Consider the following 115,343-nt stretch of genomic DNA (forward strand, 5'->3'; position numbering starts at 1 on the left):
TATAATTTCAACTTCCAACATCCCTTTTCCGACATTCCACTTTCAACCTCCCACTTCACTTTACCTTTTCCATCACTTCTTCAAAATAACTGCTGCTCACAGGAACTATTTTATCCAGAAGGGTTAATTGATGCCTCTCGATTTTAGAGATAAAATCAGGATTGACAACAAAAGAACGGTGGGTTTTGATGAAAGAAGGAGGGAGAAGTTTTTCTGTTTCTGAAAGCGTCATCCTGCTCAGAAATTTCTCTTTAGCCAGGTGAAAGGTCACGTAATTGCCGGATGCTTCACAGTATAGTAAGTCAGCAAAGCTTATTTTGACCTGTTCATAACCGGTTTTTACAAAAATAAACCCAATATTCCCATTTTTTAAATGGTGCCATTCCTGGGCCTTTTGACAGGCTTTTAAAAACCTGCTTAAATTGAAGGGTTTCAATAAATAATCAATCGCATCCAGTTCGAAACTTTTGACGGCATGTTCGGAATAGGCAGTAGTAAATATGACCATGGTTTCTTTTGGAAGCAGTGCTGCCAGTTCCATTCCAGAAATATCAGGCATTTTTATATCCAGGAATATCAGGTCCACCGGGTTTCCTTTAAGATATTCCAATGCTTTGATGGCATCCGTAAATACCGCTTTTAAGTCAAGAAATGGCACTTTGGAGGCATGTGATTTAATCACCTCCAAAGCCATGGGTTCATCGTCTATTGCGATTGATGTTATCATAAATTATATTGAAATAAAAAGAAATAAGGTAGAAATAGAGTGAAATATGGTGGAAATAATATCAGTATTTATCGCTATTATATATTATTACGTTAAAAGCATATTTCTAATTTATTTCGCGAGGTATATATCAATTTAATATTTGTTGATAATAGTGGATATTAATTGATATTTTTTCCCAATTAATCGGTTATCCTGGAATATTATATCGCCGAAGGCGTATATCAATAAATATCACAAAGTTAATATCCATTTATATCACGCAGTGTATATCATTTAAATATCATAATTTAATGGATAAATGTACAAAATACTCCAGGTCATTTTCCCGTATGACCAACTCATATTTTCCTGGATAAAGCAGATCGAGCCTTTGTCGGACATTATCCAAACCGATTCCATTTGAATTTTTCTCCATGTCATCTGTAGAACGATGGATACTGTTGTTCACATCCAGATGAATGGAACCTGCCAGGCATCTCAGGCTTATTTTTACCCAGGATTTTTTCTGTAAACTGATTCCGTGTTTAAAAGCATTTTCCACAAATGGAATCAACAGCATCGGGGCAATTTCCCCTGTACAGGATTCCTCATTCCGGTTGAAAACCACTTCAATATTATCCTGACCTTTGATTCTTAGATTCTGAAGATCTACATAATTCATCAAATACTCTTTTTCCCGTTCGACTGGAATTTTGTCCTGATTGTTTTCATGGAGCATAAAGCGCATCATGTCTCCCAGTTTTTGAATGCCTTCCGAGGTCCTTTCTGCATTTTCATGGAGGGCAGTTCCGTAAAGGGTATTCAGGGCATTGAAGAGAAAGTGGGGATTGATTTGAGACCGCAGGAAATCCAGATTGGCTGTGGTTTGACTTACCCTGGTTTCAAGTTTATTCAACTGGCCCAGATAATCATCATATTTTTCAAAAACCAGATTGGATGCCGGAATCAGAACAACGGCAACTAAAATCATTACCGCCAAGCCCACAAAAACCGGAGAAAAAGAATAAACATTGATGGCGATAATGAGGAAAATCAGCAGGATGACAAATTCCAGTAATGCCAGGAAATAATTAGCTGATTTTTCTTTTCCCCTTTTTCTGTTTCTGTAAATTAAAAAGAAGTTATATAAAACCACCAGGCCAATTCCCGGAATGATAAAGGCGAAAACCAAGGCTATGGGTTCTGTACTAAATTTGCGGAATTGAAGCAAAAACAGCAATACAAATACATAAATGGCAATTAATCTGACAGCATTATAGAAGGAATAATTTTTAAATCTTTCCGGTGCCAGTGCCTGTTCCAGAATATATGCCAACAAAAGGTATCCTACATACACTGCAATGGAGTTAAAATAAAAAGGCATAAAAAAATCTTCGGTGATATTGGCCCCCGAGGAAAAAGCCCCTGTGAGAATAAAAGAAACAATAAATACCAGGAAGGTCAGAGAGAGATACTTCCAGGTTTTCTTTTCTTTCTCATATCCCGGAATGATTTTGACATGAACCAAGTAAAAAGACAGGAACAAGATTACCGGAATAAATAATTTGGCAAAATAAATAGAAATTTGTTCGTCTGTAGGCTTGTAATAGATAAATCCTGAATCCAGGATATTCAGCAAGACTATTGCTAAAAACACCACTGTTACAACCCACCATTCAATTTGCCTGAAAGGCAGAGATTTTTCTTTCATATTTTTATTGTTTAATAGTCTGGGATTGGGATTTTTGTAATTCCTTTTTTTGTACCGGTAGGCTTGATTTTTCTTCCGGATTGGCCTTCCAGAGCCAAAGATTGTAAATAATGGCCATGGCCAAAAGTAGGAGATATGGTCTTTTCGATTTCATTTTATCCTATCTTTTTAGTTGGTTGGACTTTTCTTAAAATGCTCAATTACATTTGACCCTGCAAGAATAAAGCGGCAACTCTTTTCAGACAAAAAAATGTGATGAAGTAGGGGATAGGTGGGGTGGAAACAACAAATTAGTAATTACTAATTATCCAATTACTAATTACTAATTACAAAGTCCAATGATTAAATTCTAAAATTCAAACTCCAAGCTCCAATTATGAAATTCAAAAATCTTCCGTAAATAATTAATTTTCATGAAATCTTAAGAATTAATTTAAATAAAAAGGTTCGTTTTTAAGTTGTATTTTGAACCAGGGTTTCATTAAACCTTTTAAAATTTGAATTTTGGAATTTGGATTTTTAAAAGGGATAGCTGTTCAAATCCAACTTCCATAAAAGCGGCAGGATGTAATAGGTAAAGAGGGTAATGAGCAAAATAGAAAAAATATTCATCCAAAAACCCGCTTTGAACATGTCGGGTATTGAAAGATAACCGGACCCAAAAACCACCGCATTGGGGGGAGTGGCAACCGGTAACATAAAGGCACAGCTTGCGGCCATTGTTGCCCCGACCATCAAACCAAAAGGATGAACCCCCATGGAATAAGAAACTGCGGCCAAAATTGGTAATATCATGGAAGCGGTGGCTACATTGGAAGTAATTTCAGTCAGGAAATTCACTGCCGCAATGATGATCAGTAAAAACAGTCCAAAAGCAATGAAATCAAGGAATACGAATTGATTGCCAATCCAGGAAGCCAAACCTGTCACTTTAAAACCTTCTGCCAGAGAAAGACCGCCACCGAAAAGTAAAAGAATCCCCCAGGGAATCTTTTCGGCAGTTTTCCAATCTAATAACTTAGTTTTCGATTCAGAAGAGGGGATAACAAATAATAATAAGACACCTGCAATGGCAATCATGGTGTCATCCAAATCGGGTATAAACTCCTGGAGAAGAAAGATTCTTGTGATCCAGGCAAAACTTACGCCACCGAATACCCATGAAACCCTTTTTTCTTCCACGGTCATAGGACCGAGAAGTCTGAGCTGTTTTTGAATTTCTTCTTTACCGCCGGTAACCACGAAATCCCTTTCAAAAGGATAGGCAAATTTAACCAGATAAATCCAACAGATAATGAGCAATAGGATCGAAATGGGCAAACCAAAAACTATCCATTGGGAAAAGCTTATTTCATAACCGTACATTTCTTTGACAACACCGGCCAGAATAATGTTGGTAGGGGTTCCAATCAAGGTAGCAATGCCTCCAATCGACGCTGAATAGGCGATTCCAAGCATTAAAGCTTTACCGATTTTGTTCGCAGTAAAATCCTTTGGATTTGATGAATTGGATAATTGAACAACAACAGCAATGGCAATGGGTAACATCATCAGAGAAGTCGCAGTGTTCGATATCCACATGGACAGGAATGCAGTCGCTACCATAAAACCCAATATGATACGTTCGATATTGGTTCCTATCAAAGAAATGGTATTTAATGCAATCCGTTTATGCAAGTTCCATTTTTCAATGGCCATAGCAATCATAAATCCACCCATATATAACAATACCATAGGATGGGAATATGAAGATGCTGTATTGCTGATCGGTAGTGCCCCCAGGGCCGGTAATAAAACCAAAGGCAAAAGAGAGGTTGCTGCAATGGGAATTGCTTCGGTAATCCACCAGGTTGCAATCCAGGCTGTAACCGCCAACATAGACAGGGCTTCGGGTGACATTTCTTTGGGCTGCAAAAAAAATAAAATCCCAAGAAATAATAACGGCCCAAGATAAAGACCCAGTTTAGCGGTTTTGGTTTCGTTCATATCATTGCCTAAGAGAAGCCAAGCTTACCAAAAAAATCAAGATTTTCAAATCTCTTATGGACAGAAGGAGGTGAAGTAATTATATATGGTATAAAAGGATAAATGGGTATATCGATATTCTTATTTAACATAATGTAAATTATATAACAAATATGGAAATATGTACAAGGAAAGATTGCAGCAGCAATTATTGAAACCCATTTTATTAAAAACACGAGAAATCTAAAATGATTTAAAAATAAAGTAAAATTGCACTATTTGGTCATTTCTTTCCAAATTGTAGTACCGGATGTAAAGTTTTTTAGTAACCTAGAGAAAGAATTGATGTATTGATTTATTTTTATTTATTGGACAATTACTTCATCTTGAGGTTCAGTTGTAGACCATATTTTCTTAATATCAGATTTATGGATAAACTAAATTAATAATAATACATCAATAAAGCATTGAACCCAAATCTATCAGAGGTGAATATAAACGAAGCCCCAAAATTAAATCAGGTCAGCATCGAGGATGAATTCTATTACAAAATTTCCAATGTAGACCACATGCGTCCTTTTTTTATGAGCATCATCAGCAATTCTAACCATTGGCTGTTTATTGGAAGTAATGGCGGATTGAGTGCTGGCAGAAAGGATCCTGAAAATGCATTGTTCCCCTATTATACTGACGATAAAATCATTGAATCCTCTGAAATCACAGGGTCAAAAACGATCATTCGAATTCAAAAAAACGGAAAACTAAATATTTGGGAGCCTTTTTCCATACACTTTTCCAACCTTTACAAGGTTGAAAGAAACCTATACAAAAATGTTTATGGCAATAAGATTTTGTTTGAAGAAATCAACCATGATTTAAACCTCTCTTTTCAATACCAATGGTGTACAAGTGATCGCTTTGGTTTTGTAAAAAAAAGTAGATTGATCAATCACGGAAAATCGGCTATAAGTGTATCTCTTCTTGATGGGATCCAAAATATCCTTCCTTATGGCGTAGGAAGTGCCCTCCAAAGCCAGCGAAGTAATTTGGTAGATGCTTACAAAAGAAATGAACTGGAAAAAGAAAGTGGCATTGGAATATTTGCTTTAAGTGCGATAATTGTGGATAAAGCGGAGCCAAGTGAAGCTTTGAAAGCAAATATTGCCTGGTCTTCGGGACTTGACAACACCAAACGTCTCCTCTCCTCTATTCAGCTGGATGTCTTCCGAAATGGGCAAACCTTAATTGAAGAAACAGACATCAAGGCCAATAAAGGTGCTTATTTCGTAAATGCTGATTTAGATTTGGAACCTAATGGGAAAAAGGATTGGATGATTGTGGCTGATATCAATCAAAATGCTTCCCAAATCACAGCCCTTGCAAAGACCCTTACTAACGACAAAAACTTAAAAATAAAGGTAAAAGATGACATTGAATCCGGAACACAGCAGCTTATTCAACTTAACGCAGGAGCTGACGGATTGCAGTTAACTTCAGACCAGTTGAAGAATACCCGCCATTTTGCCAATGCCATGTTTAATATCATGCGCGGAGGCATCTTTGACCATCATTATCAAATTGAAAAAACTGATCTTAAAATCTACCTGGCCAAAGCCAACCGGCCTGTCTTTGAAAAGTATAAAGAGGGTGTCGATGCCCTACCCCATGAATTTTCAATTGCTGAACTAAAAGAGTTTGCGCAAAAAGCAGATGATACAGATCTGAAGCGATTGATTTTGGAGTATCTACCACTAAAGTTTAGTCGGAGACATGGTGACCCTAGCCGGCCCTGGAATCATTTCTCAATCAATACCCGAAATGAAAATGATGGCTCAAAAATCCTTGACTATGCGGGAAACTGGCGGGATATATTTCAGAATTGGGAAGCTTTGGCACACTCCTACCCTGAGTTCATTGATGGCATGATCTTCAAGTTCCTAAATGCCTCAACCTTTGATGGATATAACCCTTATAGGATAACCAAACACGGTATTGATTGGGAAAAAATCGAAGCGGATGATCCCTGGTCCTACATAGGTTATTGGGGGGACCATCAGATTATTTACCTTTTAAAGTTTCTGGAGTTTGCCGAAAGTCATACTAAGGGTAAGCTGGCAAATTATTTTAAGGAGGAAATATTTGTGTATGCAAACGTGCCCTATAAAATTAAGTCATACGAAGACATCCTCCGGAATCCTAAAGATACCATAGATTTTGACCATCAGCTTGACCAAGCAATACAGAAGCGCTGGAATGAATTGGGAGCTGATGCCGCACTCCTTCAAAACAGGAACGGACATATCCATCATGTCAATTTTATAGAAAAAATCTTAGCTACAGTCTTGGCTAAGATTTCAAATTTCATTCCTGAGGGTGGTATCTGGATGAATACCCAAAGGCCTGAATGGAATGATGCCAACAATGCTTTGGTAGGAAATGGGGTGTCGATGGTGACGCTGTACTACCTGAGAAGGTTTCTGAACTTCTTTGTGGATACACTTGAAGAGAGCCCGGTCGCAGAAGTTCAGATTTCGGAAGAATTGATGGAATTCTTTAAGGACACTTTTGCGGCTTTGCTTTCTAATCAACACCTGCTTTCGGGCCCGATTAGCGACAAAAACCGAAAGAAAGTATTGGATGCTTTAGGGTTTGCCGGGAGCAAATACCGGACAAAAATTTACAAAAACTCATTCAGCAAAGAACGAAAATCCCTTACTCTCAAAGAGCTGATCGACTTTTCCCTCCTTTACCAAAAATATCTAGAGCATACCATAAGGGCCAACAAAAGGGAAGATAACCTTTATCATGCCTACAATTTGATGACCATAGACAATGAGGAAGAAGTCTCCATTTCTTACCTCAGCGAAATGCTCGAAGGTCAGGTTGCGGTTTTGAGTTCGGGTTATTTGACATCGGAAGAAGCGCTGCAAACGCTCGATGCTTTGAAGTCAAGCGCACTTTTCAGAAAAGATCAGTACAGTTATCTGCTTTATCCAAATAAGGAGCTTCCAGGATTTCTTGAGAAAAACAACATCCCGAAATCGGAGGTATCTAAGTCTTCATTATTGACCCATCTGCTTAAGGATGGCAATAAAAGCATCATAGAAAAAGATGTCAATGGGGATTATCACTTCAATGGAAGTTTTAAAAACGCCTCAGATCTTCTTATTGCTTTGGAAGCCTTAGACAAGGATGCTTATCCATTAACTGAGTCCAGCAAAAAAGAAGTGCTTCAGGTTTTTGAAAAGGTGTTCAACCATAAAGCCTTCACAGGTAGATCAGGAACTTTCTATGGGTACGAAGGATTAGGTTCCATCTACTGGCACATGGTTTCCAAGCTGCAATTGGCCGTACAGGAATGCTGCCTGAAAGCAGTATTGGAACATGAACCGGAATATCTGGTCAACAGACTAATTGACCATTATTATGAGATCAATGAAGGAATTGGTGTACATAAGTCCCCTAGTCTTTATGGTGCATTTCCGACAGATCCCTATTCCCATACCCCTGCCAATAAAGGAGTACAGCAGCCTGGCATGACAGGACAGGTAAAAGAGGATATTATATCCCGCTTCGGTGAATTGGGCGTATTTGTGAAGGATGGTCAACTCACTTTCAATCCTTATATGCTTAGAAAAGCAGAATTCCTCTCAAAACCTCAAAACTTCAGGTATGTAGATGTCAATGATAAGTCACTTGAAATTTCTATAGAATCTAAATCATTGGTATTTACCTATTGCCAGGTTCCTGTGATTTACAAATTGGCAGATGAAAACAGGATTGTGGTGATGTTGAATAATGGGTCAAGATTAGAAATTTCAAATTTGAATCTGGATAAAAACAAAAGCGAGAAAATATTTAATCGAACTGGAGAAATTGTCCAATTGGTGGTTCAACTGAAAGAAGCCGATTTAAAATAGTTTTCCAGCTATATGCTTGCCTTGTTTATGTTATCTTTTTTAAAGCATGTTAAAAAAATTCGAAATTGACCCAGTGATAGCGCAAAAAATTGAAGCGCTACTATTGCAGATGACCCTTGCCGAGAAAATAGGTCAAATGACACAGGTACGTCATTTTGATGATATTAGCATGGAAGAAATCAAAACGAGGTTGATCGGTTCTGTGATCCATACTCAGGGCCCACTTCCCGGCAATAATGCTGCGGAATGGCAGGCTAAATTTTTTGAAATGCAAAAGCTTGCCCTGGACACCAGGCTGGGTATTCCCTTGTTGTTTGGAGTGGATGCTGTGCACGGTCAGAATACCTATGAGGGGGCTACCATTTTCCCCCATAATATTGGTTTGGGAGCTACCCGAAATGCTGAATTGGTCCAAAAAGCAGCCAGCATCACTGCTATAGAGTCTAAGGCTACCGGATTTAACTGGGTTTTCTCTCCCTGCGTGGCCATACCATTCAATGAAAAGTGGGGCCGGGTATATGAGGCATTCTCAGAAAGTCCTGAAATAACCGCTGAACTAACCCGGGCTTCTGTTAGAGGACATCAAGGTCAGGCAGGACAAATTGAAGTAATGGCCACTGCCAAGCACTTTATTGGTGACGGAGCCACAGATTTTGGGGTAGAAGGTGGAAATGTAAGCTTAAAACAAGAAGAAGTATTGGAACTTTTACTTCTACCCTATCAGACTGCCATAGAGGAAGGTGTAGGATCTATCATGGCTTCTTTCAATACCCTGAATGGTATTTCTATGCATGCACATAAAGGGATGATCACTGGTTTGTTGAAAAATAAATTAAATTTTGACGGGATAGTGGTGTCAGATTGGAAGGCTTACTCACGCTTTGGGAAGAACGATATTATCAATGCGGGCATTGATATGGTGATGGCAGTGGATGGGGATCTGGATTTGTTTCAGGATGGTGTAAGAGAAGGCGTTTTAAATGGAGAGATTGCCCAAGAGAGAATTGATGATGCTGTTCGAAGGATTTTGCGACAAAAATTTCGGCTTGGACTTTTTGGAAATCCTTATCCCGATAAAAGTCTGATCGGGCAAATTGGAAAAAAAGAACACCGTGATCTTGCCCGTCAGGCTGTTCGTGAATCATTGGTGCTTCTGAAGAATGAAAACGATACCCTTCCCTTAAAAAAAGAGGCAAGAATAGTTGTAGTTGGCGAATTCGGTGATAACTCCGGGCTTCAATCCGGTGGTTGGACAGTCAATTGGCAAGGAACCACTGAAAATTATAAAGGAGCAACTACCATTTTGGAAGGTATCAAAAGATTTTCTACAGAAGAAGTTTATTATGATCCAGATGGATCTGCTACTATAGAAGATGTGGACGTAGCGCTGATTGTGGTAGGAGAAAATCCTTATGCAGAGTTTTTTGGGGATATCGGTGGCGAAATGAACTTGTTCCAATTGACACTTTCTGAAGCGCATCAAAATTATATCACTACATATGCAGATAAAGGAATTAAAACAGTTGTACTTCTGATTTCAGGAAGGCCAATGGTCGTCACCCAACAAATCAATCAATCTGACGCATTTGTTGCAGGCTGGTTACCGGGCTCTGAAGGAGATGGCATTGCTGAGGTCCTGTTTGGGGAGTATGATTTCAAAGGCAGCCTCCCCCACTCTTGGCCTAAGTCAGAAGATGATTATTCCGGTAAGTATGGCCCAAATTTTTGGGACAGTTCGATCCAAGCACTTTTTCCAATTGGGTTTGGATTAAAATATCATAAACTATTGTAAATAAATAAATTATAACGTTACAAATATAAATTACATTATCATGAATTTGACGCTTATAAAATCAATTTGCATTGGAATGGCTTTAACAGCGACATTTTCATGCAGCCAAAAACCCACAGAAGAATCAGATCATTCAAATAAACAAAAAGAAGTGACAGCAAAAGAAATTTTAGGCAATCCGGCTTACCAAGCGATCTCCTACGAAGGATACAGAGACAAATCACGAGAGATCCAACCCAGCGTAGCACAACTCAAAGAAGATGTGAAAATCCTTTCTGCTATGGGGATAAAAATACTGCGAACCTATAATGTACAATTTCCCCATGCCTCAAACTTACTCAAAGCAATAAGCGAGTTAAAGCAGGAGGATCCTGATTTTGAAATGTATCTTATGCTCGGAGCGTGGATTGACTGTAAAAATGCTTGGACTGATCAAGAACCTGATCATGAGGTGGAAAGTGAACAGAATGCCGGAGAAATTGAGCGGGCTGTTGCCTTGGCTAATCAATACCCTGATATTGTGAAAGTATTGGCAGTTGGCAACGAGGCAATGGTCAAATGGGCGACGGGTTATTTTGTACAACCATCTGTCATCCTGAAATGGGTCAATCATTTACAATCTTTAAAAGCTGAAGGAAAACTCCCCAAAGACCTCTGGATTACCAGCTCGGATGATTTTTCATCTTGGGGAGGTGGGGACCCGATGTACCATACAGATGATCTGGCCAAATTGGTCAATGCAGTGGATTACATCTCCATGCACACCTACCCCTATCATAATACCCATTACAATCCTGATTTTTGGAGGGTTCCCATAGAAGAATCGAAATTGACTGAGATAGAAAAAGTCGATGCTGCCATGATGCGTTCATTGGAATTTGCCAAGTCCCAATATGATTCGGTCACCAATTATATGAAAAGCCTTGGGGTAAACAAGCCGGTGCATATAGGAGAAACAGGCTGGGCGACCATATCAGATGGCCTATATGGACCTGATGGCTCTAGGGCCACTGATGAATATAAGCAAGCCCGTTATTACCAACTCATGCGGGAATGGACCAATGAGGCGGGCATTTCCTGTTTCTTTTTCGAGGGTTTCAATGAACCTTGGAAAGATGCTCGAAATCCGGTTGGCTCAGAAAATCATTTTGGCCTGTTTACAGAGACTGGACAGGCTAAGTATGCCCTGTGGGAAATGGTTGATCAGGGGATTTTTGAAAACCTCACCCGGGACGGAAATTCTATTGTAAAAACCTATAATGGAGATAAAGCAAGTATGCTAAAAGAAGTAATAGCACCTCCTGCAAAATAATAATCAAGCAAGCTTCAAGAAAATAACCACCAACCCTAATAACCATGTCAACCACTTCAAAAACAGTTCCGATGGGCCAAAAGATTGCCTTCGGAGTGGGTATGCTAGCTAATCAGATGTTTCCTGCTTCCCTTGGGATATTCATGGTCGTGCTGGTGCAAAACCTTGGATTCCCGGGATGGATGTGGGGAATCGTTTATTTCCTCCCCCGTATCCTGGATGCGGTAACAGACCCCATCATGGGCTTCATCTCAGACAACACGAAATCTGTTTGGGGAAGGCGAAGGCAATATGTCTTTCTTGGTGCCATTGTAATGGGCATTGCCTTCTCGGTGATGTGGCAACTTTATGGAGAAAACAGTGTAAACTACAATTTCACCTATTTTCTCTTGGGATCATTTGCCTTTTATATCGGGCTCACCATTTTCAGTGTACCCTATGTGGCCATGGGTTATGAAATGAGTGAAGATTTCCATGAAAGAACCCAGATTATGGCTATTGCTCAGTGGATTGGGCAGTGGGCTTGGGTAATCGCCCCATGGTTTTGGGTGATCATGTACGAGCCCAGTTGGTTTCCAAGTCCGGAAGCCGCTACCCGACAACTGGCAATTTGGGTTGCAGTAATTTTTGCGATTTGTGCCATGGTTCCTGCCATTTTTATACCGAGTAAATCTACCAAAAACGAAAATTTCTCACCCTTGACATTCAATGCAATAGGTGATAGCGTATCCCAAATCATCAGAGGATTCAAAGAAGCCTTTTCATCCAGACCTTTTAGAAAGCTCTGTATTTCTACATTTTTTATTTTCAATGCATTCAATACGGTGGCAGGCTTTGTCTTTTTTATAGTGGTTTGGCACTTGTTCAATGGCGATGCTGGTGCAGCAGGATACTGGACGCCCATTTTTGGGAGTGTTGGAGCACTTGTCACCACCTTTATCGTCATTCCTATTGTTGCTTGGATGTCCAGAAAGATTGGTAAGAAAAATGCCTTCATGGTATCTCAGGGAATCGCTTTGATAGGTTATACCTCCTTATGGTTCTTATTTGTTCCGGGTAAGCCTTGGATGTTCATTTTTTCACTTCCCTTCCACTCTTTTGGCATCGGAAGCCTTTTTGTGTTGATGATGTCCATGACTGCTGATGTCATCGACCTTGACGAATTAAATTATGGTGTACGAAGGGAAGGTGTATTCGGTGCTATTTATTGGTATATGGTGAAGTTCGGGTTTGCCATTGCAGGCGGTTTGAGCGGGGTGATTTTGACGGTAGTAGGTTTTGATGGAAATGCAGCGGTACAACCTGAAGGAGCTGTTGATGGTCTTAGGTTGTTCTTCTCTGGGCTGCCCATGTTAGGAACAATAGCCGCAATGTATCTCATGCACGACTACGATGTGGATGAAGCAAGGGCCAATCAGATCCGGGCAGAACTGTATGCCCGCAAAAATACCCAACAGGCAATAATCACTTCCGTTTATCAAAACAAAGAATCGATTATTCTTGAAGAAAAAGAAATGCTGAAAACAGATTTTGATTTCTCTAATTACTCCCATTCTGAAATAAAAAATGTATTCAGTAACACGCTGAATACTGGACTTCATGGCATTTGTTTTAGTCCTTACCTGGAAGGGCAAAATATTGGAGATAGCTTATCGGAAGAGCAGATCCAAAGGAGGATGGATATCGTGGCGCCTTATACCAAATGGATCCGATCATTCTCCAGTACAGATGGAAATGAATTTATCCCCAAAGCAGCCCATGCTAAAGGACTCAAAACAATGGTGGGGGCCTGGATTGATAGCAACAAGGAAACCAATGAAAAAGAGATTCAAGCTTTAATTAGCTTGGCCAAAAAAGGAATGGTCGACATCGCTGTAGTCGGCAATGAAGTACTGCTAAGGAAAGACCTATCTGAAAAAGAATTGCTTGAATATATTCAAAAAGTGAAGGATGAGTTACCCGGAATACCGGTAGGTTATGTAGATGCCTATTACCAGTTTAAAGAACGCCCTGCTCTGGTGGATGCCTGTGATGTTATTTTGATCAACTGTTATCCTTTTTGGGAAGGGAGCCATATCAATCAGGCCTCAAGCCATTTAAAACAGATGTATTCACTTGCCAAAGAAGCCGCCAATGGCAAAAAAGTAATCATTTCCGAAACTGGTTGGCCAAACCAAGGTTCCTCTAATCAAGAGGCCCACCCATCCATGGAAAACGCCATGCGCTATTTTATAAATATCCTAAAATGGACAGAAAAAGAAAATGTGGAAATGTTTTATTTCTCCTCTTTTGATGAATCCTGGAAAGTAAGACATGAAGGAGATGTTGGACAGGCTTGGGGAATTTGGGACAAATACGAAAAACTTAAATACTGATAACTATGTCGTTCAATGCTGACAAAATTTTGGCACTTGCAGGGAAAAATCTGCAAGGATTATCCTATCAAGAATTAGCCGAATCGTTCAAAGATTTGCTTCAGGAAGGCATGCACGGACTTTGCTTCAGTCCCTATGTGGAAGGGCAGCAACCCGGTGACACCCTGACTGAAGAGCAGGTCCGACGAAGACTAGAAATTATTAGACCTTACACGAAGTGGGTCCGTTCTTTCTCCTGTACGGAAGGAAATGAACTGATCCCGATAATTGCAAAAGAGTTGGGCATGAAAACTTTAGTCGGTGCTTGGCTGGGAAAAGATGAAAAAATAAACCAAGAGGAGGTGGCAGGTTTGATCAAGTTGGCAAAAGAGGGATATGTGGATATCGCTGCAGTAGGCAATGAAGTCATGTACCGTAAAGACCTGACTGAAGACCAATTGCTTGAATTTATCGAAAGCGTAAAAAAAGAGCTTCCTAAGATCCCAATTGGTTATGTAGATGCCTATTATGAGTTTGAACACAGGCCTCGTATCACCGATGCCTGTGATGTAATCTTAGCCAACTGCTATCCTTATTGGGAAGGTTGTACACTTGAATATTCTTTATTGTATATCAAAGACATGTACAATAGAGTTGTAAAAGCTGGAAAAGGAAAAAAAGTAATCATTTCGGAAACCGGTTGGCCCAGCCAAGGATCACCTCTGTATGGTTCAATTCCTTCTGATGAAAATTTTATGAAATATTTTATCAATATCCAAACCTGGTCTAAAATGGACTCTATCGATGTGTTTTATTTCTCCTCTTTCGATGAATCCTGGAAAGTGGGTTCTGAAGGAGATGTAGGCGCCTTTTGGGGGATATGGGATAAGGATGAAAAGTTGAAATACTAGAATTCACTGACTAAATGTGAATTCCATGTAGAATTTTTTTCCAAAGATTCCATATCAGTTTGCTTTAAGACAAGGGGTTTTATCCAATATTATAAGTCCTCTTCCAAAAACGTTCTGTAAATGAAAGAGACAAGATCAATTTCTGGTCTTGTCTCTTTTTTCCATGTGTTGATTCTTGATTCTTGTTTCTCGTCTCTAATCTCTCGCTTCTTTAAAATCACCTCAACCGAAAACTCCCCACATAATAGTCAGGTTGTACACTAACTTCAGACCGCTCGTTCACCTTCAGTTCTGACCATTGGTTATTGGCTTGGACACGTATTTCTTTATTCCCTAATATTAAATCTACAGGCATTTCGAAGGAATTGATGCAATTATTCCATCGATAATGTAAAGTTTGATCATCTGAAAAATAGAATTCCAGAACCGGTATCGTGCTGTTCCTCAAATACTGGTCAAAAAAGCTGGAAAGATCCATTCCCATTTCCAGAGCAATATAGTCCTCTACTTGTGTGGTAGTGACTGTTTGGTGGTAAAATTCATGGTTGAGTCCGCGGAGGATTTCCCTCCATTTTTCATCGTCATTTAAAATCTGACGGAGCATGTTCAGGATATTCCCCCCTTTGTAATACATATCGCCAGAACCCCGATAATTGACGGAATATCTTCCTATGATGGGTAATTTATTTTCAATCCTAGCCCTTGTTCCTCTGACATATTCCTTTCCTGCTTCTTTTCCAAAATAATAATCCAGATAAAGGCTCTCAGAATAGTTGGTAAAACTTTCGTGAATCCACATATCAGCCACATCCTTATAGGTAATGTTATTGGCAAACCATTCATGCCCGGATTCGTGGATGATGATAAAATCAAATTTCATTCCCCAACCAGTTCCGCTCAAATCCGTTCCCCTGTAGCCATTCTGATACCCATTTCCATAAGTAACCGAACTTTGATGTTCCATTCCAAGATATGGAACCTCAACGAGCTTATAACTGTCTTCATAAAAGGGATAGGGACCAAACCAGTATTCGAATGCTTCTATCATCTTTCTTGCATCAGAAAAGTGAATTTTTGCTTTATCCAGGTTATTTCTAAGAACGTAATAATCCATATCCAGCGTTCCTTTCTCTCCTTCGTATTTTTCCCCGAAATTCACATAATCTCCAATATTGATGTTAACCCCATAATCATTGATGGGATTGCTGACAAACCAATGGAAAGTATCGGTTTGCTCTCCATTATCAACTTTTCTCAATCTGCCATTGGAAATATTCATCAAGCCTTTCGGCACCGTCACGCTGATCAACATACTGTCAACCTCATCCGCAGGATGGTCCTTGGACGGCCACCAAATACTTGAACCGATTCCTTGGTTGGAAGAAGCGATAAAGTGATTGCCATGATCATCTTTTTGCCAGGTTATTCCCCCATCCCATGGAGGTCTGACAGCTTCTTTTGGTTGTCCTTCAAAACTGATGATCAGCTCTTCAAATGCACCTGGAACCTGTTTTTTGACCAAATGGATGAAATGGGCAGCTCCCTCCTGCCGGATTTCAAGCTTTTCACCATCCTGTTTGGCTGAAATCATTCTCATGGGCTCCTGCAAATCAATCTGCATGACCTGATGTTCGGCATTTACCCGGTATCTTATTGTATTCGTTCCTTGAATAGTTTTAGTTTCCGGAAAAATCTCAATATCCAAATGATAGTAATTCAAATCCCACCAGCCACGCTCTGGTGTGATACTCCCTCTAAGGGAATCTGCTCTGGTAAATTTTTGTTGCGCGTAGGAAATAGAAACAAATAGGAAAAAGAAAGCAAAAACAAAGAGTTTACGGAAAACTTGCATAGGAAGAATCTGGTTCAGCTTGATGATTTTTATCTACAATAATAACATTTAGCCTTATAGCCATTTCAATTTTCCTTAAAAAATAATTCCATTTCTAAAAATTTGGTTCTTGGAATTTTCAGGCTTTCTTGGAATTTTTCCGAAATCCCCCATCCGACATCCGACATTTCACTTTTCCTTCAACACCTCTTCAATCCAGCTCCAATCCCCAGCCAATGCCTCATCAATCATCCTATTCCACTTTTCCTGAGCTATTTTATCCGTCCCATGTCCTGTCTCTTTGTCATAAATTTCCTGAAGACGGTTCATTTCACGGTAAGCATCAAAATAAGCATCATTTATAGTTGCTTCATACCAATCAGGGTTCAGTTCAATACTTTTTAATTTTGACACCAAGCGGTCTGCTACAATCCTTGCCACATCAAAGTGTTTTTGCTCATGGTTTAAAGCATAATCACTTGTACTTCTTACCCATGATTGACCTGGCAGCATATACACATCCAATTCAATAGTCTGAACAATTGACCCAGACTCCATTAATGATCGGCCCTGTATAGAAAAACTGGCAAAAATACTGGCATTGAACCGACTTTTTGGGTTGGGTCTGTCTGAAAAATCATTCCATTGCAAGGGCCTTTTGGGATCATAATAGACCGTATCCTCGTTACTTGCTTTAGGTTCGTCGTTAATTTCCAACCGGACAGAAGTCGCTAAATGGCGGTTGCTTCCAACCTGCATGTTCATCCAGGTATTGAAATAATCCAAACCTGCCCCAAAAACCCTGTTGACCACATTTTCTATCATATCCATACGATTGGTGGATCTTCTGTAGTTAACAGAACCTGAATAGTCAATAAGTTGAACAGGTTCATTACTCCCTATTTTAAAAAATCCCATAATCAATTGAATTTCACCTTCATAAATATTTTTATTTGAACTTAATTTTTCAGATAAATTGAGTTCATATATCCTAACCTGAATAGCTTGGGGTTCATATTTTGAAGGTTGTATACTATTTTTAAAAAAATGTAATGCCAATTGATCCAAATTTCCTTTGAAGGTGACATCCCCCCGGTTTCCATTGATATCATGAACTTTGCCTATGCTGTTTTTATGTAGCCTAAAATCAATTACCTCTTTGAAAAAATATCCTGTTTCAATCTGACTTTTGGTGTTGGGAAATAAATTCACAGATACATTTTGCGCAAAAGTATTGGACAGGAATACAACAAAGAAAATAGAAAATAATAAGCGGATCCTCACCCTTGTTAATACTGAAATCTTACTGAAATGGTTTGAAGATAATTAGCATCTAGAAAAATTTTAGGCTTCACCAAAAGAATTTATAATTCCTCCAAAATAGATTTATAATCATACTGCAGGTCCTCATGCAATGATGCAATCAATTTCTCAGCCTTTCCAACCTGAACTTTATACAAGTTATCTATCACTGGATGTCTGAAATCCAGGTAACCATATAATTTCAGATTTTTGCAGAAAAAAATAATCAATTCAATTTGGGCAGTCTTATCTTTGGTAAGTTTGAGATTTTTATTGAGTTTCCTTCTAATTGCCTGCGCGGATTTTTTGGCATAATGATAATGCTTGGTATTTGCCTTGGCAAATTCCATCCCGATCTCTTCTTCCACCATTTCAATAAAAACCCTAGGGTTTTCCCTTTCAAACAATTTAAAAAATAAAAAAGATTTGTTATCTCTACTGAATTTGGAAAGCTCTACAATGATATCTATCAATTCTTTTTCATTAAGATAAGATAATTCTTTTTTTAGCTCTGCAAGGCTTGAAATCTTCATTTTTCACTCCTATTTTAAGTGATTCAACAAAAGAAAATCATTCACCTAAAACAACTTAATGATTTTATTATCAATAAGTTATAATAAATGAATGATCCTTAAACTTCTGTTGGTTCTTTGGAAATAATTTGGACTATTTTATTAATTTAACCTCAATGGCACTCAATCCTTTTTGAGTCTTTTCGGTTTGGAATAAAACCTTATCATTTTCTTTTATCTGATCGATGCAACCTGAAAGATGTACAAAAATACTTTCTTGGGTTTGCTCATCCTTGATGAAGCCATAACCCTTGGAGGCATTGAAGAAGGTCACTTTCCCCTTCCTTCCTTCTGGAACGTCTTCAGCCTGAATTGTTTTTGGTACACCAATATCTATGCTTTCAGCGTCTATTTCTTTTCTTTTTTTGTTAGGATCCGGAGGAGTGGAGGAAATATTTCCAAACTCATCCACATAAGCAATCATATCTTCAAAATCCCCGGATTTTTCAGTGGTTGACTTACGGGCCTCTTTTCGGTCCAATTTCTCCTGTTTCTTCTTTTGCCTTAGTTTTTCCTTTTCTTTTTTGTTATAGGTTTCTCTTGATTTTGCCATATGTCCCAAAATACCTGTTTTTTTTGAGGATTTCCAATTAATCTCCGATAAGTATTTTTTTCCCTGCCCAAAAATGCGGTTTGGATTCCAAAAAAGATTGGGCAAAGTCCAAATTACCTAAACCCTGCTACCCTGATTAGGATTTTTTTTATAGCTTTATTTACAATTTAATTGCCCATATGAAAGAGTTACACCAGATCATCAAAGCATACGAAAAAAGCTTAACCAGAAAACAAAAAACTGCATTGGCCACTGTCGTGAAGGTAGATGGTTCTGCCTATAGAAGACCAGGGGCCCGTATGTTGGTTACTGAAGATGGAGAACTTACCGGGGCCATTTCAGGAGGATGTTTGGAGGGAGATGCATTGAGAAAGGCCCAATCGGTAATTTTTCAGCAAAAATCCATGATTGTCACCTATGATACCACTGATGAAGATGACCAAAAATTCGGAATTGGATTGGGATGTAATGGTATCATTCAGGTATTAATAGAACCCATCAATGCTGAGGAAACTTTCAATCCCATAGAATTACTAAAATTAGCACTTGCTGACAGGTCCGCATCCATCTTAGTTACTTTTTTCTCATTAAAGAATTCCAGATCAGAACAGCTTGGAACCAAATTGCTTTTTAAGGACAATAAATTCTATGGCGCACTGGACTATAATGAATCAGGGCTACAAAAGCTTGTTGAGCAGGAGTTAAACCGGCCTATTGATTCGAATTTGATCAAATCTTATCCAGAGGCAGATGATATGTTTGTTTTTTATGAGCGGATCAAAGCACCCATTCAGGTATTACTTTTTGGTGCGGGAAACGACACCCTCCCTTTAGCTAAAATGATAGACATTTTAGGTTGGGAATTGACCCTAATCGATGGGAGAAAAAGTCACGCCACCCATCAGCGATTTCCGAATGCCTACCCCATCATTGTGGCGCCGGCAGATGAGGTGATTAATAAAATTAAATGGGATGATCAAACGGTGGCTTTATTAATGACCCATAATTTTGAATATGAGGTGATGGTATTATCCAGTTTGATCCGGCTTCAGCTTCCCTATATAGGGATACTTGGTCCCAAGAAAAAGACCTTAAAATTGATGGAAAGATTGACCTTACAGGGTATTCAGATGGAGGAGAGCAATATATTTGGCCCGATAGGTTTGGATATAGGCGCTGAAGGTTCTGAAGAAATCGCTTTATCTGTTCTTTCAGAAATTAAATCTGTTCTCGCAAAGAAAACACCTGACCATCTTAGGGATAAATTGGGGCCCATACATGGGGAGGAAAGATGAAAAACAAATCCATCGGAATAATCTTATTGGCAGCCGGAGCTTCCAATAGGTTGGGAAGACCTAAACAACTGTTGGAGTTTGAAGGAAAAAGTTTGTTGGAAAAAGCTATAAAATGGGCAAAATTATCCCTTGCTACCCATTTTGTTGTAGTCTTGGGTGCCAATGCCGATGAAATCCGGAAGAAAATTGACCAGAATGGTTGTTCCATAATTGTAAATGTGGATTGGCCATCAGGTATGGGTTCCTCTATGAAAAAAGGTTTGAAACACTTGACTGACCTTCACCAAGTAGATGGGGTTTTATTGATGCTGTGCGACCAGCCTTACGCCAATGCGGATGTTTTGAATGCTCTGATCCAAACATATTGGGAATCAGAGAAAGGAATAATTGCCAGCAGGTACCAAAATACATTGGGAGTACCGGCCTTGTTCGATAAAAAATATTTTGGTGAAATGCTGAATTTGAAATCGAGCGAAGGAGCGAAAAAAATAATATTATCACATTCCGATGATACCGAGGCCATAGATTTTCCTTTGGGTGCTATAGACATTGATACCGAGGAAGACTATGAGAAATTAAAGAATCAGCCTCTTAACTGAGCCACAACCTTTTTAACAAATTCAATAGTAAACCTTATTTGATCTTCTGTTGTAAACTTTCCCAAACTGAACCGGATTGAGGCCCTTCCCAAATCTGCATCTAAACCCATGGCTGCCAGAACATGAGATGGTTTCGGAGAAATGCTGGTACATGCCGATCCTGAACTCACCGCTATTTCCTTATTTACCATACGTAGGAGGTCTACCCCTTCTATGCCTTCAAAAGAAATATTTGAAACATGTCCAAGCCTGTTTCCCTTATCCCCATTGATTTGGGTACCGGAAATTTCAAGAATTCCTGCTTCCAATAAATCTCTCAATTTTTCCAATCTATGGCTATCATGAAGCATAGATTTCAATTGAATTTCAGCCGCTTTACCCATTCCCACAATGCCAGGAACATTTAAGGTGCCACTTCTAAAACCCTTCTCATGTCCTCCCCCTTCAATTAGGGGTAAAGGTTTTGGCAAATCATGGTTATGTCTGATAAATAAGGCTCCCATCCCTTTTGGTCCATAAAACTTATGGGAAGAAATTGCCATTAAATGTATTCCTTCAACGTTTATGGGACACTTCCCTGCTGCCTGAACAGCATCAGTAAAAAAAATAATATTCCTTTCAGCCGTTATTTTTTTGATCGAATTTATAGGGTGTAATACCCCAGTTTCATTGTTTGCCCACATCAGGCATATCATTTTGGTATGGTCTTGAATACTGGATTCTAATTCATCTAAATCAATCATACCTAAATGATTTACAGCTAAATAAGTGACCTCAGCTCCTTTATTTTCGATACTTTTAAAGGTATCTAAAACCGCTTTGTGCTCAGTTTGGCAAGTGATATAATGCTGTTTCTTAATTCCATAATATTCAAAAACTCCCTTGATAGCAAGATTGATAGACTCTGTAGCCCCTGATGTAAAGATGATTTCTTTGGGTTTAGCGCCCAATAAACCTGCAACTTGTTCCCTGGCAATTTCCACGGCATCTTCTGCTAACCATCCAAAAGGATGACTTTTACTTGCAGCATTGCCATAATGCTGGCCAAAATATGGGATCATGGATTCAATGACCTCCTCCAGGCACGGGGTTGTTGCATTATAATCCATATATATGGGATACTTCATAAATTCGGTAATTTCAAAAACAAGTTATTGTTTTTGGTTTTCCTGTCAAACCAAAATAAATCAAAAAACAAATTCATTATATTTAGGGGTGCAAGAATCCTGGAAATTTTCTATACCGAACCATCTACAATCCAAAGAATTAACGGATATACTTCAAGAGCTTTTGGAGAAAAACACCAAAGAGATGGGCATATTTTTGTCCTATTATTTTAAAAAGGAAGGCGCAGTAACAGAAAATGTTAAACTTTCTTCGGATCCATTCTTTTCAGAAAAATTAAAGGGTACCTTTTTTGTTAGTTTTGATCTGGTCCATTACAATGCCTGTTTGAATATCCATGAACAGGCAAAGGATCAATTGAGATTGAATTTTGAATTTGACAATGATATCACCCAATTGCAAATGACGGGACCTTATTGGCCTGAAAGGGAAATGGATGACATTTAAATAAATCATGACTACCGGACTTTTAAAAATTTTACCTGATTAATATCAACGAAAACCCCTTGGAATAATGAAAAATCATTTTCCAAGGGGTTTACTTCAAGTTGGAATTCTTAGGCTCTTCTGATTTGTAATCTAATTTCAGAAAATTCTTTTTGCTCAATGAATGGCTGCGTCCTTATTCTTTTACCTGTTGCCGCAAAGATGGCATTGGCAATTGCACCACCCGTCGGTGGAAGTGCAGGTTCTCCCAATCCTGTAGGATCATAACCGCTATCCACATAATGCACATCAATTTCAGGTACTTCTTTCATCCTGATGAGGCGGTAAGAGTCGAAATTTCTTTGCTTGGGCAGTCCGTTTTCAAAAGTCATATTGGTAAACATCGCATGGCCCATACCGTCTACAATGCCACCTCTAACCTGGTGATTGGCTCCAGTAGGATGTACAACTACCCCACAATCAGTAGCAGCGGTGATTTTTTTAAGCACAGGCTGACCGTTCTCCATGATAATATCTGCAACCTGAGCCACATAAGATCTATGGGAGAAGTAGACACTGAACCCTTGCATAAGCTCTTTGCTTTTACCCCAATTGGATTTTTCAGCTACTGTCTCAATGACTCCCTTCATCCTGTCTATATCATAATGGATCTCTCCCACTGGATTGTTTTTAGCCCTTGCCAGCAAGTCCAATCTAAATTTAACCGGATCCTTTTTGGCCGCCAAAGCTACTTCATCCAGGAAAGACTGTTCTGCATAAGCCAGGAAATTGGTAATAGGTGCTCTCCAGGCATTGGTAGTAATAGGAGATTTATAATCAATATTCTCAATCAGAAGGTTGTCCACAGAACCGGAAGGGAAATTATTTTCCCTGGTGGAATTTCCTGCATTGATACCAACACCTCTAAGCTTGTAACCAACCATATTCCCCTGATCATCTAAAGCTGCCTGGAATCTGTACCTGACCGCAGGTCTGTAAGCTCCACCAGTCATATCATCTTCCCTACTCCAGGTAACTTTTACCGGCTTGTCCAGTAATTTGGACAATTCTGCTGCTTCAACGACAAAATCAGCCCTTAACCTTCTTCCGAAACCACCCCCAAGTCGGGTAATTTCCACAGTGATATTTTCTTTTGGAATACCCAATAACTGAGCGGTTTCCATCCTGGCCCTTTCAGGAGTCTGGGTTGGTCCGACCAATTCCACCTTATCCCCTTTCACATGGGCGAAGAAGTTTTGCGGCTCCATTGGGGAATGGGAAAGGAAAGGACACTGATATTCACTGGTGATTACCTGAGCTGCATTTTTAAAAGCAGCATCCACATCACCGTCTTTTCTCATTACCTGGGCATTTTTGCTATCCAAGAGTTCTTTGAATATCCTATCGTGGTCAAAACTGCTTTCGATTGGTCCATCAGGTTCATATTCAATCCTAAGCTGTCTTTTTGCTTTCATCAAAGGCCAGGTGGAATTACCAACCACGGCCACATTATTCTTAAATACAATCACATCCGTAACCCCAGGAACCGAACGGGCACCTGTATCATCCACGGATTTTATCTTCATTCCAAATGGAGGTCTTTGGATCATGGCATGAACCATCCCTTCCCTGTAAAAATCAAGCCCGAACAAAGGCTTGCCGGTAAACATTTCATTGTTTTTGACATTTTTAACAGGGGTACCGATTATTTTAAAATCTTTGGAATCTTTCAATGGAACTTCATCAGGAGCCGTTAATTTGGAAGCATCACTGACCAATTCCCCATATCCGAATTTTTTCTTTCCATTGTGCAAGACCTCACCATTGCTTGTGGTCAACTCCGAGGCATCAACCCCTAATTTTGTGGCAGCCGCCTGTACCAATAAGAATTTTGCGGTCGCTCCTGCTTTTCTTAACCTTTCCCAGGAATGCGGCATAGCTCCGGAACCTCCTGTAAGCTGCCTATCATACTTCTCGTTATCCAGTGGTGCTTGGAAAACCCGGACTTTCGCCCAGTCTGCATCCAATTCCTCTGCCACAATCATGGGGAAAGAAGTAATGATATTTTGACCAAGTTCAGGATTTGGAGAATAGATGACGATATCCCCAGTGGGTGATATGGATAAATAGGCATTGAAATTAAATGCCTGTGACAATACCTCTTCATCGGTCAATACCTGCATCTTTGGAGAATCACAGCCTGACCAATAGAAACCAATGAACAATCCTCCGGTAGCAGTTGCTGCCACTTTAAGGAAATCTCTCCTATTTGTTTTCATAAGCTTCTCCATGATTATATAATTTTTGCAGCCAATGCCACAGCTTCTCTGATTTTATGATAAGTGCCACAACGACAAAGGTTACGGTTCATTGCATTTTCGATTTCCTCTAAGGTTGGTTTGGGATTTTTCTTCAAAAATGCCGCTGCATTCATGATCTGACCCGCCTGGCAATATCCACATTGAGCTACATCTATTTCATTCCAAGCTTTTTGGACGGGATGGTCTCCATCCTTTGATAAACCCTCAATAGTGGTTACCTCGCTTGAACCTACACTGGAAACCGGTAAAGTACATGAAAAAGTAGCTTCACCATTAATATGAACAGTGCAGGCACCGCATTGGGCAATTCCGCAAGAAAATTTTGTCCCGACCAATCCTAGGTGATCCCTCAATACCCAAAGCAGAGGAGTGTCATCATCCACCTCTACCTGATGGGACTGACCATTGATTTTTAAATTATAGTTAGCCATTGTTTTGTAAAATGTTAATTACTGAGTTAAAATATAAAAAAAAATACCCAACTCTAAATTTTGTGCACGGAATTTGTAAGTCTATTTGATAAGCTGCATTTCCTCAATTTGAATGGAACTTATTATTCCAATATTTAACGCTAACTTTAAACCGTATGTTTATTCAACCCAAAATAGACCTGGTACAAAATATTGATTTTGAAGCCAAGAATGGAAAAAATCTACTAACTTTTACGTTATATTGTGTTTTTGCATACATGAAAAAAATCTTCATGTATTTGATTTTGTATTATGAGTTTTTTTATTATAAATATTTTGATAATTCTTTAAATATACATTATTTCCATGGCTCATTAAGGCAAAAAACGAACTCTAATAATTCAAATGACCGCTTCATGAGAACTCTAAAAAATGTTACAAAGTCACTCTTTATCCTAGGGATAACGGGTTTTCTTTCGTACTTTCTTGCTATCAGTCTGATTGGTTTTGTTCAGTACGAAAGTTTTGGAAATCAGCAAAACATAATTGCCAGCAATGTGAATGTTGAAAATCAACTAGACCAAAAAGAAATTGAATCGCTATTAAGCAACCAAGAATTGGCTTATGAAAGTGCCCACATCATTCCTTTTCCATCTTCAGTATTTTCGAAATTCTTTTTGATCTCTGATTTCTCCAAAAGCCAATTCATTATTACTTATTTTATTTTGGGTCTGATCAGCTTACTCTTTGCTACCAGGTTGATTACCGAAACAAATATTTATGAATTTTTCAATAAAGGTGATGATGGAACGGTAATCTTCGAAAGCAACGAGATCATGCTTTTCCATTATTTCTCAAGTTATGCAGGAAAAACTTTGAAGGCTATTGGAATTGCTTTCGGTTTAGTAGCCATAATTACATTCGTTATTTAAAAAATATTTTTTATCAGATAGATCGATAATTTTTATTAAGCGTTTAAGCTATTTGAGTTAAAGCCTACCCTGTTTTTGACACGGTAGGCTTTTTTCTTTTAAAATCGAAAAGTTGACTCTATCTTTAAATCCTTATTACTTTATTCCAAACCAAATGACCTATGACAAAAAAAATTAAAGCCGCCATTGTAGGAACCGGTTTTATAGGCCCGGCCCACTTGGAAGCATTGAGGAGATTACCTAATATTGAAGTTACTGCATTGTGTGAAGTGAATATTGAACTTGCAAGGGAAAAAGCAGCACTATTAGGAATCCCGAATGCCTACACTTTTGAAGAAATGCTGAAGAATCCGGATATCGATGTGGTCCATATCTGTACTCCCAATTTTCTTCACTTTTCGCAATCAAAAGCTGCTTTGCTTGCCGGTAAACATGTAGTATGTGAAAAACCTCTTGCCACCAAAATTGAAGAAGCGGAAGAACTTGTTCAGATTGCCAAAGAAAAAGGATTGGTTAATGCTGTCCACTTCAATCTACGCTATTACCCCATGGTACGCCAAATGAAAACCATGAGAGAAAAAGGTGAACTTGGTGAAATTTACAATATAATGGGCTCCTATCTGCAAGATTGGCTTTTTTTACAGACAGATTACAACTGGAGATTGGAACCGGATAAATCCGGTGATTCAAGAGCAATAGCTGATATTGGTTCGCACCTTTTGGACTTAACAGAATATGTGACGGGTTTAAAAGTTACGGAAGTGATGGCGGATTTTTCAACGGTACATAAAACACGGTTAAAACCCTTGAAAGCCATTGAAACTTATTCAGGGAAAATGCTACAGGAATCAGACTATGAGGAGGTTCCTATCAATACTGAAGATCACGCTACAGTATTGCTGCGCTTCGACAATGGAAACAAAGGTTCTGTGACTGTTTCCCAGGTAAATGCAGGCCGCAAAAACAGATTAAATATAGAAATTGCAGGTTCAAAGTCCAATTTTGAATGGTGCTCTGAAAGACCCAATGAACTTTGGATCGGCAAAAGAGAAACTGCCAATCAGCACCTCATGAAAGACCCTTCCCTGTTTTACAAGGAGGCAGCTGCCCTGATCAGTTTCCCAGGCGGTCATAATGAAGGTTTTCCAGATACTTCCAAGCAAATGTTCAAAGAAGTATATGCAGCTGTGAGAGAAGGAAAGCAACCGGAAAATCCAACATTCCCGACATTTGAAGACGGTCATAGGGAATTGTTGATCTGTGAAAGGATCATCGAAAGCCACAGAAAGCAGGCTTGGGTAAAAATTTAAGCTTTGAACGAAAACCTAAACTTCAACATCAGAGTTAATCCAAAAAAACATCAATAAGAAAAAAACATGAAGAATTCGATGATTACAAAATTCAGTTTCTTTACCCTAGTATTTGCCATGGTAGCCATGTTGTCTCTTGCCCAGGACGACAAACCAAGCCCGGCAAGAACTGCCGAAGGTGAAATCAACGGTGCTAAAATCACAATCAATTACAGTAGTCCGGCGGTGAAGGGCAGGGTCATCTGGGGAGACCTGGTTCCTTTGGGCCAGGTATGGAGAGCCGGTGCCAACGATGCGACAACCTTTGAAACCAGTAAAGACATCAAGATAGAGGGTCAAACTTTACCCGCAGGTAAGTACAGCCTATTCATAATACCGAATGAAGGGGAGTCAATATTGATTTTTAACAAGGTGGCCAAACAATGGGGGGCTTATTCCTATGATGAAAGCCAGGATGCTTTGAGGGTAAAGATTCCTTCCAACCTTGGCAGTTCCTTGGAAGAAAGACTGGTTTATGAAGTCAAACCAGATGGCGTGGAGATGCGTTGGGAATACGCTTCATCTTTTGCAAAAATTGAATAAGGATAAATTAAACAATTGATAACCACTGCCATTTGAAGCATGGCAGTGGTTTTTTTTGATCTCTAATCCAATACATTTTGGCATTTGATATTACTTCTCTTGACTTGCCTATTGGGGATATCATTCCCCAGGTAAAATCACAACTAAATCAGTCGAATACCCTTTTAGTAAATGCACCTCCAGGAGCGGGAAAAAGTACTATTTTACCCTTGGTCTTACTAGAGGAATCATTTTTAAAGGGAAAGAAAATTTTCATGTTGGAACCCAGAAGATTGGCCGCTAAATCCATTGCTCAAAGATTGGCGGAGTTGTTGGGAGAAAATGTAGGAGAAACCGTTGGATACAGGATAAGATTTGAAAACAAGATCAGTGCCCAAACCCGCTTAGAGGTATTGACAGAAGGCATTCTTACCCGAATGCTTCATCATGACAATGCACTGGAAGAGGTAGGACTGGTTATTTTTGATGAATTCCACGAAAGAAATTTACATGCAGACCTGGCCTTGGCTTTATGCAGGGAATCACAAAAGATTTTAAGGCCCGATCTTAAGATCATGGTCATGTCTGCTACTTTAGATATGCCGGAACTGGCTGCAATTTTAAAGGCCCCTTCTATATTCAGTGAAGGAAGATCATACCCGGTACATATTATTAATACCGAAGATTATGACCCCTATTTCATGCCGGAATCTGTTTCAAAAACAGTTCTGTTAGCAGCAGATACCCATCAAGGCGATATATTGGTTTTTTTGCCAGGGCAAGCAGAAATCAAAAAAACAGAGGCTATATTGAAGAAAAAACTTCCAGATTTTTCCATTCATCCCTTATATGGGCTTCTATCTCCCCTTGCCCAACAACAGGCCATAACGCCAAACAGAAAAGGTAAAAGAAAAATTGTTCTGGCCACATCCATCGCGGAAACCAGTCTGACCATTGAGGGTATAAGTGTGGTGGTTGATTCTGGATTTGGACGAATTTCCAAATTCAATCCAAAAACCGGATTAAGCCGCTTGGAAACTGTAAGAATCTCCAAAGATTCTGCTGACCAAAGAGCTGGTAGGGCCGGAAGATTGGGACCGGGAACCTGCTATAGGATGTGGTCAAAAGCCACACAGCAGAAAATGGATGAATTCAGGGTACCGGAAATATTGGAAGCAGACCTTGCTTCTTTATCCCTTGACCTGGTCCAATGGGGCATCAATGAAATCAATGAGATGGACTGGTTGACACCTCCTCCATTAGGTGCTTTGGCAAAGGCTTATGATCTACTGAAACAGATCCATGCAATAGAAAATGGAAAAATAACTCTTCATGGTAAAAGAATCCATCAAGTGCCTGCCCATCCAAGGATTGCCCATATGTTGGTGAAAGCGGAAGAGCTGGGTAACATTGCACTGGCCACAGATATTGCTGCCATTTTGGAGGAAAGAGATCCTTTGGGACCTGAATCGGGAGTTGATATCAATCTCAGAATAGAAGCGTTAAGAAGGGCGAGAAGAGAAAACTTATCAATCAAAGGAATCAATAAATTAGAAAAAATTGCCCAACAGTATAGGAAACAGTTTCAAATTCCAATAGATAACGGAATTGTTGATCCCTACGAAACAGGTCTCTTGATCGCATTCGCTTTCCCTGAAAGAATTGCCTCAGCGAAACCCGGTAATAATGCACAATTCCAACTGGCTAATGGCAAAATAGCCATGATGGGTCATAAGGACGATCTGGCCCACGAACCTTGGCTGGCAGTTTCACATATTGATGCAAGAGAAGGTATAGGGAAAATATTCATGGCTTCCCCCATCAATCCCAAAGACCTTTTGCCTTTGGTTAAGGAAAATAGAATCGTTAGGTGGGACATCAAAAAAGGTGGCATGATTGCTGTCAAAAATTTGGTAATTGGCGGTATCATCCTTAAATCAACTCCTTTGGAAAACCTTTCAGAAAAGGAAAAAACAGAGGCTATTTGTCAAGGGATCAAAGAAAATGGCATGCAACTTTTGGATTTTTCTGAGGAAGTCATGCAATTGATTTACAGGATAAATTCATTAAGAATTTGGAACCCTGATCAACATTGGCCGGACTGGAGTCCGGAATCCCTGCTTAAAAACATCCATCAATGGCTCCTTCCCTATCTCGTCGACATTAAGAAAAATGAGGAGTTAAAGAAATTAAAGCTTCATGAAATCTTAATGCATACACTGGATTTTGAAAAGCAAATAGCCTTAGAAGAATTCGCTCCTGATAAAATAAAAGTTCCAAGTGGTAGCAGCATAAAAATAAGCTACCAAAAAGATGGGGCACCTCCGATATTATCAGTCAGATTGCAGGAACTTTTTGGAATGTTGGAAACTCCAAAGATTAACCATGGTAAAACAGCCCTTCTTCTCCACCTTTTATCCCCTGGTTTTAAACCAGTTCAAGTTACCACAGATCTCATGAGCTTTTGGTCCACCACTTATCAGGAAGTAAAAAAAGAATTGAAAAGAAGATACCCCAAACATTCTTGGCCAGACAATCCCTTCGAAGCTAAGGCAATCAGAGGAGTTAAAAAAAAGTGAATTGCATTTTTTACTAATCATCTTCCTGATTTTTGCAAAAATCAATAATTGCTGACCTATAAATTCTATCCTATTGTGAAAAAAGCAAATTATTAAGAATTTTTAAGTGTTTTTAACAAAATTTAATTTTAAATTAAAAAAAATCACAAAATTAAATACAATAAAAGGTTATTTTTATTTATCTTAACGAAAGAGATAACCCATTTGAATCTAAATCATTATATATGAAAATTTTTATATCCGGCGCCTCAGGATACCTAGGGCAAAAGCTTGCCTGGAAGCTGGCGGATTCCGATAATAAAATCAGTGTTTTGATAAGAAACCCCAAAAAATTCAGCTATTTAAATCACCCCAACATTACCATTTTCCAAGGCGATGTCATGAAATTAGATGATATAAGGAGGGCGATCTTAGATTGTGAGCATGTTTATCATTTGGCTGCATTGGTGAATGAATGGTCAGTACATCCTAATGAAATTTTAAAAACAAATGTTGAGGGTACAAAAAATATGCTTCAAGTGGCTGAAGATGTGGGGGTCGAAAAATTCATCCAAATCAGTGCTTCTTGCGCAATTGGTCCTTCTTTGGTCAAGGAAAACAAAGAATCTACCCCAAGATGGTCTAGCTTCAATAGTACCTATGAAATTTCAAAATTTCTTGCTGACAAGGAAGTATTACAGCGCATTGCCACTGGATTTCCAGGTCTGATTGTTTATCCCACCAGGGTATTTGGACCTGGTGTCCATTCAGAAGGCGCCTTGGTCAACCGAATAATCGGCCAGTTTCTTAAAAACAAAGTTGCTTTTGTTCCTCAAGAACATCCATTCATAAATAATTATGCATTTATTGATGACGTGGTCAATGGAATCATAAAATCAGGTATATCTGGTAAAATAGGTGAAAAATATATTTTGGGTGGCGAAAATATTCAGTTGCAGGAATTGTTCAGAACAATTAAAAAAATCAATAAAAATTCAGGATGGATCTTTAAAGTTCCTATGTCCGCCTTACAGGCCTATTCCTGGACAGCAAAACAAACCATAGGATATTTTGATAAGGATAAGGTCGCTACTCCTGATATGATAAACAACCTAAAACAGAATTTTGAATTCAATTCAACAAAAGCCAGCAAGGAATTAAACTACCAAATCACCCCTTTTGATCTCGCGATGGAAAAAACCATAAGTGCCATATTAAACAAACCTGTATTATGAATAAAGTAGCACTTATCACCGGAGCCAGTGATGGCTTAGGCAAAGCGATGGCCATTTCATGTGCAAAAAAAGAAATGGACTTATTGCTGGTTGCCTTACCGGAAACAGGTTTACCGGAATTGGCAGAATTCATTGAAGGCAGTTTTGAAGTAAGAACCCATTATCTTGAATTGGATCTTACCGAAATGGAAAACTGTCAATTTTTGATCAATTATGTAATTGAAAAGGAACTCCCTGTTTCATTTTTAATAAATAATGCAGGAATTGGAGGCTCAGTTGGATTTGTTGAGGAGAATTTCGCACTCTTTGATAAGATGATTTTATTGAATGTCAGGGCATTAACTTTTATTACCCATGGACTCATCCCAATTTTGGAAAAGCAGGAAAAATCATACATTTTGAACGTGAGCAGCATGATTATCCATTTTGAAGGGCCTTTTAAACAGGTATACGGTGCTACAAAATCCTACATTTATTTTTTTTCCAAGTGTTTGGATTATGAATTGGTCGGCAAAAATATTCAGGTTTCCATACTTTGTCCAGCTGGGGTCAACAGCAACATCAAAATGCGTCTATTGCACAATAACTGCAGCAGTTTTCAAAAACTAACTATCCTTTCCCCAGAGGAGGTAGCGGATTATGCCTTAGAAAAATGTCTGGCAGGAAAAAGAGAAATTATTCCCGGAAAGTTTATCAGATTCCTGTTTTTTATATCCAAATTAATGCCCAATTCTTTAAGAAGATACTTAACGCTGATTAACAATAAAAATCTCATAAAAAGCAATAAAATAATAAAAGAACCTGAACCTGCAATGGAATCAAATGTTGAGGTGCTCTAAATAGTCCATAAGGTTGATAAAACTGGCCAAAGTAAATGGGGTCACCTGCTTTTCATTCAGCATATCCAAATATTTTTTTTTGATCTTGGGATATTCTGAAGGATTGAAAAGCATACAAAGGGTAATACCCCTTGCGGATCTATAGGTATAATTCTGGGTAAGTATGAGCTTTTTGGGATCTTCGTTAAAAAATTTCTCCAGGTTTTTGCCATTGGAATAGGTATCCAAAAATCTAAATCCCTTTTTTACCAGGAAATTTTCAAGCGTTTTAATCACCCCATTGACTTCCAAATCATTTTCCGCTAAAAATCTTCTAGGTAATTCAGAATCTATCCTATCAAGAGTTTCCACCAAAGTGATACTTCTTTCTTTGTAATCCCCCAATGAAGGTAAAAAACGGTGAACGATGTTCTCCACTTTATCCAATCTTACCCCCAAATGATATTCAAGATAAGCACCTTCGTCATGCTGGGTATAGTGCAGAAAAATCATTTGTTTTCCCTTTGGAATATCTTTTACAAAGTGCAGTGACTTTTTATCCAATTTGAATCCAAAATCAGCCAGAAAATCCTCATGTAACAAAATGACATCTTTTATTTTCATAGAACTGCTTGAATTTTATGGTTCCCGAATAACTTATTCTTCATTGAGTAATTCCTTTATTTCATTGAGGATTTGTTCAACTTCCGCTTTTTTGATTTCAAAATCATCAGAATTCGGATTGACATTGTTTTTAAAATGATTCCAGTGTTTTTCGGCTTTTTTTAATACCCTTGGGGTAATTTCGAATTCAACACTATCAAGATAATCTTTTGCCAACAGAGATGCTTTGAAATTTCCAAAAAGGTAAATCCTTAAAATATCAACAAAACTTTCAGTTAAATCAAAACCTTCCAGCATTTGAACCAATCCCCCGTTTCTATTTTGGTTTTTTTTATCATGGATCACTTCAAAAAGTGGCTTCAGTGCCATTTGATTGTTTTCCATCTTGCTTAAAGCCCTAGCTGCCAAATAGGCCTCATCCATATCCTCAGATTTCAAAACCTCCAACAGGGCCAGTAGTACTTCTTCAGTTCCCAATGCTGCTAGTTTATCTGCAAAAAGATAAGCTTCTCCTTCTTCCTTGTTACACATTTTTTGGATCAGGTCTTGAATAGTTGATGTCATGGCCGGAGTATGTTCTTATATTGTATAAAAATAAGAACTAAAAAAGGATTTAACTATAGCGTTTGATGAATCAGAGATTATTTGATGATGATTGGATATTAGGTTTTTTCAGATTTCTCCAAAATAATGATCTGTCAATGGAGTATTTTAGGAAAAAAAGAAAAATAATCTACTATGGAGCTGAACATCAAAAATTACTGTCAATCAGAATTTCCACCAAATTGATGTTTTCTGAGGAAAAAAGAAACCTGGAAATTCAGGACTTTGTCAATTATGTGCTTATTTTGATCAAAGCAGGTATGGCATCAGTAGCGTTTTTCGAAAACGGTACCTTATCAGACCATAAAGTGTTCCGCGCCTATATGGTCCGTAAAAAACAAGGAAAAAGTCAGCTCAAGTACCTCAAAACCAAAGGAAAATCCAGGGCAGGTTCCAGGGTAAGGTTGGCTGAATCAGAGGTATTTTTTACCTCCATCAACGAAAGGACAAGTACTTACTTTAAAAATTACCGGGTGGATCTTATTGGACTAAGCTGTTCTGACACCCTCCTGCCTTATTTGTACAACAATTCAATGCCGAGTCCATTTGAGAAAAAAGACAGCAGAATTTTTAAAATTCCTAAGCACATTGCCTCTCCCAAATTAGAGAATTTAAAATCAGTTGATCACATTTTAAAAATGAATGAAATTGACTTGGAACCGGAAGGTACCTACCTATTTAAAAACTTTATTGCCTCTTTTCAAAAAAAATCAACAGAAGATCAGGAAGATGGGAATTGGTAAACTAAACAAATTGGTATAATTCTTGAATTGTTTGTTCAATTCATTTTAATATCATGAAACGAAACCAAATTTTTATTATACAGGTAATCCTATTTGTTTCTTTGAGCAACTTTTCATTTGCACAAAAATATGCTACTGCACTGGGAGTTCGATTGGGGAATAATGATTACAGTAGAATGGTTGGGATCACTGCCCAACACAGGATTATGCAGCAACTTACTCTGGAAGGGATTGTACAAAGTGATTTCAACAGAAACACCACTTTCCACTTGCTTATGAAAAGACATAGGCCAATTATTTCAAAAAGGTTCAATTATTTTTATGGAGGAGGGTTTTCTGCAGGAAAAGAAGAAAGCTATGTGAAGCAGGATGCCAATAATGAAATCATGCATACCTATGGCAATTCTACCATGGGAGTCGACCTGATTGGTGGGATAGAGATGACATTTGCAGGGGCAGTAATTTCCTTGGACTATAAACCAAACATCAATATTTCTGGAAGAGAGGAATTTTACAGGGGTCAGATTGGTATTTCTGCAAGAATGGTCCTGGACAAAGGAAAAAGACAGGATAAAAAGTGGAGAAAAAAAAATAGGGAAAAAAGAAGGACAAACCGGGAACCTTTCGGGGCCAGGATTAAAAATACTTTTGGGTCAATGGGAAAATAAATACCGTATTTTTTCCACTGGAGTAAAAAATAATCATAATAAAGGGATTTTGGGCTAAATTATTCCTTGAAGAATATAAACTTGAATTATGAAAAAGCTCAATTATCCTTTATTGTTGCTGTTCCTGTTTTTTTTAGGCCATGTCCATGCCCAGGAAAAAACCATTTTGGAACAGCTTGAAGAAATTGCCATTATCGACCAGAAGGTGATGATGCCTATGCGGGATGGCGTTAGACTTGCAACTGACATATACAGGCCCAAATCTGATAAGCCTGTACCCATCATTTTTTCAAAAACACCCTACAATTTCAATTCTTACAGGGATGGGGAACTGGTTACCCGAACCCTCCAAACAGCTTTGGAGGCTGTAAAGAGAGGCTATGCCTATGTAGTCCAAAATGAACGGGGAAGATTTTTCTCGGAAGGAGAATGGGATATTCTAGGTGTTCCCATTACGGATGGATATGATGCCTTTACCTGGATGGCAGCTCAATCCTGGAGCAATGGCAAAATCGGAACTATTGGTTGTTCCTCTACTGCTGAATGGCAAATGGCGGTGGCTTCACTCAATCATCCTGCGCATACCGCATTGATCCCCCAGGGATTTGGTGCAGGAGTTGGAAGAATAGGAAATTATTATGAACAGGGCAACTGGTACCGGGGTGGTGCAGGCCAGATGCTATTCACAGCCTGGCTTTATGGCACACAGCATGACCCTTTGGCACCCAAACTTCCCGAAGGCATTGATCAAAAAGATTTGTTGAGATTACAAAGATTTTATGATATGGCTCCAAGGTATCCCAGGGTAGATTGGTCAGAAGGTTTGAGTCATTTGCCGGTTCAGGATATTATTAAAAATGTGAACGGACCTCAGGGAATCTACGAGGAAATGATAACCAGAAAACCCAACGATCCAAAATGGTACGAGGGAGGCTTGTTCCATGATGATATGGAGTTTGAAAAACCGAGTTTCTGGTTTGTATCTTGGTATGATGTCTCCTCAAGTCCCAATCTTGCATTGTTTAATCATGTGAGAGAAAATGCCAAGGACCCTAAAATTAGGGATAACCAATATTTAGTAATTGCCCCTACCCTTCATTGTGCTTTCACAAGAGCTACTGAAAATACAGTGGTAGGCGAAAGAAGTATGGGAGATGCCCGATTGCCTTATAACGACATGACCTACGGATGGTTTGACTACTGGTTGAAAGGTGAAGATAACGGCATGAAAGAAAGCATGCCAAGGGTTAGGTATTTTACTATGGGTTCCAATCAATGGCAGACTTCGGATACTTGGCCTCCAAAAGAAGCCCAAATGGTGACCTATTACCTGGACAGTAAAGGAAAAGCCAATAGCAGGTTGGGAGATGGAAAATTATCCACAAAAAAACCTGGGAAAGATAACCCTGATACCTTCCAATATGACCCCTTGGATCCCGTTAACTCTTATGGAGGAAATGTCTGTTGTACAGGCAATGCCGTCCAGGGAGGATCATTCGATCAGCAGGAAATGGAACTGAGGGAAGATATCCTGGTATATACATCAGAACCACTTGAAAATGGAATCGAGGTCAGTGGTTTTATCCAAGCAAAACTTTATTTGTCCTCTGATGTGAAAGATACAGACCTGACCATCAAACTGATCGATGTTTATCCGGACGGGAGAGCATATAACCTGGACGAAACCATACAAAGGGTAAGATATAGGGAAGGATATGAAAAAGAGGTTTTTATGGAAGATGGAAAAATTTATGAAATCAATATGACTCCAATGTCCACTTCCAATTATTTCGAAAAGGGCCATAGAATAAGGATTGAAGTATCCAGTTCCAACTTTCCAAGATTTGATAGAAATATGAATACCGGTGGAAACAATTATGATGAAACTGAGGGTATTGTGGCCACCAATAACATTCATCATTCCAGCAAATTTCCAAGCAGCATCAGCTTGCCAATAGTGCGAAAATAAGAATCCTTAAAAGCATAACTGATCCATCATACCACAAAGGATCAGTTATGCTTTTTTTAAAGTATTTTAAAGGGAAAGAAGGTTTATTTTTAGTGGATGATGAAAAACAACATGGTAGCAGCCATGGTATAACCGACTAAAAAAGAAAAGAAAATAGGGGTACTCAAAGAAAATTTAAGATAGTCTGGAACGTTTTTGTGATGATTGAAATGACTTATTTTTTTAAAATATTTTTCGGGAAAAATGGATAATACCAAAAGTCCATAAAAAAGCGTAAGTAACACTAAGGAAAAGAAGGTTTCCATATCAGTTATTTGTTGCCTAAATATACTAAAACGCCTTTTATTATCCTTATATAAATTATCAAATTTTTAATTTAATATTACCGAAGTGTTATTGAATTACTTTTGGGATAGATTTGTGGACTCCCTTAATACCAAATTGGTTTTTAGTTCTACGGTTTCATGGCTGGAAACATCCTGGTTTTGAATTTTTTCAATCAGCATTTCGGCAGCCTTCTCACCTATTTGGTAACCATGTTGATCCACAGAACTAAGACTTGGATTCACTATTTCTGCCAATTTCCAATTACTGAATCCCATGATGCCAACTTCCTGAGGGATTTTTATTCCGGCTTCCTTTAGATAATTAATCGCACCCAGGGCCACCAAATCAGTGATACAAAAAATTGCGTTAGGAGGATTTTGGCTTTCCATCAGCGCTTTTGCAAAATCGTAGCCTTCCTGTTCGTTGATGAGTTTACATTCTTTGACCCAGTCCTCATGGAATTCTTTATGAAAATCCTTCAAAGCCTTTTCATAACCCAGAGCTCTTTCCATTGCATTTTTCACTTCCCTGCGTCCTCTCAAATGGGCTATTTTATCATAACCGGTTTCAATTAAATGTTTGACTGCCTGGTATGCTCCTTCAAAATCATCCACAATGACTTTTGGGGTTTGGAGCTGATCGGTTATTTTATCAAATTGAATAACCGGTTTACCTTCATGGATGAATTCCAATATGTGGTTCCCTTCTACCGTCTCATTGGATATGGAAATCAAAAGCCCATCCACACTACTTGCCAACATGGTCCTACATGCTGTTATCTCATCCTGTAAAACATCGTTGGACTGACTCACTAAAACACTGTAGCCCATCTTTTTGGCTGCATCAATTGCACCGGAAATAACCGTGGAAAAAAAATGATGCACCAGTTCAGGAACGATCAATCCAATGGTAAATGTCCTGCTCTTTCTAAAATTTATTGCTAAAGCATTAGGAACATAGTTGTGCTTTTCAGCATATTCTTTCACTGTTCTGATCGTTTCATCGGAAATATCCGGGTGTGCCTTCAATGCCCGCGAAGCGGTAGAAACGGAAATATTAAGTGCCCTTGCAATATCCTTTAGTGTAAGCTTTTTATTCTCTGCCATCAGCTAAATTTATTAACTAATATTACTTGGAATTGATTTAAATTCCAAGCAATTAAATTCGGGATAAAACAAACATTCCCGCTTGAAAAACAAAGTGCATTCAAGCGGGAATTAATAAGAAAAATTTTTCGGTTTAATTATTTCTCAATATACATTTCCACCCTTCTATTAAGTTCCCTTCCTTCTTCGGTGGAATTGTCTGCAATTGGCCTTGTACCTCCCCAGCCTGAAATTCTAATTCGCTCAAATCCAATTCCCTTCACGGTCAGATAGGCCCTGATTTTTGAGGCTCTTTTTAAAGATAAATCCTTATTCAGACCCGGATCTCCCGCATTATCCGTATGGCCCTCCAATCTAATTTTGATTTTTTCATTTTCCATCATGAAGTGCACCAATTGATCCAAAACCTGAATGGACATTGCATCTTCAAATTCAGCTGTTCCCTTTGCAAATTGGATGTTTTTTAACACCAAACTAGCCCCTGAAACTGCAGGTATCAAATAAAGGGTATTGTCTTTCAAAGAATTCCAATCATCCACAGAAAGGGTTGCCGGGATGTAACCCTTTGCAGAAATCAATATATTGTTCCAATCCCATTTTTCCCATTCTTCCTGCATTTCTTGTTGATCAGATAACTCCTTAGTAATGGAACCCGCATTGGTTATAGTAATTTTATAAGGTACAGCTTTTTTCGATTTGACATCAAGAATTTGAATATGGCTCAATTCAGAATCTCTTTCAGGTTTTTTTACCATTGAGGCAATCGGCATTACTACTGGTTCTTCCAGTTTTTCAGGTTCCGATTTGGCAATGGGATTGACTGCTTCAACAGGCTTTTCTAGTAAAATCTTTTCTTCAACAACTTTTTGCTCTGCTTCTATTTTAACTGCTTCAGCTTGGGTTTTGAGGGAATCCAATCCGACTGTTTGTTCTTGAGCCAATGTCTGATTACCTTCTTCTTTTATTTCATCTTCAAGAACGGCAGCTTGTTCTTTCATAATTTCCTCATCAGCCACTTTCACCAAAGCACTATCGTATAGCGGCTTGTGCTCCTTTATTTCATCTTCCTGAAAGAGTACTATTTCTTCCGCCTCGTCTATCAAAACCTCCTCAGGTTGATATCCCAACAACATGAAATCCCCCATTCCTTCTGAGTTGATAGTGGTAGAAAATATGGCCAGATTTTCTTCCTTGAAAATATTGGCAAAACCCAACTCTGATCCAATGCTGTTGGCACTGGCAAGTGGCCTTGGATTGGACCACCTTTCCCAAGAATCATCGAGTCTTCTGGAAAAGAAAATATTTTTACCGCTCTTATCGACAGAGGCATTGGAAGAAAAATATAAGATTTTTTGATCTTCAGATAAAAAAGGAGTTTGTTCTTGGGCAAAAGAATTGATCGTATTTCCAATATTTTTAGGGGATGACCATATTCCCTCTGATTTCTTGAAACTTACATAAATATCTTCATTTCCATAAGATCCAAAGGTTTTTATGGACATGATGATCACATTTCCATCATAAGACAACCTGCCACTGAAATGGGTGGAACTGTTAATGAAATTCCCCAAGTCCAATTGTCTTACATAATTCCAGCTTTTCCCAAATTTAGAATATTGATGGATACCCTGCTTTCTTCCATCTCCACTGTGATACACTAAAATCGTGATGGGGTCAGGAAATCCAACGACCACATCATTTCCCGGTGTTGAAAGTTCCTTTAATTGAATGGGCTTGTTCCATTGGCCTTTTTGGTTTTTGGAACTCATCCATATATCACCATAGTCAGCTGGACCTCCTGTGTTTTGTGGATGGAAACCCACTGAGAAAAAAATTTCCCCATTAGGGGACATTACCGCATGCTGCTCATCAAAAGGTGAATTAAGAGCATTCATGGGTGAAATTTGTTGTTGACCTTTTGTCGAAAGGAAAACACAAAAAGCAAGCAGGTAGGTACTGCTTGCTTTGAAAATTAACATTTTAAGTTTTAATTCCATTGTTCTTATTGATCCAATACGATGGCAAACACAAGTGGTGCCACAATGGTCGCATCGGATTCAATGATATATTTTGGGGTATCCAATCCTAACTTACCCCAAGTGATTTTTTCATTTGGTACAGCACCGGAATAGGAACCATAGGAAGTTGTAGAGTCAGATATCTGACAGAAATAACCCCATAATGGCACATTGTCCCGCTGCAGGTCCTGATGCAACATAGGTACCACGCAAATAGGGAAGTCACCGGCAATTCCTCCTCCTATCTGGAAGAAACCTACAGTACTGTCATCAGTTGCATTTTTGGTATACCATTCCGCAAGGAACATCATATACTCAATACCGCTTCGAACAGTATGTACGTTTTTAACGTCGCCTGAAATTACGTGACCTGCATACATGTTTCCCAATGTGGAATCTTCCCATCCAGGTACGATTATTGGAAGATTTTTCTTGGCAGCCTCCAATAACCATGAATTTTTAGGGTCTATCTGAAAAGAATCATCCAATTTACCGGAAAGTAGGATTTTGTAGAAAAATTCATGAGGGAAGTAGCTTTCTCCAGCTTTATCTGCCTTCATCCATTCCTCCAAAATCACATTTTCAATTCTCCTCATCGCCTCCATCTCGGGAATACAGGTATCAGTTACCCTATTCATATGACGATCTAGCAAATCTTGTTCCTCTTCTGGCGAAAGGTCCCTATAATTTGGAATTCTTTCATAATAATTATGGGCAACAAGATTAAAAACATCTTCTTCGAGGTTCGCACCGGTGCATGAAATGATCTGAACCTTATCCTGTCTGATCATTTCAGCCAATGAAATACCCAGTTCAGCAGTAGACATGGCTCCTGCCAGAGTAATCATCATTTTCCCGTTATTGTCCAAATGTTTTTTATAACCTTCAGCAGCATCAATAAGGGCAGCAGCATTAAAATGTCTGTAATGATGTTTTAAAAATTCGGTGATTTTCATGGATCCTGTTTTTAATGTGGAGGTGCAAAAGTACCAATTTATATTACATGAAAAAAGCCCTGAGCAAACAGGGCTTTTCTTTTATATGCCAATGAATAGTTGGATCATTTTTTTACTTCCTGGGCTTCAGCATATTTTTTATTCAACCCGGCTATGACATCGTCAGTAATGTCCAAAGCCTTCTTGGAATACCAAACAGCACCACCTCTTGTATAGGATAAAATAAGCTCAAGATCATTTTGTTCTGCGTATTCAGTCAGATATTCCTGAACTTTATCATACACTTCACTGTAAAGTTTGGCTTCATCTGCTGAAAGTTCCTGCATCAGGTTATCCCTGTAGGTCATCAAATTCCTTTCCTTTTTGACCAACTCCTCTTGCTTTGCTCTCTGCTGATTGATGGTCATGGATCCAGCTGTCTGTTCAAAGTTGGCAACTTCCTGCTCAAAACCTTTGGCCCTACTGCCAAGTTCACTTTCAAACTTCTTTCCTTTTTCGGTAATCTCCTCTGATTTTGCTTTGAAAAAATCAAATTTTGAAATCACGGAATCTGTCAGCACATACGCGATTTTAAGTTCAGTTATACCGGCTTCAGATGTTTTTTCAGCCTCTTGGGAAGCATTTTCCGACTGACCTTTTTGGTTACATGATGAGAAGGTTAAAGCCGCAAGGCCTAAAAAACCAAATACTTTAATTAATTTTTTCACGATTCTTGACTTATTTTTCAACTAGGCGCAAATATAAACAAAGAATCGAAATCACAAATCCAAAGTACCTATCCAATTGTTAAATTCCGTTAAGTCCTCTTTTTTGAATTATCCATTTGAGACTTGAAAACCACCGCCTGGACAAAAAGTGATAATCCTGCAAAAAAAACTGCAAGGGCCAAAGTCCCAAGACCAAACCAATCAAAAAAATCGGAACCTGATATTTTTAAACCTCCGGCCTCCCCCAATAATGAAAGACCAAACCCCATTAGCAGGATCCCGCCTACTGCGTAGGTCAACCATTTTCTTTTTAAACTTTTTTCCATAACCTAAAAGAATATTTCCTGTGCCAATCTATATGTATTTGCGTGGGCTTCTACAATTTGGCTGATTTTTTCCGAATATCCTCCACCCATGCAGCACATTATGGGTATCTGATGCCTTTTTGCGGAAAGAATAACCTTTTTATCTCTTTCTTTACATCCCTGAATACTCAATCCTAATCTACCCAGTTTATCTGAAGCTAAGACATCAACCCCTGATTGGTAAATAATAAATTCAGGCTCAAACCTATCTATCAAGGGCTCCAGATTATCTTCCAGTAGTTTCAGGTAGGAATTGTCATCAATACGGTCAGGAAGGCCTAAATCCAGATCTGACTTTTCTTTTTGCATGGGATAGTTTCCTGCTCCGTGCATGCTGAAAGTAAATACCCTTTCTTCATATTGGAAAATTTCGGCTGTTCCGTTCCCTTGGTGCACATCAAGGTCGACTACAAGGATTTTCTTGGCCAATCGGTTATCCAATAAATAATTGGCAGTAATGGCGATGTCATTCAATAGACAAAATCCCTCTCCCCTGTCAGAAAATGCATGGTGGGTACCGCCTGCGATATTCATGGCAATTCCAAATTCCAAAGCAAAAAGTGCTGCCTGTACTGATCCCTGCATGATATGTATTTCTCTTTGGACCAATCCCTCACTGAGGGGAAAGCCGGTTTTCCTGATTTCAGATTTACTCAGAGAAAGGGATTTCAGTTTTTCAACATAATAACTCTTGTGGGTATTTAGGATCCATTGGTCATCCAACAAATCAGGACTGAAAAAGTTGTCTCCCTGAACCGTTCCCTCATAAAGTAACTGTTCGGGTAAAATATTATATTTTTCCATCGGAAAGCGATGGCCTGCGGGTAGTGGATGACAATATAAAGGTGACCAGGCAATTTTTAACATGATAAAAAAAAGCTTGTTGGATTAACAAGCGACCGGGTATATTGTTGCGTGAAAAAACAAGAGATCAATCATCCACATCCTCCTCCTCAGATAGAAAGCTGTAGAGGGTCTCATCCAGTTTCAGGGTATCATCATTGAACTCTTTCACAAATTTGGTAATTACTTTTTCATCGATATATTCCACATTCAAAGCAGCATCCAACCCAATTCCATAATCATGGTTGGTATCTATGTCCACAAATTCCTGGACCTTAACTGTCTCATCTTCTTCAATATCCATAATGATTTCGGTTATGAACCATCCTATTTCTTCTTCCTCACTGCTAAGTGGTTTTAAATTGCCGTTTTCATCCTCTTCATATTTGATGCTATGGAAATTCGGAAACTTCTTGGCCGCTTCATGTTCAGCAAGTTCATATACTTCAGAAGCATGATGAAGTCTTAAGGTATAAAGTGCCGCATCATAAATCACTTCCTTACCTTCATACATTCCCACAAAATAAAAATTCACAAATTCGTCGGAATTTTCATCTCCCGGAACAATTTTAAACGTTTTTCCAGCAGCCCTTAACTCATTTTTAAGTGCTTCTATTTTTTCAGGTATAAAACCTTCATTTGGATATTTCATAAGAAAAGTTTGGATTTATTAAAAGACAACATACAACACAATTGGTTAAATTAAAAGCATTTACTTAACGACACAGCCGATTTCAATTTAAGTATTTAATTTATAAGGTTTTAAGAATAAAAAAAAATGATTGAAATAAAAAAAGATGATGATTTTGTGAAAGACCTTTTGGGCCGAAAAGAAGGAGAAGATCTGGACTTTAAACAAAGTATCAATAAACCCTCACGGATAGCCAAAACCATGATTGCATTTGCCAATACCAAAGGCGGTCAAATTGCCGTAGGAATTTCAGACCAAAAGAAAATCACCGGTATTGACGGAGAAGAGGAAATCTATATGATTGAAAAGGCTAACAGAGAATATTGTTCCCCCCTTGTGGACCTTAATTTTGCGGTGTATGAAGTGGATTATTTGGACAATCAGGCTCTTGAAGAGGAACTGTACATTTTATTGATCACCATTCCAAAATCAAATAATGACCATTTTTTTAGGAATCATGATGGAACCTATACTAAATATATCAGGAAAAACGATCAGACAGTCCCTGTATAATAAAATCCTTATTTACCTCCCAATGATACCCCCAGTAAGGAATTGACCAATCCAAGAATTAAAGCAAACAACAAGGCCCACCAAAAACCATCTACAGAGAATCCTGGAATTATTTCTGCTGCTAACAATATTAAAATGGCATTGATAGCCAATAAAAAGAGCCCAAGGGTCAAAATAGTAATGGGAATGGTCAAAATAATCAACAAAGGTTTTACCGTTAGGTTGAGTAGGGCAATTAGCGCTGCAACAACAATTCCTGTCAGAAAATCAGCCACATGCACTCCGGGAAGAATGTATTGGGTAATAAATACGGCTATTCCTCCCAAAAGTAATTGTACAAGTATATTCATTGCATTTCCTGATTTGCTCATAGGAGTTATGTTTTTATGTTTCATATAAAGTTAGCCCGAAGAGGTTTTGATTCAAAACTCCTTTCCCAGTTTATTTTAATTAATTGTCCATAAAAGTGCCTGAAATTCTATATTCGGTATATTATTTTATAATTTAGACCCTATCTTTGTAAAAATTTAATTCGATTAAAAAGTGATTCTTATTATCTTCTTTCTGCTGCATTGGTATTTCTCCTTGTTTTGCCAGAGTTTCTTCCTTCACAGATATGCAGCCCATCAAATGTTTTATATGACTAAATTCTGGGAAAGGTTCTTCTATGTATTTACCTGGATCTGGCAGGGAAGTTCCTACCTTTCACCCCGGGCTTATGCCATTCTGCACAGAATGCATCATGCCTACAGTGATACCCCAAAGGATCCGCATAGTCCCCATCATACAGAAAATCTGTTTACCATGATGTGGAAAACTAAAAACATTTATAATGACTATTTCACTTTCAAATTAAAACCGGAGGATCGTTTCTCCAAAGACGTTCCTGATTGGAATAAATTCGATCGTTTTGCGGATTCCATGACCATCAGATTGGCCTGGGGTGTGATTTACGTTTTGATCTACGTACTTAGCATTTCTGTTTTTGAATTGCCTGGAACCCATTGGTGGATGTATTTTTTACTGCCAATTCATTTCCTGATGGGACCTGTACATGGTGCCATTGTGAATTGGAGTGGTCATAAATATGGTTATGCCAATTTTGACAATAATGACAAATCCAAAAACAGCCTTCTTTTGGATGTGTTGATGCTTGGAGAATTGTTCCAGAATAACCATCATAAATTACCCAACAGACCTAATTTTGCGGTTAAATGGTATGAGTTTGATCCCACCTATCCTATTGTCAAACTTTTACATGCCACAGGAATAATTAAATTAAGAACCAGCTGATCTCTTAAAATCATATTTAAAAAAGAGCCCTAATTACTTTGGGCTCTTTTTTTTGGGTAAAACTTAATTTTTAAAATAACTAATTTTATTGTTGTAATACTAATTTTTTAATACTAAATTTACAGTTGCCGATAAGAAGATTAGTTCCCAACGCTTGCAAAAGACAAACTAAATCGATAAGTTGTGAGTGAATTTAAACTTAAACACATTATGAGAGAACTTACAAGAGCAGAAGAATCCATCATGCAGATCTTGTGGGATATCGAGAAAGGTTTCGTCAAAGATATCCTCGAAAAAATGTCAGAGCCCAAGCCGGCTTACAATACGGTATCCACCATCGTCCGGATTCTGGAAAGAAAAGGTTTCGTCAGCCACAAGGCATACGGGAAGTCGCATGAATATTTCCCTATTATCACCAAAGACGAATACAGAAGTTTCTCGATCAAGAACCTTCTTTCAGGTTATTTCGGAAATTCATTTTCAAAGCTTGCCTCATTCTTTGCAAAGGACAAAAACTTGGATATGAAGGAAATAGAAAAAATCCTGAATGAGGTAAAAGGCGACGTTAAAAAATAGCCTATGGCTGTTTTCCTTGATTATATTTGGCAAAGCACCTTCTGTTTGCTGTTTTTCTTTGGAATACATTGGGTATTCTTAAGAAATGAAAAGGCTTTCACGATAACGAGGATCTATTTATTAATCACCCCATTACTCGCATTGCTTTTTCCCCTGATCAGCATACCTGTCAACTTTGATAAGCCTAATATATCATTAGATCAGACACAATTCTATCGGGCGTTGTCCTTGCAGGAAACGCCCGAAGACATTGTGGCCACCTTCGGACTACCGGAAATAACAGTCCAAAGCACCAAACTTCCCCTTCTTTGGGAAATAAAAGATTACCTTTTATTGGGTTATTTATTGATAACCTCTTTTTTGTTGATCCGGCTTTTTTGGTCATTTCTTCAGTTAAGGCTGATCAAAGAAAAAGGTTGGTACCAGACCTCTTATAATTTAAAGCATAGCTATTTTTTGATTCCTACTTTTGGTTTGGCTCCTATATTCTCCTTTTTTGATAAACTTTTCTGGGATGATACCCAAGCCTTAGATCCGGAAGAGAAGCAACAAATACTTCACCATGAAATAGAACATATCAGACAAAGACATACCTATGATGTAATTTATTATCAGATATTGAGCATTATTTTTTGGTTTAATCCTGCCATCCACCTGATGCGTTCTGCGCTGGTGGATTTACATGAATACCTGGCAGACGAACATGTATTGAAGAAATCCATCAATAAAGAAAATTATCCCAAACTGGTCGTCAAAATGGCCTTTAAGGGAATTGATCTTCCTATCGGCAACTATTTCATAAGATCAACAACCCTTAAACGTATCATCATGATGAAAAAATCCCCAAAAATCAACTGGGTTAAGACCTTAATGGTTATTCCTCTTTCCTTCATGCTTCTTGCCCTTGTATCTATGAAAACCCAACCAGGCATTGGATTATTTCACCAAATCACAACCAATGACCTAGAGGAAATCAAAAATAGATTGATTGCCTCCAATGACTCTTTAGAAGTTCATGTAAAAGTGAAAAAAATCCCAAATCCGGTACATTATGAATGGATTGGAGCACTTGAAAATGGTCAGTTAAAGGCGCAGATCGGCGAACTTCAATATGAATTCAGCGATATCAAATCAGATGCTGATTATATAAAGGTTAGAGGGCTAATCAATTCTTTAAGAAACACCTCTGTTCTCAGGAAAGAATATCCACAGGCTTTTAGCAAAAATGAAGTCAGCAAAATAGCCGAACCAGATGAAGGCATCTTGGCATGGAATAAGAGATTGCTAGGAAGCCTTCAAAAACCTGAAAAAGAATTGGAGCTTGGAATTGTAGGAATGATAGAAGTTGAATTCATCGTGGATAAAAATGGGCTTATCACCGATCCTGTTATCAAAACAAGCTTTGGAGGAGGCCTGGACCAACAGGTATTGGAAGCTTTAGCTAAGCCTGAATTCAAAAAATGGAATCCGGCCCTAAATGACGGTAATCCCGTCAATATGGTTTATTCTTTTTCGTTTGGGTTCTCACCAGAAAAAACTGTCGCTTATTCTGAAGCGCATACTTTCTTTGAAAGTTCTAACAAATCCGCTACAAAAAGCACGATTTCCTTCGGAGATAATGAAATATTTGATGTAGTGGAAAATGCTCCGGAATACAAAGGCGGGTTCGAAGCCTGGGCAAATTACCTCAAAGAAAATCTTTCCTATCCAGAAAGAGCGAAATCAAATAAGATTGAAGGAGTTGTTTACCTTGTTTTTGTAATCAATAAGGAAGGAAAGGTTGAAAGCCCTGAAATTTTACGAGGTGTCGGATATGGCCTGGATGAGGAAGCGTTAAGGGTAGTAAAAGAAAGCCCTGATTGGATCCCGGGAATGCAAAGAGGACAAGCAGTCAATGTTAGAATGCGGCTTCCTATCAATTTCAAAATTTCTGAAGAGGAAAAAAGTTCTAAGACGCTTTCCGGATATGTCAATACACCATCCCTTGAACGGCAAATATCAGAACCTTCCATCAGGCCTACAGAAGAATTTCAGGAGTTTATAAGAAAAACCATCAAATATCCCAATGACGATCGTGAAGCTGAGGTAAGTGGAAATGTGACAGCCGAAATTTTATTGAATAAAGAGGGTTTGATCCAACATGTGAATATAATAAGCAGTCCTTCCAGGTCTCTTCAGGAAGAAGTATTAAGGGTTTTGGAAAAAAACAAACAAAAATGGATTGTAGACGGTAACAAGGATGAATACCAAGTTGAACTTCCCATTCGCTTTGTATTGGCAGGAAAAGGGGAATCAAATCCAGTCAGACTTAAAAACGAAATTGTAGTAGTAGGCTACAATTCCCAACCAAAAGAGGGTATGGCGAAGTTTACTCCTTTAAAACAGGAAGGAATAAAAGATTTAAATGGGAGCATCATAAAGTCAATTACCAATGAACCCCTATATATCATCAATGGTGAAGTGAAGCCGGATTTAAAAAGCAATACACTGAATATTGATCCTGATCAAATTGAAAGCATACAGGTTTTCAGGGGAAAAGAAATGGAAGAGAAGTATGAATTATACGGAAACCGGGCAAAAAATGGGGTGATTTCTATTACCACGAAAGATTAGAATCCAAGCCTCCAACTTCAAAACCCAAAATCCAAAATCCAAAACCCAAAATCCAAAATCAAAAATCAAAATAAATAATTACTAATTAACCAATTACAAATTACCAATTCTCAAGGGATCTTACTCTCAGGAAGCTGATTCATTAAGCAAGAACCTTTGTGGAACTTTTTGTCTTTTGCGGGCTATATTTTTTATCCCACAAAGCCACAAAGATCAATCACAAATATTGGTGTGTCCTGAGAGGCTATATGGGGTCCATTTTATGCGCTCTCTGAGAGAAAAATTATTACCCGCAAAGAAATCCAAGGGTTTGAAATTAACAATTACAAATTGCCCATGGAATGGCTATTCCAAAAACTTTAGCCTTTCAAGAAGACCTTTTGTGTCCTTTTGTTCACTTTTGTGGTTCGAAAAAAACCCTTAATGAAAACCTTAATCCCTTAACTGAATGGTTATCACAATTTCGCCTTCAGAAACCACTACTTCATATTCAACTTCCCTTGGGATACACCTAATAGGTTGGCCATTCTGTACAACACCCTCGCCCCCACATTACCGTCCCATTCATCTCCCTCCGGACCTGGAGCGACTTCTACAAGGTCAAAACCAATGATCTTTTTTCCTGATTTGACTACCTGTTTCATCAAATAAAGGATCTGATCCATCTCAAATCCTCCGGCTACAGGTGTCCCGGAATGCGGACAAAGTTTTGGATCAAGTCCATCTATGTCAATCGTGATATAGACTTCAGAAGGCAATTGCTCTACAATATCATCGCAAATGATTTTCCATGCCTTTCCTTCATACATTTCTTCTTTGATATCCTTATCATAAAAAGTTTGGATCCGGTTATTTTCTTTAGCCAAAATTGCCTCCTCCTGACAATAATCCCGGATTCCAACCTGAACCAACTTACTTACCTGCGGTAATTTTAATGCATTATAGGCAATTGAGGCATGTGAAAATTCAAAATTCTCATAGGATTTCCTCAAGTCAGCATGTGCGTCAATCTGCAGTATTCCAAAACTTTCGTATTGATCACTTAAAGCTTTCATTAAACCAAGAGGCGTACTATGATCTCCTCCTAAAAGGGCAACCAATTTTCCCTGATTCAGGTACTTTCTTGCCTGTTCATACACCCAATCGTTCAACTCTTTGGAAGCTTTGTTGATAATGTCCGGTACTGCAGCAAATCTTTCTGACAAATCATTGGGAGAGCCTGATTCCAACCATTCTATATAATTCCTGGACAAAATCCTATAACTATCGCTTTTATTAGCCAAATCTTCAGGGATTGGAAGCATATAAATTCCCATTTTCCAGGCATCATGGATGTCATCCTGGAATAAATCCACCTGGTAAGAAGCATTCAATACTGCTTCAGGCCCACGAGCTGTTCCTGGTGAATAAGAAACGGTAACTTCCCAAGGCACAGGTATGATTATGAGATCGGAGGTTTCCTCATTGAAAGGTAGTCCAAAAATTCCTCCTTTCGAGCTGACTCCGTTTGGGTCAAATTTTTCAATTAATCTATGCTTTAATGACATTTTATATTTGGGTTAATTCAAAATAAATCCTTTACATCTAGAACATATAATCCATTTCCTGTTCAAAGAAAGGCAAAAGGCTTTAGACTTTAAAATTATTGCAGGATTTCCACTAATGTGCCTGTATGCCTGCCTATTTCTTTCCAATTATTGACATGAATTTCAATTTTAGCCATCATTCCTGGCTGTAGATTGATAAATTCCTCTCCTGTCAGATAAGAAATTAAGGTAGAAATAGTTGGATTGTGTCCTACTACAAGTAAATTAAACACATCTCCTTCATTGATTTTATTGATAATGGTCAATACCTGATGGGGATCGGCCTCATATAATTCTCTTAAAAAATGAGTTTTTTTTACCAGTAGACTATGGGTAAGGATTTCGGTACTTTGTTTTGTCCTTTTGGCATTGCTGCTCAATATCAAATCAAACCTGATTTGATCCTTTTTTAGGAGAAGCGCAAGTCTGGAAATCTGGGTTTGTCCTCTGATAGTCAGTTCCCTGGAAATATCCCCTTCCGGTCCTGAACCGAATTCCGCTTCAGCATGCCTTAATAGAAACAACTTCATTTGTTTGGACATTCAATTTAAATAAGAATTGGACCTTTAACATACGAAATTATCACATGTAAGATTTGATGAATGGTATTTAAATTTGGATAGGAATTTTATGCCCTCTATTTTTAGGGTTTTATTTGGTTAGCTTCTGCGACCCTTTCTTTTAAAATGAACGAGTATGTCAAAAAATTTAGTCATCGTTGAGTCACCTGCCAAGGCAAAAACCATCGAGGGGTATTTGGGAAAAGATTATAAAGTCGCTTCAAGCTATGGCCACGTTCGTGACCTTCCCAAAGGAGATAAGGCAATTGATATCAATAATAGATTTAAACCCACTTACGAAGTAACTGCAGATAAAAAAGAAGTAATCAAGCAGTTAAAAGGTTTAGTGAAGGATGCCGATACCATTTTCCTGGCAAGTGATGATGACCGTGAAGGAGAAGCCATATCCTGGCATCTCAAGGAAGTTTTGAAGCTTAAAGATGAAAATACCAAAAGGATTGTTTTCAGGGAAATCACCAAAAATGCGATTACTAAAGCCATCCAAAACCCGAGAAATATTGACATAGACCTAGTTAATGCGCAGCAGGCCAGAAGAATTTTGGATAGATTGGTAGGTTTTGAACTATCTCCAATTCTTTGGAAAAAAATTAAAACAGGTTTATCTGCCGGAAGGGTTCAATCAGTGGCAGTCCGTCTCATTGTTGAAAGAGAAAGAGAAATTGAAAAATTCAATAGCAAATCCTCATACAAAATAACTGCTATTTTTGATGTAAAAGGAAAATCACTATCGGCAGAACTTCCCAAGAAATTTGAGACCCGTGAAGAAGCTGAAGCTTTTTTGAAAAAATGTCTGGGTGCTGATTTCAAAATTGAAAACCTCGAAACAAAGCCGGGTAAAAAATCCCCTGCGCCACCCTTTACCACATCGACATTACAGCAAGAGGCAAGCAGAAAGCTATATTTTTCAGTTGCCCAGACCATGTCTGTAGCCCAAAAGCTATATGAAGCAGGCAAAATAACCTATATGAGGACAGACAGTGTCAATCTTTCTGAGGATGCCATGCAGTCTGCCAAAAATGAAATCAATTCAGCTTACGGGCCTGATTTCCATCAGGCAAGAAAATTCACAACCAAAACAGAAGGAGCTCAGGAAGCCCATGAAGCCATTAGGCCAACAGATTTTTCAAAGCATGAAATTTCAGGGGACAGAAATGAGCAAAGATTGTATGAACTGATATGGAAAAGGGCCATTGCTTCCCAAATGGCCGATGCCAAACTGGAAAAAACCATTGCGACTATAGGGATATCCACCACTCCTGAAAAATTAGTTGCCAGTGGAGAAGTGATCAAATTTGAAGGATTCCTTAAAGTTTACCTGGAAAGTACAGATGATGAACCGGAAGATGAGGAAAGTGAAAATAAAGGATTGCTTCCACCATTGAATGTGGGACAGCTATTGGATCTTATTGAGATGAAGGGACGGGAAACCTTCAGCAGACCTGCCCCTAGGTATACAGAAGCTTCCTTGGTAAAAAAACTGGAAGAAATGGGAATAGGAAGACCCTCTACCTATGCACCTACTATTTCAACCATTCAAAAAAGGGACTATGTGGTCAAGGAATCCAAAGAGGGAACAGAGAGAAAATATGTCGAAATGAAGATTTCCAAGGGGCAGTATTCCAAAACAGAAAAAACGGAAATCACCGGTGCAGATAAAAACAAACTTTTTCCCACCAACATGGCAATGGTGGTCAATGATTTCCTGGTAGAGCATTTCCCCAATGTGATTGATTATTCCTTTACGGCCAAAGTGGAAAAAGAATTTGATGATATAGCTCATGGAGGGCAGGATTGGCAGGACATGATTGGCAACTTTTATGGTAAATTCCATAAAAGGGTTGAAGAAACAGCAAATGTAGCCAGGGCTGATGTCAACAGTTCAAGAGATCTTGGGATAGACCCCAAGTCAGGGAAAAATGTGATAGCCAGGTTGGGTAGATTTGGCCCCTTGGTTCAAATCGGAGACCAGGAGGATGAAGATAAACAGTTCGCAAGTATGAAAAAGGGACAGTTTATTGAAAATATCACTTTGGAAGAAGCCCTTGAACTATTCAAATTACCCAGGGATTTGGGCCTGTTTGAAGACAAAAAAATGGTAGTGGGTGTTGGAAAATTCGGTCCATACATCCGTCATGATAATAAATTTGTTTCCCTGAAAAAAGATCAGGATCCCTTAGGAATTACTGAGGAGGAGGCCATTCAGTTGATTTTGGAAAAAAGGGAAGCAGATGAAAAGAAACATATCAAGACCTTTGAAGAGAATCCAGAGATACAGATATTAAATGGAAGATGGGGTCCCTATATCAAGTTTGGCAAAGACAATTTTAAGATTCCAAAAGGAAAAGAAGCTGAAAGCTTAACTTATGATGAAACTTTAAAAATAATTGAAAGTCAACCAGTTAAAAAGACAGGAAGATTTACCAAGAAAAAAGTCTAATCAGGATTTTTGAAACCTTAACCTGTGTTTTGGTTGTCATTTTTTTTTAAGTTTAAAAGAAAAATTCTGACATGAAAAAACTGGTGGTGCTCACAGGAGCAGGTATCTCTGCTGAAAGCGGTATCAGTACATTCCGAGACAGTGGCGGATTATGGGAAGGGCATGATATCATGGAAGTAGCCTCTCCTGAAGGCTGGAGAAAAAACCGGGAATTGGTTCTGGACTTTTACAATAAAAGGCGCATGCAAGCGCTTACATGTTCTCCCAATGAAGCACACTTGGAACTGGCCCGTCTGGAAGAACATTTTGATGTCACCATTGTTACCCAAAATGTGGACAATCTTCATGAAAAGGCAGGGTCATCCAAAATTATCCATCTTCATGGGGAACTGTTCAAATCCCAAAGCACTTTAGACCCTTCTTTGGTATATGAAATGGAAGGTTGGGAATTAAAATTAGGGGATAAATGCCAAAAAGGAAGCCAGTTGAGGCCTTTTATCGTGTGGTTCGGGGAAATGGTACCTATGATGGAACCTGCCATAGAAGCAGCGATGGAGGCCGATATCTTTGCTGTAATCGGTACCTCTATGTTAGTTTATCCTGCAGCTGGATTGATCCAATACGCAAACAAAAGTATACCCAAATACATCGTTGATGTAAAAATCCCACAAACAGGTTATATTGAAAACCTAAAAAAAATCGAAGCTCCTGCTTCACTGGGAACAAAAAGCATGTCAGAAGAAATCAAAAAAATGTATGTCTAAAAAAATTGCTGTTATAGGGGTTGGACCATCTGGTATCACTGCTTTAAAAAATCTCTTGGATTTGGGTCTGAACGCCATAGCCTTTGACCGAAACCAGGATGTTGGAGGCAATTGGATCTTTTCAGAAAATGAGTCCCATTCCAGTGTATTTGATACTACCCATATTATCAGTTCCAAAACCCTTTCCCAATATGCCGATTTCACTTTTGATGATTTTGATCCCCAAACAGCCGATTATCCTTCCCATGACGAGCTAAGGAGGTATTTTCAGGCTTATGCCCATAAGTTCCATCTATACCAACACATTCGGTTCAATACCCTTGTCATCCACTGTGAAAGGGTAAATGATCAGGAATGGGTGGTTACCACAGAAACAGATGGGATTCAAAAAACAGAATCATTTACCGATCTGGTGGTCTGCAATGGTCACCATTGGAATCCCAGATGGCCCCAATACCCTGGTGATTATACAGGAGAATTCGTCCACTCCCATTCCTTCAAAAAAGCAGATCCTTTTAAAGACAAAAGGGTATTGGTGATCGGTGGAGGAAATTCTGCCTGCGATGTGGCTGTGGAAACCAGCCGTGTGAGCAAAATGACTGCCATTTCCTGGAGAAGGGGCTACCGTATCATTCCCAAATTTTTCTTTGGACAGCCCTCCGATAAAATCGGGGAAAAAAGTTCCTGGATTCCGCTCAAAATAAGAAGTTTCTTTTTTGACCTGCTCCTGAAAGTAATGGTCGGGGACAATAAATTGTATGGTTTAAGGCCGGTTGAAAATAAATTCGGGGAAATCCACCCTACCATCAATGATGAATTACTATATAAAATCAGACATGGAAAAGTAAAACCAAGAATGGATATAAATAGACTTTCCGGGAAAAAAGTAATATTTGAAGATGGTTTGGAAGAGGAATATGATGCCATTATAGCCTGTACCGGTTATTACCTCTCCCACCCTTTCTTTGATCAGGATTTGATTGATTACAGTAAAGGGCCAGTACCTTTGTACCTGAAAATGTTCCACCCTGAATATAAAAACCTTTACTTTATCGGGATGTTTCAGCCTTTGGGCTGTATTTGGCCTGGAGCGGAACTTCAGGCTAAAATCATGGCAAGAGAATTGGCAGGATTATGGCAAAGGCCGGAGAATATCAAAGAATTGTGTGAACTGGAAATCAAGAAGCCGCATTATAAACAGATCAATACGCCAAGACATACCATAACAGTTGATTTTCACAAATTTAAACGGGATCTGTTAAAACATCTTCCCAAAGATTACATTTCAAAGCATCCAAAAATCCAAAAAGTGGAAATATAAAAAAAGCCGGCAATCCGGCTTTTTTATTTACAATATCTATTTATTGCTTCCTCAGCATCTGCATAATTCAGTTTTACGGCGGCCCTCAGGTCATCACATCCTGATTTTTTCTTGTCCGTAGCAATTTTGAGCATGCCCCGATAATAATAGGCCATTCCAAAATTCTTATCCATTTTAATGGCAGCACTATATTCCTTATAAGCCTCATTGGTATTGCCTATCTGATGCAGGGCTCTTCCTTTCATGAAATAGGCCATTGCGGGTGCCCCGGGCACTTCCACGGCATAAGAAGCATATAACAGGGCATTATTATGCTTTTTCTGCTTTTGGTATACATTCGACAAGCTAAGCAAAACCTGGGTATTTTTGGAATCCTGCTCAAGAGCCAAAAGAAAATCCTTTTCTGCCTTTTCCAAATTACCCAATTCCTCATTTGCCCTTCCCCTATTGTATAGGGCTTTTACATTTTTGGGTTTAGAAGAAAGAAAATTATCGTAGGCTGCAATTGCCGCCTCATATTCTCCCTGACTGAATAAAACATCACCCTTATTTGAATTTCCATTGGAACAAGAAATCAAGAACATTATGCCTATAAGGGAGGCAAAACCCCAATTCAAAACTCTCATTATGCTTTTTAAATCTTATATATTAAACGGCAACATTATTCTCACGTAATGCATCGTTTAGGGAAGTTTTCAGGTCAGTGGATGCTTTCCTTTGGCCAATAATCAAAGCGCAGGGAACTTGGAATTCCCCGGCCGGAAACTTTTTGGTAAGTGACCCGGGAATGACTACTGAACGATCAGGAACATATCCTTTATATTCCTTAGGTTCTGAACCTGTTACATCTATAATTTTAGAACTAGCTGTTAAGGTTACTCCTGCACCGATAACCGCTTCTTTTCCAATTCTTACCCCTTCAACAATGATTGCCCTTGAACCGATAAATGCCCCATCTTCCACGATTACCGGAGATGCCTGAACAGGTTCCAGAACCCCTCCAATACCTACTCCCCCACTGAGATGGACATTTTTTCCTATCTGTGCACAAGAGCCAACTGTAGCCCATGTATCAACCATCGTGCCACTATCTACAAAAGCACCAATATTTACATAAGAAGGCATCATTACCACCCCACTGGCTAAGTAAGCCCCATATCTGGCGACAGCATGGGGAACTACCCTCACGCCCTGCTTGGCATAGTTGGTTTTCAAAGCCATCTTATCATGGAATTCAAATGGCCCCACCTCGATGGTGTGCATTTTCTGTATGGGAAAATAGAGGATTACTGCCTTCTTTACCCAGTCATTCACCTGCCATAAGCCATTTCCAAGTGGTTCGGCAACCCTCAAAGAACCCTGATCCAATTCGCTGATGACTGTCTTGATCGCAATTTCAACATCTTTTTCCTTTAATAATTCCCTGTTTTCCCAGGCTTTTTCAATAATTGATTTTAATAATTCCATATTTTTGATTGAATTCAATATTTTAACTTTTGATGTCACCTTACAAAATCCTGATAGCTTCTGTACTTAAACCACTGAAGGATGCAAGAACTTATTATAGGTTTACCTATTCACTGCGTGAAACAAATAAATACCAGATAAACATCATAGGATTTTCATCAAAAAAAGAACCTGATGAAGAAAATATCAGATTTTATCCCATTTTTAATTACAAAAGGAATCTATTTTCCCGATGGTTGACAGGTTTAACAGTGATTGCCCAAATAAAAAAGGTAAAACCTGGAATAATCATTATCTCAACTTGGGAATTATTGCCAGCAGCCATAATTGGCAAAATAATATTTGGCGGAAAATTAGTCTATGATGTCCAGGAGAACACTTTTGCCAATATACAGTTCAACAGGACCATGGCCGATTGGAAAAAGCCTTTTGCGAAAGGAGTCGTTGCAGTTTCTGAATCCCTTGCCAAACCATTTATAGATTGCTATTTTTTTGCAGAACAGTGTTATATCCATGAACTGCCAAAATTCAAACCCTATGTGGTATTGGAAAATAAATTCTACGGCCAATTGGCTTCTAGGAGAAAACCCATTCAATTGAATTCAGAAAAGATCAAATTTCTAATTTCAGGAACAATTACAGAAGTCTATGGAATTTTGGATGCTGTGGAATGGTTTAAAGTCATTCTGAAAATACGCCCCAACTCTCAATTAACGATTATAGGCCATTGCCCGCTTCAAGGATTTAAGAAAAAGATTATTGAAGCCTGTGATGTTATTCCGGCTATTACCTTAAACCTTTCCGAACATCCTGTGCCTTATGGTAAAATTTTGGAATCCTACCATCAAGCAGATGTCGTTCTCATGCCCTATCACCAGATTCCAAGTATCAAGGACAAAATTCCCAGCAAATTATATGAAAGCCTTGCATTGGGAAAACCTTGCCTTTTCAGTCCCAATCCAGTATGGAGATCCATCACGGAAAAATACAGAGCAGGCATGGAAATGAAATTCAAGGATCTGGAACATGTTACCAAAAACTTTGAAAATTTTTTAAAAGAAACCTTTTACACCACACTTCCCGGGGATGAGTTATTATGGAAAAGTGAAGAAGGGAAGTTTTTGGAAATTATGGAAAAGTTGAGAGTGGATGTGAGGGGAAAAAATGTAGAATGAGGAGTGATGAATTAGGAATGAGAGGGAGCTTGGTGGGTTTGGTTTTTTGAATTACACCGAGATCCACGGAGAAGGCACGGCCCTGCACTGAGTTGGGATTTGAAAATTGGATTTTTTTGGAGCTGTATCTTAAAAAGAATACGAAAGACCCTGTTGGTTACAAAAGTTCATAGGAAAATTTACAGCTAATAACCAACACCCCTTGCGGATCGAAAAGGGTTCTCTCCTTTGCTTCATCATACGACAGATATAATAATATTGTGGATTTCTACAATTCCGGAAACTCATATTTTAAATCCGGAAACTCTAAGGACACTCCTATCAATCAAAGTATTAGAATAAAATAAAATCTATATTTCTTTGATTTATAATAAATTAAATCATTTATTAGATTCCACTAAATATATTTTTAGATAGGGCTAAAAACAAACCCACAAACCCCGGAAGGTTATCCACAATGAATTTAGTCACTGTGAAAATATTTTTTAGTATTGTCTAAATATTTATATTTGTATCTATATTTAAACAAAATCATGGGTCTTACCTACGCAGAAGAAAATTATCTGAAATCTATTTATCACATTTCAGAGGGAGGAAAAAGAAGTGTTTCCACCAATGATATTGCTGCGTCCATGAAAACAAAGCCTGCTTCCGTATCAGACATGTTGCGGAAACTGGGAGAAAAAGGTGTGATAGAATACAGAAAATATTACGGGGTGCATATCACTGAGGAAGGAAAAAAGTATGCGCTTCAAACTATCCGAAAACACCGTTTATGGGAGGTATTTTTGGTGGATAAACTCCATTTCACCTGGGATGAGGTTCATGAGGTAGCAGATGAACTTGAACATGTTAAATCAAAAATCTTAATTCAAAGGTTAGATGAATTTTTGGGGTTTCCGAAATTTGATCCCCATGGGGATCCTATTCCCGACGAATATGGGGATGTCAGGTCAAGACCCCGTTTGCCCTTATCTGAAATTGATATCCATGGAACAGGCCAGATTGTGGCGGTAAAAGACAGCAGTGCTGCATTTCTTCGGTATTTGGATAAGGTTGGCGCCTATATTGGAGCCAAGATCAAGGTTGTGGATAAAGTGGAATTTGATGGTTCTGTGGAAGTTTTGGTGGACAATAAAAAGAATATATTTATGTCCAAAGAAGTAGCAGGGAATGTGTTGGTGATTTAAAGAAGGCGGATTTCGGAAGGCAGATTTCGGAATTGGTTCAGAAACAAGACAAAAGAAATACTTGAGGGATGACCGAAGACCGATGTGGGAAATGGAAGTTCAAAATTTTCCGTCATGTTGAGCGCAGCGAAACATCTTTTTAACTGAATATTTGAACCTTGGATTTTGAATTTCTTGGAATTTGATTTGATTCTCATATACTAGGTGCATAATACTTTGTACATGGTACATGGTACATGGTACTTTGTACATTATACATAGCACAGACCCCTAACCTTATAAATTGGAATAGATTTTGAAATGCAATGAACTTGAAATAAACCTTAATCGTTAAATTGAATCGAGAAAAACACCCAAATTCATATGAATAAAATATTTGCCTTATTTTTTGTTTTGATCCTGTTTTCAGGTAATGCTTATTCCCAGGAAAAAATACAATGGTTGACCTTTGAACAGGCAGCCGAAAAAACAGCTTCCAATCCCAAAATGGTATTTGTGGACGTATACACTGATTGGTGCGGTTGGTGTAAAAAAATGGATAAAGATACTTTTTCCAACCCAGAGGTTATTGCCTATATCAATGCCAATTTTTATCCGGTCAAAATGAATGCAGAGGATACTAAGAGAAAATTCTCATTCAAAGGACGGGATTATACTGAAGCCGCCATGGCCAGAGCCATGAGGGTCAATTCTTACCCCAACTTTATCATCATGGATGCTGCCATGGAGAACATCACACAATATCCAGGTTACCGTGAAGCAGATCCTTTTCTAAAGGGATTAACCGGGATTATGGATAAATTCGGCAGGCAATAATGAGTTTTTCCCTTCACGAAAAAGAAGACACCATTGTCGCCTTGGCCACTCCTCAGGGTGTGGGAGCAATAGCGGTCATCAGGCTTTCAGGAAAAGATGCCATTCACATGGTCAACCAGGTATTTAAGGGCAAAAACCTGGAAAAACAGGCCTCCCATACCATCCATTTAGGTACGATACGGGATGGTGATCGCATCATTGATGAGGTATTGGTTTCCTTATTCATTGCCCCAAAATCATTTACCAAAGAAAATGTGGTGGAAATTTCTACCCATGGATCTTCCTATATTGTTAATCAGGTAATCAAGCTGCTCATACGTCATGGTGCCAGACCGGCCAAGCCCGGAGAGTTTACCCAAAGGGCATTTTTAAACGGGCAGTTTGATCTTGCGCAAGCAGAAGCTGTGGCGGATCTCATCCATTCCGATTCCGAAACATCCCATCAGGCGGCCATGAATCAGATGCGCGGTGGTTTCAGCGGAGAAATCCAAAAATTACGAGCCGAACTCATCCACTTTGCCTCCATGATTGAATTGGAACTGGATTTCACTGAAGAAGATGTGGAGTTTGCCAGCCGTGATGACCTGAGGGTTTTGGTGGAAAAATTACTACGTGTGATAGAGCAGTTGATCGCTTCCTTTGACTTGGGCAATGTGATTAAAAATGGCGTTCCCACCGTTATCGCAGGAAAGCCCAATGCAGGCAAGTCCACCCTGCTCAATGCGCTTTTGAACGAGGAAAAAGCCATTGTCTCTGATATTGCCGGCACCACCCGGGATTTTATCGAAGATGAAATCAATATTGGGGGGGTGATCTTCCGTTTTATCGATACAGCTGGTTTAAGGGAAACTACAGATACCATCGAAGCCATCGGGGTCAGCCGTACCCAGGAAAAAATGAAGACTGCTTCTTTGATCCTGTACTTATTCGATTTAAGTGATACGGATATGGTGGAAATCAACCGGGATATCAACAAACTGGAAAATTTGGGTGTGCCTTTTCTTAAAGTAGCCAATAAAATAGACAAGGCCAATCCCCAATTTATCAATGACTTAAAAGCAAAACATCCGGATACCATTTTTATTTCTGCAGGTCAGAAGGAGAATCTGGATTTATTGAGAAACCGGATACTTGAATTGGTCAATTTAGACAAGTTCAGAACCGGAAATACCATAGTCACCAATATCCGACATTACGATTCCCTGGTCAAAACCCGTCAGTCCCTTCTCGATGTGCTGACCGGTTTGGATAACCATATCACCAATGATTTCCTGGCCATGGATATCCGAAGATCGCTGCACTACCTCGGCGAGATCACAGGTGAGATCACTACAGATGATCTCTTAGCAAATATATTTTCGAAGTTTTGTATCGGAAAGTAAAACCTTTGAGTACGCCACGGCGCACTCGAAGGTTTATTTTTTTAACACAGATTCACCAGGATTAACTCGGATTTTTTTTGATGAAAAATTAACCACAGATAAACGCTGATGAACTCAGATTCGGATTTCAATAAAACTTCACATAATCAATCCACAACTGAAAACTCCCCTCCTGCTTATCTGCTAAAATAAAGCCTATCCTTTGAATACCTTTCAAAGCCTTGGGGTCTATGCCCTGCTGCAGTGTATTTCCCATTCTGCTGATTTCCAAATCCTTTAAGGGAATGGTGAGAATTTTCCAGTCTTTGGACTTTGCAGCAAACTTTGCCCTGAATTTGGGAAGGTAAAATGGGGTTTCTTTTTCTATCAGTAACTCAAACTTCCGGTCGGTATCCGATTTGAAGCGGATTTCACAGTATTGATAAGCGGATAGGTCATAATTGCCCAAAGGACAGCGCAAGGAAACAAAACCTCCATTGTTTTTCAGGGAAACATTCCCGGTAAAAAGCACCGCATCTCCTTCCAATGTAGCTTTGGATTGGGAAAGACCTCCCATCACCCCATCGTTGATGATGCTCCACCTTCCAAAATCTTTATTTTCCCCAAAATCAAATACCAAGGGTTCTTTCATTTCATTCAAACTTACATTGAACAATATAATCCAAAATACCAGATACTGCCACATACTTTGGAAAGCGGTTTAACCCATCTTTTGTTTGAATTGCATTTATCCTGTTTAATGGATTTTATACCTCAACCAGAATAACAAAATTAAGTATAGTCTAATTCATACTTAATTCCTTTGAAATACCTCCATTTATTATTTTATAAAATATTAAATGGTATTTATGTAAAAATCAGACTTTTTAATTACCGTTGTTCTTATATTAAGAATTTATCCCTCAAACCCAAAACCCACACTGAAAATGAAACATTTACATCATTCCGGCAGACGGCAGTTTTTAAAAAATGCAACAGTTAGCACCTTGGGTGCTATTGGAGCAAGTTTTCTCCCCTTGGAAACTTTATCTGCTATCAATCAAGCAGACAAAATGAAAATCACCAAAATTGAAGGCATCCATTTCAAAAAGGATATCCGCATAGGTGGAGGTTCGGGCGGAGCAGATGGTGCTGAATTCTTTTGGGTCCGCTTACACACTGATGCCGGGATTGTGGGAATAGGAGAAACCTATCCTTTCTCCAATGGAGAATTAGGAGCCTTAAAAGATTATGCCCGATTGTTGATTGGAAAGGATCCCAGGGATATAGATGGGATTTGGAAGAGGTTTTACCATGATATGGCCATGAGGAATGCAGGCGGGGCAGATATGCGGATTCTGAGTGCCATCAACATGGCCCAAATGGATATTTTAGGCAAGTCTACCAACCAGCCATTGTATAGGCTTTTGGGAGGAAAAACAAGAGAAAAGGTAAAAGTTTATAACACCGTTACCGATTACTGGGCCATCAACAATATGAAAATGGGTACCCAAACCGCTCAGATTGTTAAATTCTTGATGGATAAGGGCATTAACGGAATGAAAATATATCCTTTTGACAGCAGTGGCGGACCTTATATTACCCGTGCTGATATTGAAAAAGGGCTGGATTGGATAAGAGAAATACGGGATGTGGCAGGCAACCAAATGGACATCTGCGTAGACTGTTGGGGAAGATTTGATCTTCCCAGTGCAAAGAGAATTGCCAAAGGTCTTGAACCCTTCGATATCCTGTACATGGAGGATGTCATGCTCATGAATAATGCGAAAGCTTATGCTGCTTTGGCTCAGGAAACCTCAGTCCCCATTTGCCACAGTGAAACTTTGGCGACAAGATATGAATACCGGGAATTCCTTGAATCAGGTGCCTGTGATGTGATCATGTATGATTTAAGTTGGTGCGGAGGAATCACTGAAGCCAAGAAAATATCTGATATGGCGGATGCTTACCTGATTCCAACTTCACCCCATACAGCTGGAGGACCTTTGCTATGGCTGGCCTCCATACATTTGACTACTTCCCTTTCCAATTTCATGATCATGGAAAGCAATTATTGGAAATATACCCATCAATACCCCTATTTCCTGAACAATGTGCCTGTGCCCCAAAACGGTTTTGTATCGGCACCAGAAGCCCCAGGTCTAGGGGCAGAGATCAGGCCTGAATTGTACAGCAGCGGAGATGCGATTGTGGAGGTCATTGCAGAATTGTGATCTGAATAACCTTTGAGGTCTTCCAGACCTCGAAGGTTTTTTCTCTTATATATACAATGGTATAGAATTGATAATAAAATTATGAAACCCTCGAGGTTGTAAAAACCTCAAGGGTTGTGGAAATATCTTATGCCTTAATTCTAAAACCCAATCTCCACCGAAACCTTGGATGCATTAATCTGGGGAAGACTAATGCCATTTTCAGGACCCATCTGAAAGGCAAATGCTTTTCCATTGATTTTAACCTCCTTGATGGTATAATCCATGGATTCAATGGGCAAAGGATACAAGATTTCACCCTCAGGGGAATTCTTGATGCGAAAATATAAAGTCACCGGCTGTGGGTTTACCCAGGCACTGAGGTATAGGTAATTCAACATGCCATGCTCCACATTATGGTAGGATGCCTTGAACTGATTGGCTTTGACCCCCATCTTTACTTCTCCGGTTTCAGAAACTGCCAAATGGGAATCACCCTTGACCCTGTCCATAAAGTAATTCTCCCAGAAATCCGCACCTTTTAAAAAGGACTGTACATAGGGTTCCTTTTCACTAAGGGATGTCAGACACAGGTCAAACATCAATCCATAGGCCTGTATCCACCAATAGGTAAAATCACTTTGCTTTTCTGGGTTCGTATTCCCAATGCCACCATACCATATTCCTGATTTGTCATTGAATCCATAGCGGTGGCTACTGTCTGAAAGCGCTTTTGCAGAAGAAAGATACTCAGCATTGCCGTTCAACAGATAAGCTCTGACCAACATCCAGGCCAGCTCAATATTATGGCCTACATTGATTTCATTTTCGTCTGTTCTTTGAACCATATAATTCCAGTCCTGATCAAAAGATTCCAAAATCCAACCATTCTCATTGTCCAGCATATTTTCCAAGCAGGTATCCAGAATCCTTTCCATCTGATGGAGGTATTGTACATCCCGGGTGGCCAAATAAAGATAATTCAGATAGCCTGAAACCGGGGCCAACTGTGAACTGAAAGATTTGACATTATTTTGCAGGGACCAGTCGCGGTTTAGGTTGTCAAAATAGCCTCCTTTTGAGGAATCCCACACCTTCTCCTCCAAAATCGAATTGGAGCTTTGGATAAAATCATATACTTCATCATCCTTGGTGACAAAGTAATACATGGCCAGTCCGGTAATGACATAAACCTGGACAAAGGTGGATTTATTGACATCCAAAGGAAGCCCATCAGGATTCAGGGAGTTAAACCATCCCCCATATTCTCCATCCCATGAATACCGGATCAGATAATCGTAAAGCTTGTCTGCCATCACAAGGTGCTCCTCCTCTCCGCTCAGGAGATAGGCCGAGGCATAACTGAAAAGATGTCTTGCGATCATGCTTGGAAATCTTACAGAATCTGAATTAGCCTGCCAGTTTTCATCCAGGGTGGTATAAAAGGAATTATTGGCAGAATCGACAATACTGCGTGTCCAATAAGGTATAACATCTTGCAAAACCTGGTTTTTCCAATACTCAGGCGCAAGAAATTCCTGATTTTCAATTTCATTTGTTGAGGAATTCTGGCAGGAAAGGCAACAAAAAATAAGGGAAAACAATAGCATTTTCCCCAAGAACATAAAACTTCCATCTATCTTCATCGAATTCCAATTTTAAAATTCCCAATATGATTATCAGACTCAATAAAAATAAGTTTAATTATTAAAACAAGTGGTTTGTGATTAGCCGATGTCCATGAATATCAAATGGTTTTAATAGAACGCGGATGACGTAGATTTTGCTGCTTCACGCTGATTTATAAAGAATTAAAATTCTTCCAAAAATCCGCAATCATCTGCCTAATCCGGGTCATCTCCGTTCCAGTCATAAGCGAAATTCCCCTTGGGATTGGTTTATTCGGTTCATTTTGGATCCCTCTTTAATTCTGATCCAGGGCAGATTGGAGAAAGGATTGGAGTGATTTGGAATCCAAATAATTATTTGCCCTGTTTTTAAAAATAAATTGCCCATCAAACAACATCAACAAAGGCGGCGCAAAGGTATTTTCACCTCCATTAAAAAGAATAGCCAGCTCATGAAGAGGAGTTCGGGATGTTTTTAATTGTTGATTGGAAAAAATTCTCCCATCAAAAATAACTTCATCAGGATACTCTGCATTGAATTTTACGGCATAAAAATTTTGTGACAACAATTCAAGCACAGCAGGTTTTGTAAAAACCTCTGCTTCCATTTTTCTGCAATAGGTACACCAGTCGGTATGGAAATATAATAAAACAGGTTTTGGATTTACTTTCAGAGAATCTTCCAATTGCTCAAAATCTAACCAAATATCACTTTTAAGTTCCTGAGCAGGAACATACCCGCTCAGGAACATAAACAGCAATATGATGGTCATTGACTTCATCACAGGAAATTACCGATTTTCACACCCATGAAAAATGTTCTTGGTCTCAAAGGCCCATAGACAAAGTCTGCATCTCTTGTCGGTCCGGTATCAAATTCCCTCTGGAAACTGTCAAAAATATTTTGTACTCCCCCACTCAGTTCCAGACTGAATTTATTTTTCAATTGCCATTTATAGGCCAGACGTATATTCACATCATAAAAAGCCGGGGAATCGATCAATTCTATAAATGCTTCCTCATTGACCACCAATGGCACTACCATGGATCCGGTATACAGACCTGTCAGATCCACACTGAACCTATTATTGGGGCTCCAGTTTGTATTTAAGAATCCATATGAGTTGGGCGTTCTTATAAATTCTGATACTGTAACAGCAGGAAATTCTGTTGACCCATCTTCCGGTTCAAATAGGACCTCATCTTCGTCATACAAAGCTCTCTGCAAAGTTCCACCTGCTTGGAAGGACCAATATTTGGAGGGAGAAATTGAATATTCAAGGTTGACACCTGAAACGGTAGCTCCACTTCCGTTCCTTGTTTCTTCTATGAAGGCACCATTTTCCTGTTGTCCAATATTTACTCTTTGAAATTGGTTATTCAGCTTGGTATAAAAACCTTCAACCAAAAAGTTGCTCTGAATTAGCCCTGTATTTTTTCCAACATTTAGAGACAAAGTATAGGCATCTGATGTCTCCATTTCCAGATCATTGGACAAAATGATAAACCTTTGTTCACCGTCAACGGAAGAAATGTGCAGGTCCTCATCAAATGCCTGCGGGGCTCTGAAACCACGTGCATAGCCACCTCTTAATTGTGCATTTGGGGCGACATCATATAGCAAAGTGAATCTGGGGCTTAACACACCTCTATTGAAGTCCACCTGTCTGTTGATATCACCAATTTCATAAACTCCATCCACACTGACCACATCGTACCTGGTTCCTAGAAACAGTGTTAGCCGATCGATTGCTTTCCATTCAAACTGACCATAAAAACCAATATTGTTTACCCTTTGGTCAATTAATTTTTCATAACCGGAGATTTCATCTTTTACAGCATTTCCCTGGTATTCCACCCCACCGACAAAGACATTTCTTCCGCTGAAGTTATGGGTGAATTGGGAACCCAAAACACCTGCTAAATCATTGGTTAGACCATAGGCATTGGTTGCGGCCAAGCTGTCGGCTAAGGTACGTTCCCCTCCCAAACCTCCATAGTAACTTCTTCTAACCCCTGAAAGCAAACTACCATAAGTAGATACTTTGGTCCTACGGTCTTTACTGAATTGGTCATAGGTGAGACCTACATTGACTATGCTATGGTCCAATTGTTCTGCAATATCGGCCAGATGCGGAGCCTTGTCCAGTTGGTCACCTCCCCTTCTAAACTCATCAATGGCATTGACATCGAGGGTCAATTTGCTGAGCTCTGTTGGTTTGTAGAATGCCTTCGCTCCAAAGGTAAGGTTGTTCAATTGTACAATTTCTGTGAATCCATCTCCATCGGCATCAAAACCGCCCCTATCTCTTTTCATTCCATAAAAAGTCACTCCGCTGTTGAGGTCTTCGCTTACCACAGAACCGTTAAAATTCAAGGTGTTGTCTGCAACATTTCCTCTCATAGATCCAAAATTTGACCCGATTTGCCAAGTGTTCTCCACTGGCTCCTTAGTAATGATATTGACTGTACCTGCGATCGCATTTGAACCAAACAATGCTGATCCACCACTCCTAACGACCTCCACCCGCTCTATCATGTTTGCGGGAATCATTTCCAGACCATATACTCCGGTCAGTGTACTGAAAATAGGCCTGCTATTTACCAGGATCTGGGTATAAGGACCTTCCAGACCATTCATTCTCAGTTGGGTGAAGCCACAGTTTTGGCAGTTGGCCTCTACCCTAACTCCAGGTTGAAAACTTAAACCATCTACCATGGACATGGACTGTGTGGCATTCAATAATTTTGAACCAACCACAGACACTACACTTGGTGCATCTTCCCTGCTGTGTTCATATCTACTGCTGCTCACTACGACTTCGTTAAGTCCTATCCTATCTTCATTGATTTCTTTTGTAACAGCTGTTGTTTTCCCTGCATCTACTGTCACATCGATCAATGTGGTGGCAAAACCTACAGCCCGGACCTGAAGTTTGTAATTTCCCGCAGGAATCTGCTGAATTGAAAATTTGCCATCAAAATCAGATACAGCGCCTAACTGTGTATTTTGTAACAATATTGTTGCCTGTACCAAAGGTTGGCCAGATGAGGTTATATGACCTTCAATATTCCCTGTTTGTTGCCCGATAATAGGACCAATGAATAGGAAAAAGATAAATATTATAAGTATGGACTTTTTCATTAGTTTTTATTAAGAATCAATTGTACCTAATTAATTTTTCCAATTTTTAAAAGAAGAATCACACGATTAGCTGTCATTCCAGCAATGGCATAACAGATTAATTCCCACCATCAAAAAAATCTTATTTTTTCATCATGGATATCCGGCCAAATTTTTCCAATGCATGAAGAAATGATTCCATAGGAAATATTTCAGCATGCCAAAAACAGGGTACAAAGAAAGAGTTTAATTCTTTGTTTTTTTATAATGCTTTATGAAGTTTGAAAATTGCGGATTACCAATCGGATGATGGGCTATTTAAGAAAAATAAGGGGGACCTCTTACTCCATTATCTCTCAAAAAATTGTCATAAAGAGGCAAGGAATCAGGGCAGGCAATTGAAATGTTTACATGTTCTATGGATTGGATTACAAAGCTAAAAAAAGAAATCTCAGTTACAGGAGTATTAAAAATAAGTTCATAAAGTTCATATTCATCATTGGAATGTTGTTCTTTATTTTTTCTCTCCTTATCATCTAAATCCAAGTTGTAGGGGTGGGCATGAACAGCCACCAAATGTTCATCACTCCAGTGGGAGTGGATAAAAATGATATTGTTGAACAACATGAAAGTGTAAGCCAACAAAAGGATGCTGCTCCCCAGTTTTCTACAATATGTCACTATGTTTTTCAACTTATATCCGATATTTTCTAGCAAAACTGTTTAAATTCCTTTTTGTTTCCAAATTTTTCTCAATCGAAACAATTTTTTTTATAATAGCTGATGCTATACTTTAAATAAGGTTTTTGAAAAGATAAAGAATGTATAAAAAGGAACCTACTTAAGAGTCATTAAGATAACTGAGATGATCCATTTTATTTCTATTCCGAATACAAATAGGTTTAATCAAAGTAATCCACCACGCATCCCTTTGAAAGATTGGGTTCATTATCTATTCTTTTCCGCTCCCGAAGAGGCTCTGATTCAGGCAAAAGGGGTAGAAACTTTTCCTTATCCAAATCCAGACGCTGCCCATCTTCCAGTAGTTTTTCTCTCAATCTCGGGTAACTCAGCTCATGCAATCCGGTATTTGTTTCCAATGCCAAGGATGCCGCAGTGGCCGCTGACTGGCCTAATATCATAAAAACAGGTTCCATCCGGATCGAACCAAAGGCTATATGGGATGCGGACACGGCGCAGGTAACCAGCAAATTGTCGCATTCCTGACGATTGGGAAGAATACAACCAAATGGAATGACATAAGGGCCTCCTGTGGAAACTTCAATATTCCCTTCATTTTGAACACATCCCATACGGGTAATATAGCGTTGGACATTGTGTGAATCCATGGTATAAGAGCCCATACCTATGGATTGGTCTGCTACGCTTATCCTCCTGCAGTCATTCTCGGTCATCACATACTCCCCTATCATCCTTCTTGCCTCACGCACATAAATCTGCGTAGGCCAGGAATGGTTATGGGTAAATTCATCGGCTGCATACCCCCATTTTTTCACTTCTGTCCTGATTGGTTCAGGTACCCGGGGATGGTTGGCTAAGGTCCACATCAAGCCTTTTTGATAATGTTCCTGCTCGGCAAGAATGCTTTCTCTTAACCCATAATTACCCTTGGGATAGTCATAATTGATGCCGATTTTGTTGGTTGAAAAGCCCCAGCGGTTGTTGGTATCCGTTTTCCGGTTTGGCATCATATGCGGTAACCATGGAATACGGTTCTCTCCGGCTTCAAAATTGCGGAAAAGCAGTTCATATTCCAGTTCCTCATATCCCTGTGGCTTTTCAAAGGGAATGCTGTTTTCCTTCACATCTGTCAGACATAACCTATAGCAATAAGCTTGAATGCGGTGATCCCCTTCAAAATCCTTTCCGGGTTCCTCTCCATGTACACCGGGTAAAATACCGCTTTGAGGGTTACCAGGTTCTATGTAGGGATCCACAAAGCCCGGAAAAATATGGTAATGCGTTCTCACTTTTTGAATACCGTTAAGGGTTTCACCATATACGGAATTGGCCTCCCTCCCCACATGAAAAGAAACTCCCGCCATGGCCATGAGATCGCCTTCGTAGCTGGCATCGATAAACATTTTGGCATAGTAAACATTCCCCTTCTCGGTAACAATGGAGGTGATGCTCTTCCCCCTTTTGTTGACACCCTTACTTCCCAGAATCAATCGGTCATTGATAACTACCGGAATATTATTTTCTTCAAGCATTTGCTTGTAAACTGCCATAGCCGCACTCGGCTCAAAAAACCATGAAGTATCATTGGCACCCACGATTTGAGGTTCTTCATATTTCCACTTGGAATCATCTTTGTAATATTCCCTGAGTCTCTGGTAAAATCCCCTTGACATGCCTCCAATGGCATCGGCATAACCCAGATCGGTAGCGCCCAATCCACCGGTAGTGAGTCCTCCAATATGGGAGGAAGGCTCTACAAGTATACAGGATCGCCCCATTTGTGCAGCTTTGACAGCGGCAATGATACCTGCCGAAGTGGCCCCATAAATTACCAGATCATATACCTGATCAGGGGATTGGCAGCTTTTGAGATAGGCTGGCAATAAAATTCCTCCTGAAAGAATGGTTGTGGTTTTGATAAAATCTCTACGGTTAAGGTTCACGTTTTTTGTTTTAGAGGTTGTTGGAGGAATATTTAATACTGATCATTCAAAATATTGAAAAAATGGACAAAGTCAAAACTAGGTAATTCGGATACTTCTTTTCATGGACCAGGGCCAAGGTTTTCACCAGGATTTGACTTTCCTTCATCGCATCTTTTATCTTGTCATCTTTTAGGCTTCTGGTCTGCATACAAACTAATCAACCAAAGCTTCCTTGTGAAAGAATGAATTTTAGTTTTAAAGCAATTAAATTAGAAATATTACTTTTTTGTTTTAAATTGAACTGTTCTAAGAATTATCAATTACTGAATTAATACTTAATTAACATGTCATTTTTATGTTTGTCAGAAGCATTTGGTATCCAATCCGAGGCCATAAAAACAAAAATTGAACAATTACAAGCTGAATTAGAATCATTTCCGGATTCCTTTTTTGCACTTTTTTGGCTTTATACGCATGATTTTCTATATGTAAGCCCTTCCATTGAACAGGTGACAGGCCATCCCTACCCTCTTTTTGAAAAACAAGGAATGGTATTTTTTACCAGCATCATCCCTCCTGAATTGATAGAAAATATTTATCAAACCATGTATTCACAGGCAGAAAAGATTCAAAATCATACAGATGGTATTTTTGCGGACGAATTTCTTCATGTTAAAGCTGCTGTTTTTGATACTGCTAAAAAGAGGATCTCCGTAAATTACAATGCCGTTTTGCTGGATGAAAAGGCATTTGATCCAATTTCTTATTTGGTTTTATGTTCTTGGATTGATACCCGAAATAAAGCTGAAGAAGATATTCTGCTGCTTGAAAATGATATAAAGAATAAACTGATGGAGGCAAAAAATTACTATTTTAAAGCTAATCAGGCCAGGTTTCAATTTTTACAAAACAAAAACAAAATCTCTGAAAGGGAAAAAGAAGTGGCCCTATTGCTCTCCCAAGGCTACTCGACCAAAAACATCAGTGATCAACTCCACATCAGTTTCAATACTGTGGAAAGCCACCGCAAGAACCTATTGCAGAAACTAGCAGCGAAAAATACTGCAGAACTGGTATATAAACTGAATCAGGTCTGATCAATAGTTCCATTCAAAAAGGACTTCTGTTGCTTCATATCCCAAGTGTTTAAGGGAAAGTTCCTGCAGGGCGGTGTCATCCAATGATCCAACCATGGCCTTATCTGTCGCCACCAGAAAATCCCGCAGCTTCACTAGACCATCTGTTCCGAATTGTTGATGCAATTTTACTGCTTTTTGGAAGAGTTGAAACTGAAACCACTCATAGTTTTGCGGCCCCAATCCAGGCAGATATAATTCTTCAAATTTTTCCAGTGATGTATATGTAATTCGTGAAACAAGCAGCTTTGTTCCCATCTTGGCATAGGCCGCGGTAGCATCTGCCATATTCGGATGATGCTTCACCAAATAAGCTCTTTCAGCCCAGGTAGCAAAAACTTCCTGAAGCCACTTCCTCGGAGCTTGGGTCGCCTCCACGAAATGATACAAATGCCCCAATTCATGTACCGACAAATTGTTACGGTAAAACAAATCCATATTCAGTGGGTCGCCAAAGTGTCTTTTTAATTCGGCTAATTGAGCTTCTGGTAGGTATTTCAGTTGCTGCTCAGCATGAATGGCTACAACCGATTTTTCACTCCCCAGAAAAATATTGCCAGCCCATGCCTGGGGCATGCCGGGCGGAGGATAAAAAGCATATTGGCCCCACTCAGCATTGGACACAAAAAGGACGGAAACTGGAAAATCCATTTCAAATACTTGATCAAAATAGCGTTTGGCATTTTGTAGGAGCTGCAGGCTCACCTCATCTATTGATGCTTCTTGTGAAGTAAAAACTGAAATTCTGTCAAGTTCAGTCTTAAGATTTAAGCCTTGATGCTTGCTGCTATCAGGCCAGGATGATTGGGCCTGTGATTGGCAGAATAAAATGCTTGTGAGAAAAGTAAGTAGGATAAACTGTTTCATTCCTGATTAAATAGAATGACCTAAAAGTAAGACTACCAGATGCAAAGCACAATCCCTGAATTCAGGGATTGCTATTCCTAGATTAAGCAATGATATTGAACCGTTTGACAAACCTTTTCAAAATGAGAGTAATTGCTTTGCTATTTCTTTATTGCTTCAGTAATTTGAGCATAAATGCACAATCACCGGAGCGTATTTTTTATTCTTCAATGTCACCCGAAGGATGGGATATTTATCTGGCCGAACAACCGGGAGAGCCTTACAAAAAAATAACCGATCATCCAGCCTTAGATTATGATGCCATTATCGACCCAAGCGGGAAATATATTATGTTTACCTCTGAGCGGGACGGATTTCCTAAGCTATGGATCAAGAACATCAAGGGTAACACCCCCGCTCGATTGCTCATTCAAAGTGAATCCATGCAAAATCAGGTGGCCATAGCTCCCAACGGTCAATGGATGGTGTTTGTATCTACACATGAGGGAAATGCTGATATTTATAAACTACCTTTTTTGCCGGAAGTAACTCAGGATATCAACAATGCCATCAATTTGACCAATCAGCCCGAAGGGGATTTCAGGCCTGCCATTTCACCTGATGGCAATCATATCGTGTTTTCCAGCACACGAGGCCACGAGGTACAGCCCCACTCATTTTTTTCTTTTGCCGTACATCGGATTGGTAATCTCTATAAAATGAATGCCGATGGCAGTAATGTGCAACGGCTTACAGAAACGGCAGCATGGGATGGCAGTCCGGTATATTCAGATGACGGCAGAAGCATTTATTTTTATAGCGGAAGAACAAGTGATTTAAGACTTTACAAAATGAATCCCGATGGTAGCGGACAAACCCAACTCAATAAAAACGGTCCGGAAACCATTTCACCCAAATTTTATGAAGACAAATTAATTAGCAGTTCTTGGGAAGAAAATAATGGGTTGTTCAGACTGGCTGAAACAGATTTGGAAAATGGAGAAACCAAACTGATATACGAGGATTCCATCGATATGCTCAACCCTTTTGTGCATTCGTCCGGTATGTTGGTATTCCATGGTGCAGTAAAACCGATAGAACAGCCAAGCAATAAAAATGGGTTCTCAGGTGAGTTGCTCACCAAACATTCGCCACATCATCAATTAATAGACAGTATGCCTGTAGAGGTTTTTGGTGTAAGACGGGCTTTTGCAGCACCCTCACATCCCCACCAACCGACTTTAATAATAGAAAGCTACAACAATGAAAATCCGCTGGATGATATTGAGCCGGCTGCTTTTGGTGCAGCTGCTATTTTAGTCATACTGCTTATACTTGCTTTATCAGGAATAGTTTTGGCCGTAATCCACCGAAAAACGATCAAATTCTGGAGATACCTCTTGTTTACTTTGGGAGGACTTCTCGTGTTATTGACAGCGCTTGGTAGTTTCTTTTATTTTTTCTTAGTTGAAGGAATGCCTTTAAGCACTGTTCGAACTTATTTGCTGCTGGTAAGTGCAGTTTTTGTGTTCCTTTGTATCTTGACGTACCGCATTTGGCAACAGCGAAAACGATTACAGAAACCCCATTATCGCGTAAGTAAATTGATGACCTACACATTGTCCATAGCAATATTGTTTACCTTATTTGCTGCCTTTTTTAGCCACAAGTTTTTTAACCTGGTTCCAAACTTTCACGAGGTGAATTACCTAACCAACGATGTAAATACCCTACCGGTAGCGTTAGAAACCGATGTGGATTTAAACCCCACTACCAGGCAAATCATCGATATGAAATACCACCCCGATGGTTCCGGATTTCAGTTTACGATGGGAAGATTTGGTTCTAACCCCAACCAACAAGGCGATATTTATGAATATCTTTTCGATACACAGAAAACCAGCAGACTTACTGATTCTGACCAAAATGATGGATTTGGAGGATTTTCAGAAGATATGAATAGCTTTATTTTCAGAAGTGGCAGGAACGGAACGATGGATATTTATTTGAAGACCGGCAATGAACTGAAACAACTCACCCAAACCGAGGCCAAGGAAAACTTTCCGGCGATTTCATTACAAGGAGATAAAATTATTTATTGTTCTGATGATGGCCTGACCAAGCGACCAAATAGCGTTTTGACTATGGATATTTTCCTGATGCAAAAAACAGCTGAAGGATGGAGTCAACCAAAACGCATTACCAATTCTGAAACCCTGGAAGCCCACCCGCACTTTAGCCCCGATGGCGAGTGGATAATTTATACGACTGAAGAATATGGGATTATGGACGAGCAGCCTTTGGTGCAACAGTATATCTTTGCACCGCAGATGTACGGGGAAATTGTAGCACAACGCCTTTCTGACGGAAAAAAAGTCAGAATTACGCACAACAAATGGGAAGACGGAGCACCGCTTTGGGAAAATGCGATAAGATAAAACTACATTTAATATTTGAAATAATAAAAAAAGAGCCTATGAACTATAAAGTCTTATCAATTATAATAGCAACTGTTTTTTGTTGCTCCTGCCAACATAAAACAACCACTAAAGAACTGATTGAATACAATTTAGAAAGCCTATTGGACTCTATTTATCAAGCTCATCCCAATGGTGTGGGTTTTATCTTGCATGTTGAGGTACCAGAAAAAAATATCTCCTGGTCAGGTGCTGTGGGATACACTAATCGGGAAACTAAAGAACTGCTCCAGAAAGATCAACCCGGTCAAATTGGAAGTATCACAAAAACCTTCGTCTCTTGCTCCATATTACGACTGATTGAAATGGGCAAAATCGAACTTTTTCAAAGTATCAAATCCCTCGTCCCTGAGCGAACAGCTAAGTTATTGGCCGAAAATGGTTATCCGGTAGATAGCATTACCGTGGGGCATTTATTATCACATCGGAGCAGCATTCCCAGCAGCTCGACAATGAAATGGATCGAAAAAGAACAAATAGATCTAAAATACAGATGGAGTCGCGATGAGCAAATTCAGGATGTGATTACAAACGCCAAACGAGGTAAACTAGGTTCTTTCGATTACAGCGATATAAACTATAACATCCTAACTGAAATAATAGAAGAAGTTGAAGAAACCTCATTTTATCTTGCCATGCGGAAACTTTTAAAATATGAAGAACTTGGACTAAATCACACCTGGTTTTATACGTTGGAAGGCGATCCAAAAAATGCTAAAGCAAGATTTCATCAATATAAGGAATCAAGAAACTGGGTTAGCACCTACGACGAAAGTCCTAATTGGGGTTTATGGGGTGGATCAGGTATTGTATCCACCGCTGAAGATTTGGCAAAATTTTGCCAGGCATTATCTACAAATAATATTTTTGAAAATCGCGATACATTTAAGCTAATGTTTACCTCATTAGACGATGAAAACCCCGCAACCGGTATCGGTTTTGATTCAGATAATGAGCAATATGCAAGTCAATATAAAATGGGGATTACTCAAATAGATGGCATAGATTTTAGAGCATTAGGACATGATGGATATTGGGGTTCTCTAATGTACCATTTACCAGAATACGATGCCTCGTTTGCTTTTTTTGGGTTAAACGCTGATGAGCTAATAGATTTTGACAAGCTCTTCAAGGCGATAATTCGAGCAATAAAACCTCTTTAAATCATTTCATTACTTGGGACTTAAAATCTAAAATATACTTTGCCTGCCAGAGCATATATTCCCTAAAGGCTTCCTCACTTTCTAGTTTTTGAGGAAACTCCTGCTCATAACGTGTGGTTAAATTTTCCCCGAAAGCCCGCTTCATGCCTTCTTCTATCTCCTCTGAAAGGTTGCAGGCTTTGAGTTTTTTGTGAAGCCGTTCGTAGCGAACCGTATCAATCAGCAGCTCCTTCAAATATAGCTGTTCCTCATCCCGGGTTCCTTTCCAGTCTTCCTCACTCATGGTTTGCATTTCCTCCTCAAACATCGCCAGGTTGAAATTTGTCTTTTCAAACTCCGGATTGATAAAGCGCAGGGCAGGTACCCCAATCCGCAAGTTTTTGTCAGTCAAAAAATCCGGGCGGTACATAGCCCGAGAGCCCATAATTCGCTTCAGTTTTTCCTTTTCAAAATCCGGGGTAAAGACACTGATGTTTTCAAAAAACTCAATAACTTCCAGGTCTGAGCAATGCACCAAGACGATGGGGTTGTTGAAATAAATCAAGCCATGCACCCGGTCAGGGTGATGCTCAGCGATCCAGGTAAGCTCCTGACTGCCCGGAAAGCGACCATAGAAAAAGGCCTTTTCTACTCCCAGCGCATCCAAAAAAAGTAGTAAGTCCTTTCCGAGTGTCGCCACATCCATGCCCCATTTGGTTTCCGTGCTTTTGCCATAGCCTCTCCGCATGGGCGCAACTACATGAAACCCTTGGGTCAATTCCTCCAAAAAGGAAAATCCAGGTGAATTGGGATCATAATTAGGTCCTTCGTAATAATTGTGAAAATCCTGTATCTCAATGAAAAGCGGTCCCGAACCCCCATGATCGTAATATTCAATTTTGATTTCGCCTACATCAATTATTTTGGATCGGTAAGCCGGTGCGATTTCCTGAGCTTGGAGTAAAAAACTCCAAAGACCCAGAGTGATAAGCAAGGTGAGGCGTTTCTTTCGGGATGGTATAATGCTGTTCATGTTTAAATTAGTCAAGAGATTGTTTCAGAAATGCCTTGATTTCCTTCACGAAGAATGGGGCATAGACTTCTTTCCAAAGGGCATCAAAATCTGCGTCTTCCGGTATTTGAGGTTCCCAAACGGTTTTCAGGTTATCACCCAATGCCTGCTGTAAACCTGCCCTCAAGGCCGGACTGGGGTCATGCTTGATCAGATAATTTTTGATAAATTCCTGCCTGCTGGAATCTTTGCCCAGCTCCCGGAAATATTCAGCCGCCTTAGCCACCATATCGTTCCATGGCTTGAAGTCAGGGACCGAAACTTGCCTGATCGTTCGATCGAGATAAAAAACATTTCTTCCTCCGGGTAGACTTTCTTTATCCAATTCGCTCAAAAAACGCAGCGTGGGAATGGAAATGGAGCGTGATGAATCTGTCAAAAAATGGGGTCGCCAACTGTTTCTCGGCCCTCGCATCGCCACCGCCCGCTCACCCAAGTCCCAAGACATGGCCAAAATTTCTGTTTCAAAGGTTCTGATTTCAGGTTCAGGTGAATTCAGACCCACCAAGGGATTGCCGATCATCACCAGGGCTGCGATCCTCTCCGGATGATGCTCAGCGATCCAAATCATATCCTGATTACCTGGAATGCGCCCAATTAACACTGCCTTATCTAAGCCTAATGCGTCCATAAACCCGAGTAAATCCTCCGATTGGGTCGCCACATCATAGCCCCATTCGGTATGATCGGATTTTCCCCAGCCTCTGCGGGTCAGGGCCAACACTTGATGCTCAGCGACAAGCTCTTGCGCAATTCCGGCCATTTCTCCTGTATGCCATTCGGAGGCATCGTTGTGAAAGGATTGCAAGAAAATGATGGGCAGGCCAGAACCTCCAAAATCCAGGTAATGCAGTTGAATGTCGTTAGCTCGGATGAATTCTTCCTGCACTTGCTGTGCTACTAGTGAATAGGTCCAGAAGCAAAGAAGAAATTGTATAAGAATCAGCCCTCGCATTTAGTCCTGAGATGAGTTTTCCAAATCCTCCAACTTTTCCCTTGTACCGGCATTCTCATCCCGCTTCAGGGCTTCTTTGAAAAATCGGATGGCCTCTTTTTCATTCCCGGCTGCCACGAAGTAATCTCCCATCGAGTCGTATACATTGGCGCTTTCGGGGTAGTTGGCCACATTCATCGCAAACAAGGCTTGGCTTCGCTCCAAATCCCCTGCTTGCATGGACCAGTAGCCCAAAGAATTGATCAAATCTTCTTGTGGTTTCACCTTATAGCCGAATCGCTCGGACATGCGCAGATAGATGGACTCGATACTTCCGATTAATTCCTCGGTAGTCTTGTTACTTCCCAACATGGGATCGGCAGCATCAATAATCTCCAGTTGCAGATCGGCATACCAGGAAAACAGGAATTTCATCCCGTCATATATGCCCGGAATCACCATGTCCAGGTGGCTTCCTTTGGGATAATTTTTATAAAGAAAAGATAGATCTGCACGCTCGGAAAGTAGGTCCCACACCTGCTCATTGGGTATCCGGAAGGAAGTCAGCAAAGAGTCAGTCTGAGGATTTCCCGTAGGGTCAGCATCGGCCACAGCAAAGACATAGCCCTTGCCAGCCAGTGTCCCCGCCTTGGCTGCTGCTTTGATTTTTTTCACCAATATTCCATCATCCCAGGTGGTGGTGGGATCGAGGGTAATTACATTATTGAACAGAGGTGGACGGGTAGCCAAGGCATAGCCGGATAGCAAGCCACCCAGGGAATGCCCAATAAAGGTACGGTATGGTGTGGTGTTGTAGGTTTGGTCGATGTAGGGAATCAGCTCCTTTTCGATAAAGTCGAGAAAAGCCTCTCCACCACCCGATAAGGACACATCAAATCCTGAAAGATCGGAGTCTAGATGGGTAGGCGTTAAATCCCGGGTGCGGTTGGTATTCACAATACCCACCACAATAGAGGGTGGTATGGCATCAAAGCTGAGCTGCTTGAGGATTTGGGTGGTGATGGAAAACTGGCTATTTGCATCCAGCATGTACACCACGGGGCTAGGGGTATTGCCCATAGTGAGTCCACGGGTACTTTGCGGCAGGTAAATCAGTAATGGCCGGTTCTCACCAAGTATTTCAGAATACAGACTGTCCTTTTGACCTTGGTAGTAAATTGATTGATTTTGACCAAAACTATCTTGACTCTCCCAAAGAGCAAAAATTAAAATAAAATTTAAAAAGCGGATTCCCATAGCAATTTTTTTGAAAGACAAAACACCGCTAAAAAAAGGGAAACCGTTTATTATTGCAATCCCTGAATTCAGTGAAATCCCATACAGATGATTTATTTATTGGGAGACTTTCGTTAAAATTTTAATTTCTTATGCCAATTTCACATGGAATCCCTTCTCCTGATTGGAAAGGTGGCCTTATCCAGTAATTTATAATATTTTCCATAAAATCAACATCTTTCATCTGATAAGTTGGGGTATACCGGACTTGATCCCAATAATTCGACCTGGGTTCTGTTGCCCTTCGATCCCCGGTTTCCAACATCCAATCATCCAATCTTTTCCTTAATGCACTTTTGATTTCCTTAAATTCAGGAAGATCTGCCACGTTGTTGATTTGATAGGGATCTTCTTTCAATACATACAGTTCTTCCTCTGGCCTTAAACCGAAACTTAATTCAAAGTAATCAGGAGAATTATCCCTCTCCTGCCCCTCCAAAGCCATGATCAAAAATTTGGTAATGGAATTGTCTACATCACCGTATTGGCCCACAGATTGATGGACTGTTGGGTCTCCAGCGGGGTATCTCTCTGGCATCAGGTTCCGGATATACAAATAGTCATGGGTTCTGATTGCACGGGAAGGATAACTCAAATCCCCTTTTCTTACGTTCGCATGCCTTTCCCTTTCCAAAAACACTTCATGGTCACCTTCAGATTTCCCTTCTAAAATAGGCCAAAGGGATTTTCCACTCATCTCCTTCCCTTGTAGTCCAGCTGCTTCCAAAAAACTGGGAGAAAAATCAACGAAATTGACAAAACTTTGTATTACCGTCCCTGCTTTGATTTTATTTGGCCATCTGATGGCCAAGGGCATTCGGGTTCCTAAATCATAGAGATTTGCCTTTGCCCTTGGAAATGGCATCCCATTATCACTGGTCATGACTACAATGGTATTGTTCAATTCCCCCATTTCTTCAAGAAATCTGATTATTTGACCGCATTCCCTGTCAAACCTTTCCACTTCAAAATAATAATCCAATATGTCATTCCGGATACAGTCCAAATCTGGGAATATATCGGGTACAATCACATCAGATAATTTCATCCCTGTTTGTATACCGGTATTGGGTTCATAATCTCTATGGGGATCAGAACTTCCGAACCAAAAAGTAAAGGGCTGGTCTTTAGCTTTGGCTTTGTAAAAAGACTCAAAGTCAGCGTATGTCTTACCGGCAGGATTATGTTCAAGTCCGGAAACCTGAAATTCACCTGGGCCCCAACCCTTCCGTGCGGACCCGGTAAAGTAACCGGCATCTTCAAGAAGGGAGACATAGGTGGGAAACTGTGCCGGCCATTCAGGCCAAAGATTGGCCCCTTGTTCGTTTTGGTGTGGATACCTTCCATTTAATATGGACGCCCGAGAGGGAGAACATGACGGTGAAGCAGTGTAGGCATTTAGAAAGAGGGCACCTTCTTTTGCAAGTTTGTCAAAAGTAGGGGTAAGTACCACTTTATCACCATAAATACCTGCATGGGGATAGGACCAATCATCTGCAATTAAAAATAAAATATTGGGCTGATCGGATTTTAAACTTTCAACTTGCTGAAAAGCAGTAGTTGAAAAAAACATTAAAAACATTAGTATTGTCATGACAAAAGCGTTGGGTTTTATTTCTTTGAATCAAGATATTGATTTTTCATTTTTATAAAAAATTGAATTCCCTTTTCCCTTTTTCTATTTCCCTATTCTTTGTGGTCCTTTGTACCCTTGGTGGGATAATATTTAAGTCAAATAATTGACATAGTAAAAGATCAGAACCTTTGTGATTTTTCCCACAAAGCCGACAAAGTATCACTAAGAAAAAACTTTGTGGATCTCCGTGGCTTGGTGGGATAATAATTAGGTTTCTGTGATGAGCAACCCTTATGATAAAATCATCTTTGTTCCTTCCCCACAAAGCCGGCAAAGGATCACTAAGAAAAGAAACTAAATATTTTACCGCTGCTGTAAATGATAACTTTCCCTTGGAAAAATATTCCTAAAATCAGGTTCTGAAATAAATTTTACCCTAAAAAATTTTTTCCAAATGATCCAATTAAGAAAAATAAAAACCTCATTTCACAGAGCTGTAATACTTCTTGGTTTATTATTATTGGCATTAGAAAATTCCTTCGCCCAAGGAATCCCAAGTCCCAAAGACCATTTTGGATTTGGTATGGGAGAAGATTACCATATCAGCAACTACACTCAAACAGAAGCCTATTTCAAAAAACTGGCGGATGCTTCTGACAAAGCCAAATTGATATCCATAGGAAAAACCGAAGAAGGCAGAGACCAGTGGATGATGATCGTCACTTCCCCTGAAAACCATACCAATCTGGATAAATTCAGGGAAATCTCCGTAAAGATGGCCAGAGCGGAAGGACTTACTGAAGCAGAGGCTAGGAATATGTCCAAGGAAGGAAAAGCAATTGTATGGATAGACGGAGGCCTCCACTCCACGGAGACTGTTGGCATCCACCAATTGACCGAAACTATATACCAGGTGCTTTCCCGGGATGATGAGGAAACCCAAAGGATTTTGGACAATGTGGTTATCCTTTTTGTCCATGCCAATCCGGATGGCCATGAGAAAATAGGAAACTGGTATATGCGGGAAGCAGAGCCCGAAAAGAGAAGCCTTTCCAATCTTCCTGTATTGTATCAAAAATATATTGGTCATGATAATAACAGGGATTTTTACATTCAAAACATGAAAGAATCCTCGAATATGGGTTACCAGCTATTTGTGGAATGGATTCCCCAGGTGATGTACAACCATCACCAAAGAGGACCTGCCGGATCCATTTTGGCCGGTCCCCCTTATAGGGATCCTTTTAATTATGTTTTTGACCCCATGATGGTAACTGGTATCGATGCAGTCGGTGCGGCAATGTATAACCGGTTGAATGCAGAAAACAAACCTGGATTTACCAGAATGAATGGCTCCACCTTCTCTACCTGGTATAATGGGGGACTGAGAACCACTACCCACTACCATAATATCATCGGTATTTTGACCGAAATTGTAGGGGGACCAAATCCTGAAGAAATCCCTTTGGTACCGGACAGGCTTTTGCCGAACAGCAATACACCATTTCCGGTAACCCCACAAAAAAACTGGCATTTTCAACAATCCATAGATTATTCTGTTTCCATGAATTTTGCGGTGTTGGACTATGCTGCGAGAAACAGCGATCATTTGTTATACAATATTTATGTTATGGGTAAAGGATCTATCGAAAGGGGTAGCGTGGATTATTGGACACCTTTTCCCAGAAAGATAGAGGCGATAAAGGAGGCTTATCAAAAAAATAAGGACAAATATCCTGCCCCCACCAATCCCTTTTCAGCGAGAGGAGGGGCAATTCCTTCAGTTTTCTACGATAGCATTTATCAAGCCAAAGAAGAAAGAGACCCCAGAGGGTTTATTATCCCTTCAGACCAAAAAGACCCAGCAACTGCTGTTAAATTCATCAATGCCCTGATAAAAACAGGAATCAGAATAGAAAAAGCAAGTGCTCCTTTCAGTGTAGAAGGGAAATCCTATCCCAAAGGTTCTTATATCGTCAAAACAGACCAAGCCTTCCGTCCCCATGTGATTGATATGTTTGAGCCTCAGGATTACCCTAATGATTTCCAGTATCCAGGAGGACCCCCCATCAGACCTTATGATGCGGCAGGCTGGACTTTGGCATACCAAATGGGAATTCAATTTGACAGGATTCTGGATGATTTCACCGGGCCATTTGAAACCTTACCATATGGACAACTTGAACCGTTTCCTGCTGTTCAAGTTGGAAGTTCACGATCAGGACATTTCCTGAGCAGTGAACAAAATGATGCCTTTGCAGTGGTCAACGAATTACTAAAAAAAGGGGTGAAAATTTCCAGAATCCGAAATTCCATGGATGGAATACCTGCAGGATCATTCTATATTCCCGGTAATGCTTCCAAGGAGCTTTCAGATTTAGCAGAAAAATATGGGATAAAAGTAATCCCTGCAAAATCCAACCCAAGTAATACACAAACTATCAAACCATCCCGAATTGCCTTATTTGACACCTATGGAGGTTCTATGCCAAGCGGTTGGGTGAGATGGATTTTGGAACAGTACAATTTTGGTTTTGAAGTTATCTTTGCCAAAGAGATCGATTCAGGTAACCTGAATAAAAAATATGATGCCATCCTGTTTATTAGCGGAGGGATTCCAGCGGTGGGCAGCAGCGGAAATGGAGTCTGGGGTTCCCCTCCTACTGAAAGCAATACACCTGCCGAATATCACCATATGATCGGTACCATCACCGCTGAAAAATCCATCCCACAGATCAAGTCCTTTTTAGAAAACGGAGGAAAAGTGGTCGCGGTGGGAAGCGCATCCAATTTGGCATATCATTTACAATTGCCAATAAAAAATGCCTTGGTAGAAGTGCAAAGAGATGGTTCCGAAAGGCCTCTTGCAGGGGAAAAGTATTATGTTCCGGGTTCAGTATTAGTTACAAGGGTTGATAATAGCCTTTCTGCCAACTGGGGTTTGGGGAGTCATGTGGATGTTTTATTCAATAACAGTCCTGTTTTCAAATTGAAACCTGAAGCAAAATTGCAGGGCATACAGGTATTGTCCTGGTTTGATACCAAAACCCCGCTCAAAAGTGGATGGGCCTGGGGACAATCCTACCTCGAAGATGGTATCACTGCATTTTCCGCACCAATTGGTAAGGGGATGCTTTATGTTTATGGTCCTGAAATTACATACCGGGCACAATCCCATGGCACATTTAAAATGCTCTTTAATAATCTTTACCTGTAATAGGGTAAAGATTATTGAATTCTTTTTTCTAACAATTTCCTAAATTGAGGATAATTGTGATTTTTCACACATTAGTCACCTGGGATACACACTAATTTTGAAAAAAATCTTGTTCTTCAATCTATGGAAACAGACATTCAAATCATCATTGTTTTAGGTATATTGACCGCCACCGTTATCATGATGGTGTTTGAAATTTTTAGAATAGATGTAGTGGCCATAATCTGTATGCTGGCATTGGGATGGAGCGGAGTACTTACCCCTGATGAAATGTTGACAGGTTTTTCAAGTAATGCCGTTATTTCCATGATTGCGGTAATGATTTTGGGCTATGGTATTACCACTACCGGAGTGATGGAGAAGTTTTCAGAAAGTATTCTCCAGAAAGTAGGCAACAATAAAAATAAAATCATTGGATTTATTTCATTATCAGTGGGTACCTTATCTGCTTTTATGCAGAATATAGGTGCTGCAGCACTTTTCTTACCAGGAACCCTTGAGATTTCCCGAAAGACGAAAATCCCTGTTTCTCAATTGATTATGCCTCTTGGATTTGCTGCCATATTGGGTGGTTCACTAACCATGGTTGGTTCGGGCCATTTGATCCTGATCAATGATCTTTTAAAAAATGCTGACTTGGAGCCTTTTGGGCTTTTTGCTGTGACTCCTATTGGAGCCATATTGTTAATTGCCGGTATTGTATATTTTTTTCTTCTGGGAAATTATGTACTACCAGCCGTTTCTTCCACCGGTTCAAAAAAATCAGCCCAGGAAAAATTGATGGAGACCATGAGTCTGTCCAAAAACATCTGGTATTTCAAAGTCCAAAAGGAAAGCCAATTGGTGGGACTTACTACTGAAAGCTCAGGAATTTGGAAGAAATTTCAGGTCAATATTATTGCTATTTCCAAGGGTCAGGACATCATCTATGCACCCTGGAGGGAAACTGCATTTCAGGAAGGTCAGATTTTGGCCATCTTAGGAAGAGAAAAGGATGCAAAAGCGATGGCCATGGAGTTTGGATTAAAAGAAGAAATAGCGCCCACGATATTCAATAGGCTGGATAAATCTGAAGATTCCGGTTTTGCAGAAGTGATTGTTCCTGGCAGTTCGGAGATCATTGGTAAATCATTGAGGGATTATGCATTTAGAAGAAGATTTGCTCTTGAGCCTTTGATATTATTTAGTAAAGGAGAGCAAATCAAAGGAGATTTTTCAGACCATGTTTTCGAGCAGGGGGAAACTTTGATTGTGTATGGTCTTTGGGACAATATCCGTTCCCTCAAAGAAAGTTCAGATTTGATTTTGGCCACACCTATTGAATCTGAGCCTAAAAATCAGAGCAAAACGATTCCGGCAGTTGCCAGTTTTGCCTTTGGTATTTTATTGACCTTCTTGGGAGTTCCTATTGCACTTGCCTTTATGACTGGAGCATTGGCCATGATCTTATCAAGGGTCATCAGCATACAACAAGCCTATGATTCCATTGATTGGAAAGTGGTATTCTTATTAGCAGGCTTGATTCCATTGGGTGTGGCCATGCAAAAATCAGGAGCGGCATTTTTCTTAGCTGAAAATGTTATGACTGTCATTGAGGGTAAGTCTGCCCTTTTGCTTGTAATTTCAATCACAGTATTGGCCACTGTTTTCTCCTTATTCATGTCCAATGTTGGTGCTGTAGTAGTCCTGGCACCATTGGTTATCGGCATGGCAGAAATTGCCGGTCTGGATCCAAGACCTTTGGTCTTACTGGCCGCAGTCAGTGTATCAAATTCATTCCTGCTACCAACCCATCAGGTCAATGCATTGATGATGTCATCGGGGGGATATAAAAATAAAGATTATATCAAAGCCGGCAGCGGTTTGACCATCCTGTTCATCATTTTAACAGTTCTTGTCTTCTATTTCTTCTATTTATGACAGAGGTAAGGTCTGATGCCTTGTTATTTGGCAAGAACCATTGTCCAATAGATATCTTTCTTTCCAACACCAGTTTCCAAGAAATCTGCATCCATCATTTGTTTGCAATGATCTGGACTGTTTTTCCAAGCCTTTATAAGCGACTCTTCATTAAAATTTCCCCTGGCAATATTCTCACCTAATAATTTCCACAAATACCCGGTATTATCCACCCTGTTTTTCAAAGTGGATTGATCCGATCCTATATGAAGAAAGAAATTGTTTGCGAACATATCTTCGGAATGCTTTTGAGCAGCACTGGCTAATAGTGAATTCCAGACCACAGGAGGAACAGGTGCCATTGACACATTACCACATTGACAACCTTGGATGCGGAGTTGATTGAGGTGCAAAAGCAATAATTCCTTGTTAAAATCAAGTAAAACAGATCTCACTTCCTTTTCAGGAAGCTCTTGTATTTTCGGATGTTCTATACAGGAATTTAAGGCTATTGACATCAGCAATGCCCAAAAACACACCTGTTTTTTGAGTAATTGGGTGATATTCATAATTTATTATGGCGTCCTTCGTTAAGTTCTCACTCACCGAAAGAAGGAAAAAATGGGTGATATGAACCCAAATTTAGAATTGTTTTATTAAAATAAAAATAAAATTATAAAATTTTTATATTTATTGCATTAATATTATAAAAATAATTATTTTAAAAATATATATTTTGCAATTTACATACTATAATTACTGTTTTATAATAAAAAAACCAGTATATAAAAAATTAGTTTTTTTATCAATCGAATGCTTTACAATATTTATAGAGAGGGAAACAAACAATAATGGATTATTCAAAGAACTAATTTTTTATATAGTAGAAAGTTTTTCAACTGTTTTTTTTGGCAGTTCCTTTAATTATTAGACCATTCAGCAAATAATGGCCAAATAGGGAAACATTTGAGCCTTACTTTGTATTGTAAAGACAACATAAGTAAGATTAATTCTTGTTGTTATTAATTTAAAATCAGCAACTTATCATTAAATGAAGTACATTTTATTTCTTATTTTTTTTATTGGCACAATTGGCCAGGTATTTTCCCAAACTTATTCCATCAAAGGGGTTGTAAAAGAGGAGGGTAAGCAGGAGGTACTTCCATTTGTCAATATTATATTATTGACGTCAAGTGATTCCTCTCAGATTGGTGGGGCTGTAACGGATATTGACGGGAGGTTTGAAATTTCAGGAGTAAGTTTGGGTGATTACCTTCTAAGGATTCAGTATATGGGTTACAAAGGGTATCAAAGAAACCTGGTAGTAACCTCCAATACGGATTTAGGCAGCATTATGATTATGGAGGAGGCTACTGACCTTAATGAAGTTCTTATAGAAGCAAGAAGATCTACCGGCAGTCAAAAAGGAGATACAACCCTTTTTAATGCAGATGCTTTCAAAACCATGAAAGATGCCAGTGCTCAGGTACTGATTGAAAAATTACCGGGAGTTAATACTGAAAATGGAATACTTCAAGCGCAAGGTGAAAATATAGCCCAGATTTTGGTAGATGGCAAACCCTTTTTTGGGAACGATGTCAGAACTGCCTTACAGAACATTCCCGCAGAAATGATACAAAGTATTGAAATCTTTGATCAGAAAAGTGAAAAAGCACAACTGAGTGGTTTTGATGATGGAGAAAGGTTGAAGACCATCAATATCATTACAAAACCTAATAGGAGAAAAGGACAATTTGGGAAGACTACAGTGGGGTACGGAACAGATGAGCGTTATCTTGCCGGGGCAAGTGTCAATTTCTTTGATGAAGATCAAAGATTAACGGTAACAGGACTCAGCAATAATATTAATGTCCTGAATTTTACCAGTGATCCTAATGCCCAAGACAATGGGAATCCACAGGAAGGTATTATTACTACCAATATTCTTGGAATGAATTATTCAAATGTCTGGAATGAAAAAGTCAAAGTCACGGGAAGCTATGTGTTCACCAACCGGGAAAATGTAGGAATTGTCAACCGATTTAGGGAATTCATCACCTCTGAAGAGTCTAATCAAATTTATAGTGAGACCAGCACTGACGTGAGGGTCAACAATCAGCATCAGGCCAATCTACGGCTTGAATATAATCCCAATGAAAGAAACAGGTTCCTATATATACCAAGATTTTCTGCTAGGTTTGAAACGGAAAACTCAGGATTTTTTGGGCAGACAGATTCTGGCCTCAATCCAATCAATACTGTTGAAAATCTTAAAACAGGAAATTACAAGGATTTTGATTTATTCAACCGTCTGTTTTACAGTCATAAATTCCTGAAACCAGGAAGGACCATAACCATCAGGACTACATTTACGAATGGATGGAATCAGGATGATGCAAATAGAAAAGCCAGGAATACTTTTTTTGAACAAAATGGGGAAAGAGTGGAAAATCTTGATCAAAGGATCACGAGAGAAAGAACCGGAGAATCATGGCAGGCCAGGGTTTCCTATACTGAACCGCTTGGAGAAAAAGGTCAAATGGAAGCTGAATATCAGATTGGCAACAGAAAAAATGATTCCGATAGATTATTGTTTAATGTTGATAGTGGGGACTTTGAGAATGGAAATTTGGTGCTTGATACAGCTCTGAGTAATGTTTTTGTGAGTAAATACCTTACACAAAGTGTCGAGTTAGGATATCAGTACATTTCCGAAAAATATAAGATTCAAACAGAATTGGAATACGAGGATGCCAGATTGAACAATAATCAGGAATTCCCAAATGTAGAGGTACTTAATAGAAGATTTACCAACCTCCTCCCCACCCTTCGGATGGAGTACAAATTTTCTGCCAATACAAACATCCAATTGGATTATGATACTTACACCAATGAACCTCAGGTTTGGCAATTACAAAATGTAATTGATAATACAAACCCGATTCAGCTTCGTACGGGTAATCCTGAACTTGACCAATCCTTTACCAACCAATTTAGACTGCGGTTCAGGAGCAATAATCCTGATTCGGACAAGAATTGGTTTTTGTTTGCTCAATCAAGATTTGTTGACAAATTCATTTCAAATTCAGTTTTTATAGCCGATGAGCCAACAGAAATCCAGGATGGAATAATATTGGAAAAGGGTTCCCAATTGAATAAGCCTGTGAATTTGGATGGCTTTAAGGATTTCCGCTCCTGGTTCAGTTATGGGATGCCTTTTGGATGGATTAAATCCAACCTCAATCTGAATGCCGGTTTTGGGTATACGCAAAGACCCGGCCAGGTCAATGATGTGGTAGGATTCAATAATTCTACCAGGCTGAGCACAGGTTTTTCGCTCAACAGCAATATCAGTGATCAGGTAGATTTTAATATCTGGTCCAGATCTTCTTACAATAAAGTTAACAATACCCAGAACCCTAATATGAATAATGATTTCTTTCAACAAAGATTCAGGGTCAATTTCAACTGGATCATTTGGGAAGGAATCATTTACCGCTTGGATCTTAACCATCAGATCAACAGGGGACTTGCCCAAGGATTTGATACAAATTTCTCTTTGATCAATATGAGTATTGGCAAAAAAATATTCAACAACCAAAGAGGGGAAATCAGTTTAATGGTTTATGACCTGTTGGGTCAAAATGCAAATGTAAGAAGAAACATTACAGAGACCTTCATTGAAGACATTCAGACCAATGTTCTTCAGCAATACCTCATGTTAAGCTTTACTTACAACTTAAGAAGGTTCAGTAAGGGAATGGACGAGAATTCCTATAATGAGATGTATCAGAATAATTAAAGAAAGGTGAAAAGTCCATTTGATTTCTGAAATTAATTGTTCCTTTTGACCTTTATAAGGGATCTAGTATTTTAATAATAAGCCGGTTAACACCGGCTTTATTTTTTTATCAAATTATGATTTTGTTCAGGTTGTTTATTACCAAGCATTACCAGAAATCAAACCATTTTTTTTGATCTTCTATGGTCAATCTTTCAACTTATGATAAACGGAATGCGTTCCTGTTTCAAGGAAAGTTTTGGCATCTATCCTACTGTAAAATTGAATTGCTTTTGCAATCAGCCCGGTCCAACCTGTTTGATGGCTAGCTCCCAATCCAGCTCCATTGTCTCCATGGAAATATTCATAAAAGAGGATTAAATCTTCCCAATAGGGATCAGTTTGAAATTTTTCAGTTCCTCCATAAATTGGCCTCCTCCCTTTTTCATCTTTTGTGAAAATACTGACCAGTCTTTCACTTAAATCTTTACTTACTTCAAAAAGATTCATGAAATTTCCTGATCCTGTCGGACATTCCACTTTAAAATTATCACCATAATATAGATAAAACTGTTGGAGTGCCCTGATAATCATCAAGTTAGTAGGCATCCAGACCGGACCTCTCCAATTGGAGTTGCCGCCAAACATTCCTGTATTGGATTCCGCAGGAAGGTAATCAACCCGGAATTCCCGACCACCTACATGCATGACATAGGGATTTTTCTCATGGTATTTGGAAAGGGATCTGATTCCATGAGGACTTAAAAATTCATTTTCATCCAGCATTTTTTCCAAGATCCTTTTGAGTTTGTTTTGATCTACCAAAGCCAGAATTCCCCTTTCTTTGATACCATAATTGCCTTCACCGGTGGGATGTATGGATTCCAACAATTCAGGCATTCTGCGGATTTTTTGGCGGATAAGTTCCATTTCACCGGGAATTTTATCCCGTTGTTCTTTTTCTATGATGCTAGTGGCACATAATGGCAGTAATCCTACCAATGACCTTACCTTTAATCGAGTGGCTCTCCCATCCGGCAGCCTTAATAAATCGTAATAGAAACCATCTTCTTCATCCCACATGCCATCAGACCCTTTTTTATTAATTCCTGCCGCGATGAAAAGAAAGTGTTGAACAAATTTGTAGACCATCTCCTCGTAAGACTTATCCCGCATCACGATTTCTGATGCAAGTTCCAACATATTCTGACTATATAGGGCCATCCAGGCTGTCCCATCGGCCTGTTCAAGATGTCCACCTGTAGGTAAAGGAGCACTTCGGTCAAAAATTCCAATATTGTCCAGTCCCAAGAATCCGCCTTCAAACACGTTCTTTCCATATCTGTCTTTTTGGTTGACCCACCAGGTAAAATTTAGGAGGAGTTTATTAAAAGTGCTTTTCACGAAATCTACATCAGATTCCCCTGAAAGTGCTATTTCCATTTTATGTAAAAATAGCGTGGCCCAAGCATGAACAGGTGGATTAACATCACTGAAATTCCATTCATAGGCAGGCATTTGTCCATTGGGATGTAGATATAAACCTTTCAACATGAGTTGCATTTGTTCTTTGGCAAACTCAGGATCAACAATGGATAAAGGAATCGCATGAAAGGCCAGGTCCCAGGCGGCATACCATGGATACTCCCACTTATCAGGCATGGAGATAATATCCTTATTTAACATGTGGTACCAATCCGAATTTCTTTTTTTATTATAACCTGAATGCAGAGGATTGGAATTATGCTCATCTAACCAATTGTCACCGTCAAAAAAGAAGAACTGTTTTCCCCAAAGCATGCCGGCAAGGGCTTGTCGCATTACATTGGCCCTGTCTTTATTGACTCCTGGCGGAATCACAGATGCATAGAATTCATCAGCTTCACGGATCCTATCCTTGAAAATTTTTTCAAATTTTTCCCCGAATGGCTCTTCGTCTTCTTCCTTTGATTTCTTTTTCAAGCGGAGCTGCACTACGGCAGTTTCACCTGCAGCTACCATCATTTTATAATGGGCTGAAGACTTAGTGCCTTGATTTTTAGGATTGATAGTTCCCATCAAACCATAAACAATATAATCGTTGATGCCGTCTTTGACATACAGACTCTCATTCTCAGCACCTGGAAAAAGACGCTCATGATTAGTTTCATTTTCGGTGAAAAGTAAAGGGACTTCTCCTTCGCAGGTTAAGACAAATTCCCCAAGTTCTTTATGTTTTGCCAGAACAGCAGCAGTTCCCTTAGGTGATTTTAATTTTGAAATTTTTGGTTTTTCAGCTGCCCTATTGGTCGGAGCAATCCATTCAGACCAATCATTCCGGAACCATAAGGTGGGTAGAAGATGGATTTCTGCCCTTTCAGGTCCCCTATTGGCAGCACTGATTTTGATTAATATATCCTCAGACCCATTTTTGGCATATTCTATGAAAACATCAAAATACCTATTGTCTTTAAATATCCCTGTTTCAAGAAGTTCATATTCCATTTGTTCCCTGGATAACTGGCTGTTGATCCATAGTAATTCATCATAGGGATAGGCTTTCTGAGGATACTTGTATAAATATTTCATGTAGGAATGGGTGGGTGTATTATCCAAGTAAAAATAATACTCCTTAACATCCTCTCCATGATTGCCCTGGCTATTGGTCAATCCAAACATCCTTTCTTTCAAAATCGGATCTTTTCCATTCCACATGGAAAGTGCAAAACAAAGGAGTTGATTCTGATCAGATATACCCGCAATGCCATCTTCCCCCCATCTATATGCCCTAGAACGGGCATGATCATGGGTGAAAAAATTCCATGCGTCCCCATTGGGGCTATAGTCTTCCCGGACAGTGCCCCATTGACGTTCGCTAAGATAAGGACCCCATTTTTTCCAAGGGAGCTTCTTTTCTTTGTCTTCCTGTAATCTAAGTTTTTCCATTTTTCAAACCTGAAATAATTCACCTTACTATTTTTTTAAAAAGATCCGTTTTAAATTCTTCAACCCCATTTAAACAGCCCTGATGGGCTAATGTACACTCTCCGAATGATTCAATCATCCGTTATAACTAACCTTGAAAGCATTTCTCTGGAAAATGTAACAGGCATTTAGAGTCAAGATATTTTTTTGGATTATAGATGAATATTAGGCAATCTTTTTCACTAATATTATGATATAAATCATGTAGCTTAATGATTGAAAAAGTTTTTGGATATTCTTATGGAAAACACTGAATCAACAAATCTTTCAAAACTCAACCAAGAGGAAAAGGAAGGAGAAAAAAAAGGGAAAAAATTAATCCAAAAAGAGAGAACCAGAACTGCTTTTGAAAGACTTCAGCTGGCCTGGATCAGGTCTTCGCTCACCTTAATTGCTATTGGAATCGGTTCTATTGAATATTACCATAATAGGATTGAATCTGGTAAAACTCCCTTTTTCAAATTGATCAATGGCAATGATTTGGGTTTTTTCCTGATTGTAACAGCCTTTTTTATGCTCTTCCTTTCCACCTTTCAACATATCAAAAGCATGTCGACATTGAAGGACTATTTTCCGGAAATGCGTTATTCAGTTGCGACGGTTTTATCTGTCATCATCATTATATTGGTTATATTTTTATTCATCATGATGTTCTTGAATTTCTTATGAAGAGAAATAAATTACATTAGGGGATTACCTCAAAAAAGGAAAGTTACATTTTAAAAACCTGAGCAATTTTATAAATTGCCTCAAATTTAATCCAGACCATTTTGAAGTTACTTGTAATTGACATTGGTGGCACCAATGTAAAAGTAAAAGCCAATAATGCTGACGAAAGAAGAAAGATACCATCCGGGTCTTTTATGACACCCGAAAGAATGGTGTCGGAAGTAATCGAATACACAAAGGATTGGGAATATGAAGCAATTTCCATAGGTTATCCCGGAATCATCAAAAAAGGAAAAATCATGACTGAACCTAAAAACCTGGGTGATGGGTGGGTTGGATTTGATTTTGAAGCTGCCTTTGGCAAACCTGTCAGAATTATCAATGATGCTGCAATGCAGGCTTTGGGATCTTATCAGGAAGGGGTTTTGCTTTTTTTGGGTTTAGGAACCGGTATGGGTTCTGCTATTATTGTCGATGGAAAAATCGTGCCCATGGAACTGGCCCATTTGACATACAAGAAAGGAACCTTTGAAGATTATTTAGGCCTGAGAGGACTTGAAAGAATGGGTCAGGAAAAATGGCAAAAGCATGTCCTGACAGTAGTAAACCGGTTTAAGGATGCGTTTCTTCCTGATGATGTGGTGTTAGGAGGAGGTAACTCCAAATATTTGACCCAGATCCCAGATGGATGCAGGTTGGGAAATAACCATATGGCCATCGACGGGGGATTCCGGTTATGGGAGTATGAACTGAAGTAAAAGTGCAATATTTAAAGCAAGTCTATAACTTACTTCTTAAGCATCCTGGAATTTAGTTTTTCTTGGATGCTTTTCGTTTTTCCTGCTCCTCATACATTTTCTCTTCTTCCAACTTTCGGAAGTATTTCCGGAGTAAAAAGCTGCTTTTCAGTGCTTCCATATTTTGGTTAAAATTGGCCGTCCCTGCCTCAATATTCATCATGGTGTTCATCAAGCTTTCGCGCATCAATGAATCAGTCAGGATTAGACCTGCAGTTCCTTCTCCTGCCTCAATATCTTCCACGATTTTTTTAACATCTTCGGCCACAACTGACATTTCCTGACTTATGGCCACAATCTTTTCCAATGCAGATGCAATATTATCAGCCATGAGAGAGTCCGTGAAAGCCCTTTTCATAATACCATCACCCTGCTCAAATGTTTGAATCATTTCCTTTCCGGCAGCAGCCATCTGAGAGGCATTTGATCCTGCCCTTCTTAGCTCTTTTATGGTACTTTTGATTTCATCTGTGAGTTCAGGATCATTTAGGAAATTCCACAAATTTTCACTTTTATTGAGTTTTTCCGCAATTTCTGACAAATTCAGAAAGGTGATTTCAAGGTACTCACCTGTACCCTCCAGTCGTTTTAGCATCGCATCAGTATCCAATGGAGTCAAGGCATATATGATATCTCCTTCTTCTACCGGTTCTGATTCACCTTGTTGAGGAATTATTTGAATGATTTTATTTCCCATCAATCCATCTGTATTGATAGAAGTCATCGCATTCTTTTTAATAAATGGCTGCATTTTTTTATGCACATACATATGGATATAGATCAGGGAATCATTCGCGATTTCAATGGATTTTACTGTGCCAACATCGATTCCTTTAAAACGTACGTTGTTTCCAGGGACCAAACCATTGACATTGTCTACTACAGACGTAATGGTAAAGGAAGCTCCGAATATATTTTGGTTTTTACCTATCATATATAGGGTAAATACGAGGAAAAGCGTACCGGATAAAACCAGAATCCCTAATTTTGCATTTTCTATTTTTCTCTTCTCTTTCATGTTCAGTCAAAAAACTCCCTGATTTTGGGATCTTTGGATAATTTAAGATTTTCAAAGGTATCATTCGCGTAACATCTGCCATCTATCAGCATGATAACCCTATTGGAGGTTATCCTGATACAATTCATGTCATGGGAAATAATCACAGAAGTGGCTTTATACTTTTCTTGTACACTCACCATCAATTCACTGATTTCCCTGGCCGTTGCCGGATCAAGGCCAGTTGTCGGTTCATCATATAAAATCAGATCAGGCTTCAGTATAAGGGATCTCGCAAGTGCAATCCGCTTTCTCATACCTCCTGAAAGTTCAGCCGGCATCATGTCAATAGTATGGGCCAATCCCACATCCTCCAATGCCTCTTTGACTGCAGGCTCGGCCCCTTTTTGTCTTTGTTCCCTAGTCCAATGTCTCCTCAAAGGAAACTCCAGGTTTTCCCTAACAGTCATAGAATCATAAAGTGCATTACTCTGAAACAGAAAACCAATTCTCGATCTGAGTTTATCAATTTCATCCTGATCCAGATCACTGATATCCTGCCCCAAGACTACAATTTTGCCGGAATCAGGTTGAATAAGGTTAATGATGCATTTGATTAAAACAGATTTTCCGGAACCTGATTTTCCAAGAATCACAAGGTTTTCACCTTTGGAAACCGACATAGAAAAATCTTTCAGGACATGGTTTTCACCAAAAGATTTATTTACATTAATTACTTCAATATCAGGCCTTTCAGTATCCATAATTTAAGTTAATCCTAGCAGGTCAGTTATCTGAACTGCAATCAAATCAATAATAAATATCAATAAAGAAGAAACGATAACCGCTGTTGTGGCTGACCTGCCCACACCTTCTGTTCCTTTCTTTGAATTATACCCTTTATAGCAGCCTATAACCCCAATGGCAAAACCAAAAAAGAAAGTTTTGATCAAGGAGGGAACCACATCTCCAAAACTTAAGGCATCGAAAACCTGAAACCAATACAAATGCCAGCTGACATGTCCCCGAATATTCACTCCTAAAAACCCACCATATAAGGAAATAGCATTGGCAATACTGGAAAGCACCGGAACCATCAAGGTGGCAGCCATTACTCTTGTAACAACCAGGTATTTAAAGGGATTGGTCCCCGAAACTTCCATGGCATCAATCTGTTCAGTTACCCTCATGGAACCCAATTCGGCCCCTATTCCTGAACCGATTTTACCAGCACAGATCAGGGCAGTAATCACAGGAGCTATTTCTCTAATCAAAGATACTGATACCATAGAAGGTAAAAGGGATTCTGCACCAAATTCCACTAGAGTAGGCCTTGACTGAATGGTCAGTACCAAGCCCATAATAAATGCTGTTATTCCAACCAAAGTCAATGTCTTATAGCCAATCCAAAAACATTGGTTGATAAACTCCTCGTATTCCTGCTTAGGCTTGGTAATTTCTTTAAAAAACCGTGCGGTAAAATGGGATATCTCTCCAACTTCCCTTAAAAATGGGGTGTCAATATTTAATATTTTTTTTACCACGGGTTTTTTGTGCTTTAGCGAATTTGTCTATTAAAAACATAAAAATAGCGAATGAAAATCAATTGTTTTCCTGATATTAATCATATATAATTTCCACTTTGGTCTAATTTTATCCAGAAATCTGCAAACTTACCTTTCGGGGGAATCTACAAAAATTAAGGGTTGATTCCGAACTTATTTCGATCAATATCAAATATCAATTAACATCTATAATGATAAACACAAGTTTAATTGGCTAGTAGAGGAATAGCTAGTTTTCAAACCAATTTACCAATCTTTTCCTCTGTATTTTTTCTTTTCAGAAATCCTCTTTTTTTCCTTTAATCTTTCCTCAATAGCAGCCTTTCCGGGTTTAGTGACTTTCCTGATTTTCTTTTTTTGGAATGCCTTCAATAGTAAATCATAGAATTTCCGAATGGTTATTTCTTTGTTTTGTATTTGGGATCTTTTTTCCTGACTCTGGATAATCAGATTCCCCTCAGAATCCAATTTATTTCCCAGTTTTTCCATCAAAATCGATTTTTCCTCCGCCTCCAAAAAAATGGAATTCGGAACATTGAAACGCAAAGTAACTTTGGTATTTACTTTATTGACATTTTGGCCTCCTGGACCTGAACTTCTGCTTGCCTGAAATTCAAACTCCTGGTTGAATATTTGATTTTTTATTTTCTCTTGAATCTTCATTAACATCTGGATTGAGAGATAAATTGTTAAATCCAATTAGTCTATTGGAAAATATCAGCAACACATCTAAAACCTACCGTTTCATTTCGTTCAAACCCAGGTGAAACCCGAAGCAGCATTTGTCTGTAATGGATTTCCCTTGGACCTCCCTGAACATACCACCAACTTGAAGAGGGCTTGAAGTAACTTCCACCTTTTAATAAAATCATCTGGTTAGTCCCATTATCATATAGGTCATTGGTCATTTGCCAGACAGATCCCACCAAATCTTCCAGTCCCCACGGATTACTGCCATTCGGATAACTTCCCACAGCATCCAAAATTCCATTTCCAATATTGCATTTATCGGTTTCAAGACCATCCAGGTGTTCCACAGTCAGGGTATTGGTCACAAATTCTCTTCTTTTACTTACTTTTAAATCAGGATCCCAAGGCCAATCTCTTCCATCTCCGGCTGATGCGGCATATTGCCACTCGGCTTCAGTTGGCAGCCGCTTTCCTGCCCAAGAAGCATAGGCTTTGGCATCTTCATAACTCACATTCACCACAGGATGGAGTTCCTTACCTTTGGGAATGTCACCATCCAACCAATGCGCTAAAAACCTATGCGGATCCTTAGGACTATATCCTGTGGATTCCAAAAAAGTTTTAAACTCCTGGTTGGTAACCGGATGTTTATCCATATAAAAATCCTGAAACTTTAACTCCTTGGGGAAATTTTCCACCGGATAAGGGATAAACTGATCTCCCTGGCTTACTTTCATGATAAAAGAGCCTTTCGGGACCCTGACCATCCCTTCAGGTATTTTATCCAATTTAACTGTTTTTTCTGATACCGAAATCAACCTTGGATCTCCAAAATCCATTGTTATGATTCTTTCATCCAATAACTCTTCTCCTTCAAATAATTGTACAACCAGCTTCCCCTCAAAATCCCTAAAGGTTTCCCTAATATCCAGAAACTCCTCATCTTGATAGAGACTTACAAAATCTTTGCCATAGGAAGGATTTCCTGCCCAAACCCTGACATCACCTTTTGTCAAACTATTAATGTAAAGCTTATTTTCAATCAACTTAATCTCCAATAAATTAGGTAAATATGCAATTGCACTAACCGCACCTTCATTATTGGTTCCTAACCATTTTTGATGAAAGGATTCCAAGTCTACAGGTACATAAAAACTCCCTTCCTTCTCAGAAAGCTGAACTTCCTCATGATTCCATAAGTCAATATAATGCCAATCATATTTAGGTTGATTTACCTCAAAAAGATTACCCAAAAAACCTTCCGGTTTAAGACTGAAAATAGTGTAAATGACTTTATTCTCTTTCGGCCATTTATTGACAAAAATCCCCTCTTCTAGGGTTTTGATCAGAGGAGTATAATCATAAGCGGTAAAATTGCTATGGTTTTCACGGAGCACTCTTAAGGTCCTTCCAAAAAACTTATAATCTTCCTCTTTCCATTCCGGTCTTCCTGGGCGGAATATATTGAGTTCTGTACCATATCCATTGAACATGGAAAGCGCATATTCTCTTCGTATCCGTTCATAAGCCAATTCGGCAACCCTGAAAATAGCAAAGTCGGGCTTTATAATCTTATTCAAATTAAGCAAGGGTGGATAGTAAAGAGCATTGTGTACCCTCCCCGATACGATACCGGGCATGTCTTTGGGTACAGCCATACCTTCACTGTACATTACAACTCCCTCTTTGACCGAATCTGCCGCCTCTTGCAAATCATTGCTTGAACTGCCTTTTGTATCCAAGACAACCCCATCTGCATTGGTACCTTCAATGAGTTTCTGCATGCCCTCCAGATGTCCTTCGAGTCGGGTACTTTCATCCCAAGGATTATAGGCAATAAAAAACTTGGTTCCTCCTAAACGCAGGCTATCAGACATATGAGACAATTGGTCAAGCCCTCCCGGCAAATCCCGGTACATATCCCATTGGTTTCTTTGATCCAGTCCCAGAGTTGGCCATGTCGGCCAGATTCCGATCACATCATCCCCTCCAAACCAATTTTCATTTCTTTTTTGAAATTCTAAGAGTTTGAATTCTTGATTGTCAACATGATAAAAATCCTTGTCCCAAGCCATTAAAAGATGCATGGCATAGGCTTTTCTGATCCATTTCAAATCCTCTCTTTCATACAAACTGTTATCAAAAGACTCCAAATCATAAAGATATTTTTTTTGAAAAACAGTCCTTAAACCTTCCTGCCAATCTCCTGAAAAATTATCCATGTAGCATCTATAGGTCACATTTCCTCCTGGAGGAAGGATAGTTTCGAATCTTCTTCTTATAGCCCCATCTCCCCAATATTTCCGTCTCATCAATGCCGCAATACCCATCTCCCCTGATTGAACACTTGCATACCCCAGTTCCCAGGCATTATCCGGAAGAATCACATTTACAGGTTTGAAGTTAGGACGAAAAAGATGAGACCTCGAAAGGGTATGTTTACCTGATCCAGTAATAAAAAACTGATCCGGTAATCCTCCAAAAGGAATAAGGTTTTCTAAAATCAGGGTATCTCTTGAAATATTTTTAAAGGTTAAGACGGCAGTCCATTGATTAGGACCGGCTTGGATACTGTCAATGTTTAAGACAATTCTATCTTCCCAAAGCCATTGACCTTCCTTTATTTTGAATTTGTCAGAAAGGTTTTTTTCATCATTCACAGTGAAGGAAAACAGTGGAATCGGTTTATCTAATTTAAAATCTCCTAGGGAAGACAAAACCAATTGTCCGTTTAATTCAACATCAAGCTTCTGGGCCAATAGACCATGGTTCTGGATGTAGAAAATCAAAGCAAACAATACAATTTTAAAGATCTTTTTGTCCATGGAAATTTGACTAAGTTGGGTTGTCCTGATATTTATTATAAGATGGGAATTTTTTCCAATTCCTGCAGACCGGGATTATATTTTTTTGAAGGCTTTATTGAAAAATCTTCCCAAATGAAAGTTTTGAATATTATTCAAAAACAATTAAACTAAGTTCAATTGTTTTAATTGACTAAAAGTCAATAAAATTGAACGGGGTTTAATTTTTGATTTATTTTAATAATTACCTGATTTGATTTTCTCTGTTTTTAGTCTAATCAAATAGGGACCAAAAACATTTAGGTTAAAGGAAAGCGTTTAGGTAAAAACCTCTTTTGAGCAATTGTATTTTTCTTACATTTATCAAAAAAATTTCCATATGATTGAAATAATAGAGGCAACTCTTGAAGATCTGATTCAGGTAAGAAGCATAGCGCTTCAAACTTGGCCGAAGACCTTTTCTAATATTCTGACCTTGGATCAAATTGAGTATATGCTGAATTGGATGTATAGCCCTAAAGCTTTAGAAAGTCAGGTTTTAGAAAAGCAACATGTTTTTTTATTGGCGAAAGAAGAAGGTAAGTACTTGGGATTTTGCTCTTATGAAGTTCATTCCAAAGAAGGTATGAAAACCAAAATACATAAAATATACATTTTACCGGAAACCCAGGGAAAGGGAGTCGGAAAGAAACTGATCGGGCAGGTAGAACAAATAGCCAAAGCGAATGGAGACAAGTACCTGTTTTTAAATGTCAACAAATACAACCAGTCTGCGATAGACTTTTATGGACATTTGGGATTTTATGAGGCTTACCGAGAGGTAATTGACATTGGAAATGGCTTTGTTATGGATGATGTGGTCATGGAAAAAAAACTTGATTAATTTCCTATTTGCTAATGTAAAATCAGCATCTCCCCTTTCAGGTTTTCCAGAAAATAATCCCACCTTTTTTTGGTAAAATAGGTTTATCTTAAAATATTTCATGAGTTAAAAGTCTTTCCATGTAAGTTATCCGGATAATATTATCCATACTAAGGATTAATCTTTTAAATTTTAACTCCCTTTCTTTGGAAGGATTAAAATTACTATAAATCGAAATTGTAAAACTTTTTTAAAAAAAGATGAGCGTTCCCAACCCTAACAATATCCCGGGCATATTCAATTGGTGTGACCGATGGTGCGAGCGATGCCCTATGACGGCAAGATGTACACTATACCAACAGGAACAAGAGGACAGGGCGATTTTGGAATCAGACCTGAGCCAGGAGGAGAAAATGGAAAAAATAAGAGAAAAACTGACAGAAACTTTGGAAATGCTCGGTGATTCAGAAGAGGAATTTGAAATGGATTTTGATGAAATAGATGAAGAAGAGCAGGAAGAAGTGATGCACGAACAGGAAATCAATGAAATCAAAATCGATATTCATCCCATTTCTGATTTATCTGAATCATACATGAAAGAAAGTATGGAATGGTTGAGAAAAAAAAGAAAAGACCCGGTCTTTATTCCTTATTTTGATATCATGTATTCAGAGGAAAAATTTCCAATACCACCATCCAAAGAAATCAGTAAAGTGATCAATTTACTGGAAACAGTACAATGGTACCAAACTATGATTCCTGTTAAATGCCGAAGTGCATTCAATTATCTTGCCGATAAATCATTTTGGGATGATTATCCTGTGGAAGAAAGAGGCTATAACGGAACTGCAAAAGTCGCATTGCTATGCGTAGACAATAGCATTAAAGCCTGGAAAGGACTCTTGTTTTGGTCCAACAATGAGGAAGACAGCATCATGCCATTGATAGAAAAATTAATTGAAATCAAACATATGATGGAGTCGGAATTCCCTGATGCTTATCTTTTTATCAGGCCAGGATTTGATAAAAAAGAGGATGAAAGTTTTTAATTCAATAAAAATATATTAAATTTGATAAAATAATTTATCAAATGAGAAGTTACTTTGACATCCAGGACATTTTAGGAAAAGAAAACTTTTCTAATGAGGTAAATGAGCCAATGGATTATTACTATGTGGCCGAGAAAGGACTTCCATCTGCGGTCATTCAAAATTTCAAAAGCTCATTTTCAATAGGCCTTTCCCAGATAGCTTCCATTCTTTCCACTTCAGAGCCTACTTTGTACAGGAGGATCAAAGAAAATAAATCCCTTCCCAAGCAAGAGGCCATCAAATTATTGGAAGCGACCGATTTATTTTTGTATGGAGAAGAGCTTTTTGGAAGCAAGGAGGATTTTTTCAAATGGATGGAGCTTCCCAACACCGCATTAGGTGGATTGAGACCCATGCAGGTAATTAGCTATCCTGAAGGCATTTCCAAAGTCAGGGATTTACTTACCCGCATAGAATACAATGTCTATAGCTGATGTTCGTCTATCGCCTTACCAGGTCCAAATATGCAGAAGACCTAAGTGGATTCGGGGCTGCGCTTTCCGGAGGCAGATGGAATAAAAAAGGAAGGGCAGTGCTCTATTGTTCAGAATCTCCTGCCCTTTCCTTACTTGAAATAGTAGTGAATATACCGCCTATGTTCCAGCCTGATCTGAAGCTTTTAACCATTAAAATCCCGGATCAGAAAATTTTTGTTCTTGAAAAAGAAAAACTGCCTGCGAATTGGTACCATTATCCTGCACCAAGAATTCTGGCAGAAATTGCAGAAGAATATTATCAAAAACAGGAAATAATCGGGATAAAGGTTCCAAGTGCAGTTTTACATCAACAAAGCAATATTTTAATCAATCCAAAAAGTAACTATTTTGATGAAGTCAAAGTATTATCAAATGAACCCTTCATTTTTGACCCAAGGCTTTATCGAAGAATCCATTGATAATTGGCTAATTGATAATTTGTAATTGAACCTTATTGTGCCTTTCAACTAATAAACCGGAATTTCAGATACTTGATTTTTTCCCCTTTATCACTGAAAATTTTCTCATATTTTGTCTTAATTCCATGGTGTTCCTCCTTCCAGGGAGAATGGTAAAAATCATGGGTTTTGATTAAAATTTCAGTATCCTCTCTTTGGTCAAGCAAATCCAAAGTATAGTTAAAAAGATCAGTATTATCGGTTTTAAAATGAACAACTCCCTCCTTTTGGATCAAAGGCTTGTACATTTCCAGGAATTTAGGTGAGGTTAACCTTCTCTTTTCGTCCCCTTCTCTGGGAAAGGGATCAGGAAAAGTAATCCATAATTCAGCAATTTCACCTTCGGCAAAAAACTTATCCAACACTTGAATTTGGGTTCTTAAAAAGGCCACATTTTGAAGTCCTTCTTGTATGGCTATGGTACTTCCCTTCCAAATTCTGGCACCTTTGATATCTACTCCAATAAAATTTTTTTCAGGATACTCTCTTGCCAATCCTACCGTGAATTCCCCTCTACCACAGGCAAGTTCCACTACAATGGGATGTACATTTTCGAATTGAACTTTGTTCCAATGCCCTTTGATTTTTTCAAAGACATCTTTCCCAGGCTGGACTACGTTTCTATTTTCTTCGTTCTCTTTAAACCTTTGCAGTTTCTTTCTGCTCATCTTTACAGCTCATTAATTTCGGCAACCACAAAGGTACTGCCACCTACAAATATAAAATCTTCTTTATCTGCTTTTTTCTTGGCAGTTTCAAGGGCTTCATTGACATCTTGGATCACCTCACCCTCCAATTCAAATTCTTTCGCCCTTTTTTCTAAGTCAAAGGCATCCATAGCCCTAGGAATATTCGCCTGACAAAAAATATAATAGGCTTTATTGGGTAACATAGAAAGGATTTTGGTAACATCCTTGTCATTTACCATTCCTATAACCATATATAACTGATTGAATGGATATTCCCTGATTTGTTCAAGAATATACTTGATTCCGTCTTCGTTATGGCCTGTATCACAGACTACCCAAGGGGATTCTCCCAATATCTGCCATCTTCCCTTTAAGCCTGTATTTTTCTGGACTTTACTCAAGCCCTTGGCAATATTTTCTTCGCTTATTTGCCAACCTTTTTCTTTCAGTACCTGAATGGCATTCAAAATACCAGGAAGGTTCTTAGCCTGGTAATTCCCCAATAAATCCAGTTCATAGAATAAAATTTTACTACCGTTTTGGATTTTGTAAAGGTTTTTACCTGTTTCTGATTTTCCGATGTTTTTTACAGGATAATTTTCCTCTGCAAATGAAATGGGAGATTGGGATTTTTCTGCCTTGTCAAGAAATACTGCTGTTGTTTCTTCTTGTTTTGTGCTTATTACTACTGGAACATGCGGCTTGATAATACCTGCTTTTTCCCCCGCAATCTTGGGCAAAGTATCACCCAAAAACTGTACATGGTCAAAACCGATGTTTGTAATGACCGAAACCTCTGGAACTATAACATTGGTACTATCCAGCCTCCCTCCCATACCCACTTCAATCACAGCAATATCCACTTCTTCCTTTGCGAAAAACCAAAATGCCATGGCTACGGTCATTTCAAAAAAACTTGGGCGAAGATCTTCCATGAAACCAAGGTTTTTTTCGACAAAATCCACCACATCCTGTTCAGGTATATCTTTCCCATTAATTTTAATCCGCTCTGTAAAGGATTTAAGATGGGGGGATGTATATAAACCTACCTTATATCCTGCTTCCATGAGTACAGAACAAATGGCATGGGAAGTACTCCCCTTTCCATTGGTCCCTGCCACATGGACAGTTTTGATTTTATCCTGGGGGTTATCCAAATGGGCACAAAAAGCATAAGTGTTTCCAAGATCCTTTTTAAATGCAGCAGCACCGATCCGTTGAAACATGGGCAAAGCATTGAACAGGTAGTCCAATGTCTCTTGGTAAGTCATGGATTAGTCGACTTTGATGATAAAAGTGATTTTACCTGTGGAATAATCTGCCGTAGCAGCCCCTCCCTGTCTCCTGAAATTAATTTGATTGACTACTGTCCGGTAGTAGGCCAAGACCTCATTGGACACATTATAAGTTTCAGGAATGGCCTGAACAATCTTACCATTATCATCAACTGTGATTTTAAAAACAATTCTTCCGTTTCGGGTTGAAACATTATCCCTGATATTAGGTCTGGAGGCAAAATCCCAACCTGCCAGTTCCAGATTATATCCAGAAGATGGTCCGGGAACTCCCTCACCTGAACCGGATCCCATAATAGCTCTTCCGTCTACAGTACCAGTAGGCTTACCTTCATCTCCTTTACTGGTGGAGGAACCTTGTGCAGAACCCTGTGCCGGCTGGGATCCTGATCCGGATGTTCCCCCTGCTCCAAATATCGCTCTCTGGTCTATCTTAGGTTTTTCTTCTACCTTGGTGGCTGTCTTCTCTGATTCTGCATTAGCAGGTTTCGTAACGGCCGTAGTTTCTTGTTTGGCAGGACTTGGCTCCTTGGCAGCTGTAGTAGGTTTTTCGCTAGCTTTTACCGTGCTGGGAGTTTTTGAAAGCGCTTCATAAGTTGATTGGGCAGGATTCGTTTTTGGTTTGGCCGCCTCGGTTTTGGGTTGTGTGACAGGTACTGCGGATTCTGTCGGTTTGGGGGACTGTTCTCCGGGTGCGGGAGCCTGGGTATTATTTGTCTGTGTTTCAGAGGGAGGGGCTGTAGTCTGTCTGTTTCCACTGCCCGTATCTGTAAACCCAAGATTCAATTCCATTCCATATTTTGGTAAGGGGGGAACCTGCTCTTTCCAAACCACAATAAAAAAAATAGCCAAAAGCACCAAAATATTCACAATGATGGTGATGATAATTGCCTTTCTTTTATTTTCGGCCTCTTGGCTGTCTAATTCCCAAAACTGCATGTTATCTATAAGGTTTTGTGGCAATGGAAACATTAGCTTCTAAACCTGCTGCTATACCTCCTATTTCTACGAGATATTCAACCGGTACTTCCTTGTCAATATGCAATACCACCTGACCTTTTTTATCCTGAAGTAATTTTGTCAATTCCTCTTTGATCTGTTCTCTTGATATTACCCTATCATTAACGGAAAACCTAAGGTCTTTGGTTACAGTAACCGTAATTTCCTGCATCACGATGTCTGAAGCCTCACTTGAAGGTAAATTAACAGGCAGACCTGAAGGTGTAATAAAAGAAGAAGTAAGCATAAAGAAGATCAATAACAGAAATATGATATCTGTCATGGACGACATGCTGAATGCAGCGTCTACTTTATGTTTGGACTGAAGTGCCATATTATTTGTCTTGCAATAAATCAATAAATTCCACGGAGGAATATTCCATACTGTGTACCAGTTTGGAAACCTGGGTTACAAGGTAGTTATATCCCAAATAGGCAACAATTCCAACCACCAAACCGGTAGCTGTTGTAATCATGGCTTCGTAAATACCGGTTGAAAGGAGTTTGGGAGAAACCATTCCTTCTTCCTGGGCCACCCCGATAAAGGCTCTGATCATACCTGCTACAGTTCCTAGAAATCCTATCATGGGTGCTGCTCCTGATACAGTAGCCAACAATCCAAGGTTCTTTTCCAGTTTGTAGATTTCAATCTTCCCTACATTCTCAATAGAAACCTCAATATTTTTCAATGGACTCCCGATTCTTTCCAAACCTTTGGCAAGCATATTGGCAACAGGGGTATTTTCGCCCTGACATAACAATCTTGCCTGTTCAATTTTTCCTCCCTGCACCAGTAATTTGATCTGGTCCATCAGATGTTTGGGAGACTTGGAGGCTTTTCTTAAGGTGATTAGTTTTTCAACAAAAATAAAAATCGCCATGACAAACAGAATATACAAGGGAATCATCATATATCCACCCTTGATCATCAGGTCTAATAATCCAATGGTTTGCCTACCGGAATCCATTACTGCAAGGGAGTCGGCCATCATTTGACCTTCCGTACTTATTTGAGTTAGAATCATATTAATATTTCAAAATCCAGATTGATGCGTCAAAATCTGCTTTTAACTTTTCCAAAGCCTGAGTGGCATCATTGAAAGAAGCAAATTTTCCTATAGCTAAACGATAATTGGAGGTTTCCCCGTATGGATAAATCACCCAAACTTCATTTTTATTATCAATTAATTTTTGTGCCTCCTCCAGGGCTACTTTCTCTGAAATTGTACTGCTTGCTATTATATAATATTCTGGGAAAGCAGCTTTTCCAGTAACCTTATTGATACTTCCGCTTTTTATAGGTATTGGAGAAGGTTCCTCAATTTTTTCTATGGTATTATCCTCATTCCCAGTCACTTCTTCTTCCTTGTCCTGAATAACTTCGGGCTCTTCAATTCCGGATTCAACCAAAACCTCTGGTTTCTTTTCTTCAACAACAACTTTTTCAGGCTCAATTTTCTGCGGAACAATTGCCTGTATAGGTTGAACCTCCTTTGTTTCAGGATAGAAATACAAGAAATATGCCATAACAGAAAGAATGATCAGTATAAGCATTACCAGAGAAAACTGTAATGGTAACTGGCTTCTCTTTTTCTTGATTAGAGGGGCAGGCTTTATGGATTCTTTTGGAGAAATCGGGTTATCCTCAGCTTTCATAGGCGTATTTTCGATTTTGGGCTCTTTGATAATGGATACCTTTTTTCTAGAAGAATCTTCCAATGGCGTCACCTCCACAAAAGGAAAACCATAATTGCTTTCGTTTTGATCCGAGAGTTTATTTGAATATTCTTCTGCCATAAATTTTTGATTTCATTCAATACACGAAACTATAAGATTTGGTTGAATTGACAAACCGTCTTTGATCCTTGCCTGAAAAGTTTTTTAAATATCATTAGAACCTGACTGTAATACCTAGTATACCTTGAATTCCTCTTACGGGATAATTCAAGAAACGTTGATTTTGCTTATTTAATAGGTTGTTACCAACCGCAAATGCTGAAATCCTTTCATTTATCTGATAGTCGGCTTTTAATTGCAGATCCAAGATAGCGGGTAAGGTTTTTAAATTGGAATCCTCTGTACCGTTATCCACAAAAGCCTGGATACCGCCCATTAAATTTGCATTCGCCTGGATTAACCATTTTTTAGCAAAAGTAAAATTATTGTTCAAAGATAATTCCCATTCAGGCCTGTGGAAAGCTGCTTCCAAATTACTGGTATTATAGTAATAATAGTTTGCCTTTCCTATTAAGCGGTACCAATCATCATACTGCCATCCAATTTTTGCAGAATAATTCATAACCCTGGTATCATCATCATAAACAATATTAAATCTCAAGGTATCTGATGGGCTATTGGTAAAGAAATGCATATTGGTGAATTTCCCTACACTTACACCTGCTTCATAAGTGAGTTCATCATTCAATGTCCCCTTGATACCTGCTTTTGCAATATAGTTTTGAATGGTATTCAATAAGCTTTCACTTGGACCCAAGAATTGGTTTTCATTGACAAAATCAAGATATGTTTTCCTTTGTACATCACCTTCAAAGCCTGCATAAATCCCAAATTCATCTGCAAATAAATAATGTCCATACACCTGAGGGAAAACATGGAAATCAGATTTTTTATTCAGGGCCACATCATTTTCAAAGACTAAATTAGCGCCTGCTTTTACATAAATTCCCTTTTTTAAATAAGAAACAAAGGGATTGACTTTGAAGTAATTCCTATTGATATCATTATAAAGTACGTCTTTGGGGTCAGTGAGGGACAATTGCATATTGACTGTGGTTTTCAAGGCCTCATCAAATCTAAAATCACTGAATGCTTTGATCCCAATTTCTGATTCGGATGCAGAGTACTGGTCATTAAAAGTTCTTACCTCCAATGAAGCATCATAATTCAGGAAATCCAATTTATCTATATCCTGCAATCCAGCTTTCAGCTTAAATGTATTGAGCACGTTTTGGCTGGGAACGTAATCTTCCAATAGCGGATTTTCAGGATCATAGCCATAGAATTTAAATTCATGTCTATCATATTCAATGCCTCCATAAAATTGGATAAAATCTTTATAAAGGCTCCCATCTGCTTTGATGTTGGTGAAATTTTCACCCGAATTGCTACCATCCACCGGGCCTTGGTAAAATCCTTCATGCTTCAATTTGACCCCAAAATTATAATCTTCTTCCTCCCAATAATTGTATCTTCCTTCTATAATGGGTGAAGAATAGTTACCATAACCTAGTCTGGCAAATCCAGGGAACATTTCTTCCTGATTTCTTGGCCATTGCTTTTGGGCTACTTCGGGTTTGATGACCTCAGGAGGTAAGGACAGAAAATAAGGCTGAACAATATAATTAAAACTGGTACTTGACTTTGCTGAAGGCAAGACCGGAATTCTATCAAATTTTCTGGTTTGCTTGGGCAATGTCAATACCCTGTCTTTTCTGATGACAAATTCCTGATCTTTTACTTCTCCTGCCTGTTGTCCAAAAGACAAACCGGCAATTCCAGAGAAAATAACCATCATTACAATTGTAGTACTGCATTTTGATTTGAGGAATGGTTTCATTTTTCTCTGCATTATTTAATGGTAGATAATTTTTCCTGAGCCATTTTCCTGATTTCTTCGTTTGTGGCACGTTCCACTATAGATTCCAATGTAGCTTTTGCCTGGAACTGTTCCCCAAGATTGATGTAATTTTCTGCCAGAAGGATAAAAGCCCTTCCATACCAATAATCATATCCACTGTACGGTCCTGAAAAATCAAAAATTATATCATTGCTCTGTGAGTAATTTCCCTTTTTAGCTATTGACTCCGCAAGTAAAAATAATCCCTCGGCACCATGAACGGTCTTGTATTCATTGATCAAATCCCTGAATGTTTCTTCTGAATCATCAATTTTATTGGATTTTTGGAAAGCTTTCCCCTTTAATAAAAGGGCTTCCGGTATGGCATCACCTGTTACGCTTCCTACAGATATGACTTTATCTGCATAAAATATGGCAGAGTCCATACGGGAAGTTTCATAATGCGCATGCATGAGACCATTAAAAGCTTCGTATTCCTCAATCTGGTTCCTTGCATTTTTGGATGATTCTCTTAAATATGGAATGGCCTTTTGATAATTTTTATTTTCAAGTTCAATGGCTGCTATCCTTTGGACTGCCCGCATCCTTTGAGGGGAATCTTTTTCCTTGTCGATTTCATAAAAATAATCCAGTGCATTTGACTTTCTTCCGGCTCTATAATGGGAGTCACCAATAAAAAAGTTTGCCTCTGCCCTATTGGAAGCTTGAGGATAATTTTTCAGATAGGTTTCAAATGCATTAATGGCCTGTTCCCAGGAATTACTGAAATAAAGTGATTTTGCGGATTCATATTCAAGGTTTTGAAGACTACGGTTATCTGGATTTGCATTTCTGTAACCAGATAAATATTGGGAAAACTCCGCAGATCTCCCCTGAATGGCAAGGGCTTCCTGCAAACCAACCAAAGCCGCTTCCGCGTTGGAGGAGTTGGGATGTCTTTCCAAAATTCTCTTGTAATCTTCTATGGTAGCATTATAATTTTGTTGTGAAAAATTAGCTACGGCCCTTCCCTCAAGTGCAAAGGGAACAAATGGACTGTTCGGCCTACTGGATATCAGTCGGCTAAAACCATCGCTGGCTTCTGCATATCTCATCTCCTCCATGTTGATCTGTGACTTCTGAAACAATGCATCCTCCAGATAAAGACTGTTTGGATAATTGTTGATCAGCATATTCATCTGTTCAATAGCCTGGTCATTTCGGTTCTGGAAATTAAAGACCACCCCGCTCCTGAAATAGGCATAATCAATATAATTACTGTTTTCACGTATCGCTCTTTGAAAAGTATTCTGTGCATCCGTGAATTTTTTCTGTACATAATAGGTATCTCCTAACCTGATCAAAGCTTCATCATAATGTTCCAGAGGGGATGATCCGGTTTGCCTGTCCACATAGTTTTTAAATTGTGTTTCAGCCCTTGAATATTGCTCAGTATTGAATAAGGCATAACCCAAGCCATAATAAGATTTAATCAAAGTTGGGTTGTTTGGACTTGTTCTTTGGGATTGCACATTCTCATAAGCGCGTATAGCCTGAGGCAAATCTCCCTTTGAAGCAAAATTTTCCCCTTTCCAAAAATATGCATCCAATACCAGGTTCCTATCTTTTGGTTCAGATATGGATTTATCAAAAAACCTGGTCGACTGATCATATTGTTTATCTCTATAATAGACGATGGCTTGGTAGAAGGTAACTTTTTGGTATGCCTCTCTTATTCTATCGGACTTTCTGGGCATTTTTTCTATATGATCAATCGCCCTTAAATAGTTGTTGGTATTAATAAGGGCATCAGTAAGTAAACTTTCTGCTTCTTTTGCATACCTACCATTGGGATAATTTTCAAGATAACTGTCCAAAGCCGCCACTGCCTCCTGGAAACTACCCCTTTCCAGGTTTACCTTGGCATAATTGACGATCGCATCTTCTTTTAACTGGGGATTGGCATCAATCTTTGAAGCAGCATTAAAACTGGTGGAAGCAAATTGGGTATTGTTGAGTTTGATATAGGAATGGCCCAAATAATAGCTGGATACCTGACCTATTTCATCGTTTTCCACGGCTGATACCTTAAAATAGTCAGTTGCTCTCTGATAATTTTGAATCTCAAATTGAGCAATTCCTGCTTTATAAACCTGGGCCCGGCTGAGATTTCCTTTCCTAGCATTCACAAATGCATCATAATTTGCGGCAGCCCTTGTAAAATCCCTTTTTTCAAAATAGGCCTCTGCAAGGTAAAGATGGATCTCTTCTCTTTTCTCCAGGTTTTTCCTGTTGGCCAAAACAGGTTCTGCGTAGGAAATCAGTTCATCATAATAGCCTTGACGATAATAAACACCCGCCAACATATAAGGTACTTTACTGGCATAAAAAGCAGCTTTATCAGCTTCTTTGAAATCGCTTATGGCCTGCTGGTAATTGCCCTGCTCCATGGCAATGTAGCCGGCATAATAATGGGCATCTGCTTTATATTGATTTTGACTTCCTTTGACGGTATTGAAATATCTCAGGGCGTTGGCATTGTCCTTTAGCTGAAAATAGGAATAACCCGTTTTGAACTGGACATCTGCAATCTGATCGGTTTTGGATACTGCCAGTTTTACCTGTTGAAACGCAGGAATTGCCTCCCTGTAATTCCTTTTATCAAAGAAATAATTCCCCAATATATGGGCCGCATCATTGGACCTGGGATGATCAGGATGATTTTTAATAAAATAATTGACCAGATCAGAGCCTCCTGGGTTTTCAATTTTGAGGGAAGATACTGCGTAAAGAAAATCAGTCTGAACCTCCGGTTCTGTATCAAGATCCCTTTCTTTTAAACTTGCAAATTCATATTTGGAAGCACTGAACAGGTGTTTGCTAAAAAGCTCGAAATTATCATCCAGTTTTTTAATGTCATTGGTTTGGTATAAGCCCGATTGGTTATACGCCAAATTGCTGATGCTCAACAGCAAGAGCAGGATGAGGCCTTTTTTCATAGTTTAATGCTAAAATGTTTAATGCATGATTTTAAATATCATTTCCCTGAGGATCTCTGAATCCTCCATCCCTCCCGAATCCACTCCTTTAGAACGTAAATCAGCTTCTTTAATATATGCAAAACAATCAATAACCTTGCCTAAATGAAAGTTTTTTGAAGCTGCTCGGTATTCTTTTAAAAAGAAGGGATTGACTCCTATTATTTTGGCCAATTCCTGATCTCCCAGTTTTGCATTGTAATGAACCAGGGCAATTTTTGAGAAATAACTGTAAATCAGCGCAATAATTGGAATCAAAGGATGGCTCTTAGGATTTTGGGCAAAATAATGAATTATTTTATTGGCTTTGATAACATCTCTGTAACCTATCGCTTTTGTGAGTTCAAAAGTATTGTATTCTTTATTGATGCCGACAAACTTCTGAATATGGTCCTTGGTAATGGAAGTAGGCTCTGTAAAATTTATAAATATTTTACCTATTTCATTGGCCATAACTTCCAAATTATTGCCTATACTGTCAGCCAAAAAACTGGCAGTTTGGGAATCAATCCTATGACCCTGAGAGCTTACATAATTTTCTATCCAAGCAGGAAGTTGGTAATCTTTAATTTTTTCAGTATTTACAAGGATGGCCTTTTTATCAATTTCCTTTCCTAAAGGCTTCCTTCCATCCAGCTTTTTGTATTTATGGGCAAAAACCAAAATGGTACTTGGGAGTGGGTTTTGGAGGTAATTGATCAACAACTGGTCAATTTCTTCTTTTCCCAAGTTGGGGATATTCTGGGCCTCTTTGACAATCACCACCTGTCGGTCTGCCATCATGGGAAACCTTCTTGCGTTATTCAGAATAGTGTTCATCGGGGCGTCTTTCCCATATAGAACCACCTGATTGAATCCTTTCTCATGCTCAGCGATGGCATTCTTCTCAATATAATCGCTGATCTGATCTATAAAAAAAGGTTCTTCTCCCTGTAAAAAATATACAGGCGCATATTTTCCTGACTTTAGATCCTTGAGTATATCTTCCGGTTTACTTGGCATAATTGTAAATTCCCTTCAAAGATATAAAGAAAACCTGTTCCCAAAAGTCAAAGCAATTTTGGCATACACTAAATTTTAAACTTTATCCCTCCTATTTTTGTATCATAGTAGGATCAAATCAAAAGACAAATGAGTAATTTCGATATTTCCATTCAATATTTTAAAGAAGGCAAATTTCAGGAAGCTTTGGAGCAGATCAACATCTGCATAGAGGAAGAAAAAAATAACAGCGAATTTTATTTTTTCAGGGCAAGGGTCAAAAGCAGACTGGGAGATTTCCATACTTCATTGGAAGATTTTGATTACTTGATCCAATTGGAACCTTTCAACCCTACTTATATCAGTGACCGTGCAGTTGTCCTCCATCTCCTCCAAAGAAATGAGGAAGCTTTGGAGGAATTTGACAGGGCTTTGAATCTGGAACCTTCCAATCCATACCGATATTCAAGCAGGGCATATTTCAAAGACCGCATAGGTGATCTGAAAGGGGCAATAGAAGATTATGAAAAGGCGATTGAATTGGATCCCGAAGATGCCGTGGCCTATAATAATAAAGGATTGGTAGAG

Annotated in this window: 95 protein-coding genes (1 of these 95 cut by a window edge); 42 read left to right on the forward strand and 53 right to left on the reverse strand. The window is 39.0% G+C overall.

What is annotated here, in order from left to right; all coding sequences use genetic code 11:
* Positions 1-55: 55 nt before the first annotated feature.
* From ACFSKV_RS06420 to ACFSKV_RS06435, 4 genes are all read right to left on the reverse strand, one after another.
* Positions 56-727, reverse strand: coding sequence for a LytR/AlgR family response regulator transcription factor (locus tag ACFSKV_RS06420; RefSeq protein ID WP_380801101.1), 672 nt, complete (start codon positions 725-727; stop codon positions 56-58).
* A 283-nt stretch (positions 728-1,010) separates the two neighbouring features.
* Complete coding sequence (locus ACFSKV_RS06425) at positions 1,011-2,420, reverse strand: sensor histidine kinase (RefSeq protein WP_380801102.1); 1,410 nt, start codon at positions 2,418-2,420, stop codon at positions 1,011-1,013.
* Between the two features lie 4 nt (positions 2,421-2,424).
* The gene (locus tag ACFSKV_RS06430; RefSeq protein WP_380801103.1) at positions 2,425-2,574 is read right to left on the reverse strand and encodes a hypothetical protein; all 150 of its coding nucleotides are present in this window, start codon (positions 2,572-2,574) and stop codon (positions 2,425-2,427) included.
* A 365-nt stretch (positions 2,575-2,939) separates the two neighbouring features.
* The gene (locus ACFSKV_RS06435) at positions 2,940-4,406 is read right to left on the reverse strand and encodes an SLC13 family permease (RefSeq protein WP_380801104.1); all 1,467 of its coding nucleotides are present in this window, start codon (positions 4,404-4,406) and stop codon (positions 2,940-2,942) included.
* 467 nt (positions 4,407-4,873) lie between these two features.
* On the opposite strand from ACFSKV_RS06435, the gene ACFSKV_RS06440 reads away from it, so the two are divergent.
* The 5 genes from ACFSKV_RS06440 to ACFSKV_RS06460 are packed head-to-tail and all read left to right on the forward strand — an operon-like array spanning position 4,874 to position 14,674.
* Positions 4,874-8,305, forward strand: a complete 3,432-nt coding sequence (locus ACFSKV_RS06440; RefSeq protein WP_380801105.1) for a hypothetical protein — start codon at positions 4,874-4,876, stop codon at positions 8,303-8,305.
* 46 nt (positions 8,306-8,351) lie between these two features.
* A complete protein-coding gene (locus ACFSKV_RS06445) occupies positions 8,352-10,097 on the forward strand; it encodes a glycoside hydrolase family 3 protein (RefSeq protein ID WP_380801106.1) in 1,746 nt (581 codons plus the stop codon).
* 40 nt (positions 10,098-10,137) lie between these two features.
* The gene (locus tag ACFSKV_RS06450; RefSeq protein ID WP_380801107.1) at positions 10,138-11,409 is read left to right on the forward strand and encodes a glycosyl hydrolase family 17 protein; all 1,272 of its coding nucleotides are present in this window, start codon (positions 10,138-10,140) and stop codon (positions 11,407-11,409) included.
* 44 nt (positions 11,410-11,453) lie between these two features.
* A complete protein-coding gene (locus ACFSKV_RS06455; protein ID WP_380801109.1) occupies positions 11,454-13,784 on the forward strand; it encodes an MFS transporter in 2,331 nt (776 codons plus the stop codon).
* A gap of 5 nt (positions 13,785-13,789) precedes the next feature.
* Positions 13,790-14,674 (forward strand): glycoside hydrolase family 17 protein, encoded by an 885-nt coding sequence (locus ACFSKV_RS06460; protein WP_380801110.1) that lies wholly within the window; start codon positions 13,790-13,792, stop codon positions 14,672-14,674.
* A gap of 217 nt (positions 14,675-14,891) precedes the next feature.
* Here ACFSKV_RS06460 and ACFSKV_RS06465 read toward each other — a convergent pair whose 3' ends face one another.
* From ACFSKV_RS06465 to ACFSKV_RS06480, 4 genes are all read right to left on the reverse strand, one after another.
* Complete coding sequence (locus ACFSKV_RS06465) at positions 14,892-16,526, reverse strand: M1 family metallopeptidase (RefSeq protein ID WP_380801111.1); 1,635 nt, start codon at positions 16,524-16,526, stop codon at positions 14,892-14,894.
* 168 nt (positions 16,527-16,694) lie between these two features.
* Positions 16,695-17,717, reverse strand: coding sequence for a DUF922 domain-containing protein (locus tag ACFSKV_RS06470; RefSeq protein WP_380801112.1), 1,023 nt, complete (start codon positions 17,715-17,717; stop codon positions 16,695-16,697).
* 152 nt (positions 17,718-17,869) lie between these two features.
* Positions 17,870-18,340 (reverse strand): hypothetical protein, encoded by a 471-nt coding sequence (locus ACFSKV_RS06475; RefSeq protein ID WP_380801113.1) that lies wholly within the window; start codon positions 18,338-18,340, stop codon positions 17,870-17,872.
* A 133-nt stretch (positions 18,341-18,473) separates the two neighbouring features.
* Positions 18,474-18,932 (reverse strand): cold-shock protein, encoded by a 459-nt coding sequence (locus tag ACFSKV_RS06480; protein ID WP_380801114.1) that lies wholly within the window; start codon positions 18,930-18,932, stop codon positions 18,474-18,476.
* A 179-nt stretch (positions 18,933-19,111) separates the two neighbouring features.
* Between ACFSKV_RS06480 and ACFSKV_RS06485 the strand changes: the two genes are divergently transcribed.
* Together ACFSKV_RS06485 and ACFSKV_RS06490 are read left to right on the forward strand one after the other, a co-directional pair.
* A complete protein-coding gene (locus ACFSKV_RS06485; protein WP_380801115.1) occupies positions 19,112-20,227 on the forward strand; it encodes an XdhC family protein in 1,116 nt (371 codons plus the stop codon).
* On the forward strand, positions 20,224-20,826 hold the full coding sequence (locus ACFSKV_RS06490) for a nucleotidyltransferase family protein (RefSeq protein WP_380801116.1): 603 nt from the start codon (positions 20,224-20,226) through the stop codon (positions 20,824-20,826). Before ACFSKV_RS06485 ends, ACFSKV_RS06490 begins: the two co-directional genes overlap by 4 nt.
* On the opposite strand, the gene ACFSKV_RS06495 is transcribed toward ACFSKV_RS06490, so the two are convergent.
* Positions 20,811-21,953: a cysteine desulfurase family protein gene (locus ACFSKV_RS06495; RefSeq protein WP_380801117.1), complete on the reverse strand. Its 1,143-nt coding sequence runs from the start codon at positions 21,951-21,953 to the stop codon at positions 20,811-20,813. The genes ACFSKV_RS06490 and ACFSKV_RS06495 overlap by 16 nt on opposite strands.
* An 88-nt stretch (positions 21,954-22,041) precedes the next feature.
* Between ACFSKV_RS06495 and ACFSKV_RS06500 the strand changes: the two genes are divergently transcribed.
* Positions 22,042-22,398: a hypothetical protein gene (locus ACFSKV_RS06500; RefSeq protein ID WP_380801118.1), complete on the forward strand. Its 357-nt coding sequence runs from the start codon at positions 22,042-22,044 to the stop codon at positions 22,396-22,398.
* Between the two features lie 110 nt (positions 22,399-22,508).
* On the opposite strand, the gene ACFSKV_RS06505 is transcribed toward ACFSKV_RS06500, so the two are convergent.
* Positions 22,509-24,668, reverse strand: a complete 2,160-nt coding sequence (locus ACFSKV_RS06505; RefSeq protein WP_380801119.1) for a xanthine dehydrogenase family protein molybdopterin-binding subunit — start codon at positions 24,666-24,668, stop codon at positions 22,509-22,511.
* A 2-nt stretch (positions 24,669-24,670) separates the two neighbouring features.
* Complete coding sequence (locus ACFSKV_RS06510; protein ID WP_380801120.1) at positions 24,671-25,129, reverse strand: (2Fe-2S)-binding protein; 459 nt, start codon at positions 25,127-25,129, stop codon at positions 24,671-24,673.
* Between the two features lie 395 nt (positions 25,130-25,524).
* Between ACFSKV_RS06510 and ACFSKV_RS06515 the strand changes: the two genes are divergently transcribed.
* From ACFSKV_RS06515 to ACFSKV_RS06540, 6 genes are all read left to right on the forward strand, one after another.
* Positions 25,525-26,040, forward strand: a complete 516-nt coding sequence (locus ACFSKV_RS06515; RefSeq protein WP_380801121.1) for a hypothetical protein — start codon at positions 25,525-25,527, stop codon at positions 26,038-26,040.
* A 161-nt stretch (positions 26,041-26,201) separates the two neighbouring features.
* Positions 26,202-27,350, forward strand: coding sequence for a Gfo/Idh/MocA family protein (locus ACFSKV_RS06520; RefSeq protein ID WP_380801123.1), 1,149 nt, complete (start codon positions 26,202-26,204; stop codon positions 27,348-27,350).
* Positions 27,351-27,416: 66 nt separating this feature from the next.
* Positions 27,417-27,932 carry a DUF2911 domain-containing protein gene (locus ACFSKV_RS06525; RefSeq protein ID WP_380801124.1) on the forward strand — a complete coding sequence of 172 codons (516 nt, stop codon included), beginning with the start codon at positions 27,417-27,419 and terminating at the stop codon, positions 27,930-27,932.
* Positions 27,933-28,009: 77 nt separating this feature from the next.
* The gene (gene hrpB / locus ACFSKV_RS06530; RefSeq protein ID WP_380801125.1) at positions 28,010-30,490 is read left to right on the forward strand and encodes an ATP-dependent helicase HrpB; all 2,481 of its coding nucleotides are present in this window, start codon (positions 28,010-28,012) and stop codon (positions 30,488-30,490) included.
* A 224-nt stretch (positions 30,491-30,714) separates the two neighbouring features.
* Entirely contained in the window at positions 30,715-31,704 is a 990-nt protein-coding gene (locus ACFSKV_RS06535; protein ID WP_380801126.1) for an NAD-dependent epimerase/dehydratase family protein, read from the forward strand.
* Complete coding sequence (locus tag ACFSKV_RS06540) at positions 31,701-32,543, forward strand: SDR family NAD(P)-dependent oxidoreductase (protein WP_380801127.1); 843 nt, start codon at positions 31,701-31,703, stop codon at positions 32,541-32,543. Before ACFSKV_RS06535 ends, ACFSKV_RS06540 begins: the two co-directional genes overlap by 4 nt.
* On the opposite strand, the gene ACFSKV_RS06545 is transcribed toward ACFSKV_RS06540, so the two are convergent.
* Positions 32,523-33,146 (reverse strand): hypothetical protein, encoded by a 624-nt coding sequence (locus ACFSKV_RS06545; protein ID WP_380801128.1) that lies wholly within the window; start codon positions 33,144-33,146, stop codon positions 32,523-32,525. The two genes, ACFSKV_RS06540 and ACFSKV_RS06545, sit on opposite strands and share 21 nt — an antisense overlap.
* 33 nt (positions 33,147-33,179) lie before the next feature.
* Positions 33,180-33,710, reverse strand: coding sequence for a HEAT repeat domain-containing protein (locus ACFSKV_RS06550; RefSeq protein ID WP_380801129.1), 531 nt, complete (start codon positions 33,708-33,710; stop codon positions 33,180-33,182).
* A gap of 65 nt (positions 33,711-33,775) precedes the next feature.
* Here ACFSKV_RS06550 and ACFSKV_RS06555 point away from each other — a divergent pair, with 65 nt between their 5' ends.
* From ACFSKV_RS06555 to ACFSKV_RS06565, 3 genes are all read left to right on the forward strand, one after another.
* Complete coding sequence (locus tag ACFSKV_RS06555; protein WP_380801130.1) at positions 33,776-34,492, forward strand: hypothetical protein; 717 nt, start codon at positions 33,776-33,778, stop codon at positions 34,490-34,492.
* A 53-nt stretch (positions 34,493-34,545) separates the two neighbouring features.
* A complete protein-coding gene (locus ACFSKV_RS06560) occupies positions 34,546-35,160 on the forward strand; it encodes a hypothetical protein (protein ID WP_380801131.1) in 615 nt (204 codons plus the stop codon).
* Positions 35,161-35,248: 88 nt separating this feature from the next.
* On the forward strand, positions 35,249-37,129 hold the full coding sequence (locus tag ACFSKV_RS06565) for a CocE/NonD family hydrolase (RefSeq protein ID WP_380801132.1): 1,881 nt from the start codon (positions 35,249-35,251) through the stop codon (positions 37,127-37,129).
* Positions 37,130-37,530: 401 nt separating this feature from the next.
* Here the strand turns inward: ACFSKV_RS06565 and ACFSKV_RS06570 are convergent, their stop codons facing one another.
* The 7 genes from ACFSKV_RS06570 to ACFSKV_RS06600 form a co-directional block, all read right to left on the reverse strand.
* The gene (locus tag ACFSKV_RS06570; RefSeq protein WP_380801133.1) at positions 37,531-38,562 is read right to left on the reverse strand and encodes a LacI family DNA-binding transcriptional regulator; all 1,032 of its coding nucleotides are present in this window, start codon (positions 38,560-38,562) and stop codon (positions 37,531-37,533) included.
* Between the two features lie 137 nt (positions 38,563-38,699).
* Positions 38,700-40,541, reverse strand: a complete 1,842-nt coding sequence (locus ACFSKV_RS06575) for an OmpA family protein (RefSeq protein ID WP_380801134.1) — start codon at positions 40,539-40,541, stop codon at positions 38,700-38,702.
* A gap of 23 nt (positions 40,542-40,564) precedes the next feature.
* Positions 40,565-41,536 (reverse strand): deoxyhypusine synthase family protein, encoded by a 972-nt coding sequence (locus ACFSKV_RS06580; RefSeq protein ID WP_380801135.1) that lies wholly within the window; start codon positions 41,534-41,536, stop codon positions 40,565-40,567.
* Between the two features lie 104 nt (positions 41,537-41,640).
* Entirely contained in the window at positions 41,641-42,243 is a 603-nt protein-coding gene (locus ACFSKV_RS06585; RefSeq protein WP_380801137.1) for an OmpH/Skp family outer membrane protein, read from the reverse strand.
* Positions 42,244-42,332: 89 nt separating this feature from the next.
* A complete protein-coding gene (locus ACFSKV_RS06590; RefSeq protein WP_380801138.1) occupies positions 42,333-42,569 on the reverse strand; it encodes a hypothetical protein in 237 nt (78 codons plus the stop codon).
* Between the two features lie 3 nt (positions 42,570-42,572).
* Positions 42,573-43,475, reverse strand: a complete 903-nt coding sequence (locus ACFSKV_RS06595) for a histone deacetylase family protein (RefSeq protein ID WP_380801140.1) — start codon at positions 43,473-43,475, stop codon at positions 42,573-42,575.
* A 64-nt stretch (positions 43,476-43,539) separates the two neighbouring features.
* Complete coding sequence (locus tag ACFSKV_RS06600) at positions 43,540-44,103, reverse strand: hypothetical protein (protein ID WP_380801142.1); 564 nt, start codon at positions 44,101-44,103, stop codon at positions 43,540-43,542.
* A 126-nt stretch (positions 44,104-44,229) separates the two neighbouring features.
* On the opposite strand from ACFSKV_RS06600, the gene ACFSKV_RS06605 reads away from it, so the two are divergent.
* Positions 44,230-44,655 (forward strand): AlbA family DNA-binding domain-containing protein, encoded by a 426-nt coding sequence (locus ACFSKV_RS06605; protein WP_380801143.1) that lies wholly within the window; start codon positions 44,230-44,232, stop codon positions 44,653-44,655.
* A gap of 8 nt (positions 44,656-44,663) precedes the next feature.
* On the opposite strand, the gene ACFSKV_RS06610 is transcribed toward ACFSKV_RS06605, so the two are convergent.
* Positions 44,664-45,026: a phage holin family protein gene (locus ACFSKV_RS06610; protein ID WP_380801145.1), complete on the reverse strand. Its 363-nt coding sequence runs from the start codon at positions 45,024-45,026 to the stop codon at positions 44,664-44,666.
* 172 nt (positions 45,027-45,198) lie between these two features.
* On the opposite strand from ACFSKV_RS06610, the gene ACFSKV_RS06615 reads away from it, so the two are divergent.
* From ACFSKV_RS06615 to ACFSKV_RS06625, 3 genes are all read left to right on the forward strand, one after another.
* The gene (locus ACFSKV_RS06615; protein WP_380801146.1) at positions 45,199-45,948 is read left to right on the forward strand and encodes an acyl-CoA desaturase; all 750 of its coding nucleotides are present in this window, start codon (positions 45,199-45,201) and stop codon (positions 45,946-45,948) included.
* Between the two features lie 210 nt (positions 45,949-46,158).
* Positions 46,159-46,524, forward strand: coding sequence for a BlaI/MecI/CopY family transcriptional regulator (locus tag ACFSKV_RS06620; protein WP_380801147.1), 366 nt, complete (start codon positions 46,159-46,161; stop codon positions 46,522-46,524).
* A gap of 3 nt (positions 46,525-46,527) precedes the next feature.
* Positions 46,528-49,137: a TonB family protein gene (locus ACFSKV_RS06625; protein WP_380801148.1), complete on the forward strand. Its 2,610-nt coding sequence runs from the start codon at positions 46,528-46,530 to the stop codon at positions 49,135-49,137.
* Between the two features lie 479 nt (positions 49,138-49,616).
* Here ACFSKV_RS06625 and ACFSKV_RS06630 read toward each other — a convergent pair whose 3' ends face one another.
* Together ACFSKV_RS06630 and ACFSKV_RS06635 are read right to left on the reverse strand one after the other, a co-directional pair.
* Positions 49,617-50,684, reverse strand: a complete 1,068-nt coding sequence (locus tag ACFSKV_RS06630) for an agmatinase family protein (protein ID WP_380801149.1) — start codon at positions 50,682-50,684, stop codon at positions 49,617-49,619.
* A 95-nt stretch (positions 50,685-50,779) separates the two neighbouring features.
* Positions 50,780-51,253, reverse strand: coding sequence for a SixA phosphatase family protein (locus ACFSKV_RS06635; protein ID WP_380801150.1), 474 nt, complete (start codon positions 51,251-51,253; stop codon positions 50,780-50,782).
* Between the two features lie 166 nt (positions 51,254-51,419).
* Between ACFSKV_RS06635 and topA the strand changes: the two genes are divergently transcribed.
* The 3 genes from topA to ACFSKV_RS06650 all read left to right on the forward strand — a co-directional run bounded on the left by topA (position 51,420) and on the right by ACFSKV_RS06650 (position 55,826).
* Positions 51,420-53,741: a type I DNA topoisomerase gene (topA, locus tag ACFSKV_RS06640; RefSeq protein WP_380801151.1), complete on the forward strand. Its 2,322-nt coding sequence runs from the start codon at positions 51,420-51,422 to the stop codon at positions 53,739-53,741.
* A gap of 71 nt (positions 53,742-53,812) precedes the next feature.
* Positions 53,813-54,505 (forward strand): SIR2 family NAD-dependent protein deacylase, encoded by a 693-nt coding sequence (locus tag ACFSKV_RS06645; RefSeq protein ID WP_380801152.1) that lies wholly within the window; start codon positions 53,813-53,815, stop codon positions 54,503-54,505.
* A complete protein-coding gene (locus ACFSKV_RS06650) occupies positions 54,498-55,826 on the forward strand; it encodes a flavin-containing monooxygenase (RefSeq protein WP_380801153.1) in 1,329 nt (442 codons plus the stop codon). The genes ACFSKV_RS06645 and ACFSKV_RS06650 overlap by 8 nt, the downstream gene beginning before the upstream one ends.
* A gap of 23 nt (positions 55,827-55,849) precedes the next feature.
* On the opposite strand, the gene ACFSKV_RS06655 is transcribed toward ACFSKV_RS06650, so the two are convergent.
* Together ACFSKV_RS06655 and ACFSKV_RS06660 are read right to left on the reverse strand one after the other, a co-directional pair.
* Positions 55,850-56,452: a tetratricopeptide repeat protein gene (locus ACFSKV_RS06655; protein WP_380801155.1), complete on the reverse strand. Its 603-nt coding sequence runs from the start codon at positions 56,450-56,452 to the stop codon at positions 55,850-55,852.
* Between the two features lie 22 nt (positions 56,453-56,474).
* Positions 56,475-57,293, reverse strand: coding sequence for a 2,3,4,5-tetrahydropyridine-2,6-dicarboxylate N-succinyltransferase (locus ACFSKV_RS06660; protein WP_380801156.1), 819 nt, complete (start codon positions 57,291-57,293; stop codon positions 56,475-56,477).
* Positions 57,294-57,325: 32 nt separating this feature from the next.
* On the opposite strand from ACFSKV_RS06660, the gene ACFSKV_RS06665 reads away from it, so the two are divergent.
* From ACFSKV_RS06665 to mnmE, 4 genes are all read left to right on the forward strand, one after another.
* On the forward strand, positions 57,326-58,468 hold the full coding sequence (locus ACFSKV_RS06665) for a glycosyltransferase (protein ID WP_380801157.1): 1,143 nt from the start codon (positions 57,326-57,328) through the stop codon (positions 58,466-58,468).
* Positions 58,469-58,998: 530 nt separating this feature from the next.
* A complete protein-coding gene (locus ACFSKV_RS06670; protein WP_380801382.1) occupies positions 58,999-59,658 on the forward strand; it encodes a metal-dependent transcriptional regulator in 660 nt (219 codons plus the stop codon).
* A gap of 363 nt (positions 59,659-60,021) precedes the next feature.
* Entirely contained in the window at positions 60,022-60,474 is a 453-nt protein-coding gene (locus tag ACFSKV_RS06675) for a thioredoxin family protein (RefSeq protein WP_380801159.1), read from the forward strand.
* Complete coding sequence (mnmE, locus tag ACFSKV_RS06680) at positions 60,474-61,856, forward strand: tRNA uridine-5-carboxymethylaminomethyl(34) synthesis GTPase MnmE (protein WP_380801160.1); 1,383 nt, start codon at positions 60,474-60,476, stop codon at positions 61,854-61,856. The genes ACFSKV_RS06675 and mnmE overlap by 1 nt, the downstream gene beginning before the upstream one ends.
* 127 nt (positions 61,857-61,983) lie before the next feature.
* Here the strand turns inward: mnmE and ACFSKV_RS06685 are convergent, their stop codons facing one another.
* Positions 61,984-62,541, reverse strand: coding sequence for a CIA30 family protein (locus tag ACFSKV_RS06685; protein ID WP_380801161.1), 558 nt, complete (start codon positions 62,539-62,541; stop codon positions 61,984-61,986).
* A gap of 241 nt (positions 62,542-62,782) precedes the next feature.
* Here ACFSKV_RS06685 and ACFSKV_RS06690 point away from each other — a divergent pair, with 241 nt between their 5' ends.
* Positions 62,783-64,069: a mandelate racemase/muconate lactonizing enzyme family protein gene (locus ACFSKV_RS06690; protein ID WP_380801162.1), complete on the forward strand. Its 1,287-nt coding sequence runs from the start codon at positions 62,783-62,785 to the stop codon at positions 64,067-64,069.
* Positions 64,070-64,209: 140 nt separating this feature from the next.
* On the opposite strand, the gene ACFSKV_RS06695 is transcribed toward ACFSKV_RS06690, so the two are convergent.
* From ACFSKV_RS06695 to ACFSKV_RS06720, 6 genes are all read right to left on the reverse strand, one after another.
* On the reverse strand, positions 64,210-65,694 hold the full coding sequence (locus tag ACFSKV_RS06695) for an AGE family epimerase/isomerase (protein ID WP_380801163.1): 1,485 nt from the start codon (positions 65,692-65,694) through the stop codon (positions 64,210-64,212).
* A 278-nt stretch (positions 65,695-65,972) separates the two neighbouring features.
* Positions 65,973-66,458 (reverse strand): thioredoxin family protein, encoded by a 486-nt coding sequence (locus ACFSKV_RS06700; protein ID WP_380801164.1) that lies wholly within the window; start codon positions 66,456-66,458, stop codon positions 65,973-65,975.
* A complete protein-coding gene (locus ACFSKV_RS06705) occupies positions 66,458-68,821 on the reverse strand; it encodes a TonB-dependent receptor (protein WP_380801165.1) in 2,364 nt (787 codons plus the stop codon). The genes ACFSKV_RS06700 and ACFSKV_RS06705 overlap by 1 nt, the downstream gene beginning before the upstream one ends.
* Before the next feature lie 297 nt (positions 68,822-69,118).
* Positions 69,119-69,517: a hypothetical protein gene (locus ACFSKV_RS06710; protein ID WP_380801166.1), complete on the reverse strand. Its 399-nt coding sequence runs from the start codon at positions 69,515-69,517 to the stop codon at positions 69,119-69,121.
* Positions 69,518-69,702: 185 nt separating this feature from the next.
* Positions 69,703-71,445, reverse strand: coding sequence for an FAD-dependent oxidoreductase (locus ACFSKV_RS06715; protein WP_380801167.1), 1,743 nt, complete (start codon positions 71,443-71,445; stop codon positions 69,703-69,705).
* 46 nt (positions 71,446-71,491) lie between these two features.
* Complete coding sequence (locus ACFSKV_RS06720; RefSeq protein ID WP_380801168.1) at positions 71,492-71,635, reverse strand: hypothetical protein; 144 nt, start codon at positions 71,633-71,635, stop codon at positions 71,492-71,494.
* 136 nt (positions 71,636-71,771) lie between these two features.
* Here ACFSKV_RS06720 and ACFSKV_RS06725 point away from each other — a divergent pair, with 136 nt between their 5' ends.
* A complete protein-coding gene (locus tag ACFSKV_RS06725; RefSeq protein WP_380801169.1) occupies positions 71,772-72,524 on the forward strand; it encodes a helix-turn-helix transcriptional regulator in 753 nt (250 codons plus the stop codon).
* On the opposite strand, the gene ACFSKV_RS06730 is transcribed toward ACFSKV_RS06725, so the two are convergent.
* Positions 72,525-73,430 (reverse strand): hypothetical protein, encoded by a 906-nt coding sequence (locus tag ACFSKV_RS06730; RefSeq protein ID WP_380801170.1) that lies wholly within the window; start codon positions 73,428-73,430, stop codon positions 72,525-72,527.
* 122 nt (positions 73,431-73,552) lie between these two features.
* Between ACFSKV_RS06730 and ACFSKV_RS06735 the strand changes: the two genes are divergently transcribed.
* Both ACFSKV_RS06735 and ACFSKV_RS06740 read left to right on the forward strand, forming a co-directional pair.
* A complete protein-coding gene (locus ACFSKV_RS06735) occupies positions 73,553-75,847 on the forward strand; it encodes a DUF5050 domain-containing protein (RefSeq protein WP_380801171.1) in 2,295 nt (764 codons plus the stop codon).
* Between the two features lie 38 nt (positions 75,848-75,885).
* Entirely contained in the window at positions 75,886-77,049 is a 1,164-nt protein-coding gene (locus tag ACFSKV_RS06740; protein WP_380801172.1) for a serine hydrolase domain-containing protein, read from the forward strand.
* Position 77,050: 1 nt separating this feature from the next.
* Here ACFSKV_RS06740 and ACFSKV_RS06745 read toward each other — a convergent pair whose 3' ends face one another.
* The 4 genes from ACFSKV_RS06745 to ACFSKV_RS06760 all read right to left on the reverse strand — a co-directional run bounded on the left by ACFSKV_RS06745 (position 77,051) and on the right by ACFSKV_RS06760 (position 81,924).
* Positions 77,051-78,061 carry an alpha/beta fold hydrolase gene (locus ACFSKV_RS06745; RefSeq protein ID WP_380801173.1) on the reverse strand — a complete coding sequence of 337 codons (1,011 nt, stop codon included), beginning with the start codon at positions 78,059-78,061 and terminating at the stop codon, positions 77,051-77,053.
* Between the two features lie 7 nt (positions 78,062-78,068).
* Positions 78,069-78,908 carry an alpha/beta fold hydrolase gene (locus ACFSKV_RS06750; protein ID WP_380801174.1) on the reverse strand — a complete coding sequence of 280 codons (840 nt, stop codon included), beginning with the start codon at positions 78,906-78,908 and terminating at the stop codon, positions 78,069-78,071.
* Positions 78,909-79,055: 147 nt separating this feature from the next.
* Positions 79,056-80,291 (reverse strand): alpha/beta hydrolase-fold protein, encoded by a 1,236-nt coding sequence (locus ACFSKV_RS06755; RefSeq protein ID WP_380801175.1) that lies wholly within the window; start codon positions 80,289-80,291, stop codon positions 79,056-79,058.
* Positions 80,292-80,412: 121 nt separating this feature from the next.
* Positions 80,413-81,924, reverse strand: a complete 1,512-nt coding sequence (locus ACFSKV_RS06760) for a sulfatase family protein (protein ID WP_380801176.1) — start codon at positions 81,922-81,924, stop codon at positions 80,413-80,415.
* Positions 81,925-82,360: 436 nt separating this feature from the next.
* Between ACFSKV_RS06760 and ACFSKV_RS06765 the strand changes: the two genes are divergently transcribed.
* Together ACFSKV_RS06765 and ACFSKV_RS06770 are read left to right on the forward strand one after the other, a co-directional pair.
* Positions 82,361-85,123 carry a M14 family metallopeptidase gene (locus ACFSKV_RS06765; protein ID WP_380801178.1) on the forward strand — a complete coding sequence of 921 codons (2,763 nt, stop codon included), beginning with the start codon at positions 82,361-82,363 and terminating at the stop codon, positions 85,121-85,123.
* A gap of 123 nt (positions 85,124-85,246) precedes the next feature.
* Positions 85,247-87,043, forward strand: a complete 1,797-nt coding sequence (locus tag ACFSKV_RS06770) for an SLC13 family permease (protein ID WP_380801179.1) — start codon at positions 85,247-85,249, stop codon at positions 87,041-87,043.
* 23 nt (positions 87,044-87,066) lie between these two features.
* Here the strand turns inward: ACFSKV_RS06770 and ACFSKV_RS06775 are convergent, their stop codons facing one another.
* Entirely contained in the window at positions 87,067-87,591 is a 525-nt protein-coding gene (locus tag ACFSKV_RS06775) for a CAP domain-containing protein (RefSeq protein WP_380801180.1), read from the reverse strand.
* 482 nt (positions 87,592-88,073) lie between these two features.
* Between ACFSKV_RS06775 and ACFSKV_RS06780 the strand changes: the two genes are divergently transcribed.
* A complete protein-coding gene (locus ACFSKV_RS06780) occupies positions 88,074-90,824 on the forward strand; it encodes an outer membrane beta-barrel protein (RefSeq protein WP_380801181.1) in 2,751 nt (916 codons plus the stop codon).
* 186 nt (positions 90,825-91,010) lie between these two features.
* Here ACFSKV_RS06780 and ACFSKV_RS06785 read toward each other — a convergent pair whose 3' ends face one another.
* The gene (locus ACFSKV_RS06785) at positions 91,011-93,728 is read right to left on the reverse strand and encodes an MGH1-like glycoside hydrolase domain-containing protein (protein ID WP_380801182.1); all 2,718 of its coding nucleotides are present in this window, start codon (positions 93,726-93,728) and stop codon (positions 91,011-91,013) included.
* Positions 93,729-94,007: 279 nt separating this feature from the next.
* On the opposite strand from ACFSKV_RS06785, the gene ACFSKV_RS06790 reads away from it, so the two are divergent.
* Both ACFSKV_RS06790 and ACFSKV_RS06795 read left to right on the forward strand, forming a co-directional pair.
* Positions 94,008-94,436 carry a DUF202 domain-containing protein gene (locus ACFSKV_RS06790; protein WP_380801183.1) on the forward strand — a complete coding sequence of 143 codons (429 nt, stop codon included), beginning with the start codon at positions 94,008-94,010 and terminating at the stop codon, positions 94,434-94,436.
* Between the two features lie 101 nt (positions 94,437-94,537).
* Positions 94,538-95,194: an ROK family protein gene (locus tag ACFSKV_RS06795; RefSeq protein ID WP_380801184.1), complete on the forward strand. Its 657-nt coding sequence runs from the start codon at positions 94,538-94,540 to the stop codon at positions 95,192-95,194.
* A 52-nt stretch (positions 95,195-95,246) separates the two neighbouring features.
* Here ACFSKV_RS06795 and ACFSKV_RS06800 read toward each other — a convergent pair whose 3' ends face one another.
* The 5 genes from ACFSKV_RS06800 to ACFSKV_RS06820 all read right to left on the reverse strand — a co-directional run bounded on the left by ACFSKV_RS06800 (position 95,247) and on the right by ACFSKV_RS06820 (position 101,310).
* Complete coding sequence (locus ACFSKV_RS06800) at positions 95,247-96,251, reverse strand: MlaD family protein (protein ID WP_380801185.1); 1,005 nt, start codon at positions 96,249-96,251, stop codon at positions 95,247-95,249.
* 2 nt (positions 96,252-96,253) lie between these two features.
* Positions 96,254-96,994, reverse strand: coding sequence for an ABC transporter ATP-binding protein (locus ACFSKV_RS06805; RefSeq protein ID WP_380801186.1), 741 nt, complete (start codon positions 96,992-96,994; stop codon positions 96,254-96,256).
* Between the two features lie 3 nt (positions 96,995-96,997).
* Positions 96,998-97,774 carry an MlaE family ABC transporter permease gene (locus ACFSKV_RS06810; protein ID WP_380801187.1) on the reverse strand — a complete coding sequence of 259 codons (777 nt, stop codon included), beginning with the start codon at positions 97,772-97,774 and terminating at the stop codon, positions 96,998-97,000.
* 267 nt (positions 97,775-98,041) lie between these two features.
* Complete coding sequence (gene arfB, locus ACFSKV_RS06815; protein WP_380801188.1) at positions 98,042-98,458, reverse strand: alternative ribosome rescue aminoacyl-tRNA hydrolase ArfB; 417 nt, start codon at positions 98,456-98,458, stop codon at positions 98,042-98,044.
* 41 nt (positions 98,459-98,499) lie between these two features.
* Positions 98,500-101,310: a formylglycine-generating enzyme family protein gene (locus ACFSKV_RS06820; RefSeq protein ID WP_380801189.1), complete on the reverse strand. Its 2,811-nt coding sequence runs from the start codon at positions 101,308-101,310 to the stop codon at positions 98,500-98,502.
* Between the two features lie 358 nt (positions 101,311-101,668).
* On the opposite strand from ACFSKV_RS06820, the gene ACFSKV_RS06825 reads away from it, so the two are divergent.
* The 4 genes from ACFSKV_RS06825 to ACFSKV_RS06840 all read left to right on the forward strand — a co-directional run bounded on the left by ACFSKV_RS06825 (position 101,669) and on the right by ACFSKV_RS06840 (position 104,137).
* Entirely contained in the window at positions 101,669-102,172 is a 504-nt protein-coding gene (locus ACFSKV_RS06825) for a GNAT family N-acetyltransferase (protein WP_380801190.1), read from the forward strand.
* A gap of 239 nt (positions 102,173-102,411) precedes the next feature.
* On the forward strand, positions 102,412-103,200 hold the full coding sequence (locus tag ACFSKV_RS06830) for a hypothetical protein (protein WP_380801191.1): 789 nt from the start codon (positions 102,412-102,414) through the stop codon (positions 103,198-103,200).
* A gap of 41 nt (positions 103,201-103,241) precedes the next feature.
* Positions 103,242-103,676 (forward strand): type II RES/Xre toxin-antitoxin system antitoxin, encoded by a 435-nt coding sequence (gene parS, locus ACFSKV_RS06835; RefSeq protein WP_380801192.1) that lies wholly within the window; start codon positions 103,242-103,244, stop codon positions 103,674-103,676.
* Complete coding sequence (locus ACFSKV_RS06840; RefSeq protein WP_380801193.1) at positions 103,676-104,137, forward strand: RES family NAD+ phosphorylase; 462 nt, start codon at positions 103,676-103,678, stop codon at positions 104,135-104,137. Before parS ends, ACFSKV_RS06840 begins: the two co-directional genes overlap by 1 nt.
* Before the next feature lie 44 nt (positions 104,138-104,181).
* Here the strand turns inward: ACFSKV_RS06840 and trmB are convergent, their stop codons facing one another.
* The 9 genes from trmB to holA form a co-directional block, all read right to left on the reverse strand.
* Positions 104,182-104,844 carry a tRNA (guanosine(46)-N7)-methyltransferase TrmB gene (gene trmB, locus ACFSKV_RS06845; RefSeq protein ID WP_380801194.1) on the reverse strand — a complete coding sequence of 221 codons (663 nt, stop codon included), beginning with the start codon at positions 104,842-104,844 and terminating at the stop codon, positions 104,182-104,184.
* 2 nt (positions 104,845-104,846) lie between these two features.
* A complete protein-coding gene (locus tag ACFSKV_RS06850; RefSeq protein ID WP_380801195.1) occupies positions 104,847-106,136 on the reverse strand; it encodes a bifunctional folylpolyglutamate synthase/dihydrofolate synthase in 1,290 nt (429 codons plus the stop codon).
* Between the two features lie 3 nt (positions 106,137-106,139).
* Complete coding sequence (locus tag ACFSKV_RS06855; RefSeq protein ID WP_380801197.1) at positions 106,140-107,099, reverse strand: energy transducer TonB; 960 nt, start codon at positions 107,097-107,099, stop codon at positions 106,140-106,142.
* 1 nt (position 107,100) lies between these two features.
* Positions 107,101-107,493 carry an ExbD/TolR family protein gene (locus ACFSKV_RS06860; RefSeq protein ID WP_380801198.1) on the reverse strand — a complete coding sequence of 131 codons (393 nt, stop codon included), beginning with the start codon at positions 107,491-107,493 and terminating at the stop codon, positions 107,101-107,103.
* Between the two features lies 1 nt (position 107,494).
* Positions 107,495-108,184, reverse strand: a complete 690-nt coding sequence (locus ACFSKV_RS06865; protein ID WP_380801199.1) for a MotA/TolQ/ExbB proton channel family protein — start codon at positions 108,182-108,184, stop codon at positions 107,495-107,497.
* Position 108,185: 1 nt separating this feature from the next.
* Positions 108,186-108,956 (reverse strand): SPOR domain-containing protein, encoded by a 771-nt coding sequence (locus ACFSKV_RS06870; protein WP_380801200.1) that lies wholly within the window; start codon positions 108,954-108,956, stop codon positions 108,186-108,188.
* 94 nt (positions 108,957-109,050) lie between these two features.
* Positions 109,051-110,736, reverse strand: coding sequence for a TonB-dependent receptor (locus ACFSKV_RS06875; protein WP_380801201.1), 1,686 nt, complete (start codon positions 110,734-110,736; stop codon positions 109,051-109,053).
* An 11-nt stretch (positions 110,737-110,747) separates the two neighbouring features.
* Positions 110,748-113,735 carry a tetratricopeptide repeat protein gene (locus ACFSKV_RS06880; protein ID WP_380801202.1) on the reverse strand — a complete coding sequence of 996 codons (2,988 nt, stop codon included), beginning with the start codon at positions 113,733-113,735 and terminating at the stop codon, positions 110,748-110,750.
* Positions 113,736-113,753: 18 nt separating this feature from the next.
* Positions 113,754-114,776 carry a DNA polymerase III subunit delta gene (gene holA / locus ACFSKV_RS06885; protein WP_380801203.1) on the reverse strand — a complete coding sequence of 341 codons (1,023 nt, stop codon included), beginning with the start codon at positions 114,774-114,776 and terminating at the stop codon, positions 113,754-113,756.
* A gap of 129 nt (positions 114,777-114,905) precedes the next feature.
* On the opposite strand from holA, the gene ACFSKV_RS06890 reads away from it, so the two are divergent.
* Positions 114,906-115,343 carry the 5' portion of a tetratricopeptide repeat protein gene (locus ACFSKV_RS06890; RefSeq protein ID WP_380801204.1) on the forward strand. The gene runs 288 nt beyond the window's last position, so only the first 438 of its 726 coding nucleotides appear in the window; it begins with the start codon at positions 114,906-114,908; its stop codon lies beyond the right edge, outside the window.

It is taken from the genome of Shivajiella indica (assembly GCF_042683085.1).
Lineage (GTDB): Bacteria > Bacteroidota > Bacteroidia > Cytophagales > Cyclobacteriaceae > Shivajiella > Shivajiella indica.

Excerpts from the sequence above, each read along its gene's own strand:
- ACFSKV_RS06540 (WP_380801127.1), top strand. The coding sequence starts at position 31,701 with ATGAATAAAGTAGCACTTATCACCGGAGCCAGTGATGGCTTAGGCAAA.
- ACFSKV_RS06580 (WP_380801135.1), bottom strand. The coding sequence starts at position 41,536 with ATGAAAATCACCGAATTTTTAAAACATCATTACAGACATTTTAATGCT.
- ACFSKV_RS06725 (WP_380801169.1), top strand. The coding sequence starts at position 71,772 with ATGTCATTTTTATGTTTGTCAGAAGCATTTGGTATCCAATCCGAGGCC.
- ACFSKV_RS06840 (WP_380801193.1), top strand. The coding sequence starts at position 103,676 with ATGTTCGTCTATCGCCTTACCAGGTCCAAATATGCAGAAGACCTAAGT.
- ACFSKV_RS06800 (WP_380801185.1), bottom strand. The coding sequence starts at position 96,251 with ATGAAAGAGAAGAGAAAAATAGAAAATGCAAAATTAGGGATTCTGGTT.
- ACFSKV_RS06700 (WP_380801164.1), bottom strand. The coding sequence starts at position 66,458 with ATGAAGTCAATGACCATCATATTGCTGTTTATGTTCCTGAGCGGGTAT.
- ACFSKV_RS06655 (WP_380801155.1), bottom strand. The coding sequence starts at position 56,452 with ATGAGAGTTTTGAATTGGGGTTTTGCCTCCCTTATAGGCATAATGTTC.
- ACFSKV_RS06765 (WP_380801178.1), top strand. The coding sequence starts at position 82,361 with ATGATCCAATTAAGAAAAATAAAAACCTCATTTCACAGAGCTGTAATA.
- ACFSKV_RS06575 (WP_380801134.1), bottom strand. The coding sequence starts at position 40,541 with ATGTTAATTTTCAAAGCAAGCAGTACCTACCTGCTTGCTTTTTGTGTT.
- ACFSKV_RS06720 (WP_380801168.1), bottom strand. The coding sequence starts at position 71,635 with ATGCAGACCAGAAGCCTAAAAGATGACAAGATAAAAGATGCGATGAAG.
- ACFSKV_RS06490 (WP_380801116.1), top strand. The coding sequence starts at position 20,224 with ATGAAAAACAAATCCATCGGAATAATCTTATTGGCAGCCGGAGCTTCC.
- parS (WP_380801192.1), top strand. The coding sequence starts at position 103,242 with ATGAGAAGTTACTTTGACATCCAGGACATTTTAGGAAAAGAAAACTTT.
- ACFSKV_RS06635 (WP_380801150.1), bottom strand. The coding sequence starts at position 51,253 with ATGAAGTTGTTTCTATTAAGGCATGCTGAAGCGGAATTCGGTTCAGGA.
- topA (WP_380801151.1), top strand. The coding sequence starts at position 51,420 with ATGTCAAAAAATTTAGTCATCGTTGAGTCACCTGCCAAGGCAAAAACC.
- ACFSKV_RS06730 (WP_380801170.1), bottom strand. The coding sequence starts at position 73,430 with ATGAAACAGTTTATCCTACTTACTTTTCTCACAAGCATTTTATTCTGC.
- ACFSKV_RS06520 (WP_380801123.1), top strand. The coding sequence starts at position 26,202 with ATGACAAAAAAAATTAAAGCCGCCATTGTAGGAACCGGTTTTATAGGC.
- holA (WP_380801203.1), bottom strand. The coding sequence starts at position 114,776 with ATGCCAAGTAAACCGGAAGATATACTCAAGGATCTAAAGTCAGGAAAA.
- ACFSKV_RS06435 (WP_380801104.1), bottom strand. The coding sequence starts at position 4,406 with ATGAACGAAACCAAAACCGCTAAACTGGGTCTTTATCTTGGGCCGTTA.
- ACFSKV_RS06785 (WP_380801182.1), bottom strand. The coding sequence starts at position 93,728 with ATGGAAAAACTTAGATTACAGGAAGACAAAGAAAAGAAGCTCCCTTGG.
- ACFSKV_RS06475 (WP_380801113.1), bottom strand. The coding sequence starts at position 18,340 with ATGAAGATTTCAAGCCTTGCAGAGCTAAAAAAAGAATTATCTTATCTT.
- ACFSKV_RS06735 (WP_380801171.1), top strand. The coding sequence starts at position 73,553 with ATGAGAGTAATTGCTTTGCTATTTCTTTATTGCTTCAGTAATTTGAGC.
- ACFSKV_RS06560 (WP_380801131.1), top strand. The coding sequence starts at position 34,546 with ATGAAACGAAACCAAATTTTTATTATACAGGTAATCCTATTTGTTTCT.
- ACFSKV_RS06780 (WP_380801181.1), top strand. The coding sequence starts at position 88,074 with ATGAAGTACATTTTATTTCTTATTTTTTTTATTGGCACAATTGGCCAG.
- ACFSKV_RS06545 (WP_380801128.1), bottom strand. The coding sequence starts at position 33,146 with ATGAAAATAAAAGATGTCATTTTGTTACATGAGGATTTTCTGGCTGAT.
- ACFSKV_RS06535 (WP_380801126.1), top strand. The coding sequence starts at position 30,715 with ATGAAAATTTTTATATCCGGCGCCTCAGGATACCTAGGGCAAAAGCTT.
- ACFSKV_RS06480 (WP_380801114.1), bottom strand. The coding sequence starts at position 18,932 with ATGGCAAAATCAAGAGAAACCTATAACAAAAAAGAAAAGGAAAAACTA.
- ACFSKV_RS06610 (WP_380801145.1), bottom strand. The coding sequence starts at position 45,026 with ATGAGCAAATCAGGAAATGCAATGAATATACTTGTACAATTACTTTTG.
- ACFSKV_RS06550 (WP_380801129.1), bottom strand. The coding sequence starts at position 33,710 with ATGACATCAACTATTCAAGACCTGATCCAAAAAATGTGTAACAAGGAA.
- ACFSKV_RS06740 (WP_380801172.1), top strand. The coding sequence starts at position 75,886 with ATGAACTATAAAGTCTTATCAATTATAATAGCAACTGTTTTTTGTTGC.
- ACFSKV_RS06660 (WP_380801156.1), bottom strand. The coding sequence starts at position 57,293 with ATGGAATTATTAAAATCAATTATTGAAAAAGCCTGGGAAAACAGGGAA.
- ACFSKV_RS06460 (WP_380801110.1), top strand. The coding sequence starts at position 13,790 with ATGTCGTTCAATGCTGACAAAATTTTGGCACTTGCAGGGAAAAATCTG.
- ACFSKV_RS06450 (WP_380801107.1), top strand. The coding sequence starts at position 10,138 with ATGAATTTGACGCTTATAAAATCAATTTGCATTGGAATGGCTTTAACA.
- ACFSKV_RS06565 (WP_380801132.1), top strand. The coding sequence starts at position 35,249 with ATGAAAAAGCTCAATTATCCTTTATTGTTGCTGTTCCTGTTTTTTTTA.
- ACFSKV_RS06445 (WP_380801106.1), top strand. The coding sequence starts at position 8,352 with ATGTTAAAAAAATTCGAAATTGACCCAGTGATAGCGCAAAAAATTGAA.
- ACFSKV_RS06515 (WP_380801121.1), top strand. The coding sequence starts at position 25,525 with ATGAGAACTCTAAAAAATGTTACAAAGTCACTCTTTATCCTAGGGATA.
- ACFSKV_RS06620 (WP_380801147.1), top strand. The coding sequence starts at position 46,159 with ATGAGAGAACTTACAAGAGCAGAAGAATCCATCATGCAGATCTTGTGG.
- ACFSKV_RS06485 (WP_380801115.1), top strand. The coding sequence starts at position 19,112 with ATGAAAGAGTTACACCAGATCATCAAAGCATACGAAAAAAGCTTAACC.
- ACFSKV_RS06825 (WP_380801190.1), top strand. The coding sequence starts at position 101,669 with ATGATTGAAATAATAGAGGCAACTCTTGAAGATCTGATTCAGGTAAGA.
- ACFSKV_RS06870 (WP_380801200.1), bottom strand. The coding sequence starts at position 108,956 with ATGGCAGAAGAATATTCAAATAAACTCTCGGATCAAAACGAAAGCAAT.
- ACFSKV_RS06775 (WP_380801180.1), bottom strand. The coding sequence starts at position 87,591 with ATGAATATCACCCAATTACTCAAAAAACAGGTGTGTTTTTGGGCATTG.
- ACFSKV_RS06425 (WP_380801102.1), bottom strand. The coding sequence starts at position 2,420 with ATGAAAGAAAAATCTCTGCCTTTCAGGCAAATTGAATGGTGGGTTGTA.
- ACFSKV_RS06595 (WP_380801140.1), bottom strand. The coding sequence starts at position 43,475 with ATGTTAAAAATTGCCTGGTCACCTTTATATTGTCATCCACTACCCGCA.
- arfB (WP_380801188.1), bottom strand. The coding sequence starts at position 98,458 with ATGAAGATTCAAGAGAAAATAAAAAATCAAATATTCAACCAGGAGTTT.
- ACFSKV_RS06755 (WP_380801175.1), bottom strand. The coding sequence starts at position 80,291 with ATGGGAATCCGCTTTTTAAATTTTATTTTAATTTTTGCTCTTTGGGAG.
- ACFSKV_RS06855 (WP_380801197.1), bottom strand. The coding sequence starts at position 107,099 with ATGCAGTTTTGGGAATTAGACAGCCAAGAGGCCGAAAATAAAAGAAAG.
- ACFSKV_RS06745 (WP_380801173.1), bottom strand. The coding sequence starts at position 78,061 with ATGAACAGCATTATACCATCCCGAAAGAAACGCCTCACCTTGCTTATC.
- ACFSKV_RS06630 (WP_380801149.1), bottom strand. The coding sequence starts at position 50,684 with ATGTCATTAAAGCATAGATTAATTGAAAAATTTGACCCAAACGGAGTC.
- ACFSKV_RS06690 (WP_380801162.1), top strand. The coding sequence starts at position 62,783 with ATGAAACATTTACATCATTCCGGCAGACGGCAGTTTTTAAAAAATGCA.
- ACFSKV_RS06430 (WP_380801103.1), bottom strand. The coding sequence starts at position 2,574 with ATGAAATCGAAAAGACCATATCTCCTACTTTTGGCCATGGCCATTATT.
- ACFSKV_RS06790 (WP_380801183.1), top strand. The coding sequence starts at position 94,008 with ATGGAAAACACTGAATCAACAAATCTTTCAAAACTCAACCAAGAGGAA.
- mnmE (WP_380801160.1), top strand. The coding sequence starts at position 60,474 with ATGAGTTTTTCCCTTCACGAAAAAGAAGACACCATTGTCGCCTTGGCC.
- ACFSKV_RS06590 (WP_380801138.1), bottom strand. The coding sequence starts at position 42,569 with ATGGAAAAAAGTTTAAAAAGAAAATGGTTGACCTACGCAGTAGGCGGG.
- ACFSKV_RS06645 (WP_380801152.1), top strand. The coding sequence starts at position 53,813 with ATGAAAAAACTGGTGGTGCTCACAGGAGCAGGTATCTCTGCTGAAAGC.
- ACFSKV_RS06665 (WP_380801157.1), top strand. The coding sequence starts at position 57,326 with ATGTCACCTTACAAAATCCTGATAGCTTCTGTACTTAAACCACTGAAG.
- ACFSKV_RS06705 (WP_380801165.1), bottom strand. The coding sequence starts at position 68,821 with ATGAAAAAGTCCATACTTATAATATTTATCTTTTTCCTATTCATTGGT.
- ACFSKV_RS06760 (WP_380801176.1), bottom strand. The coding sequence starts at position 81,924 with ATGACAATACTAATGTTTTTAATGTTTTTTTCAACTACTGCTTTTCAG.
- ACFSKV_RS06695 (WP_380801163.1), bottom strand. The coding sequence starts at position 65,694 with ATGAAGATAGATGGAAGTTTTATGTTCTTGGGGAAAATGCTATTGTTT.
- ACFSKV_RS06880 (WP_380801202.1), bottom strand. The coding sequence starts at position 113,735 with ATGAAAAAAGGCCTCATCCTGCTCTTGCTGTTGAGCATCAGCAATTTG.
- ACFSKV_RS06420 (WP_380801101.1), bottom strand. The coding sequence starts at position 727 with ATGATAACATCAATCGCAATAGACGATGAACCCATGGCTTTGGAGGTG.
- ACFSKV_RS06465 (WP_380801111.1), bottom strand. The coding sequence starts at position 16,526 with ATGCAAGTTTTCCGTAAACTCTTTGTTTTTGCTTTCTTTTTCCTATTT.
- ACFSKV_RS06820 (WP_380801189.1), bottom strand. The coding sequence starts at position 101,310 with ATGGACAAAAAGATCTTTAAAATTGTATTGTTTGCTTTGATTTTCTAC.
- ACFSKV_RS06455 (WP_380801109.1), top strand. The coding sequence starts at position 11,454 with ATGTCAACCACTTCAAAAACAGTTCCGATGGGCCAAAAGATTGCCTTC.
- ACFSKV_RS06495 (WP_380801117.1), bottom strand. The coding sequence starts at position 21,953 with ATGAAGTATCCCATATATATGGATTATAATGCAACAACCCCGTGCCTG.
- ACFSKV_RS06850 (WP_380801195.1), bottom strand. The coding sequence starts at position 106,136 with ATGACTTACCAAGAGACATTGGACTACCTGTTCAATGCTTTGCCCATG.
- ACFSKV_RS06875 (WP_380801201.1), bottom strand. The coding sequence starts at position 110,736 with ATGAAACCATTCCTCAAATCAAAATGCAGTACTACAATTGTAATGATG.
- ACFSKV_RS06830 (WP_380801191.1), top strand. The coding sequence starts at position 102,412 with ATGAGCGTTCCCAACCCTAACAATATCCCGGGCATATTCAATTGGTGT.
- ACFSKV_RS06675 (WP_380801159.1), top strand. The coding sequence starts at position 60,022 with ATGAATAAAATATTTGCCTTATTTTTTGTTTTGATCCTGTTTTCAGGT.
- ACFSKV_RS06685 (WP_380801161.1), bottom strand. The coding sequence starts at position 62,541 with ATGTGGCAGTATCTGGTATTTTGGATTATATTGTTCAATGTAAGTTTG.
- ACFSKV_RS06770 (WP_380801179.1), top strand. The coding sequence starts at position 85,247 with ATGGAAACAGACATTCAAATCATCATTGTTTTAGGTATATTGACCGCC.
- ACFSKV_RS06525 (WP_380801124.1), top strand. The coding sequence starts at position 27,417 with ATGAAGAATTCGATGATTACAAAATTCAGTTTCTTTACCCTAGTATTT.
- ACFSKV_RS06650 (WP_380801153.1), top strand. The coding sequence starts at position 54,498 with ATGTCTAAAAAAATTGCTGTTATAGGGGTTGGACCATCTGGTATCACT.
- ACFSKV_RS06605 (WP_380801143.1), top strand. The coding sequence starts at position 44,230 with ATGATTGAAATAAAAAAAGATGATGATTTTGTGAAAGACCTTTTGGGC.
- ACFSKV_RS06805 (WP_380801186.1), bottom strand. The coding sequence starts at position 96,994 with ATGGATACTGAAAGGCCTGATATTGAAGTAATTAATGTAAATAAATCT.
- ACFSKV_RS06600 (WP_380801142.1), bottom strand. The coding sequence starts at position 44,103 with ATGAAATATCCAAATGAAGGTTTTATACCTGAAAAAATAGAAGCACTT.
- ACFSKV_RS06555 (WP_380801130.1), top strand. The coding sequence starts at position 33,776 with ATGAATCAGAGATTATTTGATGATGATTGGATATTAGGTTTTTTCAGA.
- ACFSKV_RS06625 (WP_380801148.1), top strand. The coding sequence starts at position 46,528 with ATGGCTGTTTTCCTTGATTATATTTGGCAAAGCACCTTCTGTTTGCTG.
- ACFSKV_RS06505 (WP_380801119.1), bottom strand. The coding sequence starts at position 24,668 with ATGGAGAAGCTTATGAAAACAAATAGGAGAGATTTCCTTAAAGTGGCA.
- ACFSKV_RS06860 (WP_380801198.1), bottom strand. The coding sequence starts at position 107,493 with ATGGCACTTCAGTCCAAACATAAAGTAGACGCTGCATTCAGCATGTCG.
- ACFSKV_RS06510 (WP_380801120.1), bottom strand. The coding sequence starts at position 25,129 with ATGGCTAACTATAATTTAAAAATCAATGGTCAGTCCCATCAGGTAGAG.
- ACFSKV_RS06865 (WP_380801199.1), bottom strand. The coding sequence starts at position 108,184 with ATGATTCTAACTCAAATAAGTACGGAAGGTCAAATGATGGCCGACTCC.
- ACFSKV_RS06570 (WP_380801133.1), bottom strand. The coding sequence starts at position 38,562 with ATGGCAGAGAATAAAAAGCTTACACTAAAGGATATTGCAAGGGCACTT.
- trmB (WP_380801194.1), bottom strand. The coding sequence starts at position 104,844 with ATGAGCAGAAAGAAACTGCAAAGGTTTAAAGAGAACGAAGAAAATAGA.